The organism is Orbaceae bacterium lpD04, from assembly GCA_036251935.1.
Lineage (GTDB): Bacteria > Pseudomonadota > Gammaproteobacteria > Enterobacterales > Orbaceae > Orbus > Orbus wheelerorum.
This window is the reverse complement of the sequence record CP133967.1, coordinates 1,209,855-1,325,197: the sequence shown is the minus strand read 5'-3', so window position 1 is coordinate 1,325,197 and position 115,343 is coordinate 1,209,855. Positions and strand designations below refer to the sequence as shown.

93 protein-coding genes, 2 tRNA genes and 1 pseudogene (1 of these 96 only partly in view) are annotated in these 115,343 nt (G+C 35.7%); 36 read left to right on the top strand and 60 right to left on the bottom strand.

All coding sequences use genetic code 11. From position 1 onward, the window contains the following. Positions 1–710 carry the 5' portion of a 2,3-diphosphoglycerate-dependent phosphoglycerate mutase gene (gene gpmA / locus RHO14_06085; GenBank protein WVD72369.1) on the bottom strand. Its footprint begins 43 nt before the window's first position, so only the first 710 of its 753 coding nucleotides appear in the window; the start codon lies at positions 708–710; its stop codon lies beyond the left edge, outside the window. A gap of 79 nt (positions 711–789) precedes the next feature. Then, positions 790–1,839 (bottom strand): peptidoglycan DD-metalloendopeptidase family protein, encoded by a 1,050-nt coding sequence (locus RHO14_06080; protein ID WVD72368.1) that lies wholly within the window; start codon positions 1,837–1,839, stop codon positions 790–792. Between the two features lie 261 nt (positions 1,840–2,100). Here RHO14_06080 and rsmI point away from each other — a divergent pair, with 261 nt between their 5' ends. Next, positions 2,101–2,961, top strand: coding sequence for a 16S rRNA (cytidine(1402)-2'-O)-methyltransferase (rsmI, locus tag RHO14_06075; GenBank protein ID WVD72367.1), 861 nt, complete (start codon positions 2,101–2,103; stop codon positions 2,959–2,961). Between the two features lie 78 nt (positions 2,962–3,039). Here rsmI and RHO14_06070 read toward each other — a convergent pair whose 3' ends face one another. Next, entirely contained in the window at positions 3,040–3,444 is a 405-nt protein-coding gene (locus tag RHO14_06070) for a protein YgfX (protein WVD72366.1), read from the bottom strand. 350 nt (positions 3,445–3,794) lie between these two features. Between RHO14_06070 and ygfZ the strand changes: the two genes are divergently transcribed. Next, positions 3,795–4,724: a tRNA-modifying protein YgfZ gene (gene ygfZ / locus RHO14_06065; protein WVD72365.1), complete on the top strand. Its 930-nt coding sequence runs from the start codon at positions 3,795–3,797 to the stop codon at positions 4,722–4,724. Between the two features lie 168 nt (positions 4,725–4,892). After that, on the top strand, positions 4,893–5,600 hold the full coding sequence (locus tag RHO14_06060; protein WVD72364.1) for a DUF1796 family putative cysteine peptidase: 708 nt from the start codon (positions 4,893–4,895) through the stop codon (positions 5,598–5,600). A 55-nt stretch (positions 5,601–5,655) separates the two neighbouring features. Here the strand turns inward: RHO14_06060 and RHO14_06055 are convergent, their stop codons facing one another. The 15 genes from RHO14_06055 to fdhD all read right to left on the bottom strand — a co-directional run bounded on the left by RHO14_06055 (position 5,656) and on the right by fdhD (position 24,570). Then, positions 5,656–6,525, bottom strand: a complete 870-nt coding sequence (locus RHO14_06055; GenBank protein WVD72363.1) for a YjjW family glycine radical enzyme activase — start codon at positions 6,523–6,525, stop codon at positions 5,656–5,658. Then, complete coding sequence (locus tag RHO14_06050; protein ID WVD72362.1) at positions 6,500–8,044, bottom strand: YjjI family glycine radical enzyme; 1,545 nt, start codon at positions 8,042–8,044, stop codon at positions 6,500–6,502. The genes RHO14_06055 and RHO14_06050 overlap by 26 nt, the downstream gene beginning before the upstream one ends. Before the next feature lie 57 nt (positions 8,045–8,101). Further along, a complete protein-coding gene (gene ushA / locus RHO14_06045) occupies positions 8,102–9,796 on the bottom strand; it encodes a bifunctional UDP-sugar hydrolase/5'-nucleotidase UshA (GenBank protein ID WVD72361.1) in 1,695 nt (564 codons plus the stop codon). A 175-nt stretch (positions 9,797–9,971) separates the two neighbouring features. Continuing rightward, positions 9,972–11,273 carry a pyrimidine-nucleoside phosphorylase gene (locus RHO14_06040; GenBank protein WVD72360.1) on the bottom strand — a complete coding sequence of 434 codons (1,302 nt, stop codon included), beginning with the start codon at positions 11,271–11,273 and terminating at the stop codon, positions 9,972–9,974. A 21-nt stretch (positions 11,274–11,294) separates the two neighbouring features. Next, positions 11,295–11,690, bottom strand: a complete 396-nt coding sequence (locus RHO14_06035; protein WVD72359.1) for a cytidine deaminase — start codon at positions 11,688–11,690, stop codon at positions 11,295–11,297. A 16-nt stretch (positions 11,691–11,706) separates the two neighbouring features. Then, entirely contained in the window at positions 11,707–13,662 is a 1,956-nt protein-coding gene (locus RHO14_06030) for a bifunctional 2',3'-cyclic-nucleotide 2'-phosphodiesterase/3'-nucleotidase (protein ID WVD72358.1), read from the bottom strand. A gap of 70 nt (positions 13,663–13,732) precedes the next feature. Next, positions 13,733–14,974 (bottom strand): nucleoside permease, encoded by a 1,242-nt coding sequence (locus tag RHO14_06025; GenBank protein ID WVD72357.1) that lies wholly within the window; start codon positions 14,972–14,974, stop codon positions 13,733–13,735. A gap of 128 nt (positions 14,975–15,102) precedes the next feature. Next, positions 15,103–15,831: a purine-nucleoside phosphorylase gene (gene deoD / locus RHO14_06020; GenBank protein WVD72356.1), complete on the bottom strand. Its 729-nt coding sequence runs from the start codon at positions 15,829–15,831 to the stop codon at positions 15,103–15,105. A gap of 598 nt (positions 15,832–16,429) precedes the next feature. Further along, positions 16,430–16,684: a hypothetical protein gene (locus RHO14_06015; GenBank protein WVD72355.1), complete on the bottom strand. Its 255-nt coding sequence runs from the start codon at positions 16,682–16,684 to the stop codon at positions 16,430–16,432. A gap of 4 nt (positions 16,685–16,688) precedes the next feature. Then, positions 16,689–17,924 (bottom strand): hypothetical protein, encoded by a 1,236-nt coding sequence (locus tag RHO14_06010; protein ID WVD72354.1) that lies wholly within the window; start codon positions 17,922–17,924, stop codon positions 16,689–16,691. Continuing rightward, positions 17,924–18,190 carry a PAAR domain-containing protein gene (locus RHO14_06005; GenBank protein ID WVD72353.1) on the bottom strand — a complete coding sequence of 89 codons (267 nt, stop codon included), beginning with the start codon at positions 18,188–18,190 and terminating at the stop codon, positions 17,924–17,926. Before RHO14_06005 ends, RHO14_06010 begins: the two co-directional genes overlap by 1 nt. A gap of 53 nt (positions 18,191–18,243) precedes the next feature. After that, entirely contained in the window at positions 18,244–19,995 is a 1,752-nt protein-coding gene (locus RHO14_06000) for a hypothetical protein (protein WVD72352.1), read from the bottom strand. 112 nt (positions 19,996–20,107) lie between these two features. Next, the gene (locus RHO14_05995; protein WVD72351.1) at positions 20,108–20,983 is read right to left on the bottom strand and encodes a hypothetical protein; all 876 of its coding nucleotides are present in this window, start codon (positions 20,981–20,983) and stop codon (positions 20,108–20,110) included. An 11-nt stretch (positions 20,984–20,994) separates the two neighbouring features. Then, positions 20,995–23,532, bottom strand: coding sequence for a type VI secretion system tip protein VgrG (gene vgrG / locus RHO14_05990; protein WVD72350.1), 2,538 nt, complete (start codon positions 23,530–23,532; stop codon positions 20,995–20,997). A 243-nt stretch (positions 23,533–23,775) separates the two neighbouring features. Next, positions 23,776–24,570: a formate dehydrogenase accessory sulfurtransferase FdhD gene (fdhD, locus tag RHO14_05985; GenBank protein ID WVD72349.1), complete on the bottom strand. Its 795-nt coding sequence runs from the start codon at positions 24,568–24,570 to the stop codon at positions 23,776–23,778. Between the two features lie 113 nt (positions 24,571–24,683). Here fdhD and RHO14_05980 point away from each other — a divergent pair, with 113 nt between their 5' ends. Further along, positions 24,684–25,214, top strand: a complete 531-nt coding sequence (locus tag RHO14_05980) for a DedA family protein (GenBank protein WVD72348.1) — start codon at positions 24,684–24,686, stop codon at positions 25,212–25,214. 93 nt (positions 25,215–25,307) lie between these two features. Here the strand turns inward: RHO14_05980 and gndA are convergent, their stop codons facing one another. Next, a complete protein-coding gene (gndA, locus tag RHO14_05975) occupies positions 25,308–26,726 on the bottom strand; it encodes an NADP-dependent phosphogluconate dehydrogenase (GenBank protein WVD72347.1) in 1,419 nt (472 codons plus the stop codon). 165 nt (positions 26,727–26,891) lie between these two features. After that, positions 26,892–28,154, bottom strand: coding sequence for a transcription termination factor Rho (gene rho / locus RHO14_05970; GenBank protein WVD72346.1), 1,263 nt, complete (start codon positions 28,152–28,154; stop codon positions 26,892–26,894). Positions 28,155–28,585: 431 nt separating this feature from the next. Between rho and RHO14_05965 the strand changes: the two genes are divergently transcribed. Further along, positions 28,586–29,695 (top strand): YcbX family protein, encoded by a 1,110-nt coding sequence (locus RHO14_05965; GenBank protein WVD72345.1) that lies wholly within the window; start codon positions 28,586–28,588, stop codon positions 29,693–29,695. A 222-nt stretch (positions 29,696–29,917) separates the two neighbouring features. On the opposite strand, the gene RHO14_05960 is transcribed toward RHO14_05965, so the two are convergent. The 3 genes from RHO14_05960 to ilvC form a co-directional block, all read right to left on the bottom strand. Continuing rightward, positions 29,918–30,898: an FUSC family protein gene (locus tag RHO14_05960; GenBank protein ID WVD72344.1), complete on the bottom strand. Its 981-nt coding sequence runs from the start codon at positions 30,896–30,898 to the stop codon at positions 29,918–29,920. 332 nt (positions 30,899–31,230) lie between these two features. Then, positions 31,231–31,830 (bottom strand): cell division protein ZapC, encoded by a 600-nt coding sequence (locus RHO14_05955; protein WVD72343.1) that lies wholly within the window; start codon positions 31,828–31,830, stop codon positions 31,231–31,233. A gap of 558 nt (positions 31,831–32,388) precedes the next feature. Beyond that, a complete protein-coding gene (gene ilvC / locus RHO14_05950; GenBank protein WVD72342.1) occupies positions 32,389–33,867 on the bottom strand; it encodes a ketol-acid reductoisomerase in 1,479 nt (492 codons plus the stop codon). Between the two features lie 151 nt (positions 33,868–34,018). Here ilvC and ilvY point away from each other — a divergent pair, with 151 nt between their 5' ends. The 3 genes from ilvY (at position 34,019) to RHO14_05935 (ending at position 35,905) form a co-directional block, all read left to right on the top strand. Then, complete coding sequence (gene ilvY / locus RHO14_05945) at positions 34,019–34,900, top strand: HTH-type transcriptional activator IlvY (GenBank protein WVD72341.1); 882 nt, start codon at positions 34,019–34,021, stop codon at positions 34,898–34,900. A gap of 123 nt (positions 34,901–35,023) precedes the next feature. Continuing rightward, complete coding sequence (locus RHO14_05940; GenBank protein WVD72340.1) at positions 35,024–35,428, top strand: effector binding domain-containing protein; 405 nt, start codon at positions 35,024–35,026, stop codon at positions 35,426–35,428. Positions 35,429–35,611: 183 nt separating this feature from the next. After that, positions 35,612–35,905: a hypothetical protein gene (locus RHO14_05935; protein ID WVD72339.1), complete on the top strand. Its 294-nt coding sequence runs from the start codon at positions 35,612–35,614 to the stop codon at positions 35,903–35,905. A gap of 106 nt (positions 35,906–36,011) precedes the next feature. Here RHO14_05935 and RHO14_05930 read toward each other — a convergent pair whose 3' ends face one another. Then, positions 36,012–36,557, bottom strand: coding sequence for a DUF2165 domain-containing protein (locus tag RHO14_05930; protein WVD72338.1), 546 nt, complete (start codon positions 36,555–36,557; stop codon positions 36,012–36,014). Positions 36,558–36,916: 359 nt separating this feature from the next. On the opposite strand from RHO14_05930, the gene RHO14_05925 reads away from it, so the two are divergent. Further along, the gene (locus tag RHO14_05925; GenBank protein WVD72337.1) at positions 36,917–37,546 is read left to right on the top strand and encodes a hypothetical protein; all 630 of its coding nucleotides are present in this window, start codon (positions 36,917–36,919) and stop codon (positions 37,544–37,546) included. Between the two features lie 224 nt (positions 37,547–37,770). Here the strand turns inward: RHO14_05925 and RHO14_05920 are convergent, their stop codons facing one another. Further along, positions 37,771–38,205, bottom strand: a complete 435-nt coding sequence (locus RHO14_05920) for a DUF4234 domain-containing protein (protein ID WVD72336.1) — start codon at positions 38,203–38,205, stop codon at positions 37,771–37,773. Positions 38,206–38,539: 334 nt separating this feature from the next. Here RHO14_05920 and RHO14_05915 point away from each other — a divergent pair, with 334 nt between their 5' ends. Then, positions 38,540–38,788 carry a hypothetical protein gene (locus RHO14_05915; protein WVD72335.1) on the top strand — a complete coding sequence of 83 codons (249 nt, stop codon included), beginning with the start codon at positions 38,540–38,542 and terminating at the stop codon, positions 38,786–38,788. 1,723 nt (positions 38,789–40,511) lie between these two features. On the opposite strand, the gene RHO14_05910 is transcribed toward RHO14_05915, so the two are convergent. The 5 genes and pseudogenes from RHO14_05910 to RHO14_05890 form a co-directional block, all read right to left on the bottom strand. Continuing rightward, positions 40,512–51,167, bottom strand: a complete 10,656-nt coding sequence (locus RHO14_05910) for an Ig-like domain-containing protein (protein ID WVD72334.1) — start codon at positions 51,165–51,167, stop codon at positions 40,512–40,514. Positions 51,168–51,505: 338 nt separating this feature from the next. Beyond that, a pseudogene (locus tag RHO14_05905) lies at positions 51,506–52,378 on the bottom strand (IS3 family transposase). Between the two features lie 102 nt (positions 52,379–52,480). Next, complete coding sequence (locus RHO14_05900; GenBank protein ID WVD72333.1) at positions 52,481–52,654, bottom strand: transposase; 174 nt, start codon at positions 52,652–52,654, stop codon at positions 52,481–52,483. Positions 52,655–52,704: 50 nt separating this feature from the next. Next, positions 52,705–52,905, bottom strand: a complete 201-nt coding sequence (locus tag RHO14_05895; protein ID WVD72332.1) for an AAA family ATPase — start codon at positions 52,903–52,905, stop codon at positions 52,705–52,707. 52 nt (positions 52,906–52,957) lie between these two features. After that, positions 52,958–53,034, bottom strand: a tRNA-Ile gene (locus tag RHO14_05890). A gap of 230 nt (positions 53,035–53,264) precedes the next feature. On the opposite strand from RHO14_05890, the gene RHO14_05885 reads away from it, so the two are divergent. From RHO14_05885 to RHO14_05870, 4 genes are all read left to right on the top strand, one after another. Continuing rightward, the gene (locus tag RHO14_05885) at positions 53,265–53,630 is read left to right on the top strand and encodes a DUF4156 domain-containing protein (GenBank protein WVD72331.1); all 366 of its coding nucleotides are present in this window, start codon (positions 53,265–53,267) and stop codon (positions 53,628–53,630) included. A 168-nt stretch (positions 53,631–53,798) separates the two neighbouring features. Next, positions 53,799–54,182: a VOC family protein gene (locus tag RHO14_05880; protein WVD72330.1), complete on the top strand. Its 384-nt coding sequence runs from the start codon at positions 53,799–53,801 to the stop codon at positions 54,180–54,182. Positions 54,183–54,194: 12 nt separating this feature from the next. After that, complete coding sequence (locus RHO14_05875; GenBank protein WVD72329.1) at positions 54,195–54,725, top strand: isochorismatase family protein; 531 nt, start codon at positions 54,195–54,197, stop codon at positions 54,723–54,725. Between the two features lie 11 nt (positions 54,726–54,736). Beyond that, positions 54,737–55,414: a YafY family protein gene (locus RHO14_05870; GenBank protein WVD72328.1), complete on the top strand. Its 678-nt coding sequence runs from the start codon at positions 54,737–54,739 to the stop codon at positions 55,412–55,414. 22 nt (positions 55,415–55,436) lie between these two features. On the opposite strand, the gene RHO14_05865 is transcribed toward RHO14_05870, so the two are convergent. Continuing rightward, entirely contained in the window at positions 55,437–56,399 is a 963-nt protein-coding gene (locus tag RHO14_05865) for a sugar-binding transcriptional regulator (protein WVD72327.1), read from the bottom strand. Positions 56,400–56,708: 309 nt separating this feature from the next. Here RHO14_05865 and RHO14_05860 point away from each other — a divergent pair, with 309 nt between their 5' ends. From RHO14_05860 to argE, 4 genes are all read left to right on the top strand, one after another. Continuing rightward, entirely contained in the window at positions 56,709–58,088 is a 1,380-nt protein-coding gene (locus RHO14_05860; protein ID WVD72326.1) for a mannitol dehydrogenase family protein, read from the top strand. A gap of 104 nt (positions 58,089–58,192) precedes the next feature. Continuing rightward, positions 58,193–59,662, top strand: a complete 1,470-nt coding sequence (gene xylB / locus RHO14_05855) for a xylulokinase (protein ID WVD72325.1) — start codon at positions 58,193–58,195, stop codon at positions 59,660–59,662. 120 nt (positions 59,663–59,782) lie between these two features. Further along, positions 59,783–61,069 (top strand): MFS transporter, encoded by a 1,287-nt coding sequence (locus tag RHO14_05850; protein ID WVD72324.1) that lies wholly within the window; start codon positions 59,783–59,785, stop codon positions 61,067–61,069. 193 nt (positions 61,070–61,262) lie between these two features. Beyond that, positions 61,263–62,420 (top strand): acetylornithine deacetylase, encoded by a 1,158-nt coding sequence (gene argE / locus RHO14_05845; protein WVD72497.1) that lies wholly within the window; start codon positions 61,263–61,265, stop codon positions 62,418–62,420. Positions 62,421–62,481: 61 nt separating this feature from the next. Here argE and aroA read toward each other — a convergent pair whose 3' ends face one another. The 5 genes from aroA to dnaQ form a co-directional block, all read right to left on the bottom strand. Continuing rightward, on the bottom strand, positions 62,482–63,771 hold the full coding sequence (aroA, locus tag RHO14_05840; GenBank protein ID WVD72323.1) for a 3-phosphoshikimate 1-carboxyvinyltransferase: 1,290 nt from the start codon (positions 63,769–63,771) through the stop codon (positions 62,482–62,484). Between the two features lie 82 nt (positions 63,772–63,853). Then, the gene (locus RHO14_05835) at positions 63,854–64,726 is read right to left on the bottom strand and encodes a helix-turn-helix domain-containing protein (GenBank protein ID WVD72322.1); all 873 of its coding nucleotides are present in this window, start codon (positions 64,724–64,726) and stop codon (positions 63,854–63,856) included. Between the two features lie 153 nt (positions 64,727–64,879). Further along, on the bottom strand, positions 64,880–66,337 hold the full coding sequence (locus RHO14_05830) for a catalase (protein WVD72321.1): 1,458 nt from the start codon (positions 66,335–66,337) through the stop codon (positions 64,880–64,882). A gap of 893 nt (positions 66,338–67,230) precedes the next feature. Continuing rightward, positions 67,231–67,307 (bottom strand) — tRNA-Asp (locus RHO14_05825). Between the two features lie 140 nt (positions 67,308–67,447). Next, positions 67,448–68,197, bottom strand: coding sequence for a DNA polymerase III subunit epsilon (gene dnaQ / locus RHO14_05820; protein WVD72320.1), 750 nt, complete (start codon positions 68,195–68,197; stop codon positions 67,448–67,450). 83 nt (positions 68,198–68,280) lie between these two features. Between dnaQ and rnhA the strand changes: the two genes are divergently transcribed. From rnhA to RHO14_05805, 3 genes are read left to right on the top strand one after another with little or no spacing between them, the layout of a single operon-like run. Further along, a complete protein-coding gene (rnhA, locus tag RHO14_05815; protein ID WVD72319.1) occupies positions 68,281–68,748 on the top strand; it encodes a ribonuclease HI in 468 nt (155 codons plus the stop codon). A gap of 8 nt (positions 68,749–68,756) precedes the next feature. Beyond that, complete coding sequence (gene gloB / locus RHO14_05810) at positions 68,757–69,533, top strand: hydroxyacylglutathione hydrolase (GenBank protein ID WVD72318.1); 777 nt, start codon at positions 68,757–68,759, stop codon at positions 69,531–69,533. A 39-nt stretch (positions 69,534–69,572) separates the two neighbouring features. Continuing rightward, complete coding sequence (locus RHO14_05805) at positions 69,573–70,823, top strand: transglycosylase SLT domain-containing protein (protein ID WVD72317.1); 1,251 nt, start codon at positions 69,573–69,575, stop codon at positions 70,821–70,823. A 68-nt stretch (positions 70,824–70,891) separates the two neighbouring features. On the opposite strand, the gene RHO14_05800 is transcribed toward RHO14_05805, so the two are convergent. The 6 genes from RHO14_05800 to RHO14_05775 form a co-directional block, all read right to left on the bottom strand. Beyond that, a complete protein-coding gene (locus RHO14_05800) occupies positions 70,892–71,683 on the bottom strand; it encodes an endonuclease/exonuclease/phosphatase family protein (GenBank protein WVD72316.1) in 792 nt (263 codons plus the stop codon). 25 nt (positions 71,684–71,708) lie between these two features. After that, entirely contained in the window at positions 71,709–73,280 is a 1,572-nt protein-coding gene (gshA, locus tag RHO14_05795) for a glutamate--cysteine ligase (GenBank protein WVD72315.1), read from the bottom strand. A 64-nt stretch (positions 73,281–73,344) separates the two neighbouring features. Next, on the bottom strand, positions 73,345–74,055 hold the full coding sequence (locus RHO14_05790) for an aspartate/glutamate racemase family protein (protein WVD72314.1): 711 nt from the start codon (positions 74,053–74,055) through the stop codon (positions 73,345–73,347). 14 nt (positions 74,056–74,069) lie between these two features. Beyond that, on the bottom strand, positions 74,070–75,194 hold the full coding sequence (rlmC, locus tag RHO14_05785) for a 23S rRNA (uracil(747)-C(5))-methyltransferase RlmC (protein ID WVD72313.1): 1,125 nt from the start codon (positions 75,192–75,194) through the stop codon (positions 74,070–74,072). 164 nt (positions 75,195–75,358) lie between these two features. Then, positions 75,359–76,210 (bottom strand): carboxylate/amino acid/amine transporter, encoded by an 852-nt coding sequence (locus RHO14_05780; protein WVD72312.1) that lies wholly within the window; start codon positions 76,208–76,210, stop codon positions 75,359–75,361. A gap of 106 nt (positions 76,211–76,316) precedes the next feature. After that, positions 76,317–76,526, bottom strand: coding sequence for a cold shock domain-containing protein (locus RHO14_05775; protein WVD72311.1), 210 nt, complete (start codon positions 76,524–76,526; stop codon positions 76,317–76,319). An 848-nt stretch (positions 76,527–77,374) separates the two neighbouring features. On the opposite strand from RHO14_05775, the gene RHO14_05770 reads away from it, so the two are divergent. Next, positions 77,375–78,070: a S24 family peptidase gene (locus tag RHO14_05770; protein ID WVD72310.1), complete on the top strand. Its 696-nt coding sequence runs from the start codon at positions 77,375–77,377 to the stop codon at positions 78,068–78,070. Positions 78,071–78,433: 363 nt separating this feature from the next. Here RHO14_05770 and mgtA read toward each other — a convergent pair whose 3' ends face one another. The 4 genes from mgtA to RHO14_05750 all read right to left on the bottom strand — a co-directional run bounded on the left by mgtA (position 78,434) and on the right by RHO14_05750 (position 84,804). Further along, complete coding sequence (gene mgtA, locus RHO14_05765; GenBank protein WVD72309.1) at positions 78,434–81,133, bottom strand: magnesium-translocating P-type ATPase; 2,700 nt, start codon at positions 81,131–81,133, stop codon at positions 78,434–78,436. 684 nt (positions 81,134–81,817) lie between these two features. Continuing rightward, the gene (locus RHO14_05760) at positions 81,818–82,117 is read right to left on the bottom strand and encodes a hypothetical protein (GenBank protein WVD72308.1); all 300 of its coding nucleotides are present in this window, start codon (positions 82,115–82,117) and stop codon (positions 81,818–81,820) included. Between the two features lie 2 nt (positions 82,118–82,119). Then, positions 82,120–83,457 carry an acyclic terpene utilization AtuA family protein gene (locus RHO14_05755; protein WVD72307.1) on the bottom strand — a complete coding sequence of 446 codons (1,338 nt, stop codon included), beginning with the start codon at positions 83,455–83,457 and terminating at the stop codon, positions 82,120–82,122. Between the two features lie 27 nt (positions 83,458–83,484). Next, the gene (locus RHO14_05750) at positions 83,485–84,804 is read right to left on the bottom strand and encodes a citrate:proton symporter (protein WVD72306.1); all 1,320 of its coding nucleotides are present in this window, start codon (positions 84,802–84,804) and stop codon (positions 83,485–83,487) included. Positions 84,805–85,144: 340 nt separating this feature from the next. Here RHO14_05750 and RHO14_05745 point away from each other — a divergent pair, with 340 nt between their 5' ends. Further along, on the top strand, positions 85,145–86,035 hold the full coding sequence (locus RHO14_05745; protein ID WVD72305.1) for a LysR family transcriptional regulator: 891 nt from the start codon (positions 85,145–85,147) through the stop codon (positions 86,033–86,035). A 47-nt stretch (positions 86,036–86,082) separates the two neighbouring features. Here the strand turns inward: RHO14_05745 and rsmC are convergent, their stop codons facing one another. Continuing rightward, positions 86,083–87,114 (bottom strand): 16S rRNA (guanine(1207)-N(2))-methyltransferase RsmC, encoded by a 1,032-nt coding sequence (rsmC, locus tag RHO14_05740; GenBank protein WVD72304.1) that lies wholly within the window; start codon positions 87,112–87,114, stop codon positions 86,083–86,085. Between the two features lie 81 nt (positions 87,115–87,195). On the opposite strand from rsmC, the gene RHO14_05735 reads away from it, so the two are divergent. The 5 genes from RHO14_05735 to RHO14_05715 all read left to right on the top strand — a co-directional run bounded on the left by RHO14_05735 (position 87,196) and on the right by RHO14_05715 (position 90,081). Next, entirely contained in the window at positions 87,196–87,615 is a 420-nt protein-coding gene (locus RHO14_05735) for a DNA polymerase III subunit psi (protein ID WVD72303.1), read from the top strand. Beyond that, complete coding sequence (gene rimI, locus RHO14_05730) at positions 87,590–88,036, top strand: ribosomal protein S18-alanine N-acetyltransferase (protein ID WVD72302.1); 447 nt, start codon at positions 87,590–87,592, stop codon at positions 88,034–88,036. Before RHO14_05735 ends, rimI begins: the two co-directional genes overlap by 26 nt. A gap of 21 nt (positions 88,037–88,057) precedes the next feature. Beyond that, entirely contained in the window at positions 88,058–88,672 is a 615-nt protein-coding gene (locus RHO14_05725) for a thiamine diphosphokinase (GenBank protein WVD72301.1), read from the top strand. Positions 88,673–88,811: 139 nt separating this feature from the next. Beyond that, a complete protein-coding gene (locus RHO14_05720) occupies positions 88,812–89,579 on the top strand; it encodes a hypothetical protein (protein ID WVD72300.1) in 768 nt (255 codons plus the stop codon). Position 89,580: 1 nt separating this feature from the next. Continuing rightward, entirely contained in the window at positions 89,581–90,081 is a 501-nt protein-coding gene (locus RHO14_05715; GenBank protein ID WVD72299.1) for a surface-adhesin E family protein, read from the top strand. Between the two features lie 68 nt (positions 90,082–90,149). Here the strand turns inward: RHO14_05715 and RHO14_05710 are convergent, their stop codons facing one another. Beyond that, entirely contained in the window at positions 90,150–90,899 is a 750-nt protein-coding gene (locus RHO14_05710; GenBank protein WVD72298.1) for a Nif3-like dinuclear metal center hexameric protein, read from the bottom strand. Positions 90,900–91,225: 326 nt separating this feature from the next. Here RHO14_05710 and pntA point away from each other — a divergent pair, with 326 nt between their 5' ends. Then, positions 91,226–92,791, top strand: a complete 1,566-nt coding sequence (gene pntA / locus RHO14_05705) for a Re/Si-specific NAD(P)(+) transhydrogenase subunit alpha (protein ID WVD72297.1) — start codon at positions 91,226–91,228, stop codon at positions 92,789–92,791. A 2-nt stretch (positions 92,792–92,793) separates the two neighbouring features. Further along, positions 92,794–94,188 carry a Re/Si-specific NAD(P)(+) transhydrogenase subunit beta gene (gene pntB / locus RHO14_05700; GenBank protein WVD72296.1) on the top strand — a complete coding sequence of 465 codons (1,395 nt, stop codon included), beginning with the start codon at positions 92,794–92,796 and terminating at the stop codon, positions 94,186–94,188. Positions 94,189–94,264: 76 nt separating this feature from the next. On the opposite strand, the gene cysZ is transcribed toward pntB, so the two are convergent. The 9 genes from cysZ to RHO14_05655 form a co-directional block, all read right to left on the bottom strand. Further along, complete coding sequence (gene cysZ, locus RHO14_05695) at positions 94,265–95,029, bottom strand: sulfate transporter CysZ (GenBank protein WVD72295.1); 765 nt, start codon at positions 95,027–95,029, stop codon at positions 94,265–94,267. Then, the gene (locus RHO14_05690) at positions 95,022–97,043 is read right to left on the bottom strand and encodes a GNAT family N-acetyltransferase (protein ID WVD72294.1); all 2,022 of its coding nucleotides are present in this window, start codon (positions 97,041–97,043) and stop codon (positions 95,022–95,024) included. Before RHO14_05690 ends, cysZ begins: the two co-directional genes overlap by 8 nt. 12 nt (positions 97,044–97,055) lie before the next feature. Beyond that, positions 97,056–97,511 carry a DUF441 domain-containing protein gene (locus RHO14_05685; GenBank protein ID WVD72293.1) on the bottom strand — a complete coding sequence of 152 codons (456 nt, stop codon included), beginning with the start codon at positions 97,509–97,511 and terminating at the stop codon, positions 97,056–97,058. 111 nt (positions 97,512–97,622) lie between these two features. Next, positions 97,623–98,333, bottom strand: a complete 711-nt coding sequence (locus RHO14_05680; protein WVD72292.1) for a phosphoribosylaminoimidazolesuccinocarboxamide synthase — start codon at positions 98,331–98,333, stop codon at positions 97,623–97,625. Between the two features lie 69 nt (positions 98,334–98,402). Then, on the bottom strand, positions 98,403–99,044 hold the full coding sequence (bamC, locus tag RHO14_05675) for an outer membrane protein assembly factor BamC (protein WVD72291.1): 642 nt from the start codon (positions 99,042–99,044) through the stop codon (positions 98,403–98,405). Between the two features lie 33 nt (positions 99,045–99,077). Next, entirely contained in the window at positions 99,078–99,956 is an 879-nt protein-coding gene (dapA, locus tag RHO14_05670; protein WVD72290.1) for a 4-hydroxy-tetrahydrodipicolinate synthase, read from the bottom strand. A 174-nt stretch (positions 99,957–100,130) separates the two neighbouring features. Next, positions 100,131–100,802: a Pr6Pr family membrane protein gene (locus RHO14_05665; protein WVD72289.1), complete on the bottom strand. Its 672-nt coding sequence runs from the start codon at positions 100,800–100,802 to the stop codon at positions 100,131–100,133. Positions 100,803–100,814: 12 nt separating this feature from the next. Continuing rightward, the gene (locus RHO14_05660; GenBank protein WVD72288.1) at positions 100,815–101,867 is read right to left on the bottom strand and encodes an AbrB family transcriptional regulator; all 1,053 of its coding nucleotides are present in this window, start codon (positions 101,865–101,867) and stop codon (positions 100,815–100,817) included. 290 nt (positions 101,868–102,157) lie between these two features. Next, positions 102,158–103,399, bottom strand: coding sequence for an MFS transporter (locus RHO14_05655; protein ID WVD72287.1), 1,242 nt, complete (start codon positions 103,397–103,399; stop codon positions 102,158–102,160). A 323-nt stretch (positions 103,400–103,722) separates the two neighbouring features. Here RHO14_05655 and pyk point away from each other — a divergent pair, with 323 nt between their 5' ends. Further along, positions 103,723–105,147, top strand: coding sequence for a pyruvate kinase (gene pyk / locus RHO14_05650; GenBank protein WVD72286.1), 1,425 nt, complete (start codon positions 103,723–103,725; stop codon positions 105,145–105,147). 41 nt (positions 105,148–105,188) lie between these two features. On the opposite strand, the gene RHO14_05645 is transcribed toward pyk, so the two are convergent. Next, a complete protein-coding gene (locus tag RHO14_05645) occupies positions 105,189–106,295 on the bottom strand; it encodes a cupin domain-containing protein (GenBank protein WVD72285.1) in 1,107 nt (368 codons plus the stop codon). Positions 106,296–106,502: 207 nt separating this feature from the next. Between RHO14_05645 and RHO14_05640 the strand changes: the two genes are divergently transcribed. From RHO14_05640 to fucO, 5 genes are all read left to right on the top strand, one after another. Further along, the gene (locus RHO14_05640; protein WVD72284.1) at positions 106,503–107,255 is read left to right on the top strand and encodes an IclR family transcriptional regulator; all 753 of its coding nucleotides are present in this window, start codon (positions 106,503–106,505) and stop codon (positions 107,253–107,255) included. A 268-nt stretch (positions 107,256–107,523) separates the two neighbouring features. Then, positions 107,524–108,813: an MFS transporter gene (locus tag RHO14_05635; protein WVD72283.1), complete on the top strand. Its 1,290-nt coding sequence runs from the start codon at positions 107,524–107,526 to the stop codon at positions 108,811–108,813. A 61-nt stretch (positions 108,814–108,874) separates the two neighbouring features. After that, positions 108,875–110,476: an altronate dehydratase family protein gene (locus tag RHO14_05630; GenBank protein WVD72282.1), complete on the top strand. Its 1,602-nt coding sequence runs from the start codon at positions 108,875–108,877 to the stop codon at positions 110,474–110,476. A 51-nt stretch (positions 110,477–110,527) separates the two neighbouring features. Continuing rightward, positions 110,528–111,430, top strand: coding sequence for a dihydrodipicolinate synthase family protein (locus RHO14_05625; protein WVD72281.1), 903 nt, complete (start codon positions 110,528–110,530; stop codon positions 111,428–111,430). 35 nt (positions 111,431–111,465) lie between these two features. Further along, complete coding sequence (fucO, locus tag RHO14_05620) at positions 111,466–112,617, top strand: lactaldehyde reductase (protein ID WVD72280.1); 1,152 nt, start codon at positions 111,466–111,468, stop codon at positions 112,615–112,617. Between the two features lie 153 nt (positions 112,618–112,770). Here fucO and clpA read toward each other — a convergent pair whose 3' ends face one another. Both clpA and clpS read right to left on the bottom strand, forming a co-directional pair. Next, positions 112,771–114,999: an ATP-dependent Clp protease ATP-binding subunit ClpA gene (clpA, locus tag RHO14_05615; GenBank protein WVD72279.1), complete on the bottom strand. Its 2,229-nt coding sequence runs from the start codon at positions 114,997–114,999 to the stop codon at positions 112,771–112,773. A 2-nt stretch (positions 115,000–115,001) separates the two neighbouring features. Then, a complete protein-coding gene (gene clpS, locus RHO14_05610; protein WVD72278.1) occupies positions 115,002–115,301 on the bottom strand; it encodes an ATP-dependent Clp protease adapter ClpS in 300 nt (99 codons plus the stop codon). Positions 115,302–115,343 lie beyond the last annotated feature (42 nt).

Below are 115,343 nucleotides of genomic sequence, written 5' to 3'. Positions count from 1 at the left end.
GCAATTGCAGCTGCGTCACCTAAGTAATAGTGTTTAATCACTTTCATATTATCATCAAATTCATAAACCAATGGCACGCCGGTTGGAATATTTAAATCGATGATCTCATCATCACTCATATCATCTAAATACTTAACTAGCGCACGTAATGAGTTACCATGCGCGGCGATAATAACGCGTTCACCACTGGCAATTCGAGGGGCGATAGTTGTTTGCCAGTACGGTAATACGCGCTCAATAGTTAACGCTAAGCTTTCAGTTAATGGTAACTCTTTATCATTCAATCCTTTATAACGGCTATCATGACCTGGGTAGCGTTCATCTGATTTTTCAAGCGCTGGTGGCGTAATTGCAAAGCCGCGACGCCATAATTTAACTTGCTCATCACCATATTTTGCTGCTGTTTCAGCTTTATTTAAACCTTGCAGCGCACCGTAATGACGTTCATTCAAACGCCAGCTTTTTTCATCAGGTACCCAAGGCTGATCAACGCCATCTAAAACATGCCATAAGGTATGAATTGCGCGGGTTAGTACCGACGTGTAAGCGTAATCAAATTGAAAACCTTCTGCTTTTAGTAATTTTCCAGCTTCTTTCGCTTCTTGATGTCCTTTTTCTGAAAGATCAACATCAGTCCAACCACAAAAACGGTTTTCTTTATTCCACTCACTTTCACCGTGTCTGATTAAAACTAATTTTTTTACTGCCATGGATAGCTCCTTTATTAATTAATTTTTAAAATACTGCAAACACGCTCACGCTTCATTTAGCTTATTTTTATCGTTTTATTTACTGTTTAGGCAAATACTTTAATGGATCAACTGATTTGGCTTGGTAACGGATTTCAAAATGTAAGCGCACTGAATTTGTTCCAGTATTGCCCATTGTTGCAATTTGTTGACCGGCTTTAACATCTTGCTGCTCTTTAACTAAAATGCTCTGGTTATGGGCATAAGCAGTTAAGTAATCATCATTATGTTTAATAATAATTAAATTACCATAACCCGGTAAAGCATTACCCGCATAAACAACTTTACCATCGGCTGAGGCTGTAATTTTATCACCTAATGAACCTGAAATATCAATCCCTTTGGTGGCATTAGAAAATGTCTCGATTAATTTACCTTTAACTGGCCATTGCCATGTAATATTGGCAACTTTTGCTGATGGCCCGTTTGAAATTGCAGCCGCTGCGCCTGTTGCAGTTGTTGTCGTAACCGTGGTTGTCGGCCGCGCCTGATTTGACGTTGTCGTTGTTGTCGTGGTTGTTTTCGTTTCGGCAGGTTTTGTTGTGCCAGCCTTAGTTGTGGTTTGCTTTGTTACCACAACCGTTGTGCCACCACTGACATCAATTACTTGATTAACATTTAACTCATACGGCGCTTTAATATTATTTTTAGCCGCTAATGAACGAAAATCATTACCTGTTATCCAAGCAATATAAAATAGCGTATCACCGCGTTTAACGGTATAAGTATCACCTTTATAGCCACCTTTGGGGATATCCTCATAATTACGATTGTAAGTCATTAGCTCCTGAGTTGTGGTAACCACATTGCCATCTGACTGCACCGTTGAAGAATAACTTTTATTTGCAGGAGCGCTGCTAATTTGGCGAGCGGTCGTAATATTGGCTGGCGGCGCACTATAAGTAGAAGGCGAAGATCGATCAATAACAGCTGCCGATGATGCATTAGTCGATGAATACGATGGTTCAGATAAATTTTCAATTTTTGCTGGATTTGTTTGCGAACATGCTGAAATGGCAATAGCAAGTGAACTTATTGAAAAAACTTTAACCAGTTTACTATTTATTTTTAAATTATCTAATGTTATCAAAGCGACACTCCCAAACATATTTTTTCATGAATCAATAAGATAATGAAATTACCTCATTAATAAATCAATTGTCTTAAACTAGCATTATTATACACCAGTTACATGAACTATCATGATAATACTTACTCTTAATTAAGCATAGTGAATATTTAATTAATTTTATTGAAATATTGTATATAATAATCGCCCCAAATAACTTATTTTTTGTGCTATTTACTCTCAATTGTGACAGTAAATAAATTGGCCAAATGACGACATATTATGACATCATCTATTATTATTGAACCTTCAACACTTTATATCGTTGCCACGCCCATTGGCAATTTAGGTGATATCACATTACGTGCCATCGATACATTAAAGCAAGTTGACCTTATCGCAGCAGAAGATACGCGCCATAGCGGATTATTATTACAACACCTTGGCATACACGCAAAACTGTATCCCCTGCATGATCATAATGAGCAGCAAAAAGCACAACAGTTAGTTGAAAAACTAAAATCAGGTGCATCAATTGCCTTAGTGTCTGATGCGGGTACGCCTTTGATTAACGACCCTGGTTACCATTTGGTTAAAGCCTGCCGAAAAGAACGCATTAAAGTTGTGCCAATACCAGGTGCCTGCGCGGCAATTACCGCCTTGTGCGCAAGCGGTTTACCCACTGACCGATTTTGTTATGAAGGTTTTTTACCGGCCAAAAGTAAAGCGAGAATCGATTATTTAACCAAGTTATTGCAAGAGCCGCGCACGGTGGTTTTTTATGAATCAACGCACCGTATTATCGATAGCCTAAACGATATGCTTGACGTTTTTGGTGAAGATAAATCAATCGTCTTAGCTAAAGAGCTAACTAAATCGTGGGAAACGATTATTGAGCTGCCCATAAGCCAACTAATTATTTGGTTAAAAGAAGATCCAAACCGCCAAAAAGGTGAATTTGTTTTGATTCTTGAAGGCTATCATAAAACGAATGATGAAGAACTCGATCCCGCTGCGATAAAATTACTCAATCGATTACAGCAAGAATTACCGTTAAAAAAAGCGGCAGCAATTGTTGCAGAAGTTTATGGACTTAAAAAGAATCAACTTTACCAACTTGGCCTAGATACCAAAAGTACATGAGGTTAAACAAGCTATATTTTTCGTTATTTTTTTGTTGTAACACCTAATTATAGTGTAAATTATGACAATAACGTCAATTTAAAGGGTAATAAATTGACGTAAATAATAGTTTAAACTTCGCCAATCTTGACGTGAAAAGCTATCATTCATTAGCCATAATATGCGCCATTCGCCATTTCGTTTTGAGATAATATTGATAACAACTGCACAACGAAAAAACAGTGGCCTTTTAACTATCAACCAACGCTGACGAGCAAAATATAACTCATTAATATCATAAAATATCGCCAACTCCCGGCGAATGGTTTTGCAAAAGCAACATCCCCGCCACCATTCAAATGTTAACAGTAGCGCACAAGTAGTGCTTAAAAAATCTAAATAGGTATCGGCTAATGCAATCATTAACGCCACAACAAATAAACCATAAAAAATCGTAATGATAAGGTATTGTTTGGTTGAATTAATTAACTCGGTTCGCCACATGTTGTTACCAATATAATGTAAGTTATTAACTAAAGCTTATCAGTCAGTTTAGCTGATTTTTTTGTTTAAAAAACCATTAAATTAAGATCAAGCTTTGTTTTTCTGCATCGGCGTAGCCTGCTAATTTTGCAAAATAAGTCATCATTAAAGCCCGTTTATTAATTATTGAATGGCGCATAAATCATAGAATAAATAACCAAATCAATGAAATAAAGTCTAACCTCATTATTCGTAATCATTTCGCGTGCCCTATCACAAAATGCACCTCATTATTACAATCGAAATCACGATCGTCTTAATTCCTGATGACTTGTATGTTATATTACACAAAAATATTAAAGGGTCATTTTATGTTACATACATCACAATCATTACCGTTAAGTAAAATATTATTAAATGACTGGCAACTTGTTAAAGTATCGGGCTTAGATAATAGTAAGTTTTTACAAGGTCAACTAACTGCAGATATGACTAAGTTAACAAATAACCAATCTTTATTTGCCGCGCAGTGCGATCCTAAGGGTAAAGTTTGGAGCAATATGCTGCTATTTAAACGCGGTGATGATATTTACTATATTTTGCGTAAAAGCGTTGTTGAGGCTCAGCTAAAAGAACTTAAAAAGTATGCAATATTTTCAAAAGTGACCCTCAATATCGAGACCAATTTACAGATGGTGGCAATTGCCGGTAGCGCGGATCAATTAGCGAAAATTAGCACTTTGTTTGATGATCAGCAAAACTGTGTTGAAGTAAATAATATCAGCTATTTAAAAATTGATTTTCCATCGGTTCGTTATATTGTTATTGCTAGTGAAAACGAAATTACTAATTTATCATTAATCACCGAATGCAAAATACTACCTAGTGAACAGTGGGCATTATTAGATTTAGAAGCCAATTACCCAATAATTGATAGCCCTGTTAGTAATGAGTTTTTACCTCAAGCTTTCAATCTACAAAATTTTGCCGCAATTAGTTTTGACAAAGGCTGTTATTGTGGTCAAGAAATGGTTGCAAGAGCGCAGTATCGCGGCATTAATAAACGCGCATTATATCTATTAGTTGGTCAAAGTGAGCAGCTTCCTAATGCTGGCGATACATTAGAGCAGCAAATCGATAGCAACTGGCGCGAAACAGGCTGTATCACGGCAGCATTACGACTTGATGATAATACGATTTGGATACAAGCGGTTTTAAATAACGACCTTACTTGCGACGCAGTATTTAGAGTTAAAAATAATCCCGCTAGTCAGTTATCTTTAACCAACGCCTCAAATTAACCTATTAATCACAAATACCCGATTACTGACATAATGCTGTCAGTGATCGGACATAGACATTCGGATTAAAATAGTCGTATTTAAAATGGGATTGATTTTGTTGTTTATGTGAATTATTTATGTGACACTAACTTGGTATTAAGCATTATAAAAAATTAGGTTATAAAGATGAATTTTAGTAACTGGATAAAAAATAAATTTAGAAAAAAACATTCTGCATTTGATTCAACAATACCTTTTAATAGATTTGAAAGCCTTGGTTATAATTGTGAATTTGGTTTTGTATTGAGAAAAAATAATAATGAGATATCTTCTTTTTTCAGATGGACTTTTATTCATGACTATAAAGACCTTTGTAATATAATTTCGAATGAATTTAAAGATGTTTTTTTATATGAAAATTTGTCGCCTAGCATACAATCACGCACATCCGTCACTGATAATTTGTATAATATTAGATTTCATTCAGTTATACATAATCACTTAGTTAATGAAAAAGCAGAATACTTGGATGAAAATGAATTAGTAAAAGAAAAATACGATCAAGAATTCCAAAAATTTATGTATTTAAAAAATAATTTCCTGCACAATCTTCATAATAAAAAAATGGTTTATGTAATAAAAAGTATTTATTCAAATGAAATGCCGGAGATAATAAAATTATCTGAAATTATTAGGAAAAAATCTAAAAATAAATGCCAGGTTTTGTGCGTTACAATTATCGACAATAAAAAAGATCTGTTTAAAATAAAAAAAGTAGCGAAATCTCTATATATCGGATATATAGATAAATTCTCTCCTCAAAGTCAAGCCGATGATTGTAATTACGATGGCTGGAAAAAATTACTTAAAAATGCAGAGATAATCATTAAATAAATCCAATATAAGTCATCAAATGTAAATCGTAAACTACCTCTAAAATATAGCCAACTTATACTAAATAAACTGATGGCAACGTTATCTGATTGAGTCCTTGTTTTTGTAATTCACTGGCAAAGCGCTCAACATCTTGTTGCGTTGCGCTTTGCCAATGTTTTGCTAGCCCAACGACGCCGTGTGCGTGAAAAGCATTAATGCGAATATTTGGCTTATCTGGCAATGAATTTAGAAATTCAGCAATTTCAGCGACTTTATTGTGTAAATCACTTTGCTGTGGAATTAATAGCAAACGCACTTCATGTAGCTGGTTGATACTTGCTAAATAACGAATTGAATCTTTAACTCGCTGATTATCTCGGCCTGTTAAATATTTATGTAGCGCAGTATCCCACGCTTTAAGATCAATCATTGCACCGTCCATCACCGACGCCACTTTTTGCCAGCCCTGCACTGCCAAATAACCATTACTGTCAATTAAGCACGTTAACTGATTCAAATCTGGCGCATTTTTTATTTGTGTGAATAATTGTTGAATAAATGGCAGTTGTAGCGTGGACTCACCACCACTTAATGTGATGCCAGTTAAAAAAGGCAGGTATTTCCTAATTACGCTTAAGATATCATCAACACTATAACGATAGGTCATCGGCGTTGATTGATTTTCGCAGGTTTTAATACAGATATCACACTGTTGACACAAATTTGCTTGCCAAACTGTTTTACCATTCTCGAAAGATAAGGCTGAATGTGGGCAATTGTGTACACATTCACCACAGTTTTGACATAAGCTTATGGTATAAGGGTTATGGCAATTTAAGCAGTTAAAATTGCACCCTTGCAAAAAAATAACTAACCGATTACCCGGCCCATCAACACATGAAAAAGGTAAAATTTTATTAATAATTGCCCATGTTTTGCTCATGGCTAATCACTCTAGGTTGCCGATGTAAAAAGCCGCTGCGATCTTCAGCGGCTTCATGACCAAGTACAGTGGTATTAGTTCGAGAGCCCTGCGCTTTAAAGTTAGCAATATCAGACAACCTAACCATGTAACCGGTGACTCGAAGTAGATCGCTGCCAGTTACATTTGCGGTAAACTCACGCATACCTAATTTAAATGCCGCTAAACAAATTTTTAATAGTGCGGTTTGATTATTTTTGATGGTTTCATCAATAGTCAAGATATCGCTGATCCCCGAACGGTAATATTTATGGTGCGCAAATACCGACATAATATGGTTAACCGGATCTGGCTCCTCACCATAAGGAATTCTTACACCAGGTGTTAAGCCATGATCAGAACTAATGCCCGATTGAGCATGCAGCATGGCTTTATTATGCCAGCCATAAGTTACGTTATGTTGCGCAACAAAATCAGCAAGTTGCTCAGTGATTTTTAAGGCAAGTATTTGCGCTTGTTCATCTTGGCCATAACGGCCAGCTAAATTTGCTTTTTCTTGCAAAATATTGACCGCTTCAGCCATAGCAAAAATACCAAACATTGGTGCAAATCGATCTGGCTTAATTAAATTTTCATGAACGAGAAAACTATTAGTAAAGAAATGAGACTTTTCATATAAAAATTTTGAACGAGCCTCAATAAGTTTTAACTGCAATTGACAATAATGCGGCAATGTATTGGTTAAAAAATCATGACTGTCTTTACTACGCAGCGCAACTTCTTTTAAATTGATGCGCGATAGCGTACTGCCACCACCTGCAATCGGTAATGAGTTATAACAGCTTACTACGCCAAATCCAGTTTCATCAAAATCGTTAGCAATAAGGTTATAGTTGGCAATATGCGGTTTACCTGTTTGACAAATACTGCCTATTGCTAAAGCAAGCAGTGATTCTGGCGTTAAGTTATCATCATAAAAAAAGGTAAGATTTGGGGCAACTTGTTTAAGCTCTTGATCAATACGTAACAGTAATCGACAAATAATGTTATCCGCAGGGCCAATGTTGGCATGCATAAAAGCATCGGGTAAATTGCGATCGAGCATAATCCAAAATCGCTTTAATCGTTGATATAAATCGTTTTCTGAAAGATTGCCGATATAAGGCAATAACAGTGTATCAAGGCAGCCCAAGTAGACAGGCATGCCAGTAACGGAAGGAACATGATGATAAATAATCGTTAACATATTTAATGCATCATCAAAATCTTGTGCTGGTTCTAATTCTAGCCACGTTGAACCTTGTTGTAAAAAGAGGCTATAATCAGGTAATACATAGCGCGGTTTATAAGGTGCATGCCCTTCATACATATCACAAATCACCCTTTCACTTAAAGCCTGCTCGGTTTGATTATCGAGTTCAACATAAGGTAAATGATTTTCGGCAAGTAGTGCTAAGTTATTGGTTTTTTGTTTAGCTGATAAATTGCTATCAGTAACAATGCGATAGCACTGCTGCTGGAAAGTTGTCATATTTACCATATTATTTCCTCATGAAATAGGATAAGCCCGTAAATAATTTGTTATTTTTAAAACTAATTACTTACTAATAAATTGCTCTGGTTTATAGTCATTTGCATTAATTGGTGAATGATTTTTAACATACTCCCTAACCACATCAGCGTCACGATAACCGGTATCAACAAACGATGATAATTTATTAATAATTGGGTAACCATCTCCGCCTGCGGCTAAAAAATCAAGCGTCGCTATGCGGTACTTTTTATTTAATTCCAGTGGTTTACCCTTTACTTTTACCGCAACAATTTTATCGCCATTTAGCGTTAAGGTAAGATTACGAAAATGCGCATAAGATCCAGCGCCGGGTTTTTTGTTCACCGCAGCGGTTAAATAAGCAAGCAAATCAACGCCTCTTAATTCAACATACACCACATTATTAGCAAAGGGCTCTACTTTTAAGATATCTCGATAGGAAATGTTTCCTTCTAACAAGGAATCTCTGATCATACCGCCAGACATAATGCCCGCATCAGCATCCGTTTTTTCAATAAAAGCACTTAACAACAATTGGCCTAAATTTGTTTGTTGGTATCTAACTTTATCTCGCTCGCCATCAAGTCGCCCTTGTAATTGACCAACTGTAGTTAATAGCTGTTGTTGGCCTTTTTCTTGATAAGGGGTTAAAAATGCTTGCATTTCTAGATTTGGCTTAATTTCTTGAGTGTAAAATTCAAGTCGCTTGGTATCATTACCATTATCAACTTCTTTTTTTAAATTGATCGGAATAAGCTGATAATTTTCTAGGGTTAATTTACCATTTAGAAAAACAAAATCAGCCCGGCCAAGGTATTTTCCCCATTCATGAGCTTGTACAATCCATGTGCCATTTTGCTGATCAGGCGCACATGGCGTGCCGGGTATATAGTCATTTATTCGCTCATTAGTGCCAGCCATACAAACAGGATTTTGCGAATGTCCGCCAACAATCATATCTAAATCACCACTAGCAAGCCCCCTTGCTAAGCTGACATCACCCGGTGCCATTGAACCATGCTCGCCATTTACATAATGCCCCATATGAGTAACTGCAATAATGATATCGGGATTTTCGGCTAACTTTATTTCAGCAATAATTTTCTTTGCTTCGGGCAATGTTTCACGAAATTCGATACCGTTGGTATTTTTCGGCGAGGCTAAAAAGATCGTATCATTGGTGGTTAAACCTAAAACCGCAATTTTGATCCCTTGCTTATCAAATATTTTATAAGGGCTAAAAACCCGTTCATTTTTATCAGTAAAATAGATATTGGCGGATAAAAAAGGGAAATCAACCCATGATTGCTGCTTACGAATCGTTGGCAGTTGATGATCAAACTCATGATTACCCACCGCCATCGCATCATAACCGATTATATTCATGCCTTTAAAATCAGGCTCGGCGTTTAATGTGTCGGATTCGGGTACACCAGTATTAATATCGCCGCCCGATAATAAAAGTAGCTCGCCCCCCTTTGCTGCAACCTCTTGCCGAATTTCATCAACCAATGTTTTTTGGGCTGATAATCCATATTCGCCAATCGCATTAGGCCAAAAGCGTCCATGGTGGTCATTGGTATGTAATATGGTGATATGATAAGGGGTATCTTTTTGCCAATGTAATTGCTCAACGCTGGCCGCTGCTTGGCCGCTAGTTAACAACGTTAATATCGTTAAATGAATAATTGCCGCACGGCCGCTAAATAATACTCGGCTTTTACAAATTAAATGGCGCATAACTAACCCCTTATTATAATAACTACAACAATTTAGATGCTAATTGTGTAGATGTTATTCAACATCAATTTAACTAAGGTAGCAATCAAGATCTTGGTTAATACCTCGACCTACCTTAGGTTATAGCGTAAGTAAGCTTAAAATACCCCTCATTAGATAACAAGGATCTAATTTATTAATGGGTTATCACTTTATGAATTAACTTAGGCGCTTTAGCCGTTGCTGCGATCTCAATTGATTGATACAGTCTTTGCTTTATTGCATCAAGCTGGTTGGTATTAGCATGAATGGTTAAAAGTGCTTCACCTTGCATAACTTTATCACCGACTTTTTTATGCAACACAATGCCAACAGCGGGATCAACAATATCATCTTTCGTGCCGCGCCCCGCACCAAGTTGCATAGCAATAATCCCCACTTTATCGGCAATAATTTTCGCTACGTAGCCTGATTGTTTAGCAAGTAACTCAATTTGATAAGGCGCATTAGCCAGCTTTTCAGGTTCATCAACCACTGAGCTGTCGCCGCCCTGCGCTTTAATTAATACTTTTAGTTTTTCGAGCGCTTTACCATTAGCAATCACTTCTTGTAACTTAGTTCTCGCTTCATCTAATGTGGCGGCTTTACCGCCTAATACTACCATTTGGCTACCGAGCGTTAAAACAAGCTCCGTTAAATCTGCCGGCCCTTGCCCTTTAAGGGTATCAATCGCCTCTTTAACTTCAAGCGCGTTGCCAATTGCATAGCCTAATGGTTGTGACATGTCAGAAATAATTGCCATGGTATGGCGGCCAATATTATTGCCGATATTCACCATTTCTTGCGCTAGTTTTTCGGCATCTTCGTCACTTTTCATAAAGGCGCCATCGCCAGTTTTAACATCTAAAACAATGGCATCAGCGCCAGCCGCCAATTTTTTACTCATTATTGAACTGGCAATTAAGGGGATCGAATTTACTGTGCCCGTTACATCACGCAGTGCATATAATTTTTTATCAGCTGGCGTTAAATTGCCTGATTGCCCAATTACCGCAACCCCTTGAGTGTTAACTTGATTGATAAAGTCGTCTTTACTTAACTCAATTTTAAATCCGGGGATTGATTCAAATTTATCATTCGTTCCCCCGGTATGGCCAAGGCCTCTGCCTGACATTTTAGCCACAGGTACATCAAGGGCTGCGACGAGTGGCGCAAGTACAATGGTTGTGGTATCGCCAACCCCGCCAGTTGAGTGTTTATCAACTTTAATGCCTTTAATTGCCGATAGGTCAACCGTATCACCCGAATAGATCATTGCTGTAGTTAAATCAGCGCACTCTTTTGATGTCATGCCTTGAAAGTAAATTGCCATTAATAATGCACTAACTTGATAGTCAGGAATGGTTCCATTGGTATAGTTGGTGATAAAAAACGCGATTTCATCAGTTGAAAGTTCACCGCCATCACGTTTTTTTTCAATAATATCCACAATTCTCATTTTTTTTCCTTATAAAATCGCTTAATCCAAATCGCTAGGTGAAAATGCCCAAGGCAGTAATTCGCCAACGGTTGTTGTTAAAATATCGCCCTTTAGATTGGTTAAAATAACGGGCATATCTTTAGCACAAAATTCACAAATCACTTGCCGACATGCACCGCAAGGGGCTATTGGCCCATCGGTATCACCAATTACGACTAACTTTTTAAAGCGTTTTTTGCCTTCTGAAACAGCCTTAAATATTGCCGTTCTTTCAGCACAATTAGATAGCCCATAAGAGGCATTTTCAATATTACAACCTAAAATAATTTCATCATCCTCAGTAACTAATACCGCACCAACAGCAAATTTAGAATAAGGAATATACGCCATGGAACGTGCCGTTTTAGCTAATTCTATCAATTTTTCTATTTTCATCGATTAAACTCCTGCATTATTTGGGTTGTGATTGTAAATCAATTTTGTAGACATCAAATCCTTGCTCGTCAGTGGTAATATAAGTCATAGGATAATGTGCACTTTGTTGGATAAAAATCTTTGCTTTATCCGTTGGTGACGTTTCAAAGCGGATATCTAACTTGGTTGCGCTATTAATTGGCGCAATTGCCCAATTGTTATCGCTTACCACGTTTACCATGCCATCTTGTTTGGTTTTACGGGTAATATAAGCCGATAAAATGACCCTTAAATCATCGGGTGATGAAAACAAAATATTTTGCTCGCCAGTCCCTGGAAAACTGCCGGTATAAGCACGATAATTATTGGTTGCAATAATAAATGGTTTTTTGGGATCAATTGCCTTACCTTGATAGGTTAAGTTTTTTATCCTTTGTGAGTTAGGGTTTATTAACTGACATGAACCATCATAGCGAGGTGGCTGGGTAACATCGATTTGGTACTCAACGCCATCAATCGTATCAAAATTATAAGTTCTAAAACCATCCCAATTGATTAAATATTGAGGCAACGCACTGTTGGTATCAATCTGGTTATAAAAACCGGCTGAGCATTCTAACCACTCTTTAATATTGCTACCATTAACCTTTAAGGCGGTTAATAAATTGGGATATAAGTAGATATCTGCCGCATTACGAAATGTTAAGTCACCTTTGCTAACATCAACGTAAGCCGTTGGATCGTTTTTTCGCCCGCCAGCTTTAAAGGGTGCAATAGCCGATAAAACCGGTAAGCCATCTAGATCTGGATCACCTTGAATATAGCGCTTTACATAATCAATTTGTGCGCCACTAATAATTTGCGATGCGCTATTATCTTGCACGAGCGCTAAGTAACTATTTATATCGTTTGATACTTTACCAATGGGTTTAGCAACAAATTCCCGAGTTTTTTGGTGATCATCAGCTAATATTAAGGCGAGTTTTAGATCCGAATCCACCAGCGCTTGACGGGATTTTTTATCATAGATAGGGCGTGTAAACGCTTTACTCGACGTAACGTGCCACGCTGATTTTTCGCCTTCAACAACAAGATCAACAAGGCCTAAATGGCTACCCCACTGCCCTGGCATTACAGCAGGAATGCCGTTGATGGTGCCTTGCTCAATATCGACATTAGGCAATGCTTTAAAATTATCACTTGGGAAAACATCATGCGCATGACCAAACATAATCGCATCAATACCCTTAACTTGGCTTAAGTAGTAAACCGAATTTTCAGCTAAGGCTTTATAAGGCTCAGATGAAACGCCAGAATGCGCAATTGCAATAATAATATCAGCGCCTGCTTTTTTCATTTGCGGTACCAGTTTCTGCGCAGTTTTTGTGATATCGTTTACACTCACTTTGCCATCAAGATTGAGTTTATCCCACAACATAATTTGTGGCGGGACAAAGCCAATATAGCCAATTTTTATCATTTGCTCAAAGCCATCACGATCAGTAACGGGCGTATCAACAATCAGATATTGCTTAAAATAGGGATCACCGGTTTTGGCATCAAAAATATTGGCATTAATATAAGGAAATGCAGCGCCAGACAAGCTCTTTTTTAAATAATCCAAACCAAAATTAAACTCATGATTACCAAGATTACCCACCGTGTAACCCAGTTTATTCATCACTTTGTAAACTGGGTGGATCTCATCTTTTAAGCCTTTGCTAACAACATAGTCAGCCATCGGGCTACCTTGGATCAGATCGCCATTATCAACTAACACACTATTTTTAACTTCGTTTTTGGCTTGATAAATCAAGTTAGCCGTTTTTACTAAGCCAAAGGTATCAACATATTGATCTTGGTAGTAATCAAAATTGATTATGTTGCCATGCAAATCGCTTGTTTCAATAATACGAAGATCAACGGTTGCAGCATTAATCGAGCCAGACACTAGCAACATAATTAGGCTTAGTTTTAGGTTATATTTTTTCATCTAACTATCCTGTATTAAATAATCCGATTTTAAAATAACAGCCAGTAACATATAAATTTAATTCGCTATATTAGCTATGATTAAATTCATTTTTATCATTTTTAAATACCAACATAAATACAGTTGCAAGGACTAATGAATAAAGCGCAAATACTAACCAAATATTTGGCCAATCTTTAACGTTATTATAGGTAAAATAGTCGACAACTAATCCGCTGCCCATTGAACCTAAATAAGCGCCAAGGCCATTCGTCATGGTCATAAATAATCCTTGAGCACTATTACGAATTTTAGGCTCAACAGATTTTTCAACATAAATAGAACCCGAAATATTAAAAAAGTCGAATGCACAGCCATAGACAATCATCGATAAGAAAAGCCATACAACACCAATGGGTGATGGGTCACCGTAGGCAAATAAGCCAAAGCGAATAGTCCATGCAATCATACTAATTAACATGACATATTTGATCCCTAATCGTTTTAGGAAAAACGGTACAAATAAAATAAACACCACTTCAGAAATTTGTGAAATTGATAGTAAAATCGATGGGTACTCAACAACAAAGCTATCTTTAAATTGTGGATTTAAGGCAAAATCATGTAAAAAGGGGTTACCAAATGTATTGGTGACTTGTAACACCGCGCCAAGTAAAATCGAAAATAAGAAAAATATCGCCATTCTTGGCTCTTTAAATAAAACAAAAGCATCTAAACCAAGTAAGCTAATAACGCTTTGTTTGCCTTGGGTATGGCGTGTAATAGACATTTTGGGTAATGATAAGGTACAAATACAAAGAATAAGTGACGCGATAGCGCCGATATATAATTGTATATTACTAAGCTCTAATTTTAATAAGCTCACTAACCACATAGCAATAATAAAGCCGATAGTACCAAATATGCGTATGCCTGGGAAATCATTAATAATATCGTATTTGTTAGACTCAAGACTAAAATAAGATATCGCATTAGACATTGCAATTGTTGGCATATAAGCAAAAGAATTAATCAAAATAACAAATACCATCACTATTGGGCTGGTAATTGAGGCGGCTAAAAATAGCGTGATAGCACTAACTAAGTGGCATAAGATATATAAATAATTAGCTGGCAGCCATTTATCGGCAACAATACCGAGTAAACTTGGCATGAAAAGCGAGGCAATGCCCATCGTGCCATATACCGCAGCAACTTCCATACCCGTATAGTGCAGCCCGTTTATCATATAAGAACCAAATGTAATTAGCCAGCTGCCCCAAATAAAAAATTGTAAAAATAATACGATCTTAAGTTTAGACTTGATATTCATCTACTGTAATTCCTATTTTATTTTAATATGCTAAATGCGTATTTTTATATTACGATATCCCTAAAAGACGCTATCTATCTTTATAAACTTGCTAATAACATCAAGCAAAAAAATAGCGAATAAATTCGCTATTTTTTATCATCATGATGGTTTAGTAGTACTGATTCTAATGCCACTGTTATCATATCTTTAAAGCCTAATTGCCGCTCATCTGATGTCATGGCGGCGCCGGTTCGAATATGATCAGATACCGTGCAAATGGCAAGTGCTTTAGCGCCAAATTCAGCGGCAACGCCATAAATACCGGCTGCTTCCATTTCCACACCAAGAATATTATATTTTTCCATCACATCAAACATCGTTGGATCGGGATTATAAAATAGGTCAGCTGAAAAAAGATTACCAACCTTGACTGGCACGCCTAATTTTTCTGCCGCATCAACCGCATTACGCGTTAAGTTAAAATCAGCAATCGCAGCAAAATCATGATCTTTAAAACGGATTCGATTCACTTTTGAATCTGTGCAAGCACCCATCCCGACAACCACATCACCTACGTTAACATCGGCACTTATTGCCCCACATGAACCAACGCGAATAATATTTTTAACGCCATAAAATTTAATAAGCTCGGTGGTGTAAATCGAGCAAGACGGGATCCCCATGCCATGACCCATTACCGAAATCTTTTTATTTTTGTAACTACCGGTAAAGCCCAGCATACCTCTAACATTAGTCACTTCTTGTGCATTATCTAAAAAATTTTCTGCAATAAATTTTGCTCTTAATGGATCACCTGGCATCAAAACAGTTTGCGCAAAAGCATCATCTTTGGCATTAATATGAGGGGTGGTCATAATCATCTCCTAAATATAATTTTATTATAAATAAATCAATTTGTTACATTTTAGTCGTTCTATTTAACGGCATTAAAATACTCTTTTTAGATGTACGTGTTTAACGTACATCAAATTATTTTGATTACTTAGTGGAAAAATTGAAATAGCTTTTGGTACTACGGCGTTTAAATGATAATTTTTTTTGTGTATAAATATGAAAAGATTGCCATATAAGGGATTGGCAATAATAAATAAGATGTGTGTTAACTTTTTGCAATGCAAGTACAGCGCTTCAATCATATAACGTATATACCTATATAAAGCTGTATAATGGCATTATTCTAGCATGGTTAAAGAGTTTGTTAATATTTTGCTGTTATTTTTTTACGTTCTTTAAAATTGATTAATAATACATCCGTTTTTTCACTATAATGATACCTTACAACAAAAAAATAACGAACAAAGAATCATTTAATTAGCAATTTGTTATTGCTGGGCTTTTAGGTCAAAATGTGATTTTGCATAGTTTGATGTTATTTTTGATACCTCACCTTAAATTGAATCTATATGCTTAATCTAACTATTAATCTTTTATAACATTCATTCGGTGACTATGTTAATTTTTTTCATCATATTTTTTGACAAAATAGTTTCTTTTTATAAATGCTTTATTAATAGATAGATTAACGACAATTATTGATACTATAATCAAGAAGGAGATTAAAATATGTATAAATAATATCGTTAATGTATGTTGTATTTTGGTGGGGGTAGCTACTAAAATAGACTCATCCGAGAACCAAATTGGCACTATCCAGCTGAAAGCAACGATATAACATACCAACATCCAACCAACTACCATTTTCATCATAATCTCATCCTTCAATTAATAATGACGTTTTATTAACTATAGTCGCATTAAAATCTTTCTCTTTTTCACCTATTATTAACTGTTTACCCTCACTATGTGCCGAGTATTCAATTGCAAGAACTAGAGCTACCCAGTAATCACAATATCCCGAAATACCAAATATAGAGTCAACATGATGGCTATTCTCAAGAGGAAGCATTTTTTCTGCATATCTTGATAATATTTTTACTTTTGCATCTGGTGATAATATGTTTAACCATAATCTAACAACTTGATTTTCATCACAGTTTAACAAGCCCCACAGTTCTGCATGTTCCAAAACATAATCAAGATCCTTGCCTGTTTCAGTGCGCTGCAAGGCTGTTATTAATAGCTTATTTTCCTGTATATATTGGATTATTGCTTTCTCTTTAATAAAATTATTGCCCAAGCAGACCATACTTGTCATCGATTCTGAACTATAAGAACTGGGATAATCAAATAAATGTAGACTGACACAGCACAATATATGATCATCATGGGACTCATCATCTAACCAACTATCTAAAAAAACTGTACTTTTTTTCGCGTTAATGACTTGCCAAGAATCAAAAAGGGTTATTTTTCCTAATCTATTTTCCCAAATTTGTTTAATATCTTCGACAGAAATAGGAACATCAATAAATAAACGAACATGTTTTGGACTTGAACTAAAAATTTCATTCTTTAAAACAGTTAATGTTGGTACTAAACCGTCGAATAAAAACTCCATTTTTTTATAAAAATCATTGGATTTTAAGTCATTAAATTGATATTTTGAATGAATTATAGGGCTTTGAGTACCATAATAAGAATTAACAACTTTTGCATCAAGAGAAAAGAGTCCTTCTACCAGTGCCCGTGCATGATTATAATGACCAAATTCGGAGCTTAATTGGTAAAAAATAACGTATAATGGCCTTTGACCAAACTCGATTAGTTGTTGCTTTTTATTTTCATACTGTCGATTCCAAGCCTCGGCATAGAACTCCTTATATCCACGGATATATAACCACAAAAAAAACATTATAAGCCAACTTATTATTGAAACAACAATAGCAATAATAATATGCCCTAATGCCAAATAGCCATTAAATTGCATTATCACAATAGCAATAAAGCCAAGAACAATAGATAGAATTAAAGTAATGCACCAAAATAGCCAGGACAATCCTTTTTTTAAAATAATAGGATCTGGCAATAAACGTAAATCAATCGCCATTAACTATTTTTACTGAAATTAGAGAGTGATGATAGCAATGTGCAACCACAAGCTGTTTTATGACCGTGAAAAGCAACGGCTTTACCTTTATCGGTAAATAATACATCTCCCTCTACAATGGGATTAACACCATGGCCTTGAACTGGGCATATCACCATATCGCCCACTCGAGCTACGCCTTTATTAAATACAATTATTGTGGTTGAGGCAGAAATCACTTTTCCACCATGGCTTGTTGCATCGCCTAATCGAATAACACCTTTCATTTTATGTTATGCCCCATCTTTACAAAAATGTCATTTAAACTCTTCATGTATCGTTAAAAATCATGTAATCGGGTCATATTAAAATCATCTGAATAGAATAGCAAATCATCATAAGGTTGCGGGTTATCCTTATCTTCAATTTCATCGGTGCTGTATATTATTATGCCTTTATCATCAAGATATTTATTCTTTACATCACCATTTTCTGATATCTCAATATCGTTAGTTTTAATACCTTGATCGTTAAATTTTTCTATAGTGCCTAAATAATCGTTTTTTTCACTACGCATGAATGTTCTAATTGTAATATTTTGGGCATTTTTTATTATTTGAGATAACGGTAAATAATTGCCTTTTTCATATTCTGTCTCTATTGTCAAATTAGGCATATTGTCAGTTTCGAATACTTCTAATTTGCTACCAACTAAGTCATTATTGTGGTATTTAAATTCACTTATCAGCCGTTGTATACGTGTTTTATTTAAAATCGATACAATTTTACCCATCTCTTTTTCAACTCGGATATAGTTCGGTAATTCAACGGCCAGCTCAACACTATCTAATACGTTTAGTTTTTCCTGTTCATCCATTTCAAAAAAATAAATATCATTTTCTAACGATTTAAATTGTTCTACTGGCAATGAAATAGTTGATTGTTGCCATTTTTCTTTAATAATTTTTTTATACTGATAGTTATCACCAATTTCAACTTTGATTAAATCGCTATATTCCTCTCGTGGGGTTTGATTTTCGGCTTCAATTAAAGTTAAAGGCGCTTGATGAGGGAAATTTTTATAGCGTTCATCTAAAAGTTCAGGAAAAGGTAATTTGTGATAATAAACTTGGTTAGGGCTAATGCCTAAAAATTTAGCTCTGTTGGTTGCTTCATTATCCCACGGGGTCGTATCTTTCTCAAAAACTCGTCTAAATAGCTCGCGAGTCAGTGTACTATTGCTTTTTTCAAGATCCATTATTAGCGTATTGTAGGGAATAACTTCATCTAGGCCTTTTTGAAAATCGAATATGTCATCAGGTTTATATCTTGTTATTTCAATTACTTCCCCTTTTTCATTTAATAGCTGATTTTCTTTACGGCCTGATTCTTGATAATAAATAACATGATTTGTCTTAATATTTTTATTATCAAAAAAATCTTCAATTTTTTCAATACCATCTTGCCTAATATAAGAATAAAGCCGAGTCTTACCTGTCAAGGTGTTTTTTGATGTGCCGTGTGTTATTTCACCACTTTCATCAAAAAACGTTTCATCGAAATAAATAATATGATGATCATTATCATACAATTCAGCTATAGAATACTTTAGGTTGTTATTTGCCCAATAATCGTAACTATAATGGGTAATTGAAGCTAAAGGCCTTTTTTGAATACTCACTACAACACCATTTTTCTTTTCAACACGTAAATAACAAGGCAGTTCAAATACCTCCTCAAAGGTATCTTTTTTTTGTAATTGATTATGCTCATCAAAAATATAAAAATAAACCCCATCCTGAAGAAATTGAAAATCATCCGTCGGATACAATATATCGATAATATTTCTGTCTCGCTCTAATACATCATTATATTGATAATTTCCATTCAATTTAACCTGTGAAATATTTTGAACGGCTAGAGAGTACATACTTGGCTCTGTTTCTAAGCCCGTTAATGATAAAAATAGCGTTTTTTTAGGCAAGCTATTTTCGCTCTTAATAAAATCACTATAATTATATTGAAAATAGGTTTTATTTGGCTCAATTGCTTGTGCTTTCAATTTTTTAATAATTTCTACTTGGTCATTCATTATTATCTCCGCAAAAATAGGCAGGGAACTAAACGTATAAATAAAAAAAACTACTAACCACATTTTTATAAAACTTTTCATCTATTAATAGTTTCCTTAATAAGTTTGTTCATTAATATTGGCTCTGCTTATACTTAGATAAATTTAACAATTTTTCCATTAATTCTTTTCTTTCAACAAATTTCTCATCGTCAATTTTCTTGCGATTTTTTAAAGACTTATAATAATCATTAAAATGTGGATCTGCATCAACCCCAATACAAAGTGGATCAGCTAAATTGCATTTTGCTAATAACAGAAATAAAAAAGTATGACAATTGGTTTCATCAAAACCATCACCATTCCAACTCCATTCACCATTAAAATTTTGTGCAAATTTTCTGATCTCAGTGAGCACTTGTGCTACTGTTCTAACATCATTTGGCAATAAGTGAGGATTCGTACTAAATATAATTTTATTAGGATTAAGTCGACCATTTTGGTGAGGATCAAATGGTCTGCTTGAAAGTTCATTATTTTTTTTCTTTCTTCCCGCTTCGCGATCGCGTTGATAAGTTAAATCAAGTTTTTTGTCTTCCTTTTTTCTTGCTTCACAATCACCATTTAAATAACCATCCGCTGATATTATTCTTGCGTCACTATATAAAAGATTCATTAAGTTTACTGCACTAAGCCCACCTTTCTCTGGATACCAGCCATAACTTTCACGAAAACCATTCGGCTTAGTGCATGGTTTTATTGGACTAGTCGTAATATCTTGTTCCTTTAATTTCTTAATTCTTGCTTGTTCGATAAAATCATCCGTTTGGTTTTCATCTTCATGAACAACTTCAATCCAATAATGACCGGGATTCTTGCCTTTTTTAGGAATTCTTCGCAATAAAATACCCGCTACTTTCTTAACGCCCGCCTTTACTTTTGTTTGTATATCTTGGTCACTATTACTTGACCACTGGCATACAATTGATTTCAATGATTCTGAAGGCATAAAATTATCCTTTAATTATTTTTATATTTGAATATGACCTCAGCTTCTTCGTAACCTGTCGAAACTATTTCAGTCTTACCTTGAGCATCGGTCTTCCCTTCAGTTATTACCTGATTATTTTTATTTAAAATTTGATATTCTCGGTTAATAATTGGCTTATCAGTTCCATCTTCAACTAAAATAAACTGCTTAAGATAAGGCGCTAATGGTTGTTGTTTTGGGAATGAATAAAGTGTAGGTACCATATTTTTAGGGCCTGAAAAAGGAAACCCTTGTGCGCCGTGTTTTATTAAACCGGGAGCATAAAGTTCAATATTGCCATTAGCAATACGAATATAAGCACCACCGCAAGCAATTGTTATCTCCTTTTTAGCATTAATATCAATGCTATCATCATTACTAATGACTTTAAGTGATTTATCTGCTATTAACTCGATATCACCATTGTGTGCCTGTAGTTGTATTTTTGCTTCTCCACTAAATAGTTTTATGTCTTGTTTTGCAAATACGCTATATTCACTACCAGCACTAACATTAACTGATTTATCAGCCGCAATATTGGTATCTTGTTTACTTGTCAGTAAAATATTTTGTTCAGCATATTGATAGATATTATCTGGAGTAACCGTTGCAATACCTTTAGGGCTCGATAGCACCATACTCGGCTCTGTAAAAGATATGTTGTTAGCAGTTTCAGAAGCAGTATATTTAACAAATAAGTTAAAACTATCACTTCCTTCTAACTTTCCGGAGAGATGGCTTGCCGAACGTTTGGATAATCGTTGTGATACACTTAATCCAGTCTTTAATAATGAAACTGTTTCATCTGCGTCCAAACTTGCTTTTTTTACTCCGTCAGTACCCTCTCGTTTATAAGAAGTAACATACACGCCTTTACCTGCACGAATAACTCCCCATTCATCCGTGCGTAGTTCAAAACCTTCGCCACGTTTTATTTTTTCATTATCAACTAAATGCCCTAAATTAAGTTGGCTTTTGCCGTACTGCGTCGCAAGCTTTATATGTTCTTGCCCACGTTTATCATCCATCCGCAGTTTATTATTGGCGGGAGTACGAATCACATTACGGTGTTTATTTTCGGTAGTTACATGGTCAAGGTGAGTGCTATCATGTAGCGCGTGAGCAATATAAGGGCGGTCAGGATTGCCCCCAGTAAATCCTATTGCAACGCCAGTGCCATCAATCAACGGAAAGTGAAAACCATAGGTATCCCCTGCATATGGTTTGGCAAGACGAACCCATAAGCTCTCTTCGCCTTTTTTCCATGTTTTTAAGTCATAATCGAGTTTCACTCGGTAGCGGCCTTGGGTGTCAATATAGCCATAAGTATCGTTGTCAGGGCTAGTTACCTTTGCTGGGATTGTACCGTTAACTTGTGGCCAAGATATCGGAGTAGGTCGATAAGGTTTTAGCACATCAAAAACAATTGCAGTAAATGTTAAGGCATAACTTTGTGTTCGATCTGCATTACCTTCAATACTAATAATAATAATCCCTTGCGGTAACTGCATAGCTAAAGGATGTCCTATTATATTAATTCTTTGTCCTGGCGATAATTGATAATCATTGCTATGGCCGATAATCTGTACTTGTTCACTTATTTGCTGCTGATGGCGAATACAGGCATACCACTTACCACTTTCTGGTGTGTGTTCATCACCCAACACTTTGTAATGCTCTCCGTAATGGTAATTAATACCTTGAGTTGTCATATTTTTAGGCTGACTATTTAACTCAGTTTGCATATCACTTTGTGCTTGGCGATAATTATAATCTTGCACTAAAACCGATTGTGTCACCGTTTGACTGTGCATAGTTAGATTCCAGACACTATCTACTCCGCCATCGAGCGTTCCTGTCGGTTCTTTATAGATGATATTGCCTTTATCTACAAGCCCTTGCTCATAATCACTAATAACAACTACATCACAGGCATGTTGTGAATGGTTTTCAAAGCGAAACCATATTCCTACATCAAATAAGATTCGCTGAATAAATTCGAGATCATTCTCTTGCCATTGGCTAATAAATTCACGTGTAGGGTAAGTTTCTTTTAGTTCAAGACGATAATCAACCCCAGTAAAGCCATGACGACGCAGTACTTCTTCCACAACTGTCACTATACTTTGCTGTTGATAAATCGCACTGTAATGATGATATTTTAATGTAGCTAATCGTGGCTCTAGAATAATACAGTACTGCGCTTGCTCTTTATTTATTGCAATTTGACTAAATTTAGTCACAACGCCATAGAGTGTTCGTGGTTGTAAAGGTCTATCAAGAGAACTAATTTTTGATATGTTTTGAAGTAAAGATTTAGGCTGAAAAATAAGAGAGGCTTTTTGCGATAAAACCGATTCAATCGTAATTAACTTATTCTCCGATGTAAATATCACCTCATAACACCAAAGTTGATTTAATGCTTCATGACTATTGATTGCGAGAACTGAGGTTGCTGCATCTAGTTGGTCAATAGTGAGTGTATAGTGATTATTGCCCAGCAAAGTAGCAAAGTTGATTTCATCCATGCAAATTCCTTTATTATAATTTTTAAAGAATAAAGCACTATTAATTTTGAGCTTAAAGAATAACAGATAATCGATTTATTTTGAAATAATTAATGTGTTAAGTATGAACAACCTTGTCTGTTTACCTTTTTTCAAGTTGTAGATATTACTTAAAATTGCTAATTATTTTAAAATAGTGATGATAAGAATAGCACTTTTTTATCTCGCCAGTAAAATAGCCTGCATTTAATTAATAAAAATAAATCAAATATCTAACCTATTTTCACCACTATAAATCACGCCCTTTTCACCTCGAAAAAAGCCAACTAAGGTTAAATTACATTGCTGTGCCATTTCAACCGCCATTGAGGTTGCGGCTGACACTGCAAGTAAAATTTCAACGCCGCTATTCGCTGCTTTTTGTACCATTTCATAACTGGCACGGCTTGAAACCAAAATAATGCCTTGTTGATTGGTTTGTTTGGCACGATAACCTAAGAGTTTATCAAGCGCAACATGGCGGCCAATATCTTCAAAGCCAGCAATAAATTCACCATTTAAATCAAGCCAAACGGCGGCGTGGGTGCAACCGGTTTGTTCACCAACGATTTGCACTTGTTTAAGGTATTTTAAGCTACCGGTAAAATTAGCTAGCGAAATTTGTGACAGTAACGGGAGTTGAGGTAATAATTTGCATACTTCATCAATTTGCTCGGTGCCGCAAATACCGCAGCCCGTTCGGCCAGTTAGATTACGACGCTTTTCTTTTAAGCCCATAAAGCGGCGCGATGAAAGCTCAATATGCACTTCAACGCCTTTTACTGAAGTTTGAATCTCAATACCATAGATTTCATTAGGTGATTGAATGATGCCTTCGGTTAATGAAAAGCCAATGGCAAAGTGCACTAAGTCTTTAGGGGTTGCCATCATAACAACGTGGGAAATACCGTTATAAACAAGTGCTACTGGCATTTCTATTGCGATCATATCGGTTTTAGATGCTGCGATGGTTGCATCATTAAATTTATTAACTGTAACCGTTTTAACAACTTCAACCATGACATTAACCTTTGTTTGATAAATTATTTAAACTTTTTTTTATGCGTTCAAGCCAGCTTATTGTAAAATAGATGACTTGAATTACGAAACAAAATCTATCAGTGAGCACAATTATGTCAATACAAGAAATTACCCAAATGATTATGGACTTTATTAAAGATCATCAAGTATGGGCTATTCCAATTATTTTTCTATTAGCTTTTGGCGAATCCTTAGCTATTGTGTCACTGCTTATTCCTGCAACCGCTATTTTACTTGCTTGTGGTGCGTTAATTGGCGCAGATTTAATCCCATTTGTGCCCACTTTATTAGCCGCATCTGTCGGGGCTATTGTCGGCGACTACGTTTCATTTTGGCTGGGCAAGCACTACCATCAAAAAATTATCTCATCATGGCCATTAAACAAACATCCTAAAATGGTCTATCGTGCTGAGCAGTTTTTTCATCGTTACGGCTTAACTGGGGTATTTATTGGCCGCTTTTTTGGTCCATTGCGAGCCATTGTACCGCTAATTGCCGGCGCCATGCATATGCCAAGCTTAAAATTTAATATTGCCAATATCACTTCTGCGCCCGTTTGGGCATTTGTTATGCTTGCGCCCGGCGCCTTTGGCGTAAAATGGCTTGAAACATTATTTGGTTAAACCTGACTAAGTTTCGTTATTTTTTTGTTGTAAGGTTATATTCTGATGTAAAAAAGGCGGTATTCACCGCCTATTAAATGCCAAGTTTACTGACTACTTTTTACCTTCAATGCCCATCCAATCAGTATGGAATACGCCTTCTTTATCGGTACGCTTATAAGTATGTGCACCAAAATAATCACGCTGAGCTTGAATTAAATTAGCCGGTAATACCGCACTTCGATAACTATCATAATAAGCAATAGCTGCCGATAATGTTGGCACCGGAATACCATTTTGCACCGCAAGTGAAACCACATCACGTAATGATTGTTGATAAGCTTCAACGGTTTGTTTAAAGTATGGCGTTAATAATAAGTTATCAACCTGTTGGTTTTCGATATATGCATCAGTAATTTTTTGTAGGAACTGGGCACGAATAATGCAACCTGCTCTAAAGATCTTAGCAATTTCAGCATAGTTAAGGTCCCAATTATACTGCTCAGAAGCTGCTTTTAACTGCGCAAAGCCTTGTGCATAAGAGATAATTTTACCCATGTAAAGGGCCTTACGGACTTTTTCAATTAGCTCTGCTTTATCGCCTTCAACCTTAACTTTAGGGCCACTTAAGACTTTTGAAGCAGCAACGCGCTGATCTTTAATTGCAGATAAATAACGCGCAAATACGGATTCAGTGATTAATGATAATGGTTCACCTAAATCTAATGCACTTTGGCTCGTCCATTTACCCGTACCTTTATTGCCCGCCGCATCAACAATAACATCGACTAAATATTCACCTGATGGCTCTTTATATTTAAAGATATCGGCGGTAATTTCGATTAAGTAGCTATTAAGTTCGCCCTCATTCCACTGAGTGAAAACATTTGCAAGTTCATCATTAGAAAGCCCTACACCGTGTTTAAGTAGTGAATAGCTTTCAGCAATAAGCTGCATATCGCCATATTCAATGCCGTTATGTGCCATTTTGACATAATGACCTGCGCCATTAGCACCAATATAGGCAACGCAAGGTTCACCATTTACTTTAGCCGCGATTTTTTCTAAAATTGGCGCAACTAATTGATAGGCTTCTTTTTGACCACCAGGCATAATTGAAGGCCCTTTTAATGCGCCTTCTTCACCGCCCGACACACCAGTACCAATAAAGTTAAATCCAGCATCTGATAACGCTTTATTGCGACGGATTGTATCTTCAAAATAAGCATTACCACCATCAATAATGATATCGCCTTTATCTAATAAAGGACGAAGTTCATCAATAACCGCATCAGTGCCTTTACCTGCTTGTACCATGATTAATACGCGACGAGGTTTTTCAAGCGAATCAACAAAATCTTTTAACGAATAATAAGGTACCAATTTTTTACCTGGATGCTCGGCGACGACTTCATCAGTTTTGTCTTTAGAACGATTATAAATCGAAACGCTGTAGCCTCTACTTTCGATGTTTAACGCTAAATTACGTCCCATAACTGCCATACCAATGACACCAATTTCTTGTTTAGACATTTTAATCCTCTTCCTTTTAGCTCAATATAGCGAATAGTTGATAAACTAACTTGGTTATTAAACCATATTTAAATAAATAAAAAAAGCCGCTTAAATTAAGCAGCTTTTTTTTATCAATAATAATCAGTTAGTTAAGTAATTAACTCTTTTTTTAATCGATAACACTTATGAACGTTTCATCATGTCAAAAAACTCTTCATTCGTTTTTGTCATTGATAATTTGTCAATTAAGAATTCCATCGCATCAATTTCGCCCATTGGGTTAAGAATTTTACGTAAAATCCACATTTTTTGTAGTTCATCAGGCGAGGTCATTAACTCTTCTTTACGTGTACCTGAACGATTAAAGTCAATAGCTGGGAATACACGGCGCTCAGCAATTTTACGTGAAAGCTGTAGTTCCATATTACCAGTACCTTTAAACTCTTCGTAAATAACTTCATCCATTTTTGAGCCAGTATCAACTAATGCCGTTGCAATAATGGTTAAGCTACCGCCTTCTTCAACATTACGCGCGGCACCAAAGAAGCGTTTTGGTCGATGTAACGCGTTAGCATCAACGCCACCGGTTAAGATTTTACCTGACGCTGGCACAACGGTATTGTATGCACGAGCTAAACGTGTGATTGAATCAAGTAATATGATCACATCTTTTTTATGTTCAACAAGACGCTTAGCACGCTCAATCACCATTTCAGCAACTTGTACGTGACGAGCAGCGGGTTCATCAAATGTTGAAGCGATAACCTCACCTTTTACTAAACGCTGCATTTCGGTAACTTCTTCAGGACGCTCGTCAATAAGTAGTACCATTAATACACATTCCGGATATTTCATAGCTAGGCTTTGTGCGATATTTTGTAGCAACATCGTTTTACCCGCTTTAGGTGGCGCAACAATCAAACCACGTTGACCTTTACCAATTGGTGAAGCTAGATCTAATACTCGCGTGGTTAAATCTTCAGTAGAACCGTTACCACGTTCCATACGAAGTCTTGAATTAGCATGTAAAGGCGTTAAGTTTTCAAATAGAATTTTGTTGCGGGCATCTTCAGGTTTATCGTGGTTAACTTCATTAACTTTTAATAAAGCAAAATAACGTTCACCTTCTTTAGGTGGTCTTATCTTGCCAGATATCGTATCACCCGTTCTTAAATTAAATCGTCTAATTTGGCTTGGCGAGACATAAATATCATCAGGACCCGCTAAATAAGAACTATCTGCTGAGCGCAAAAAGCCAAAGCCGTCTTGCAAAATTTCAAGAACGCCATCACCAAAAATGTCTTCACCACTTTTAGCATGCTGTTTTAAAATAGCAAAAATAATATCTTGTTTACGTAGACGGGCTAAATTTTCAAGCCCCATTGTTTTTTCGCCAAGCGCGACAAGCTCAGAGACAGGTTTCGTTTTTAGTTCAGTTAGATTCATAATTTAATAGGTTCTTGAGGATGATGTTGATATGCATAATTCATTTTTTGTTTATATTTGTGCAAATCTATAAATATTAATAAGCACACTGAGTAATTTTAAATGTCATCTCTTTAATGTAATACAAATTATAACAAACGCCGATACTATTTATTAGTAATATTATATTTTCCACTAATGCTGAGCACTAAAATTATTCAACCATGGTGGATAAATAGAGAGGAATCCCATGTGAGATTCAAGCAATTTACACTAAAATAAGTGCTATGTCTATGACTTAATCAAAAAAGATGTAAAACCATATCTATTTTATTAATCAAAAATACCTTAGATAAGGTTATAACAAGGGGCTGTAATTAAAATATTGGCCGTATATCTTACGCATAATTCAAGTTATAATAGCGCTTTGATTTTGTCTTTTTGTGAGCATTATGGTTTTTGTAAATCAACTCTATATTCACCCAGTAAAATCGATGCAAGGTATTGCGTTAAAAGCAAGTGAAGTGCTTCCATGTGGCCTTAACTATGATCGTATTTTTATGGTTTGTGAACCTGATGGCTCATTTATCACTGCGCGCGAAACACCGCAATTGTTGCAATTAAGTACGACCATAAACGATCAAGGTATTTTAATTACGCTTGATCAACAAAAAAGCGTGCAAGTCAATTATCATGATTTTTCAATAACAAGTGAGCCGACGCAGGTTTGGGGCAATCAGTTTAGCGCCTATATTGCCTCAATTAATGTGAACCGTTTTTTAAGCGAATTTTTACAAAAAGATGTTCAGCTACGTTGGATAGGTAAACAAACCGATCGAAGGGTAAGGCGTTTTCCTAATACACCACTTGGCTTTGCTGATGGTTATCCGTATTTATTGATTAATCAAGCCTCATTTAATTATTTACAGCAGCAATGCCCACAAAAGCTAACTGTCGAACAATTTCGTGGCAATATTATTATTGATGGGGCGTTACCTTTTGCAGAAGATGGCTGGAAAACAATCAAAATTGGGGATATTGTTTTTGATTTGGTCAAACCATGTAGCCGCTGCATGATGACGCGTGTTAATTTGACCACTCATAACTATTTTGCAGATAATGAGCCGCTTAAAACATTACGTTATTTTAGGCAAGATGAACAAGGTGAAATAGATTTTGGTATTAATATGATCGCCAGAAATACCGGAACGATCGCGATCAATGATCGTCTTGAGGTGCTTGAACGTAAAACAGCTAAAAATTATATTAAATCTTTCCCCAAACAAGATCTTAATCAAGCTCAACCTTGCAATATTACGATCGAATCGACATCCTTTGTTGGCAATAATCAACAACCTATTTTAGAACAGCTAGAACAACATGGTATTGCGCTTCCCTACTCTTGCCGCACAGGAGTTTGTGGCCGTTGTCAGATGATCTTAATAGAAGGTGACGTAATGCCAATGACCCAATCAGCATTGAGGCGTAATGATCGCATTCTAGCCTGTAGCTGTATACCTAAAAGCGCCCATATTAAATTACAATTTGTTCGTAAATCATAATTATTACCGCAAATACCCGTCTATATTCGGGTATTAGGCCCAAGCGAAATCAAGATTCTGGATTTTTTAGTTTTTACTTTAGCATTAGTATCAGCAGGGTAATGAGAGGCTTAGCCTCTCGCTTGCGTTTAAAAGGAGTTCTGAGATCCCAAAACTTCTAATTTTTAGCGCTATTTTCAAGCATCTTTATAGGTCACAAATATATATTAAGTTTTAATATTGTTAGCGTATTTTTACTTTTCGAGCTAATTTTAAAACCAAACTAGCACAAATCGCAATGCTGCCACCAATCAATGTTTCATATACCCTAGAATAAGGTAATAAATAAGTCGGATCGTGCCAAAATTCGGTTTCTTCAAGTAGTAATAAGACAAAAACAGTAATGGCGAATGTTTTAAGTACATAATTTAATTTTAGAAAGGTTGGCATTAAGAAAATAACAAATACTAGGATCACAATATCAAAATAGGTGTTTTTGAATAATACAAAATGGAACATTAAAAATAAAAATACTGCGCCTAAAATGCTACCCAAAAAGCGCGATAAAGTGGTTTTTATAATACCAACTTCGAGTGGACGAAGCAGTACAATAAACGTTAATGGCGCCCAATATACTCGGTATAATCCTAAATAATCAGGTATAGCAAGGCTTAAAAATAAGAAAACACTATAGATAAAAGCGCGTAATCCTAGGCGGTCTGGGCTCGTGTATAGCCCTTTGGCAAACAGGCCATTTTTAAATGCCGCGTTGTCATATTTTTTGCGTTTAAGTAAGGTTAGCATTAATAAGCTAACAATAACGCCCGTTAAATAAGCCAATGGTAATTCAATACTTACCGAGGGTAAAGTCGTGCCCATACACGAAAAGATAACAAAAAAAGGAATAATTCGGTCAACATAGACATCTTTATTAAATGTAACGTAATAAAAATATGAAAGTAGAAATAGAAAGAGATAAAAAGGGATTGATAGTTTTAAAATAAAGCCAATTGCCCCACCAACAATGATTAGTGACAATAAAAAAAGCATATAAAATATATTGCCGCTGTCGTCTTTAGCTTGGTAAACAATATTTGCAAATAAAACGGTAAGAATGCCAAATGTGACGCCAACTACCCCAAATAGGCAGTAACCAATCATAGAATTGATTAGGGCGGTAATTAAGAAAACACCGTTATCATTAAAACTAATATAGTTTTTCATTTCGTTAACTTAAATTTTCCCGTTGTATTTAATGAAATATACTCATGACCAAGGAAGATGCTCGAAAATAGCGCTGAAAATTAGAAGCTTTAGGATCTCAGGACTTCATCCTGAACCCGTGCGAGAGGCTAAGCCCTAATCATCCTGCTGATACTGACGCTAAAGTTGAAACTAAAAAAACAAACATCTTGATTTCACTTGGGTATAAATACAATTAAATTATCTAAATATCTAAAAATTTGAGTATAACATAGGCAATACAATAATCGATACCGATTATTATAATTAGTAACTGAAGATATTAAGCTAGGATTTATTTGATGAAAAGAAGATTATGAACATTCTTGATGAAAGAGTTTCATTAATAACTCACTTTCATCATCATTATCGTTTTTATTATCTATTAAGGTACTGTTTTTTGAGACTAAGCGATCGTTCATCACTTTAACCACATCAGTAATATTAAACGTTTTGCCAACCATACTGACATCATTTTGTGCAATTAAGCATACTGAGGCCGAACTCCCTGCTTCTACAACTAAAAGATTAATACGCTCAGCATTATCTTGCGTTTGTGCTTCCACGACTTCAGCAAAAGCAGGTGTAAATAACATCGGTTGCTGAATAAAGTACCAACTTTTAGGCATCTGCGGTTTTAAAAAATTATTGGCAACAATGGCATTTAAGACTAACTCGACTTTTTGTGGTTCACTCAAATTTAGTGCCGAGCAGCTTTCATAAAATTGGTAATACGCACTCGCATCATCAACAGAGAATTGACTAGATTGGAAGGCATCAGGGATCAGCATTTTTGCTGGATAACGAGAACGAAAAATCATATCGCTTGTTATTTCTAACATTAAGCAATCATATTTACTATCGAAATACCAGTGCCAATTATCGCCTGGTCTAATCGTTATCTTATTTTTCATTTCATTATCCTTTAACACATTTGTGTCTATTAATTAATATAACATTTTTGTAAAAAAAATAAACAATTTTATCAAATTATTTTTTTATAATTATATAATTTTTAAAAAGATTAATATTAGATCATAAAATTCAAATAAAAATAAAAATAGATCTATTTAATGAAAAGTTAGATCTATTTTTATTAATAAAAGATCATGGCTTGCTTGTTAAAATAATAGCCTGGTCAGCGCTTTAATAGCGCTGATTTTATTAAGCGAACGAAGTGATTAAGGTAAAAGGCGATCTGATTAATAGTCGTTCAATGATCGATATATATGATGGCGCAGTTAAAATACGATGCCAATGAAGTGCATTGGATCTTGATTTGCCTTGATGATAGAACCGAAAGAATCTAGAAGCTTTGCAAATCTGATATTGGTTGTCTATCTGCCGGTATTTTTTAAACCAACAAAACCTGTTAGATTAGATCTTCAGCCATAAAAAAGAGCGCAAATGCGCTCTTCTATTTTTCACTATAATTAGCTATTACAACAAAATTATAACGAGAATAATTGATATTATCCAGCTACGTTAATTTTTTTCATATCTTTCATGTAGCTACGAAGTTTATGACCGATTTTTTCAATTGGATGATTGCGAATAGATTCGTTAACTTCACGTAATTGTGAATTATCAACGCTTCCCTCTGCAATTGCTTTACCTAAATCGCCCGTTTGTAGTAAAGGCATAAACTTCTCTTTTAATAACGGCACCGCAACGTTCGAGAATAGATAGTTACCATATTCAGCAGTATCTGAAATGACTACGTTCATTTCATATAAACGTTTACGTGCGATGGTGTTAGCAATTAGCGGTAATTCGTGCAATGATTCATAATACGCTGACTCTTCAAGAATACCTGCTTCAACCATTGCTTCAAATGCAAGTTCAACGCCTGCTTTAACCATTGCAATCATAACAACGCCTTGGTCAAAGTAAGTTTGTTCGTCGATCTTACCTTGGTACTCAGCTGCTTTTTCAAAGCCAGTTTCACCCGTCTCTTTTCGCCATTTTAATAGATTTACATCATCATTATTCCAATCTGCCATCATTGTTGCCGAGAAGTGACCTGAGATAATATCATCCATGTGCTTACGATAAAGATCAGACATTAACACTTTTAACTCTTGCGCTAAAGCATTAGCACGTAATTTAGCGGGATTTGATAAACGATCCATCATTAATGTAATACCACCTTGTTTTAAGGCTTCGGTGATAGTTTCCCAACCAAATTGTAGTAATTTACAGGCATAAGCAGGATCAACACCTTCTGCAACAAGTTTATCAAAACATAATAGTGAGCCCGTTTGTAACATACCACATAAGATTGTTTGCTCACCCATTAAGTCAGATTTAACTTCAGCAACAAATGAAGATTCTAATACTCCCGCACGATGACCACCCGTTGCAGCAGCCCATGCTTTTGCAATTGCAAGGCCCTCACCTTTAGGATCGTTTGCCGGATGAACGGCAATAAGTGTTGGCACACCAAAACCGCGTTTATATTCTTCACGCACTTCTGTACCTGGGCATTTTGGTGCAACCATTACAACGGTGATATCAGGGCGGATTTGCTCACCCACTTCAACAATATTAAATCCGTGTGAATAACCAAATGCAGCATCTTGTTTCATGAGTGGTTGAACTGCTTTTACAACTGCAGAATGCTGCTTATCTGGTGTTAAGTTAATAACGAGATCAGCCGTTGGAATTAGATCTTCATACGATCCCACTTTAAAACCATTTTCGGTTGCTTTCTTCCATGATGCACGTTTTTCAGCAATCGCTTCTTTACGCAATGCATAAGAAATATCAAGTCCTGAATCACGCATATTAAGGCCTTGATTTAGCCCTTGAGCACCACAGCCGACAATAACAATTTTTTTACCTTTTAAGAAATTAGCTTCTTGCGCAAACTCGCTACGATCCATAAAACGGCATTTACCTAACTGTGCTAATTTTTCACGCCAGCTTAATGTATTAAAATAATTTGACATTTTTTTTCCTCTGAAGATAAAAATTGAATATCGATGTATTAATCGATTTATTAGTATGGCGCTACTATACTTTATTTTTTTTATTGCTAAAATTGATATATTCAGAACATTACATTGCAAATATTGCAACAATAATCGTTAAGTTGATAATATGGATATTCGTGATCTTAAAATTTTTTTAAACTTGTGTGAAAGTCGTCATTTTGGTTTAACCGCTAAAGCCATGCATATCACTCCATCCACCTTATCAAGGCTAATCCAACGATTAGAAGAGAGCACTAGCCAACAACTCTTTATTCGCGATAATCGTTCGGTACAAATTACTGATGCAGGGCTACAGTTAAAATTATTTGCCAAGCAGGTATTAGCCGATTACCAGCAGTTACAGCAAAATTTAGATAAATCTAGCCAACAATTAACGGGGGAACTCAGCCTTTTTTGTTCGGTTACTGCCGCATACAGTCATTTACCTGATATTTTAGATAAGTTTCGTGTTTTACATCCCCTCGTTGAAATAAAGCTTACAACTGGAGATGCAGCTGATGCGGTAAGTAAAATACAATCTAATGAGGCTGATTTAGCCATTGCAGGTCACCCCAAACAATTACCATCAAGTATAGAGTTTGCTAAAATAGGTGAAATTGAAATGGTGCTACTGATTCCCCGCTTACGTAGTACATTTAGTGATAAACTCCACCAAAAACAGCCCGATTGGCATAATATTCCGTTTATTTTGCCTGATCACGGCCCTAGTCGACACCGAATTGATCAGTGGTTTAAACAAAATAAAATACAATCACCTAAAATATATGCAACCGTTGCCGGTCACGAAGCTATTGTATCAATGGTTGCGCTAGGTTGTGGCGTTGCACTATTACCAAAGGTTGTAATGGAAAACAGTCCAGAAAGAATCCGTGAGCGTATTATTGAGTGGTCTTCAAGTTTAATCGAGCCCTTTGATATTGGGATTTGCGCTCAAAAACGGCGTCTTGCTGAAAAACTTATTGCTGCTTTTTGGCAGCTAGCAAATTGATGGTATTTAATTTTAAAAATTAGCGTGTATACGTGATGAGGGTTAATCACACGATTTGCTAATAGGTGATCAGCTAGAGAGATATAATAGCTAATTCGTTATTTATTTTATTAGGATCGCATTATGTTTTTTGCTGTAAATTCGGTGGTAACCAATAATTTTACTGATGAAAATATGATCAATAAAATCAAAACACTTTGGCAAGATGCACAAGCAAAACTGGCTGATAATACCGGTTGTATTTATGCTATCTATCACCATTATCAAAATGATTACCGTGGTGATTACACGTTATCTATTGCCGTTGATCACCCAGTAAAACATTTTTCAACCACAATTGAGCCCAACCCTATCGATAGCTACGCGGTATTTCAAGTTAATGATGACCATGAGGATAAAATTTATCAAACATGGCAACATATTTGGGCGCTAGAACAAGATAATAAAATTATACGTGCTTATGATATTGATTTTGAAAAATACTATCCAGATGGCAGAGTTGAAATTTACATAAGTTTACTAACCTAACGAAATAAATCAATTTATATTCTTGATAAAACATCTTTTGTTAGAAAAGTGCCACTTTTCACGCTTTCTAATTGGTACCAGTTACCAATAACATTTTAATAAAACTGGTAAAACAATTGCAAAATAGGTCATTTTGATGTAAAACCATTCCCTCTTAATCAAAATATTACTATGGGGTAAAAAATGTTTAGAAAATTACTAGCTGTATTAGTGGTTAGCTTTGTTTTAGTTGGTTGTGGCGATTCAGGTAAGACTATTGATTTTTCGTCAAAATCATCCATGCAAAAATCTGTAAAAGAGATGTCTGATACTTTAGATAGCAAAGATAAAAATGCATTCCAACAAGCAATAGTAAAAGTTGCTTTTGTTGCAAGTTTAGATTCAAATGATGACGAAGCTAAATTGCTTAGTTTATTAAAATCTAAATTAGGTGGTAAAACTGCTGAAGAAATTATTAAAGAGTATGGCAGTAAATAAATTTAGCTCATAAATACCATAAAAAAGCTCGCTTTCAGCGAGCTTTTTTTATTCTAAAATTGATTAAATTACTTTATTACATTTAGTATATGCTTGATTTATTATTCTAATTCGTTGGTGAATCAGTGGTTGGCATTTTTTTTAGTTCTGGCATATACACATAAATAGCCGTTATTAAAATAAACGTTGCAAACGTATAGGCTTTCATTTGCCCATTCATTTGATTAGCCCACATTGAGAAATACTCACCACCAATGACACCAAAACCAAAATACCATAATAGAACCGCAAATGTTGCACCAACTAAATAGATAACTTGCCCATTAACAAATCTTTTCTTATTAATCGAAGCAAACATATAAATTGAGCCAAACATACAAACTAAACCAGTAATAATCTCACCGACAATAATAAGCCAATATCCAACTAAATAAACATTAGAATTATCTATAGATCTAGCTTCAAGCGTAGGATTGCCAGAGAAAAAAGACTCCATTTTATCCATTGATAAAACGCTATGAACAAACTGGTAATTAGTATTGAAATCAATAATATTATCGTAACCAACTAATAAACAGAAAAACCCCACAGAAAAAGCAATAGCGGCCTTAGATAAATGCTGGATAGAAACCAAGCAAATTTTACATTTCATACTATCTCCTAATTAAAAATTCATATATATCATAACATTGTTAAATGTGAATGTGGCCTTTTTAATTATAATTGAGTAATAAATTATGAACTTCACTTGTGTTTAATCCCCAAAAACACTTAACAAACTTGTTGATAACCCTGTTAATTTACTAATTTTAAACAAGTAATTACGCTGATCAATCAATAGGCAACAAATATTGTCAATAAAATAGCGAGCAATTCAAACTAACAATATAACCACTATCTGTTCCTATATAGATAAATAAATCATAGTTTTTTATTATCCATGTAGATATCCTCGAATTTTTTTTTTTTTTTACGATATAATTAAAAAAATAATTAATTAAAAGGCTAAATATGAAAAAGACAGTTGTAATCGCATCAATACTTTTGATGTTAGCTGGCTGCAAAGTTGAGATAACTACGCCAGTCAATATTAGTGAATTAAATAATAATGTAAAAAAAATTGTAGAATCACAGCTTGATGTTGAGGTCGCAAGTTGTAACGACTTTAATGATTCAAGAAAAGAATCAGAATCATTAATTGAAGCAAAATCGTCAATAGGTAAAATTTTTCCTAAAGCAGAGTTTATTGAGTGCTATCGCGAACAATTTGATAATAAAGCCGCATTTAAAATTCCCGTAACCGTGGGATCAAAAGATGGGGATATAAGTATATATCAAATAGGTGATAGTAAGTTTAATTATGTTGCGATATCTGAGAACTTACAAAATAAGATCAAAGCATTTAAGAAAAAATCATTTGATAAAATTGAACCATCAATCACTATTTTGTTAAAAAATGATACTGATGAAGAACAATCGATAGCCGTATATTCAGCTTATGTAAATGGTAATGGTATCTCTTTAGGTACGTTAACCTTAAAAGAAGGAAATGTTATATCAATAAAGCTATCTGATGCTAGCATTGATTCAATAATGAAGCGTAATACAAGCCTGTTTATCGTTAATCTAATCGATGAATAATCTTTACTAGTAAGATATTTTCCAGTCATCACGAGCAAAGTAACCGTGTATCGTTTTGACTGGATTTCATCTTATTATCAATACTTTTTAATCCCCAAAAACACTGAATAAACATGTTAATAACCCTGTTAATTAGCTAATTTAAAATAAATTATTAGGCTGATTATTCCATGTACATGGTATGTATGAAAAGAAATATTAAAAAATAGGTTGTCTGGAAGGTATTAGCCTTTTTTTATATCGCTTAGCGAATTGATAATATAATTAATATAAAATATATTAAAAATAACGATATAAAAGTTATTAGTTTTTACATTCATATTATACTGACCTAGGCAATGATAAATAAGTGTATTTTTAGCCTTATTTGCCCAAACAACACTCATGATGAACGAAATAATAATAAATATCGTTCCTATAAAATAAAAAATTGAGTTAATTGCAAAGCTGTTATTAAGAAGACTTCCCCATGCGGCAGCAGACAATAAAATAATAATAAAATAGTTAGATACAACTTTCATTCCTATTATTTGATTTATAGACTTATTCATTTTATACATCCAGACATAGTCATATAAACCTAGTGTTAGTAATGATAGTAATAAAAAATGAAACGTCGTCAAATTATTATCCTGTTTCAAAAAATCAATATCTCTCATACACATTTCTCAATGTTATTATTCATGTTAAGAAAATATATTATAAATATTATTCAACAATAACACTATAATCTCTAATAGGTAATTTTATATCCCCAAAATCACTGGATAAATATGTTAATAACCTTGTTAATTCACTAATTTAAAATAAGTTATTAGGCTGATCATTCACTATACACTGCATAAAGAATAAATATATATAGCGTGACACAAGCCCTTTTAAGCGTATAAAGGTCATAATAAAATTTAGGATGATATGACAAAAGTATTTTACTTAACAAATAAATCGATTTATTATTTTACCCTATACCGATAATCAATACAGGAGTAATTAATGAAAAAACTCATCTTAACTTTCAGTGTTATTTTAAGTTTGGCTGGCATAGTATCCCCAACTTATGCCGATAATAAAGGTATAACAGAAGTGATATTAAATACCGGAATTAGGCTAGTATATAGTAGTTCAAATTCATTTTATCATTATTGTCACTATGAGATGTATAGAAAAGATAATGGCGCAATTATCTCTAGTTATGTTGTGCCATATAATAAATGGTTTTTTTCTGGTTGCCCTTCGCGTTAATCTAGATAAATTAGCACCAAATAGACGTTAGCTAAAAAAGATAATATGAAAGGCTCTTTTCTGTATGAAAGGAGCTTAGTTTATAGAAATATTTAGCGTTTGCATAAACGCTTATATTACACAATGTGAATCTAATTAGTTTAAATCGTGCTAAAAATTACATAATTGAGCAAATAACATATTTATTGATAGAATAAATAATAAAAGCAAATTTTACAATAAAAGAGACCGGAATAAAAAGCGTTAAAAATTTATAAGTTCTTTTTTGCGTAATTTAATCCACAAAAACTGTTGATAACTACGTTAATAACTCACTCAACCTGTTTGTTTTAAACGCCATATACAAATTGTTTAATTAGTGTACGACACCATGCCAAAAGTAGAAATTGGTACATTTATAGTACAAATAAACATTATTCTAAAGTTTAGTTTTTTCATTAATTGACTTATGACAAGTATTATAATTGTTTGAAAATTCAATTTAATTTATAGTACATCAAAGATTTTCAGTCGTAACAATAATGACTTTTGTTAGTTTGTTGAAAATCTGCGTTTAATGGCTACATTTTTTATTGTTAGAGTATTTATATCAGTTTATTAATTCTAATCATAACGTTAAATCGAATATAAATCACAATCAAGAATTCATATACGGGATTATTAATGATATATAAAATAACAAAAGTAGTCGCGATACTCTCCGCTGTTATGTTTTTATTATCTCTAATTACAGGTATATATTTAATTGTTCTAGATCATATTAAAATACGCTATGAACATTTTTTTTATACAGAGCTTTATGATTTGGCTTATTATTCTTTGTCCATAGAATTATTTTTTATTCTGGTATTTATTGTTACATTAATGATATGGTTCATTCTTTTTTTAACTACAGTTGCAATTGATTTACTTAATAAAAATAGGTAATTTAATTAATTACCTGTAATTGGAAATAGATAAAATCACTATTTTGCAACATACAAAAATACACTAATCACCAGCTACCAAACAACAAATGCAAAGTTAGGACAACTAAAAAACCAGATACGGCGCTTTTTGCCCTAATTAGGATAATGCTATAAACCAAATAAGTTATTAATAAACAATGAAATTGCACAAATAAGTATAATAAAAATTTTTATTTGTATAATTGAAAGGCCTTCATTCATTAAAAATAAAAGAAATTATCAAAATAGAATCATGGTTATCGAAACAACATTGTGTAATATTTTTTTAATCCACAAAATCTGTTGATAACTACTTTAGTAACTCTCCTATCTTGCTAATTAAATAAATATTATTACACAGTTCAATCGCTGAGCATTAAGGTATAACTAAACGTCTAACTTACCAAAATAGTGGTTGAGGATTGCCTTAAAATGATTAGCTTTTGCATCGTTTAATTATCCCTCCTTTTTTACCCATTAAAATAAAATTGAAATGCCGCAGCTGAAAGATTTCCCATACACTAAAAACAAAATGCATATATCAATACAAACTAGAAAATATCACTCAAGCCAAATCGATGATCCCAACGTATATTGAAGCTTACTTTAATCGAGTAAGAAAAGATAATTTAATCATTTGAAAATAGCTGCCTACTAAAGAGAGTGGCAGATAAGGTTTGGGGATCTCATTATCGAAGAATACCTATTGTTGGTTAACATTCTTCTATTAGATTAAAAAATAAAAGGGCGCTAATGCGCCCTTAATCAACAGTAACTTACAATGCAGTCGTAATAAATTGAATTCCGCCTACATATGAATAACCTATACTCCCTACCGCACTAGTAAATACTATAACGCCAACAAATTGCTCATTAGCCGGTATTGGGTACACAGAATTAACGATTTGTCCGGCATCACATAGTCCCTTAGCTATTTGCGTTTGAGCTCCCCCCTGATAATTAAAGACTAATTTACCAATAACTCTTACATTTTTATAAGTACACGCTGTAATATCAATTGAAGTTACTTTATCTGTATTGTTGACCGTGACCAAATTACCACCACCACCACCACCATTACCTATGGAGTCAACAATACTACCTGTACGTCCTGTAAACGAATAATTAGGTGGTTGGATTAATGACTGTACCCCTGTTGGGCTTGTTGCATAATCTCCGTATTTATCGCTATATTTAAGTATAGAAACAGTTAACTTAGCTGCCGTTGACCCTTTAACGCCATTAAGCACAATATCATCGGCTGAAATGGTCGTTTCACCTACTTTAACACCTGTTACCAATGATGTGGAATCAGATCCAACAATGGTTGCAGCACTTGTATTAGACGATGTCCATGTGGCCGTTATTCCACTGGTTGAAACCGTCACATAAGTATCCGATTCGACGGCAGAAAGTGAATACTGGTATATCATCTGCTCACCTATTTTTTTGTCTTGAACATTTAGCGCAAAATCATAAGTGTAGACCTGTAATGGAAGCGTTGTGGTATAAACAATACCATTATTAAACGAAAGCACAATATTATAGTTATTCGCCGTTAAGCTGGTCACTGTCGCCGTATACGTTCCTTTCGTTGCCGTTTCCGTCAACTTACTAATATTTAATCCTGCTTGATCTGGCGTTAAGACAATATTATTTGCCATCCCGGTGACATTTTTACCTTTGTCATCAACCAGTTTAAGCGTTAATGTTGAAAGCCCACCCGTCGTGCCTGATGCATTGTCGTTATTGAGAATGCGACTGGCACTTAATACGGCTGTCGTGTCACTACTCATAACGGGAACGAATGTGATATCCGTTGCTAACTCAACGGAATTTAACTGACCGGTTACCTTAGCGCTGCCAACGGTATTTGAGGTCATTTTAATCACAATTTGCCCCTCACTGTCTGTCACAAATCCAGCTGCAGAGCTATAAGCCGCGCCATTAACCTGCGTTACGGTCACTCCCGATGGAATGGTGATAGCGACCTTTTGATTTGCAATAGCATTGTTATTTGCATCAAATACATTGACCTCAACAGTATTACTATCCAGGCCATTTGCACCGGCATTATTTTGGGTGGTTGCCAGTGTAAACGTTATCGAGTTAATATTTGGAATAAATTTCACCGTTTTAACTTGATTACTGGTAATATTTTGGTCATTGGTTATTGACGCCGTCACATCAGACAGTCCCGCTGTGGTACTGGTTAATGTCACAATCACTTCACCATTCGCATCTGTGTTAGCAATGTTGCCAACGTTCACGGTGCCATTGTATATTTCAGCCGTTAAATTGATTAACTCATTCGGTAACGGATTATCATTTTCATCGGTAACTTTAACTTTAACACTGTTAGTTGCTTGTCCATCGGCAATGGCATTGTCAGTTTCAACCGTTAAGTTACCAACTATAATGCGCCTTGTCGCGGAATCACCGACAAAATCGACGGTCGCCGTTGGGCTCGAATCAAATAGCGTTGCGGTGACCGTTGTCGGGCCCGCTTTGGTGTTTTTAAGCGTCACTGTTGCTGCGCCATTTTCATCGGTTGTCACCGTGATGGTGGTGCCATCATTTGAGAACGTCGGATTGTTATCCTCTGTATTTTCAACCGTAAAGGTCACCTGTTGGTTTGCAACCCCTTTCCCTTTTGAATCCGTCACTTTCGCGTAAACACTATTTAGTGCTTTATTGTTCGCAGCGGCGCTATTGCTTCCTGGCATAAAATCTTTATCCAGAATTTGAGCAATAAACATCACCGTCACATCTTCGCTAGACTCTTGTGCCGCGCTATTTGTCAATGAGGCCGTCACCTTACTTGCCCCCGTTGTGTTACTCGTTAACGTAATGAGTACTTCACCATCAGCGTTTGTTTCAGCAATCTTACCCACGCTTGCGCCATTATTGGCAGTTGATACCACCGTTAAACCAGGGACATTATTATTGTTGGCATCAATAACTTTAACTCTGACACTATTTGTTTTTTCACCGCCAATGAGTGCCCGGTCATCTTCAACCGTCACATTGCCCGCCACAATTTTAGCCGTTTTAACATCCGCAATAAATTGCACGCCAATCTCTTTAGGCTCCGCGTTACCAACGGTTGCCGTAACCGTCACCAACACCGCTTTTTTGCTGTTTAGCGGCAGAACAATCATTCCCTCTGCATTGGTTGTCGCTGTCGATGAGATCGCGGCGTCATTGTTGGCCGTAAACGTGACGACTTGATTTGGTAAAATATTACCGTATTTATCCGTCACTTTAACTTGCACCGTTGTCTCACCTTCACCACCTGCGACCTTGGTACCATTTGCCGTAAACCCGGTTATTTTCGCCGTATTAGTATCAGCAATAAACGTCACATTGCCATTTTTATGGCTCATCTCACCTTTCGCATTGGCAATTGAGGCAACAATATCAACCTCTTCAGCAACGGTATCGGTTAAATAAATCGTTATTTGACCATAATCATCCGTTTCACCAAAGGCAAGGACTTTGACATTATCACCACTTGCGGTGAAGTTGATTTTTTTACCGGCTAATGGGTTACCCATCGCATCGGTCACTGTTACATTAATACTATTGCTATTTCCGCCATCGGCAGCAACGCCCGTTGGCGTCATCACCTCAAGGCTATTTATTATCGGGTTATCACTATCTGCCACAAACCTAACGCTGCCATTTTTACGGCTTACTTCACCTTTTGCATTGGTGATTGAGGCTTCAACGTCGCTCTCTTCCGCGACGGTATCGGTTAAGTAAATTGTCACGTTACCGTTGATATCCGTTTTGCCAAAATCAACCACGTTAGCACTGCCACTCGCCGTGAACGTCACTTGTTGACCCGACAATGCATTGCCGTTTGCATCGGTTACATTAACTAGCACGCTATTCATTTGTTGGCCATTGGCAAGCACGCCGTCTACCGTTATCACCTCAAGACGGTTTAATGTCGCCGTGTTACTATCGGCAATAAAGGTGATAGTTGTCGACGCGTCAGCTGAGCTTAGGCGACTCGTTATCGCATACGTATTGGCGGTGTGAGATATCAAGGTGAGCACAACTTTCCCCTCACTGTCAGACACAAACCCAGTTGCAGCGCTATAAGCCGCGCCATTAACCGTGCTAATGGTCACACCTGCGGGAACCGTAATCTCGACGTTTTCATTGGCAAATGGATTGTTGTTGGCATCAACAACATTCACTTCAACAACATTCGTCTCCGTGCCATTTGCACTCGCATTATTCCCCGTTGCTGAAATCGTCAAATGTTTGGTGCTAGTGTTTGCAACAAATTTAACCGTTTTAACTTGGTTACTGGTGATGTTCTGATCATCTGTTATCGACGCCGTCACATCAGACAGTCCCGCCGTAGTACTGGTTAATATCACAACCACTTCACCATTTGCATCTGTTTTAGCAATGTTGCCAACGTTCACGGTGCCATTGTATATTTCAGCCGTTAAATTGATTAACTCACCGGGTAACGGATTATCGTTTTCATCGGTAACTTTAACTTTAACACTGTTAGTTGCTTGTCCATCGGCAATGGCATTGTTAGTTTCAACCGTTAAGTTACCCACAACAATGCGCCTTGTGGCGGTATCACCGACAAAATCAACCACGGTTGTTGGGCTCGAATCAAATAGCGCTGCGGTGACCGTTGTCGGGCCCGCTTTGGTATTTTTAAGGGTGGTGGTCGCCGCACCATTTTCATCGGTAGTCACCGTTATCGTCGTGTCATTATTTGAGAATGTCGGATGATTACTCTCTGTATTTTCAACCGTAAAGGTCACTTTTTGGTTTGCAACGCCTTTCCCTTTCGAATCCGTCACTTTCGCATAAACACTGTTTAGTGCAACATTGTTAGCGGCGGCGCTATTGCTTCCTGGCATAAAATCTTTATCCAGAATTTGAGCAATAAACATCACCTTAACGGCTGGATACGCCTCTTGCTGAGCACCCTCTTTTATTGAGGCAATCACGTTACTTTCACCGGTGGTATTACTCGTTAACGTCACAAGCACTTCACCATCAGCGTTTGTTTCCGCAATCTTACCAACAATTGCCCCATTATCGGCAGTCAATACCACCGTTAAGCCTGGGACATTATTACTGTTAGCATCAATAACTTTTACTTTAACGCTATTTGTTTTTTCACCGCCAATTAGCGCCCGGTCATCTTCAACCGTCACATTACCTGCCACAATTTTAGCGGTTTTAACATCCGCAATAAATTGCACGCCAATCTCTTTAGGCTCGGCTTTACCAGTGGTTGCCGTAACCGTCACCAACACCGCTTTTTTGCTGTTTAGTGGGAGGTCAATCAGCCCCTCAGCATTGGTTGTCGCTGTCGATAAAATCGTTGCCTCATTGTTCGCGGTAAACGTGACATTTTGATTCGGTAAAATATTACCGTATGAATCCGTCACTTTGACTTGCACTGTTGTCTCGCCATCACGGCCTGCGACTTTGCTTCCGTTATCTTTAAAGATAACAATTTGCGCCATGTCACTGTTCCCAATAATATTAATATTGGTGCTTCCTTGACTATTACCAAGGTTTGCCGTTACCTCTTTGCTCCCCGTCGTGTTATCAGTAATTACCACGTCAACCAGACCATTTTCATCCGTTTTACCGGTTTGAGTGGTCGTATTACCTAAGTCATCGGTGGTCGTAAATGTCACATCTTTACCAATGACAGGATTACCATTTTTATCGGTCACTTTGACTTTAATGGTTTTATCAACGCCCGCTATCGCATCACCGACAACGCCGTTATCACCAAACTCAAAATTAACATTGCTATCATCGGCAATAAAGTTCACTTTTGTCGTCGCTTTATTGGCATTTACCGCGGCGGTAATGGTTGTTAGGCTCGCTTTCGGATTAACCAAAATAACGTTCACTTTACCGTCTTTATCGGTGATCCCCGTCAACGTCCCTGAAGCTGCGCTCGATGACGTTGCTTTAAACGTTGCGCTCGCTTTATCCGTTGTAAAGGTCACTTCTTGGTTCGCAATAATGTTACCATTTGCATCAGTCACAAGGGCCGTTACAATCACCTCACGGCCAGCAATGTGCTCAGCGCCACCTTCAACGGTTAAGTTACCATCAAGTATGGTCACGCCAAGATTATCAGCAATAAAGTTAACTTTATCTTCTTTAGCACTTTGCTGACCTTTAGCATTGGTTAATGACGCTTTAATATCACTCACGCCCGCTTTAATGCTCGTTAAGGTGATAGTCACTTGACCGTTATCATCGGTTTCACCAAACTCAGCCACATTGGCATTGTTACTTGCCGTGAATGTGACTTTTTGACCGTTTAACACGTTATTATTGGCATCTTTTACCGTGACAATCACACTAATGGTGTCTTTACCGTTGGCAACCGCCTCTTTTATCGCCGTTTCCATTGTGGTAATTTGCGCGGTGGTTTTATCGGCAACCACTTTAACATCCGTGCTGCCTTTGCTCTCACCGAGTTCAGCGGTAATAGTTGAACTGCCCGCGGTGTTATCTTTGATGATAACCTCAACTTCACCCTTATCATTGGTTTTACCCGTTGAGGTAACCGTCTCGCCCGCCTCGTTTTTCGTCGTAATAGTGACATCTTTGCCAATGACAGGATTACCATTAGCATCTTTAACAATCACTTTAACCGGGGTATCGGTGCCTGCTACCGCATCATCGACAACGCCGTTGTTACCAAATTCAAATTTTACGTTACTATCATCGGCTACAAAGCTAACTTGGTCTTCTTTAGCGCTTTGCTGACCTTTAGCATTGGTTAATGAGGCTTTAATATCACTCACGCCCGCTTTAATGCTGCTTAAGGTGATAGTCACTTGACCGTTATCATCGGTTTCACCAAACTCAGCCACATTGGCATTGTTACTTGCCGTGAATGTAATTTTTTGGCCATTTAACACGTTATTATTAGCATCTTTTACCGTGACAATCACACTAATGGTGTCTTTACCATTTGCAACCGCCTCTTTTATCGCCGTTTCCATTGTGGTAATTTGCGCAGTGGTTTTATCGGCAACCACTTTAACATCGGTGCTGCCTTTACTATCACCGAGTTCAGCTGTAATCGTTGAGTTACCTGCAGTGTTATCACTGATCACAACGTCAACTTCACCCTTATCATTGGTTTTACCCGTTGAGGTAACCGTTTCGCCGGCCTCATTTTTCGTTGTAATAGTGACGTCTTTGCCAATGACTAGATTGCCATTAGCATCTTTAACAATCACTTTAACCGGGGTATCGGTGCCTGCTACCACATCATCAACAACGCCGTTGTTACCAAATTCAAATTTTACGTTGTTATCATCGGCAACAAAGCTAACTTGATCTTCTTTAGCGCTTTGCTGACCTTTAGCATTGGTTAATGACGCTTTAATATCACTCACGCCCGCTTTAATGCTGGTTAAGGTAATTGTCACTTGACCGTTATCATCGGTTTCACCAAATTCAGCGACGTTCACATTGTTACTTGCCGTGAATGTAATTTTTTGACTGTTTAACACGTTATTATTGGCATCAGTTACCGTGATAATAACACTAATGGTGTCTTTACCGTTTGCAATAGCTTCTTTTATCGCCGTTTCCATCGTGGTTATTTGCGCGGTCGACTCATCAGGTGCAAAATCAACCACGACATTGCCTTCTATATCATCCACTTTAGCGGTAACGTTTGTGTTACCAGCAGTATTATTACTGATGATAACTTCAACCATACCATTTTCATCAGTTTTACCCGTTGGTGTAATCGTTGCGCCATTATCAGCGGTAAATGACACATCTTTACCGATAATTGGATTACCATTTGCATCAGTCACTTTAACTTTAACAGTGGTGTCAGCGCCCGCAATGGGATCGCCAATCACATCAAATTCAACTTTTACGTTACTATCATCGGCAACAAAGCTAACTTGGTCCTCTTTAGCACTTTGCTGACCTTTAGCATTGGTTAATGAGGCTTTAATATCACTCACGCCCGATTTAATACTGCTTAAGGTGATGGCCACTTGGCCTTTATCGTCAGTATCGCCAAAGCCTGCAACACTTGCATTATTACTTGCCGTGAACGCAATTTTTTGACCTTTTAATACGTTGTTATTAGCATCAGTTACCGTGACAATCACACTAATGGTGTCTTTACCATTTGCAACCGCTTCTTTTATCGCCGTTTCCATCGTGGCTATTTGCGCGGTGGTTTTATCGGCAACCACTTTAATATCAGCGCTGCCTTTGCTATTGCCTAGTTCTGCCGTAATAGTTGAACTGCCTGCGGTGTTATCTTTGATGATAACGTCAACTTCACCCTTATCATTGGTTTTACCCGTTGAGGTTACCGTTTCACCCGCTTCATTTTTCGTTGTAAATGTAATATCTTTATCAATGACCGGATTACCATTAGCATCTTTGACAATCACTTTAACTGGGGTATCGGTGCCTGCTACCGCATCATCGACAACGCCGTTGTTACCAAATTCAAATTTTACGTTACTATCATCGGCAACAAAGTTAACTTGATCCTCTTTAACGCTTTGCTGACCTTTAGCATTGGTTAATGACGCTTTAATATCAATCACACCCGCTTTAATACTGCTTAAAAGAATGGTCACTTGACCGTTATCATCGGTTTCACCAAACTCAGCGACGTTCACATCGTTACTTGCCGTGAACGCAATTTTTTGGCCGTTTAACACGTTATTATTGGCATCAGTTACCGTGACAATCACACTAATAGTGTCTTTACCATTAGCAACCGCCTCTTTTATCGCCGTTTCCATCGTGGTAATTTGCGCAGTGGTTTTATCGGCAACCACTTTAACATCAGTGCTGCCTTTGCTATTCCCCAGTTCAGCTGTGATAGTTGAACTGCCCGCGGTGTTATCTTTGATGATAACTTCAACTTCACCCTTATCATTGGTTTTACCCGTTGAGGTAACCGTCTCGCCGGCCTCATTTTTCGTTGTAAACGTGATATCTTTATCAATGACCGGATTGCCATTAGCATCTTTAACAATCACTTTAACCGGGGTATCAGTGCCCGCTACCGCATCATCAACAACGCCATTATCACCAAATTCAAATTGGACATTACTATCATCAGCAACAAAGCTTACTGCCGTATCTGAAGAGATATTAACGGCCGTTACCGTGGCAGTTACGGTAATTTCCGTCGCTTTTTTACTATTTAATGCAATTTCAATCACACCGTCATCATTCGTTTTTCCAACAAATGTCGTCGATTCATTTTCGCCAAAGGTTGCCTCATTATTTGCCGTAAAAGCAATCTCTCGATTCGATATAATATTATCGTTTTTATCGGTGACGATAGCTTTAACAAACGTCTCGCTATTACGACCCGCTAGATAACTCCCCCTGCTTTCAAAGCTAATTTGGGCACTGGTAATATCGGCAATAAAATCAACGCCGGTTAATATTTCTTGTAAACCAACTTTAACCGAGATGTTTGTTCTGCCCGCCGTTTTATTACTGACAATAACTTCAACCATACCATTTTCATCAGTTCGACCTGTTGGCGTGATTGTGGCGCCATTATCCGCCGTAAATGTCACATCTTGATTGGGTACGGGGTTACCATTTTGATCGGTCACTTTTACTTTGATTTTCGTTACACTATCACTACCAACTAACGCCCCACCACCAATGACGGTTACATCACCCGTATTAATTTGGGCCGTGCTTTCATCGGCGATAAATGAAATTTTCTCATTACTTGACTCCCGATCATTAATTATGGCATTTAATGTAAATTCACCCGATTTGATACTGGTTATAGGGAAAGTGATTGCCCCATTACTATCAGTCATACGACTTAGGCTTGATACGCTATTGCCATCAAGCTTAATGCCGTCTACAACGGCGCCTTGGCTGTCAACAAGGGTAAAATTAACCGCAACATCGGCGAGTAAGTCGCCAGTATTGCTGTCTTTCACCACCACCGTAACCAGTCCTTGCGCCTCGCCATCACCAACAACATTGGTATTAGGTGAAATGGTAAACGTTGAAAACACTTCATTTATCGGTTTTGGTGAGACCAAAATATTGGTGGTTGCAATATTTGAGCGATTACCATTTACATCCACTGCGACCGCCGTAATATCATAACTATTGCCCGCTAATGTCGAGACATAGTCATAAAACGGCATCAGGATTGTGGCCGAATAAGGATAAGATGAGCTCGGAATTATCGTGCCGCCTTTCGCCGTTAATGCAGGCGATGACCATTCAATTCGATCGATTTTATATTTATTCTTAGTGATCGTCGGTATTAATATTTCCGGTTTAGTGGCAATGATTGATAATGTTTTCGGTAATGCAATCCTTAATAGAACTTGCTTCTTATATTGCATGACGATGGCATTGTTTCTATCAACAAAATCATAACGAGAGCCTTGTAGTGTTCTCATTTCAGCCACAAATTTTTCATTTAATTGTTGAGCTAAAGGAACACCCATGCGGTAATTGAGTTCAAATATCCCTTTGGTTTCCGTCACATCGCCCATTGTTTGATTTAATTTAAACGAAAACAAGGGAACCGGCGTATAAGATAAGCCAACGGTATAAGCCTCCGGATCATCTTTTAGATTACTCAGTGAACTTGCGCCTTTAAGGTTAACATTTTCACCAAAATATTTTTCATACAAAAGATTGCCGCCAAGGTTAGGGTAACTGGGTAAATAGCCTTCTGCTCGGATGTCAAAACCATTTGCTGGCCGCTCATCATAATCGTTAAATTCATCGAGTTTTGACTGGCGCCAGTCAGTTAAACGAAAGTAACCATTGGTGGATAATTTGAGATAGTTGGCGCCAAGTTCAAAACCGGCACCGAGTCTTGCATTATTATTTTTTAAATCTCGGTCATAAAAGCTGTTGACGCCCCACATCCAATTATCAAGATAATTACGATAACCTAATCCTAGGTTTAGGGTGCTTTTATTCTCATCTTCACGGCTAATTCTCGATTGCGAGAAGAATAAATTATTTTTGTTTTCAAACCATGGGATCAGGAGTTCAGCGCTATAATTGCCATTAGAATTAATTTGAATACGGCTATTACCATACTGATTTAACCAAGTTTGCATTTCATTGCTTAAGTAGCCATAAGCTGAATTCTCAAGCCAGTCTTTAGTCGCATCACTGGTATTATCACTTGAGATAAGTGTACCGGTTTGTGATAGCCCTGCGGCGATGGAGCTCTCGGCTGAATCAGTCGATCCATCTGATGAACTACTTAGTTCCGGTAAGTTATTTTTAATATTTGATAAACGTTGCTTATTTTTAATATCTTCAGAATTTAAATTAATCGCTGAAGCTACCGAATTACCACTAACAAATAATGGCAACAAAATTTGCATTACTAATACAAGTTTTACTATTAGACCCATTTTACCCATTGCTCACATGTGTTAAAAATGGTGCACTATATGATTATTTTATGTACTACAGCAAGCAGGAAAGCCTTTTTTTTCACAAATTTAACACTTTAAAGCGATTTAAAGTTCTTAAAAAAATAAATAGACAACTTATTTTAAGTGATACTCATTTTTTTAACTTAAATAAAATAAAAATTTAATAAAGTGCGGATTATTCATGGTTGTTATGAGAAAACACGAAAGTAAGCGAACAAAGCCCTTTTGAATATATTAAAATTTATTGTTATCGAGTTCGTTGCCATTCAGCTAAAGATCTGCTCACGTTTTAGTGGAGAGTTATTTACAAATTATTAAACCATCTTTTCTTCAAACTGAATCGGTGATAAATAATTTAAATGTGAATGTTTTCTTACTCGGTTATAGTAACCTTCGATGTACCACAAGATCATTGATTTGGCTTGTGCGATATTTTCTAGTTTGTGTTGGTAGATCCATTCTGTTTTTAGCGTATGGAAAAAGCTTTCAGCCACAGCATTATCCCAACAGTTAGCTTTACGGCTCATACTACATGTTAAGCCATAAGCCGTTAAGATAGTTTGGTAAGCATCAGAACAATATTGGCTACCACGATCACTGTGAACAATCACTTTACTACGATATCCCCGGTGAAGCATTGCCATAGTTAAAGCTTGGTATACCAATGAACTCTGCATATGAATATCCATGGCCCACCCAATTATTTTTCGAGAGTACAGATCGAGTACTATGGCAAGGTATAACCATTTCTGATTGACCTTAATATAAGTGATATCACACACCCATGCTTGATTACTTTTATTCATTTTAAACTTCCTATCTAATAGAGTATCAGCTACCGGTTTATTGTGGTTACTATCGGTTGTGTGCTTATATTTCCTACGTTGTTTAGCTTTAAGATTAAGCTTATGCATTCGTCTACGCACGCGCTCACGAGATAAACAACACCCCTCACCTAAAAGCTCTGCATGCAAACGCCTATAACCATATAATCCGTGATGTAATTCAAATAATGAATTGATTCTATTATCTAGCTGTTGGTTAAACAACGCTCTCTGAGAAGCTGATCGCTTTAAATAAGCATAATAACCACTACTAGAAACATTAAATAAATGAAATAAACGCTGTTTAGATAAACCGTTTTGCTCTTTAATAAACTCGTACCTTGCTATATCTGGCTTGCAAAGTACTGTGCAGCCTTTTTTAGGATTTCGATCTCCTTTTTACGTAGCTCAAGCTCTTTTTTCATCGCTTTATTTTGACGCTCTAGTTCTTGATAGTCTGGTTTTTTATATGATTTTATCGCTTGATGGGGGGGGTTTATTCATCGTTTGACACATCCAATTATAAAATGTTTTGTAATTTATACCTAAATCATTGGCTGTTTGTCGATAAGTTTGTTCGCTATTTAGGGCTAAATTGATCGCTTCTTGTTTAAATTGGGGATCGTATTTTTTACTCATGTGAGACTCCTTTTTTATTACTAAAAAGTCTCCACTAAACTAGGAGCAGATCAAAACTCATACACACTAAAAGGCACTTCATTTTGCAATGGAAAATAGGAACAGGATGTTGGCTGCTCTAAGTCAAAATCGAGTAATAAGGTTTTTAATCCAGATGATGCGGTGAATGCAACGACATTAACTGCTGTGGTAGACTTGGTTGATCCGCTATTAGTGTCGGCGATGGTGATAACTTTTGCTTTTTTAGTCATGATATTAACCCTCATTAAAAAATAATTTCTATTTTTCAATGCAGTTAATAAATGGTGGCCCCTACTGGACTTGAACCAGTGACCAATCGATTATGAGTCGACTGCTCTGACCAACTGAGCTAAGGGGCCGATATCGGATATGTCTTTCGATAAGGCTTGCGATTATAATCAACTTAATCGCTTTTTGCTAGGTTTTATTAATAAATAATTATTAGATTGGTTAAAAGTTCAACTATTTTATTAAATTATCAATAAAATAAATGCTCAATTAACGAATTTAATCTTTTTTAGTCGCTTAAATTGTTGCAATAATCTATATTAATAATAGTCATGTAAGTTTACTAAAAAAGGATCATTGTATGTCTATAAAAAAAGTTTGTTTAGTTGTTGCAATAGCCTCAACGGCGGTTTTACTACTTAATGGTTGCACCGGAACATCTAAATACCAACTGACGCCAGCGGGTCAACAAGTACAATTTGTAGATACTAAGCCTGCCGATAGTTGCCAATTTATTGGTAAAGCTGAAGGCCGTAGGGGTTCATTTTTTTCAGGGACTAAAACACATAGCGAATTAATCCGTGATGCAGCAGCTGACTTATTAAATAATGCCGCAGCAATGGGGGGGAATACAATTTATGATGCTCAAGATGCAACAATGAAATATGTTTCTGACCTTGCACCAACAGATGCGATAATGCAAGGTGAAGTTTATAAATGTCCTTAAAATAAGCTTACCAATTTAAAATAACGCTTATTTAAGCGTTATTTTTTTATCAACATCGCCTACTATTATTTTAATCGCCCTCTTATCGCTACTGACATAATGCTGTCAGTAGCGCTCATTTATACTCTTTTTACTTTAACGCATCATTAATAAAAAGAGAGAAATAAGATGAAATCAATAAATAGCCCACTTGCTTGGTTCGAAATTGTTACGCAAGATTTTGACCGCGCAATTCAATTTTATCAAGCAGCATTTAATATTCGTTTTGAGTGCCATGAAGATGAGCATATCAAACATGCTATATTTCCCTATATTGAAGGATATACGGGCGGTAGCCTTGTCCATAGCAAGTATTATAATGATCATCAAGCTGGCGCAGGAACCGTGATTATTTATTTACAAACATCATCAGTATCTAAACAGCTAAAAATAATAGAACAACTTGGTGGTGAAATAGTTTTTCCATTGACGGATATTGGTGAAAACGGCTATATTGCAGGTTTTAAAGACAGTGAAGGCAATTATGTTGGTCTTTGGTCTGAAAATCCTTAATATAGGTGTGCTATGAATAAAGCATTACTCATTATTGATGTACAAGAAGGGCTATTTAGCCCTTATCCACAGCCTTACCAAACTGATTTAGTGATCAGTAATATTAACCAGTTGATAGCTAAAGCTATAGAAAACAATGTACCCATCATATTTATTCAACATGAAAATAATCATGATCTATCTTACAACTCTGCTAACTGGCAACATTATCATAAATTAAATACAGCAATAGATAATATTTATATCCGCAAAACGACGCCAAACGCCTTTTTAAAAACGGATCTATTAACCTGTTTAGAACAATTCAATATCGAGCAGTGCATTGTGTGTGGCTATGCTAGCGAATTTTGTATTGATACAACTGTCAGGCAAGCCGCCGCATTTGGTTTTAATGTTATGTTAGTTTGCGATGCGCACACCACGCACGATAAGCACCATGCCAAAGCCGATAATATTATTCAGCATCATAATAATACCTTAACGGATTTAACTAGCTTTGGTGTAAATATAGCCGCATTAGCCACTAATGATATTCAATTTTAAGTAGGAATAAAATGCGCCGAGCTGATCGTTTATTTCAAATTATTCAATTTTTACGAACGCGCCGCTTAACCACCGCAAAGTGGTTAGCGGAAAGGTTAGAAGTCTCTGAGCGAACAATTTACCGTGATATTCAAGATTTGCTCTGCGCTGGTGTACCAATAAATGCCGAAGCGGGCATGGGTTATATTTTACATAAAGACTATAATCTCCCCCCGTTAATGTTTGATCTTGATGAACTTACAAGCCTTGTTATTGGCGCTAAAATGGCTTCATCATTAGGGGGGAAAGTAAAGCAAGGTGCAGATAAAGCACTATCAAAGCTCTACAGCGCGTTACCTAAAAAACAGCAAAAAGAGATAGATAGCATTAAAATTTACGCACCTAATTTAAAACAAGTAAATTATGGCGCAATGATTGATATCTTAAATCAAGCAATTTACCAAAAACGAATGGTCACAATTGATTATCAAAAGCCTCAAGATGATAAATCACTAACTCGCAATGTTTATCCATTAGGCATTTTCTTTTGGCATGATAAATGGACGATGGTTGGTTGGTGTAGTAAACGAAATGATTTTCGCCATTTTCGCTTAGATCGCATTTTAACCTATCAAATTACCGAACAATTATTTACACTCGAAAATCATCAAACACTAAAGCATTTTTTTACTTTAGTTATTCCTAAATAATCATTATTAATTAAGCCATTAACTAGTCTTGTAATAGTTGCATCGCGGTTTGCTCATCTGTCACTAAACCATCAAGTAAACCGCCTCTTAATACCGAATGAATTGCTTGATATTTATGAGTACCAGAGGCAAAACCAATTATTGAAGCTGGCATTTTTTTGGTTAAACGAATACTGGTTGTCATCTCATCAAATGGGTTGGCAAAATATTCACCTTGGTCATTAATAAAGCAGCCCAATAATTCTGCAACTGTATTTAATTGGCATAATTTATTGATATCGTTATCGGTTAAGAATTTTTCGGTATTAAGTGGGCATCCAATGCCAATTTCCCCAATGCCAGTAAAAATGACTTGTGCTTGTTCGGCCTTATTCTTCACAATTTGATAAGCTTTATGTTGTGACCAAATTTGTTTATCTTGAGCTGAATCAGCGTATAATGGTGCCGGCAAAATATAATATTTACACTGTATTTTTTCTGCTAATTTAAGTGGAACATCATAGCGAGTCGCTGATCCATCACTAGCAATTGCACCAATTAATGAAACACATACATGCTGAGGGTGGTCAGTATATGGCAAAACATCAATAATATTACTCAACGTTTTTCCCGAGCCAACGCCAATCGTTAATGGTTCATCTTGCTGAATATAACTTTCCATTACATTCGCACCTTCAATAGCTATCATCTCATCAATAGCCTCTTTTTCTAGACCTAAAGAGGGGATCACTCGACATAATGATAAATTAAATTTATCTTGCAGCTTTTCAGCAAGTTCCATACATTCACTAATCGGGTGCATGATCTGAACGTTAACAATTCCGTACTCTTTAGCACTAGAAAGTAAACGTTGTACAATTTGGCGAGATAACCCCAAAATATGACCAATTTCTAATTGTGTTTTGCCCGCGACATAATATAACCAAGCTACCCGTGCAATTTGATTTTGCTTGTTGATGTCACATTTCATTTCTAGTCGCTTCATGCTGTTTTTATCCTATCAAATACGATTATCAACCAAACGCCATTTTGATTTCAATCTCGTTAAAACCGGCTAATTCTATGGCGAATTTAACAGGTTTTCAATACATCAGTCATACTGCCGACGAACTAATCTAGCTTTATTGCCTAACGCTATAATAACTGAATATTTTTTTATGAGCAAAAGTTTATTGAGTGAGCAAATGTTGATTATGCGATCTTTATCACGGAATTTGCTCACAATATTCGATAGACTCTTTATCGAAACATTTGCTCAAAGCATAAACAAATACTCATTCGATAGGGGAAAATAATGAAACAAGAAAAATCTGTTTGGATGCACATCGGTTCTGGCTCATTTCATCGTGCTCACCAAGCATGGTATCTACATCGTTTAATCAAACAAGGTGATGATAGTTGGTATATTGCTTTAGGTAATATTCGTAATGATGCGAACGCACTATTAAATCAATTAGCCAAACAACACGGTGAATACGTATTAGAAACAGTTTCTCCTGAAGGTGATCGTGAATATGAAACGATCACATCAATCAAAAAAATCCTCCCGTGGGATGAAAAACTATCATCTCTCGTTTTGCAAGGTAGTGATGTTAATACTAAAGTTATTGCATTTACAGTAACAGAAGCCGGTTACTATTTAACACCTGAGCATCAATTAGATCTTAGCCAAGCAGATATTCAAGCCGATTTAAAAGGTAGCGCATCAACAATTTATGGTGCTTTAGAAAAAATACTAACAGCCAGAGTTGAAGCGCACGGTAAGCCCGTAACATTATTAAACTGCGATAACTTACGCCATAACGGTGAGCGATTTAGAGCGGGCTTTTTAGCATTTTTAAAACAAAAAGGTAATAATAGCCTAGAACAATGGGTTGAAAAAAATACCACATCACCAAATACAATGGTTGATAGAATTACTCCGCGCCCTACTGCTGATATTGCAGAACGTGTTAAAGCAGCAACAGGCATTGATGATAACGTACCTGTGATGGGTGAATCATTTATTCAATGGGTTATAGAAGACGACTTTATTAATGGCCGCCCTGCCCTTGAAAAAGTTGACGTTGAAATGGTCAAATCAGTCTTACCATGGGAAGAGGCAAAAATCCGAATATTGAATGCTAGCCATAGCTGCATTGCTTGGGCTGGCACGCTTATTGGGCTAAATTATATCGATGAAGGTACGCATAACAAAGCGATCAACAAAATGGCTTTTGATTATGTTACCGAAAATGTCATTCCTTGTTTAACACCAAGCCCATTAGATCTTGCTAAATATCGTGATGTCGTTTTACAACGTTTTGGTAATCCTTATATCAAAGATACCAATCAACGAGTAGCTGCAGACGGTTTATCAAAAATCCCTGGCATGATAACGCCAACATTAATCGAAAGTTACCAGAAAAAAATAACACCTGAGGCAACCGCCCTATTACCCGCATTATTCTTCGTATACTTTCAAAAATGGGCACAAGGTAAATTACCTTATACCTATCAAGATGGAGTATTAGACGCAGTTAATCATAAAAAAATGATGTTAGCTAGCGATGCTTTAACCCAGTTTGTCAGTAGTGAAACATTATTCGCTACGTTAGCAAATTCAGCTGATTTTCACCAACTAATGAAAAAAGCAGTAGATAAAGTAAATACATGGGTTAACGCTAATTCATAGTCAATCCACATTAATTTTGATATTAGCATGCTTAGGTAGATAGATAATTAACGGTTATTTATCTACCAATAAGAATAAAAAATAATAGCTTAAAAGAGGTTTTTATGTATCTAGGTATAGACATTGGCACATCGGAATTAAAAACTGTACTTATTGATGAATCAGGCGAAATTATTGCATCAAGTCATGTGCCATTAACGGTTAAGCGTCCACATCCAAATTGGGCAGAGCAATCCCCTCAATCATGGTGGGATGCAACAAATCAAACCATAGCAACAATTCGTCAAAAAGTTCCTGAACAATGGCGACAAGTCAAAGCGATTGGTTTATCGGGTCAAATGCATGGTGCGGTTTTACTTGATAACAAACATCAAGTATTACGCGATTGTATTTTATGGAATGACACTCGAAGCGCTGAAGAATGTCAGTGGTTAATGCAGCAACACCCAGAGTTTTTAACTATCAGTGCCAATTTGGTCATGCCTGGTTTTACCGCTCCCAAACTGGTTTGGGTTGAAAAAAATGAACCTGAAATTTTTGCAAAAATTGATAAAGTCTTATTACCTAAAGATTATCTACGCTGGCAATTAACTGGTGAATTTGTTGGTGATATGTCTGATTCGGCTGGTACATTATGGCTTGATGTTGCTAAGCGTGATTGGTCTGATGATTTACTAAAAGCAACACACCTTACTCGAGAACAGATGCCCAAACTGGTAGAAGGATCTGCAAGTAGTGGATTTATTCGCGATGATTTAGCCACGTTGTGGGGACTAAATGACAATGTCATCGTTGCTGGTGGTGGCGGTGATAATGCGGCATCAGCCGTTGGCGTTGGCGCTGTAAATAATGGTGATGCGTTTATCTCTTTAGGCACATCAGGTGTTATTTTTGTTGTTAATGATAAATTACAAGCTAATGCGCAAAGTGGTGTACATGCCTTTGCCCATGCGTTGCCAAATCGCTGGCATCAAATGAGTGTTATGCTGAGTGCTGCAAGTTGTTTGAAATGGTTGTGTAATGTTTTATCCACGACTGAAAATATTTTGATGGATGAAATTGCTCAGTTAAGCCCAGAGCAAATGAAACGAGCACCAATCTTTTTACCTTATTTATCAGGAGAAAGGACACCACACAACGATGCTGATGCAACTGGCTCATTTTTTGGCTTAACCCACGAAACATCTCGTGCCATCCTAGGATATTCTGTTTTAGAAGGCGTTGCCTTTGGCCTTGCTGATGGGATGGAAGTTTTAAGTGAATCCAAAGCACATATCAAACAATGCAGTTTAACTGGCGGCGGCGCAAGAAGCCCTATCTGGGCACAGCTTATTGCCGATATTTTGCAAGTACCAATTGTAACGCACCCTGCTAGCTCATCAGGAGCACTAGGCGCTGCAAGGCTAGCATGGCTCGCCGCGGGTGGAAATGAACAGGAAATCTGTAAAAAACCACCAATACAGTCACGTTACCAACCCAATAACGAAAAATATGCAACGCTTAAATCACGATTTGAAGCATTTAAAGTCTTATATCAACAGCAAAAAATTGTGAGAGAGCTATTACCTAAATAACAATTACCGAAAATAAAAGTACCTTAATAATTGCAATTGATGAGTAACCCAAACTACCAATTACTTACTCTACTCATCAATAATTTACGCTAATTTAATATTATCGAAGAGGAAACAATCATGGATAATAAGCAACAATATTGGCTTGGATTGCCCAAACACCTATTTTGGGGATTTATCGCTATAGCAATATTTATGAGTGGCGATGGCTTTGAAATGGCATTTTTATCAAAATATATTACTGATCTTGGTTTTACATCTGCGCAATCTGCAACAGTATTTACAATATATGGATTTGCCGCAGCTTTAGCCGCTTGGGGCTCAGGCGTGATTGCGGAGGTTATTACGCCTCAAAAAGCGATGACAATTGGTTTTATACTATGGATTGCTATGCATATTTTGTTCCTGTCGCTTGGTTTAGATATGAAAAACTATATTTGTATGCTACTTTTTTATGGTATTCGTGGCCTTGCTTATCCATTATTTATCTACTCTTTTATGTTAATGTTGGTACAAGTATTACCGAGATCTCGCTTAGCTGCGGCAACAGGATGGTTTTGGGCTATGTACTCAGTTGGTATTGGCGTGATTGGCAGCTATTTACCAAGTTTCTCAATCCCATTTATTGGCGAGTTAGGCACATTATGGCTAGCGGTTATTTGGGTCGCTTGTGGCGGATTAATTGCCTTTTTTAGTTTACGCTCCGTGCCCGTTGATAGATCAAAAGTTGATTTACCTTTAAAAGATAAAATGTCTGAACTTAGCCGAGCTGCAACCATTTTATTTACCAATCGAAATATTTTTCTAGCCTGCTTAATTCGTATTATAAACACGCTCTCTTTATTCGGTTTTGCCATTATTATGCCTTTACTGTTTGTAGATCGTTTAGGCTTTACAATTTCAGAGTGGTTACAAATCTGGGCGGTATTCTTTTTTACTACGATTTTCACTAACATTATTTGGGGCATAACCGGCGAATATATCGGTTGGATCCGCCAAGTAAGATGGTTTGGTTGCATTGGAATGGCGGCATCTAGTTTAATGTTCTATTATTTACCCGTTTATTTTGGCCATAATATGTATATTGCAATGATCCCCGCTATTTGCTTAGGTATTTTTGTCGCAGCATTCGTGCCAATGACAGCCGTTTTTCCAGCTTTAGAGCCTCATCATCAAGGTGCTGCGGTATCAATTTATAACTTATCTGCTGGCCTAAGTAATTTTGTCGCACCCGCTATTGCAGCGGTAATTTTAAGCTTTGGTGATATTATCCATGTTGTATGGGCATACACTGGATTATATGTTTTCGCCTTTATTCTTACATTCATCATTCGCGTACCCCAAACTTTACGTAATAAAAAACACGCTAGCGAAAAAATAAAAGAGTCAGCGATTGCTTATAGTTAACATTTAATTCCCCTTATTAAAAATGAAGAGCTAAGCTCTTCATTTATTTTTTTATTTTTAACCAACAATAAGCAAATACAAATTAACCAAATAACGCGCTAGATCATAAAGTATAAAATCCATTTCATAAATTAACAAAATATGTTGTATGATGATGGAAATTTACTAAATGAAAATTTGGATATCTTATTATATGAAGCTCCCCTCTTTTATACAGATTTATAATGAACTGATTGCCATTCCAACTATCAGTAGTGTTACTAACGATAAAATCGACTGCCCAAATAAAGAACTTATCGATAAATTAGCAAACTGGTTTGCCGAATTAGGCTTTAAAATTAGTCTAGTTTCAGTCCCAAATACTCGTAATAAATATAATTTACTGGCGACTTACAGCAATGATAGTAATCATACAAAAGGTGGTTTATTACTTAGTGGTCATACTGATACAGTGCCATTTGATGAAGGATTATGGTCAAAAAATCCATTTAAAGTAACTGAAGTCGATAATAAATGGTACGGACTTGGCACTGCTGATATGAAAGGCTTTTTTGCTTTTATTTTAGATGCACTACGTGATATTGATTTAAAAACCTTGAATAAACCATTGCATATTTTAGCGACTGCCGATGAGGAAATCACCATGGCGGGAGCGGCATACTTTGCGCAAAACACGCAGTTACAGCCTGATTGTACAATCATTGGTGAACCGACATCTTTAATACCCATTCGTGCACACAAAGGCTTTACTGCAAATGTTATTCGTGTGATTGGTAAATCAGGGCATTCAAGCGATCCTGAAAAAGGAATTAATGCGATAGAGGTAATGCATTTAGTAATTGGTAAATTATTAGAGTTAAAACAAACACTAAAAGAGCAATATCATAATAATAGTTTTGCCGTACCTTACCCAACAATGAACTTAGGTATGATAAAAGGTGGCGACGCTGCTAACCGGATCTGTGGTTGCTGTGAATTATTATTAGATATTCGCGTGTTACCCGAAATAGATGCAAATAGCTTATATGATCTTGTATGTAATACCTTAAAACCAATTATGGATCGTTATCCTAATCGTATTCAAGTTGAAAATGAAGTGGATCCTATCGGCGGCTACGAGTGCCAAAAAGAAGAGCCGGCACTAAAAGAAGTTGAAAAATTGCTTAATCAAACAGCCGAAACCGTAAATTATAGCACTGAGGCACCTTTCTTAAATCAAATAGCGCCAACTATTGTGTTAGGTCCAGGATCAATTGAGCAAGCTCATCAACCAGATGAATTTGTCTCGATGGATTATTTAAAGCCTACCAAAATAGCTATTGAAAGTTTAATTAAACGTTTTTGTTTATAATTTGTATTGAAGGTCATTATGACATAAAAAGGGCGACTATTTGGGTCGCCCTTTTTTGATGTTATTTGCTCATTTTAGCAAACTGAGCAAAATAAGTTGGGAATGTTTTTGCAGTACATTTAGGATCTAAAATTGTCACCGGCATATTCGACAGTGCAACTAATGAAAAACACATTGCAATGCGATGATCATTATAAGTTTCAATTTCCGCATGCTTTAATTCTTTTGGTGGAATAATAGTAATATAATCATTCCCCTCTTCAACCTCAGCGCCGACTTTACGTAGCTCTGTTGCCATAGCCGCTAAGCGATCGGTTTCTTTCACTCGCCAATTATAGATGTTACGAATCGTGGTTTGGCCTTTCGCAAATAAAGCCGTCGTTGCAATCGTCATTGCCGCATCAGGTATATGATTCATGTCCATATCAATACCATTAAGATCTCTCTTTGTGCACTCGATATAATCATCAGCCATCGTAATCTTTGCACCCATTTTTTCAAGCACGTTGGCAAATTGTGTATCACCTTGTAAACTATTTTTACCAATCCCCGTCACGCGCACTGTGCCCCCTTTTATTGCGGCGGCAGCTAAAAAATAAGAGGCGGATGATGCATCACCTTCAACCAAATATTGCTTTGGTGAAGTATAAGATTGGCCAGCTTTAATGGTAAATTTTTGGTAATTATGATTATCAACATGAGCGCCAAAGGTTGCCATCATTTTAATCGTAATATCAATATATGGCTTTGAAACTAAATCACCGATAATAGTAATTTCAGTATCTTGCGGCGCTAGTGGCGATGTCATTAGCAATGCCGTTAAAAATTGACTTGAAACAGAGCCATCAACCGTTATTTCACCGCCAATAAAACCACCATGCAAATGTAATGGTGGATAACCGTCATTTTCGAGATAATCAATTTTAGCACCGCCCTGACGAAGCGAATCAACCAGATGTTTGATCGGCCGTTCTTTCATTCTCGGCTCACCTGTCAAAATAATATTATTATTACCAAGGCAAAGTGCTGCAGCTAACGGCCGCATTGCGGTACCAGCATTTCCTAAATAGAGCTCTAATGGTTTATTTGCAGTAAGCGCACCATTAACACCTTCGATATCACAAATTGTTCGATCATCTGATAACTGATATTTAATGCCTAATGATGATAAAGCATCAAGCATGTAACGAACATCATCGCTATCTAATAAATTAGTTAATCGGGTGGTACCTTTTGATAATGCGGCCAATAATAATGCTCGATTCGATACACTTTTTGAACCAGGTAGATTAATCGTTCCTGAGAACAAATTGACTGGTTGTAAAGTTAGCTTATTTTCAAGATCAGACATTAACATTCTCTTTATAATTAAGGTAATTTGATAGGCATTTTAGAGGGAATGCCTTGATAACTCAATAAATTAAGTTGATTATTTAGTAGCGCTCTAACGTTTTTTTCAATAAATCAATTGCTTGTTTATTTTTTGAACTATTCTTCCATAAATTATCAAATAAGTTTCGATAACGTTTAATTGCATCGCTTGATGCGGTAATTGATGCAATGCCTGAGCATACATTAGGTAATTCACCCAAACGAAAAGGGCTAATTGCTAATGCTAAAGGTTTTTCTTGTTGATAAAAAATTTGGAATGTTAATGAGGGAATGCTTTCTTGTGTGATTGCAATCTCTAAACTATCACCTTTTTCTTCAAGCAACTCAATTAGATGAGCAACTTCTTTACGTGCTAATAGGCATCGCTCCATTTTTTTACTTGGTGATATATTCAAATTGCCAACTAAGCCTAGATGTAAAAATCGCTCAATATTTTGTAAACCAATTAAATTCATAAACTGAGGAAAAGAGGACTTAAAAGTATCTTTACGCTCTTTAAGAATTGCGAGTGTGGTTGCGATTTTTTTTTCATCTTGTGGCATGTTTGCTTCAGCAAGCATTGTTGCTAAATGTTGCAAGTAATTATCAGAAGTCAGTAGAAAAGAAAATGGGTCAAAATGGGAATAAATTTGCGTTGATTGTTCTTCTAATTGTCGCATTCGCTCAAAAAAGCCATCGCCACTCGAATAGTATTCAGTATCGACACCAAGTAAACTGGTAACAGAAGTATTTAGTAATGAAGCGAGGCGATCAAGGGTTTCAATTTTAACAATTTCACCTTTTTCAAGGCGATAAACCGCAGCTCTAGATATCTTTAAATTTTTTGCTACATCTTCAGCCTTAAGTGAAGCCGCAATTCGATAAGCCCGTAAGCGCTGGCCAATTGAAAAATAGTCAATAGTAGAATTATCCATAACATACTCAAATTATTTAGCTCTCAAAATTCTACCATATCAATATATTGATGCCAATCAATGTTATCCATTTAATAGGCTAAATACTAAAGATGAAAAAACCACACTAATAATTGCAGTGTGGTTGATCGCAAAGTTAATAATAACTAAAATTTATGACTTAATTAAGTTACTATCAATGCCTAAGCCTTTGGCAATGCCCTCACCATAAGTAGCATCCACTTTATAAAAATGCTTCAATTGCCTTATTTGTATATCGCGATTAGATGATTGCATTGATCCCGTAATATTGTCTATCAAGAGCTGCTTTTGCTCGGCATTCATCAAATTAAATAATGCTCTTGGCTGAGAATAGTAATCATCATCTAAACGGTGATTATATCGATCAACTGACACATCACCTAAGCTCAAAGCTGGTTCGCTATATTGTGGCTGCTGTTTTGGCGCGCTATCATTACTATTTGGTTCATAGTTTGGAGCGCCTTCACTCGTTAAGCGCATAGCGCCATCGCGCTGATAATTATGATAAGGGCATTTTGCGGCATTAACGGGTAATTGTTGATAATTTGTGCCAATACGATATCGCTGAGCATCAGCATAAGCAAATAATCGACCCTGCAACATTTTGTCTGGTGATAATCCGACGCCAGGAACGACATTACTTGGCGCCATAGCAACTTGCTCAACTTCCGAAAAATAATTATCAGGATTACGATTTAATTCAACTAATCCAACTTCAATTAACGGAAATTCTTTTTGTGACCAAACTTTAGTGACATCAAATGGATTCTCTTTATGACCATTCGCCTGTTCTTCGGTCATCACTTGCATATATAAGCGCCATTTAGGAAAGTTACCGTTTTCAATCGCTTTAAAAAGATCTTCTTGCGCTGAATCTGGATTTTGACCATCTAATTCCGCGGCTTGTTTTGGATGAATATTTTTAATGCCCTGCTCTGTTCTAAAATGCCACTTAACCCAGAAGCGCTGATTATCTGCATTAATAACGCTATAAGTATGGCTACCATAACCATGCATATGACGAAAACCATCGGGTATACCACGATCCGAAAATAAAATAGTCACTTGATGTAACGATTCGGGTGATAGTGACCAAAAATCCCACATCATCTGCGGATCTTTTAAATTAGTTTTAGGATCTCTTTTTTGGGTATGAATAAAATCTGGAAACTTTAGCGCATCACGAATAAAGAAAACAGGCGTATTATTACCTACAATATCCCAATTACCCTGATCGGTATAAAATTTCACAGCAAAACCACGTGGATCTCTTGCAGTATCTGATGAGCCGCGCTCACCACCAACAGTTGAAAACCGTATAAACATCGGTGTTTTTTTACCAACTTTCGCAAAAATACTCGCATAAGAATATTCGGTGATATCTTTTGTTACTGTAAACGTACCATATGCACCAGAGCCTTTAGCATGTACTCGCCTCTCGGGTATATTTTCACGATTAAAATGGGCGAGTTTTTCAATCAGTTGGTAATCATCAATTAATACTGGCCCTCTTGCTCCAGCGGTCCTTGAATTTTGATTATCGGCTATTGGTGCGCCATTAGCGGTAGTTAAACTTTTTTTCTCTGACATGCACATCTCCTTTCTAGTAAAATAATAGGGATATATTGATTAAAATCATTATGTAATGACATATAACTTGCATGATACTTTAAAAGTATAACCATATATTTTCAAGGGTTATTTGAAATTGTAATAAGAAACAATACCAAGCAATAACACAACAAATAACACCGAATTAACCTAATGAAAAATTAAAAACAGTGAAAAACACTTAAAAAACATTTTTTTTCAGAATTGGTCATCGTATTAATTTTTAATATGTTAACGTTAGTCAATTATTCAACACCTACCATTTTTGGTATTAATTTAAGCGTAAACCTAATAATGATAAGGAATTTTAAGATTAACTTAAAAAACGCCAATAATGCTTGCTATAATTTTTTTTAAGTTGCGTTGCATTTTTTTACAAATATAAATCGCTTTTTTAAAAGTATTTGATTGACAAATAAACAAAAATAAATGATAATAAAAAAAGAATCAAGTGAGTGCTATTCTTTTTCATCAAAATTTTTGCGAGCTATTAAACTAGCTCGTTTTTTTTACTCAATTTTCTTAGTTCAAAACCGCAATCTCAGCTAAATCAGGTTATGGCCTGTTCTAACAATAACACATCAATAAATAAAAAAGTGAAGAATAAAGTTGGCTATTTTATGTTAAGAATAGAGGTAGCTATCACATTGATAACTAATTAAATAGTGAATATCTTAACCATCTAATTAGTTTAGTGACTATCAAAAAACTGAATTATTATTTTAGCTTTCAAAATATTAGCACGGTATTTGTTATCAAGCATTTAAGAAGATTTTATTGAAGAGTTAATAGTGCAGCTAAAATTTAGTAGGCAAGACAAATAAAAAAAGCGCTATCAGAAGCACCTTTAATTTATTGAAATTTACTAAAATTGGCGGAACGGACGGGGCTCGAACCCGCGACCCCCTGCGTGACAGGCAGGTATTCTAACCAACTGAACTACCGCTCCGCGTTTTAGTTTCACTTTATAACGATAAGCATCGAGACAAAGTAGGCGAAATATTAAAGATTTATTGTAAGGCCGTCAATAAAATTTTTTCACATCCATATCAACTGCACATAAATTCATCATTAAGATTAAAATAATGACTATTTACGCCATATAGCACCATCACTTTTTTTATCGATTTTATCAAGCGACTTATTATGCTCAGCAAGTTCATTATCTGTAGCCTTAATAACCTTTAAGTTAAATTGCTCTCTCATTATTTTATGCTGCATTGATAGCGTAGATGATGAGTTCATTTGCCCATTATCTTCTTGATTAAACGTTAATGAAGTTTGCCCACCAGTCATAGCTAAATAAACTTCAGCTAAAATCTCGGCATCAAGTAACGCACCATGCAATGTTCGATGTGAATTATCAATTTGGTAGCGTTCACAAAGTACATCTAAGTTGTTACGTTTACCAGGAAATATTCTGCGAGCCATCGCTAATGTATCAGTTATCATGCAATGTGAAGCTGTGATAAAATCAACATTAGCTAATCTAAATTCATAATCCATAAATCCAACATCAAAAGATGCATTATGAATAATTAATTCTGCACCATCAATAAACTGAATAAATTCCTTAGCAACATCTTTGAAAACAGGTTTATCTTGTAAAAATGCATCGCTAATACCATGAACATTAAATGCCTCTACATCAACTAAGCGCAGAGGATTAATATAGACATGAAAATGATTGCCGGTTAATCGACGATTAATGATTTCAACGGCACCAATTTCGATAATCTTATGACCTTCATAGTGGTTTTTACCATCTTGATTCATACCGGTTGTTTCAGTATCAAGCACGATTTGTCTGTTTGGGGTAATAATATTTTTACTGTTCATTGTCGATTTAATTGTTTTTAATTAAGGATTAATTCTGTAGTATAGTTTACCGTTTATTCTCAAATTTCAAAAACTGTTTTGCTATGTTAAAAAAAATTGATATCTATACCGATGGATCTTGCCTTGGTAATCCTGGCCCTGGCGGCTATGCAGCAATACTAAAATATAAGCAAACAGAGCGTATTCTCGTTCAAGGTTATTTTTTAACGACTAATAATCGCATGGAACTCCTCGCCGCAATAGTTGCACTTGAGGCATTAAAACAAAAATGTGATATTACACTTTATTCTGACAGCCAATATTTACGTAATGGTATTTTATCATGGATCCATAACTGGAAAAAAAATGGTTGGAAAACAGCGAATAAAAAGCCAGTTAAAAATGCTGATTTGTGGACAAGATTAGATAATGTGGTTATTAAACATGATATTGATTGGGTTTGGGTCAAAGGTCACGCAGGGCATATTGAAAATGAACGATGTGATATCCTAGCCAAAGAATCTGCAAATAATCCAACACTTGATGACAAAGGATTTACGCCTGAATCTTAACGAGTAAGATGATTAATCAAAATATTCTATCAAGTAATGAGGTTTATATGACAACTAACAAGCAATTACATATTATCCCAGCATTAAAAGATAACTATATTTGGTTACTTGAGAACTCGCATAAACAATGCGTAATAGTTGATCCCGGTGATAGTTTACCGGTAATAAATTATATGGCAGAGCATCAATTATCCCCGATCGCCATCTTACTTACTCATCATCATAGTGATCACGTTGCTGGGGCTTTAAATTTACAAAATTACTATGGAAACTTACCCATATTTGGCCCCGATGAAATAGACTTACCCATAACGAATATTTCAACTCAGCTGGCAATAACTATTGCTGATTTTACTTTTGATATTATTTTGGTTCCTGGTCATACACTCGGCCACGTTGCTTATTATAATAAACCTTATCTATTTTGTGGTGATACGCTATTTTCAGCCGGATGTGGACGTATTTTTGAAGGTACTTACCAACAAATGTTTAATTCACTAAATAAACTCAAGGCACTGCCTGATAACACTATTGTATGCCCTGCTCATGAATATACATTAAGTAATTTAAAATTTGCCACACATGTAGTACCTTGTGATCGCAATATTAGTCATTATTATCAACAAATCGCTAATAAAACAATAACATTACCGACTACAATTGCTATTGAAAAGCAGATCAATTTATTCTTACGTTGTGATGAATTAGAATTACAAAAAGAATTTGCTATAAATAATGATTTGAAATTATTTGAATTTTTTAGAACACAGAAGGATAGTTTTTAGGTATAATGCACGGTAATGATTAAATCAAGTTGTTGTATAATGAAATTACGTATTATTACCAGTCTACTTTTAGCCTTATTAATTAATGGTTGTCAAAACACACAGTCACCGAAGGCGATAACAAAACCGACACAAAGTAGCGCCTCTTTGCCCCAAACTGATTATAGCTCAATCACTCAAGATCCTTGGTCGTTTATTCAAAGTGAATTAAAAATTGATATTCCTGATAATAAACGGATTATGAGTGAAAAAGAAAAAATCATAAAAAGTAAAACGTCATTTGATGCCAATATACAACGATCAGAGCCTTATATTTATTATATCGTCAATCAACTAAATGAACGAAATATGCCTGTTGAGCTGGCACTTATTCCACTAATTGAAAGCGCATATAATCCACTAGCAACCTCTTATGCAAAAGCCGCGGGTTTATGGCAAATTGTTCCTATTACAGCAAAAGCATATGGATTAACCCAAAATAGTTGGTATGACCCAAGGCGCGATTTTATCGAATCAACCGATGCTGCAATAAATTTATTACAATACTTAAATCAGCGCTTTGAAGGTGATTGGCTACTTACACTAGCCGCTTATAATGCAGGTGAAGGTCGAGTGCGTAAGGCTATTGAATGGAATAAATCAAAGGGATTACCGACTAATTTTTGGGCATTAAATCTATCGAAAGAAACCATGCAATATGTACCTAAGTTTTTAGCGATAACCGATATTATTAGAAATAATGAACAGTATAATGTTTCATTGCCAGCATGTACTTATGCAAACTCTTTAGTAAGGCTTGATTTATCTAAGCAAATCAGCCTAGATAAAATTGCTGATTATTCAGGAATTTCATTAGATGAATTACTTGAATTTAACGCGGGCTACTTAAAGAAAGTTGTAAAAGGCCCTTATCATTTATTTATTCCAGCCTCCTATGCTAAAAAACTTTATAGCAAGCTGCAAGAATCAAATCTAGTCACATCAGAAGTGGTTGATTTACTACTTTCAGATCCCATTACCATTGATCCCAAATATACATATTTAGACCCTAAATTTACTAATAAAAAATACGTTGAAATAACTGATAATGATATCAGTTATTATGAACAAGAACATAAACGTTATAGCCAAATTATTTATCGGGTAAAATCAGGAGATAACCTTTATAACATTGCGAAAAATCATAAAGTAAAAGTAACTGAATTAGCTAAATGGAACAAAATTAATAACTTAAATAAATTAAAACCTGGTGACAAACTGACCATTAACATTAAAAATGGAAGTTTATAATTTCCCACTGGTTTTCGTTATTTTTTTGTTGTAACAGCATATTATAGTGTAAAAATAAGATATTTTATTTAATTAAGAATAAAGCGAACAAGCAATGGATTATGATCTGACGCGGTGGTGTGAATGATTTCAGCTTGTTCAACTTTTAAACCTCGATAAAATACAAAATCAAGCGGTTTCCCCATAAATGTTTTACGAATATCCGCTGAAAAATTAACTGGTTTTAGATTGATATTACGAATTAAACTATATAATAGGTGCAACCGTTTACGACTCCAAGCATTAAAATCACCGGCTAAAATAACCGGTCCTTGATGTGTATTTAAACGATTTAATAACATTTTTATTTGCTGACGATAAATTTTAACGCCAAAACTAAAATTTACCGCATGAATATTTGCAACCAATAATGTATCTTGCGTATTGGGTAACCTATATTGCGTCACTAATGCAGATTTAGGTATTCGAATTAGTGGCTCTTTTTCTTTAAATGATACGCTGTTAATCGAAATAGTATCAGCTATCGTCATTACACCTGCATAAATATCATTAATGGAATAAGCGGGAACGTGCTCTGCTACTTTTTTATATTGACGAATTAAACTCAGTAACTTAGGTGTTGTTTGTGCTTCTTGTAATAAAAGTAATGCTGTTTGGTCAATATACTTGCTAAGAACGTTTAAGCAATCTAGCCGTTTTTGTTTAAAAATGTTCCAAACTAAAATATTAAATGTATTATCAGAAATTAATGGCTGACTATTTAAAATATGTTGGTCAGAATGAACAAGCTCGACACGTTCATCTTCATGATAGCGCATAACGTAATCATGATCAGATAAAAAACCGACGAGCTTATTCATATTGTCCCTTATCAGTTGTAAGTTTTTACTGTTCCATCTGCTTTATATATTCATCAAATGTGACCGTTTGATTTTGCTCTTTAAGTTGCTGTTTGGCTATCGATTGATTTTTTTGATAAGCAAAATCACTTTCCGTTAGTACTTGTAAAGGCTCAGCATTAAGCTGCTGCTTGTATTGTTTGGCAAGTGCAAGGCCAAATGTTGATGTTCCCATATCGCTAATGGCTTGTAAAGTTCTAGCTGAAAGTGTTAACTCTGGATTATCAAACATTGTATCTAATCGTTCACACACTTTACGATAACGTTTCTGAGGATCATTGTGATCAAGCACATCAGCGACTCTAAGTAAGTCGCTAAATAAATCATGACCAACTTTGGCTAAAGGCTGCTGGTAACTTTCACAGCCCATACTAATTATTTGGCCTGGTTTTCGCCCTTCCATAATAACACGATTCCAATTAACCTTACTGCATTGTAGCTCTTCACTACTCATTTCAGGGGCTGGAGCAAGCGCACACCAAATCAAAAATAGATCGACGAAGCGAATTTGTTCTTCCGTAATACCAATTGGCGAGAATGGATTAATATCAAGTGATCTCACTTCAATATATTCGATCCCCCCACGCAACAATGCTGCTGATGGCGTTTCATCTTTTTTGGGCACCCGTTTTGGTCTAATTGGCGCATAAAATTCATTTTCAATTTGTAAGATATTATCATTTATTTGACGATATTTACCATCAACTTTGATACCAAGTTGACTAAATTCAGTAGATTTGGTGTGAGTCGCCTTTCTTATTCCCTCAACATAAGTATCTAACTTGTTAAAGGTAATTCCTAACTGTTTTTGCGCATTATTGGTATAACCAATATCACTTAAACGTAATGACGTTGCATAGGGTAAGTAGCAACTCCCATTAGTTTGTTTATTAAATTCTTTAAGCTTTTCTGGATCTTTAATAAATGAACCACAAACAGATGGTGATGCACCAAATAGATATGGAATAACCCAACCAAAACGATAGTAATTACGGGTAATTCTAAGATAGCCTTCAGAAATAATATCTGCACCTTCTTCGGCGTTTTTAATACCATCTCTTGCTTGCCAAAATGCCATTGGCAACGAAAAATTATAATGCACACCTGAAATCGTTTGCATCATAGCACCGTAACGATTTTTAAGCCCTTCACGGTAAAGAGTTTTAAATAACCCTTCATTTGATGAACCATATTGAGCCAAAATAATATCCGCTTCCTTAGCAACAAAACAAGGCATACTTAATGGCCACATTAGCTCATTGTTGATATTGACATTAGCATAACGATGTAAGTCACGAAGAAATGTTAACATATAATCAATATTGGTATTAACAGGTGTAATAAACTCAAGCATTGATTCAGCAAAGTCGGTTGTGATCCATGGATGTGTTAATGCGCGGCCAATCTCAGTTGGAAATGGCGTTTTAGATAGTGTACCATCAGGCAATATTCGTAGTGTTTCCCGTTCAAGCCCTCGCTGTATACCTTCTAAAATTGTGTAATGTTTTTCAAGCCAAAGTAATGCTTTTGATACATCAGGAATCAAAATAACCTCCATAATACTATGCAACTAACTTTGGCCATCATACCATAAACTTATATGCTTGTTACCACACCTTATACTATAATTTTTTATATGATTCGATCCCAAGCGCATAATAAGCTGCGTAACTTGCATGAATAAGCGTAGTATCAAATAATGGAAATTGCGTATCACTTTGATCAATAAGTAAACCGATTTCTGTACAACCTAAAATAATACCTTGTGCCCCTGCAAAAGCCAGTTTATCAATCATATTTAATAAAATATTCTTTGATTTAAGGTTAATTGACCCCAAACATAATTCATCAAAGATGATATTATTGATAATCTCTCTCTCGTCTTTTTCAGGAATAATGACATCGATACCATTATCGATAATGATTTTTTTATAGAAATCTTGCTCCATGGTATACTTAGTACCTAACAGCGCAATCTTATTAAGCTGTTTATTTTTCAACGCTAACGTTGTCGCTTTGGCAATATGTATAATTGGGATCGTAATATTGGCTTGAATATTAGTTGCAACTTTATGCATTGTATTTGTGCAAATAACAATAAAATCAGCTCCAGCATTTTGTAGCTTTAATGCCGCATCAGATAAAATTTCTGCACTTTTGTCCCAATCACCACTTGCTTGGCATTGTTCTATTTGGTGAAAATCGACACTATATAAGATGCATTTTGCCGAATGTAATCCGCCTAGTTCTTGCTTAATAATCTGATTAATAACCTGATAATAGGTAACCGAACTTTCCCAGCTCATACCGCCAATTAATCCAATTGTTTGCATATTATTTATCTCTTTTAATCAATGCGCTTTAACATCACCAACACTTCCATATGATCAGTATGGGGAAACATATCAAACAACTGTACCATTTCAATTTGATAGTTATTTAAATAAGTTAAATCAATCACTAAGCTATCTAAATTACAACTAGAATATAAAATATATTTTGGTAACACGCTTTGTAGATAATTAGCCAGCATGTTACCTAACCCTCGACGCGGTGGATTAACTAAAATAACATCAGGCTTTGATTCCGGCTTAGAAAGTGCAAACTTATTAGCATCTAATGACTGGAAACGAATTTTATCATAGCCCATTAACTTAGCCGATAGTTCAGCGCATTTAATCGCCCCAGGATTAATTTCAATCCCAACTAGTTCTCTATTTTTATCAACACAATGGAGCCCAAAGCCACCCACGCCACAAAAGAGATCCCAAATAATATTAATGGAAAATGGTTCCAACCATTTTTGAGCGGTTGCATATAGTTGACTTGCAACGTGAGTATTAGTCTGAAAAAAACTACCTTTTAACATAAATAGCGGCACATTATTTAACGTAATTGGTAACTGGTTTTGTTTTGTTAAGATAAATTCTTGGGAGCCTTCAATGATAGCCGCGTGATCCGGTTGAATATTAATTGATACAACCGTAATTTGTGGAATCGTTTGTTGTATATATTCAATCGCATTCGCTATTTTATTATGATCTTTATCTGAACGTAACACCAATCTTAGCATAAACTTATCATCTGCTTGGGTTAAAATAACAAATTTAATTTCGCCTTTTTTCTTTCTTATATTATATGGAACTAATGCTAACTTTTTAATTAGCTCTCGAACATTATAAAGCGTATCACACATCAATGTTGAGTATAAAGGGCAATCACATAAATCAATCGGCTCGCCGTTAGTCATAATACCTAAGATTGGCTTTTCTACCGTACCAAGCACGGCCATTTTCGCTTTATTGCGAAAAGCCGATTCTGAGCTTGTTACTGGCTCAAAAATAATTTTAGGATGATGGGGAAATAATTGATGAGATAACTGAGTTTGCTTATCATTTATTTGCTCGCCATAAGGCTTTGTTATCCATTGGCAGGATAAACATTTTTTGCTGTCATAATAGTTACATATCATTATTATAGTTTACTTAAATAAAATCATATAATTAAAATTATTTTTAAAAAAAATCATTTTTTTAGGAACTTCTTGATCATTCGCCTGTCTTAATATGTGCCACTGCATTATATTTTTTTCATTTTAGTATCCGCCATCTAATTTTAGATGGCTTTTTTTTACACTTAAAACCGCATTAACCATTTTTGATGGATCACAAGCGACAAAATAATAATAGCAGAGCCAATAATAAAGCGCCCCCACTCAATTTGTTGATGCCATATTACTACATTAAGTAAAATTCCAACAGGGATCACCATATTATTCATTATTGCTAAGGTGCCTGAATCGACCTTAGTTGCACCATAGTTCCATAAAAAATAACATAATCCTGAGGCAACAACACCGAGCCAAATAATAATAAGCCATTGAATGGGTGTTGTCGGCAGCATATGTACATTACCAAATATAAGCCAACATATCATCGAAATAATTGCAGCGCCCATATATACCCAAGCAAATGAATAATGTTGGGGTAAGTGGTATAATTCTATTATACGCTTATAGCCAACTTGACCAATAGCAAAAGCAATATTCGCTCCCTGAATTAATAAAAATCCAATTGTGAAATTAGTTGAGATATGATCATATCGAATTATAGCAGTACCTATTACCGCTAATATCGCAATCAATAAATAGCGCCATCGGATGGGATGCCTTTGTAAAATATCATATAAAAGAGTGATATAGATCGGCGTAAAAATGGTAAAAAGCAACAATTCAGGTACTGAAATATAATTAAATGCATGATAATAAAAAATATACATTATTCCCAGTTGTGAAGCGCCAACTGACATTAATAGCATTTTTTGCTTTGATGTGAAGATTCGAAAACGGAGAAAAGGAATAAAAACTAAAAAAGCGAGCAATATACGAGCGACAACCGCAAACCAACTATCAACGGTCCCACTCAAGTAAACACCAATTAAACTAAATGAAAATGACCAAATAATAGTGACAAAAAAGAGATAAACCATCAGTACAACACCTTATGATGTACACAATAAATAATACAAATAGTTTACATTTATTTGAGGCAAAAAAAAACCCGCATTGTTGCGGATTTTTATCAAAATAAATTCGTTATAGTAAAACGACTTCAGCTGCTGCTGGTCCACGAGGACTATCTTGAATAGAGAACTCAACTTTTTGCCCTTCAGCTAAAGTCTTAAATCCATCTCCACTGATTGCAGAAAAGTGAACAAATACATCTTTGCTACCATCTGTTGGAGTGATAAAACCGAACCCTTTACTTTCATTGAACCATTTAACTTGGCCTGTTTTCTTAGTCATTATGAATTTCCTGCTAAAATTAATTTCCTGCCTATTGGCTTGCTTTAAAGACTACAACATCAGCCAACTAAGTAAAAAACATTAGAAACGTAATAAATAAAAAAACAAACAGCTAAAAATTACATTTTAAATCTTAATGCTACAACAAAGTTTATTCTGTGTTATAAATCCACTGTTATTACCTCATAGATTGCAAATGAAAGCAAGCAAATAATATAGATTTTGACGAACTAGCTCACAGTTTTTTATAAATATTTTAACGATTAACTGTGATTTGATTTACATCAAATTACACTTAGCAAAAAGATTATCCGGTAAATAAATTGATTATATTCAATAATATACGCGTGAAATCATTGAAATAATCCTCTTAATTAAAATTTTCTCAACCGACTTACTACAAATAAAGTGCAAACAAAGGATAGTGACTATTTTTATATTAAATAGATAAGAACTTTATATAGGATTAACTGAGTTAAAAACTAAGCAGTGATTTGTATAAAAATTATCTATATATCGATAGAATGCCAGAAATGTTAATGCTGTTTGGGTTATTAAGTGACTCTATGTTTCTTATAAAGATTTTATAACATATCTGTTTACAATGCCGTAATGATAAAATATAGTGTTGTATAATTAAGCATCAATTCTCATTATCTTAAGAAAAGAAAATTAATTTCTATAATAGTAAAAATTTCTATTGAAAGCTTAGCCTAAGCCTTATTTATCTTTACTTTTAAAAAGGCTTATGGCATGATTGCGGGCATAGAGAATAGATAACCTCTACTGTTAACGATAACGACAAAAACTTTTTTGTTTTTAAATAATTTTTAAGGCAAAGAAAGCTTATGAAACAGAATTATTCTACCTTTGCCAAACGGCTAAAATATATTATCGGAGATGATTCTCTATTAAGTTTTTCTAAAAAATGTCGCTTATCAGAGAGCGCTATTAGAAAATATATTAGAGAAGAATCAGAACCGACCCTACAAAATTTGCTAACGATGGCTGATGTAGGAAAAGTTTCTGTTGCTTGGTTAGCAACGGGAAGCGATCCTTTTTTGTCTAATGCAAATTTGTTACCTAAAGATACCAAAAACATTGTTATAACGCTTCCCGAGATAGAGTTTAATCGTTTGTTAGAATTTTATAATGAAAATGTATTATTATCTCCACCGAAGGAAAAAATTATTACCGAGTGGGTGATCAGTCGAGACTGGTTATCTCGTTCAGGTTTAGTAAATGATAATCTAGCGATTGTACAAATTCCGTATAATAATATGGCAAATACAATAAAATCCGGTGATGTCGCGATTATTAGCTTAGGTAAAAATGAGCTAACTAGAGTTTTAACTGGAATATATATTATTCTTTTGAATGATAAATTATTGATTAAGCGTATACAATACGATCCTATTGAAGATGGTTACCACCTGATTAATGATAATGCAACCTTTGCAAATCACTTAATTAAAAAGAATAGCTCAACACAGTTTCAAGTTGTTGCAAAGATTGAACACGTATTAACTAACGTATCAGACTAATCATATTTCTCATATAAAAATACCACATTTTGTGGTATTTTTATATGAGTTAAAAGTTAGAAACGTTGATATTGTTATTTTGACGGATTAAATAACGGCGAATAATACTTTCTCTCTTTCTTATCTTTTATTAATTTAATTAAATTTTTGTGTGGAGTCTTCATTTTTTTCTCCTTACCAATTAAATAAAAATTCATTTTAAGCAACATGTTACAAAAATGCATAACGATTATTTTTAGCATCGATTACTTCCATATAAATTTCATGTCCCTTTATCAATTACTATTTATAAATCTAGTCGAATAATACAACTTGCTAACAATAAAAAATATTTAACAAGCTGTATTCGTTTATCTTTAGGAATTAAAACCACTGTCCAAAGCGTTTGATATAAATAGTTTTCATCAATTGGGCAACAATACAGTAACAAATTAATGTTCCCGCCAGCCAAGGGAAATAAGACCAAGGTAAAGGAACTAAACCAATCATATTACCTAATGGTGAAAAAGGAATATAAATACCAATAGCCATGATTAAGATTGTCATTGCAATTACAGGAAATGCAGCCGTACTTTGGATAAACGGTATTTTCTGCGTTCTGAGCATATGGACAACCAATGTTTGTGATAATAAACCTTCAACAAACCAGCCAGAATGAAATAATGATTCCATGGCAATATTATTGGCACTAAATACAAACCACATTAATATATAGGTCGTAATATCAAAGATTGATGATGTTGGTCCAATCCAAATCATAAATCTGCCAATGTTTGGCGCATCCCATTTTCTTGGTTTTTGCAAAAATTCATCATCCATTTTATCCCACGGTAAAGAAAGCTGCGAAATATCATACAGTAAGTTTTGGATCAATAAATGAATAGCAAGCATAGGCAAAAATGGAATAAATGCACTTGCAACAAGTACGGAAAATACATTACCGAAATTAGAACTTGCCGTCATATTAAGGTATTTCATAATATTACCAAAGGTTTCTCGGCCACCAATAACGCCTTCCTCAAGTACCATTAAGCTTTTTTCAAGTAAAATGATATCCGCTGATTCCTTAGCAATATCAGTCGCCGTATCAACAGAAATACCCACATCAGAATCTCTTAATGCTGGTGCATCATTAATACCATCGCCTAAAAAACCAACGGTATGGCCATTTTCTTGTAATAACCGAATAATTCTCGATTTTTGTAACGGCGTTAGTTTAGCAAAAATAGTTTGTTGCTCAATACGCGCTTTTAGTTCGTCATCTTCCATCGTCTCGATTTGATTACCAAGCAACGGTTGTCCGGGTTCTAGCCCTACTTCGCGGCAGATTTTAGTGGTAATAATTTCATTATCACCCGTTAAAACTTTAACAAGTACGCCATGTTCACGTAAAGCGGCAATTGCATCTTTAGCACTGTCTTTAGGTGGATCTAAAAAGGTTAAAAATCCCCGAATAGCTAATGAGTTTTCATCAGCAACACTATATTGATTTTTAGTTTCATTAGCTGGAATATTTTTTAATCCAACGGCTAACACCCTAAAACCATCAGCATTATATTGATAAGCTAAATCAATCAAATCTTGCTTTCTATCTTGAGTTAAAGGGAGATATTCACCATTCTCATACACGTGACTTGCAATAGATAACATCTCTTCTACTGCACCTTTGCAAATCATTAAGTGATTATCGTTGCCATTTTGTACGAAAACCGATAAACGCCGACGCACAAAATCAAAAGGAAGCTCATCAATTTTAGTATATTGACCTAATCCTAATTTTTTAACATTCGCTTTCTCTTCCGCAAAATGAATGATTGCCTTATCCATTAAATTTTTCATTCCGCTTTGATAATAGCTATTTACCCAAGCCAGTTTTAATACAGACGGATCTATCTGCCCGAAAATATCTAAATGCTGCTCTAAAATAATTTTATCTTGCGTTAATGTTCCGGTTTTATCTGTACAAAGTACATCCATTGCGCCAAAATTTTGAATAGCGTTTAACCGTTTAACCACAACTTTACGCTTTGCCATATTTACGGCGCCTTTAGCTAAATTGGCGCTAACAATCATCGGCAGCATTTCAGGTGTAAGCCCTACTGCAACAGCTAATGAAAATAGTGCAGCTTCACCCCAGTCGCCTTTAGTTAATCCATTAATCATAAATACAATCGGCACCATAATTAGCATAAAGCGAATAAGCAGCCAACTCACGCTATTTACACCTTTATCAAATGCAGTTTGTGCACGAGTACCAATAATTGACTTAGCTAACGAGCCAAAATAAGTGTCAGTTCCTGTTGCAACAACAATCGCTTTTGCTGTGCCGCTGACAATATTCGTTCCCATAAAACAGATATTATCCATATCTAATACATTAGTCGGCTGTGAATCATTAGTTTGCAAATTTTCACTTTTTTGTAATACCGATCCTAATGTGTCATATTTTTCAATAGGAATTGACTCTCCGGTTAACACCGCCTGACTAACAAATAAATCTCTTGATTCAATTAAACGAACGTCAGCTGGGATCATATCGCCAGCAGATAAAAAGATAATATCACCGGGAACAACATCTTCTAACAATACTTCCATGGTTTCTGGCATAGTATCTTTATGTTGCCGACGTAATACAGTCGCGGTGGTTTTTATCATCGATTTTAGTGCTTCTGCAGCTTTATTAGACCGGTATTCTTGCCAAAAACGGAGTAATCCACTTAGTGATACCATAACTAAAATAATGACAATTGCCGTAATGTCTGTTGGTTCACCGTCTTGTAATGGCATCCAATAATCAGTAAAAAAACTAACGCCAGCTAATACCAATAATACAAAAATAAATGGATTTTTAAATGCCAATAAAAGCTGTACAAATGCCGAAGGAACTCTTTCTCTTGCAACCACATTTTTACCATAAGTTTCTAGTCTAGCCTTACTATCACTTACTGTTAAGCCGGATAAATTAGACTGAAAATTTGAAATGGTTGCCTCAAGAGAATATTTAGCCTCTTGAATCGCTTTTAGCTGAATATTTGTTTTTTTTGCTGTAACTGTTTGTTTCATAACTTATACCTAAAATTTATATAATTTTGCTATTTAACTATCTAAATAACAAATTACTTAGCTAATTTAAGACGACAGTTAACCGTCCAAATGGCAAGCATAAAATTAATTTCATAGACCAAATAAATTTAGCTAATAATTTGATAATACAAAATATAACGTGAATTAAGTAAAATCACTTTACTCAATCAAAACACGCATACGAGTGAATTAACGATATAGGTTAGAAATAACTGGGTGGTTCTAAATATTTATCAGAAAGGAATAATGTATTTGATATTAAACAAGGTTTAATACACTGAGGAATGAAGCAAGTGTGATAGCTGTTAGTAATAAAAAATTGCATATCGTTCACCATGAACCGATTTTATTCATTATCGGTTGTGAACCGTAAAATTAATTAGACAGATTCGTTAACCGACAATCAATAGTATAAAAGTATATCCCCGTTAAACTGGGGGGACCGGATTGAGTATTCATATAGCTCCTATAAATTAAACTCAAATACCTATTTCTATTTACTTCTTTCAAACACCTTTATCGGATATACGTTTTAGATAAAGTGAAAAAAGTTTATTAGGCGCGGTTTTTATACCTTTTCAAGAATAATTTGTCAACTTTTTTCTCATAAAAAAAGCCCGCATAAACGGGCTGGCATTATATATGGATCATAAAGCATTAATTTTAAATATCCATATTCATCAAAGCAGCGCTCAGTCCTTTACCATGCATATCATGGCTCAATGTCCGTGTAACCCCGCCACCTAAAGCACTGTGCATCACAAAATTTAATGCACCTAAGTTAGGTAGTTCATAACGGATCACTTCACCTTTTACAATATCGGCAAAATACATTTTAACTTTTTCAGCTGTTATTGACTTCTTTATTGTTTCATAATCATCGATATCATAGGCAATAACAGAAATATTAGAGATATTACCTTTATCGCCAGTACGAGAATGTGCAATTTCACGAAGTTTCATTTTTATACCTCCAAATAACTAATATTAGTTTTGACTAAATTACGATCAAGTAAAGTTGAATCCATCGCAACAACTTCTTTAACTGACTTAAAGGCACCACCGCCACCAGCAGGGCCATTCGTGTAAAGCGTTTCAACTTCATTACCAATAAAAGTAGCCTCATTTTTACTTGCGAATCTTGCCGCAACGCGGGCTCTAACCTCATAAGGAGCACTATCTTTGGAAAGTCGTTCGCCATGTAATGAATTGATACCAATTAAGTCAAAACGAATTTCTTGCGGCAAGATATGACAAATATTTAGCCTTTCTTTAACAATATCTAATGCAAGCTTTGCTCGCTCTACTGCGCCAGGACCTGCATAACTCATTTCACCCTCACCAATAAAACCATCACTATATCCAACCGAGACTTTTAATGTGCTGGTTCTAGGTTTACCACTCGCACCACTTACTTCAACACAATCTTTCCCAATTTGCTTAAATGTTATACCGCTGAAATCAGCAACAACATCAGGCGTAATATAGCTATCTGGCTTGTGTATTTCATAAAGTAATTGTTGCTTACACGTATCAACAGTCACATATCCACCAGCATCTAAAACTTTTGTAATAACCGCATCACCCTCTTGCGTTACTTCAGCAATGGGAAAACCGAGCTTTGCTAAGTTAGGCACATCACGGTATTTAGGATCGGCAAAATACCCCCCCGTTATTTGGCCAGCGCATTCAAGCAAATGCCCAATTGCCGTCCCTTTACCAAGTTTATCCCAGTCATCATTTTGCCAACCAAATTCAAACATCATGGTTGATAAAAATAATGAGGGATCAGCCGCTCGCCCTGCGATAACGATATCTGCGCCATTTTCAAGTGCTTTAGCTAATGCCTCGGCCCCTAAGTAAGCATTGGCAGAAATGATATTTTTTCCTGATAATGAAATAGTAGTGCCCATCTCATCTAATTTTAAGTCATTATTAACAACAATATCATAAACGTCATCACCTTCAACAATCGCAATTTTTAGGTGAGATAATCCTAATTCTTTAGCTATATCACGAGTTAGTTCTGCCGCGGCCTTAGGATTTGCCGATCCCATATTTGTTACAATTTTAATTTTCTTTTCTGCACAAATCGGTAATACCGCTTTCATTCGAGCAGCTAAAAATTCATTAAAACCTGATTGTGGATTTTGTTTTTTTTGCTTTTGACCGATCGCAATCGTTCTTTCAGCTAAGCACTCAAAAATTAAATAATCAATATCGCCTTTTTGCGCTAATTCGACCGCCGGCTCTATTCTGTCTCCACCGTAACCAGCACCACAACCAATTCTTATTTTTTTCATAATAAAATGCCTCTAAAATAATGATTTTTATATTGGAAAAACACCCGTTGCAACACATGCAAAAGTCATAATAATGCTAGCAAGCCACAAAATAGGAATGCTAAATTTTTGATGATCAGCTAAATCAACCCCAGCTAAACTCACCAGTAAAAATGTGGCCGGAGTTAAAGGGCTAACAGGAAAGCCTGTCGTCATTTGTCCCATAATAGAGGCTTGAGCAACTTGAATAGACGGCACACCTAACATATCAACGGTATGAGCAACAACAGGCATAATGCCAAAGTAATAAGAGTCAGGGTCAAAAACCAGGCTTAATGGCATTGAAATTAATCCGATAATAAAAGGAACGTGACTTGCGAAATGTTCAGGGACAAATTGCACTGCGGCTTCTGACATAGCTTTTAACATGCCTGAGCCACCCATTATTCCAGTAAAGGCACCTGCAGCAAATAATATACTTGCCATCATAAGCGCTGCTTTAGCATGAGCATTAATTCGCTCTGATTGCATTTTAACATTAGGATAATTAATCATTAATGCCAAAGTAAGTGCAATCATAAACGCAACAGTTGGGGAAATTCGGGTAAATACCATCGTACTAAGCACTGCGATAACTAATAAAATATTTACCCAAAATAGATGTGGCCGACGAAGTTTTTTTTCTTCATCTGTTAATGCTTTTTCATGTACCAATGACTCACCTTTAGCAAACATTAAGGCGGTTATATTGGTATTTAAGCCTAAACGCTTTTGTTCTTTTTTACCCCAGTAATATCCCATAAAAATCATAAATGCTAAGCCTACAATTTGTGCGGGGATAAGAGGAATAAAAAGATCATGAGTTGTAATATTTAGCGCACTAGCCGCCCTAATCATAGGGCCAGTCCAAGGTAAAAAATTAACGCCCGCACTTAATGCCGTAATACCAATAAGCATACGCTTATCCATTCCCAGCTTATCAAATAGCGGTAACATCGTTGGAATAGTAATTAAAAATGTTACCGCGCCATTACCATCAAGATGGGCAATCAACGCTAATATACCGGTTCCAATAATAATTCGGATAGGATTAATACCAACAAATCGCAAAATGCGTTTGATGATGGGATCAAACATTCCCGCATCAGTAACTACACCAAAAAATGTAATTGCAAATACAAACATTGCTGCCATTGGTGCAAGCTTTGTGATCCCAGATACGATATATTTTGGTGTTTCCAGTCCGTATCCAGCAACTAAAGCGCCGATAGTTGGAATAATAATGAGCGCCACAATCGGCGACATACGCTTTGACATAATGCAATAAAGTAATACTGCAATCGTCAAAACCCCAATAAGAGCTAACATAGCATTCTCCTTTTTATAATTTATCTATTAGCCTCCATATTAAGTAAAAACACGCTGATAATTACTTGAAAAACAAATAATCTAATTGAGATTTCAAATGAAATACAATTAATTGGTTATTCAAATCAAACTATTCAAATTTGAAATAACCATTAAATTAATAATATGTTAATTATCAGACAATTAACTTCATTAAAAATATCTAAAACAATTTTCCTCAACCCTGATCACAAAAATTAAAAATCAAATTTGTTATTGAATTCAAAATATTCGAAGTATGGTAAAGTTGCTCTATTCCTATGACTTACCCTAGATCTAAAAACTTTATATTGAGGAGTAAATGATGAATATTTCCATCCGCCAAATGCGAGCATTTTTGGCATTGGCTGAAGCTGGAAACTTTACGAGAGCATCTGAAATAGTTTGTTTATCACAACCGGCATTTAGTGCATTAATCGCATCATTAGAACAAGAAGTCGGTTACCGCTTATTTGACCGTGATACTAGAAAAGTTCAATTAAACGCAAATGGTTTACATTTTGTTGAGCTTGCCAACCGATTTACTCATCATTACCAAAATATTACTGAAGAAATTAAACTTTATTCGCAAGGAGAAGAAGGCAGCGTAACGTTAGCTGTACTGCCCTCTCTTGCTGTACAATGGCTACCACGATTGATTACAAAATTTAGTGCAGAAAATCCACATATTCGAATTAATATCATCGACACTCAATGGGATAGATGTTTACAAGCAATCGTTAATAACACTGCAGATATTGCAGTTACCGCCGGAACGCCATCATTAAAAGAGATTCAAGCAGAATTGCTTTTTTCTGATGATTTTTATCTAATTTGCCCTAAAAACCATCCACTTACCCAAAAAAAACAAGTTGAACTAAAAGATTTGGAAGAGGAAAAATTTATTGCTTTCTCTAATGGAACAAGTATTCGCTTATTCACCGACCAACTTACGCAACTTTATAATATCCGCTATGTGCTTGAAGTAAGGCAACTTACAACGATGATGGGATTAGTTGCAGCAGGTCAAGGGATAAGTATTACAACAGGCTTAACGCTATTTCAATTTGAACATGACAGTATCACAATTATACCGTTCAAAGATCTGTCGCTAAAAAGAGCGGTTTATTTAATAAAGAAAAAAGAGCACCAATTATCAAGTCAAGCAATCAAACTGCATCAATTTATAAAACAACATGCCAACTGTGATTAGCTTATATTATAACAAGACTTTAGTGCTTTTTATTTATGAGCATAAATTTACGAAGCCAAATAGACTTTAAATTTAGTCGTATGAGCAATAACATCAACATGTTTAAACTGCTCAGCAAGTAATTTAGGATATGGTAAAAACGAATTTGCAACAATACAAAGTTTGCCATTTATTTTAAGATGATTTTTGCTCTCTCTAATCAACGTTTCCGCAGCATTATAATTCGTTTCTTTACCATCATGAAATGGCGGATTTGATATAATTAAATCAAATCGACCTTCAACATTAGAAAACACATCACTAGCAATAACATCAGCATTAATAAGGTTGTCTTTTAGGTTTTTTGATGTTGCAAATAGCGCTGGCGCACTTACATCAGTTGAGATCAATTCAATGGCCGGGTTAATTTTTGCAGCAAAAAGAGATAACACACCACAGCCACAACCAATATCAAGTACTCTGCCTTTAATTAAATCCGTTTGCTGAGCGAGTGCATTTAATAGCAAATCACTCCCTGCATCTAATGTTTTATAGCTAAATACGCTGGGTAACGTTGAAACGAGTAACGTCATATCATCAAGTTGTAGATCATATTGAGACCACCACTCATCAAGTTCAAATGCCAAGCGACTCTCTGCATGAAAATGATAAAGGCTACAACGCCTTGCAGTATCAATTTTTTGAATTGAACCAAATTCACTTAATAATTTTTCAGCGCTTCTTACCCCAGTGGTATTTTCGCCAATAATGAAAATATCACAACCTTTAGCCAAATTATTTAATAAACAGGCTAATTGGAACTGGGCTTCTAACTTATTTTTAGGCCAATAATAAATCAATGTATCACGATTTTCATAGCAAGATTCGGTTGGTAATAATCCAAATTCAATATGAGATTTTTTACAACGAGCCTGTAAATTTGAGTAAATATGAAATTGGCTACAGTGCACTTTGGTATCGGCGGTATTGAGCTGTAATACATAATCATCATGTAAATCACCAGCAACTAATAGGTGTTTTCCTGAAAATAGAGCTTCATGACGCTGTAGAACTTGACTTGATGGTGTTAATACCGACATTTGTTTGACCTCAAATAAAAACCTTTTAAAAAAATTGGAGAGATTATACAATTAACTTTCAATAATCACTAATAAAACCCTATGAACAATCAAGATTGGTATCTTAATCAGCTCGGTATTACCCAGTATATATTACGTAAGCCCACCGTAATGAAAGGGGAAGCATCGATAAATATTGCAAATAATATTCGGCTTATTATTGTTAGCCAATCGGCGCCTGACGATAAAATTTTTTATGATATTTTAAAAGCAATCAATGTTAAAAAAGAAGACTGTTTGATTTTATCGCCGGCCCAATTATTTATGCCACTTAATCAATTGAATCATGTAATTTGGTTTATTAATGAAAACATTCCTGATAGCTGGAAAAGTGCACACACGCTTAATGATAAAGCGATAATTGAAACAACCACGCTATCTGAGTTAGCCCAATCACCCAATTTAAAACGCCAATTGTGGCGCACTCTTTGTCAATATGAAAACTATTTCAACGCTCACTAATAACGACTTAAATGAAGCTTATCAAGTGGAATTGCTTTGCCACCCTATTCCTTGGAGTAAGGCGACGTTTACCTCTAATCAAGGCGATCGTTATCTAAATAAAAAAATCAGCCAAAATAATCAGCTAGTCGGCTTTTTGATTTGCCAAGTCGTTATTGATGAAGCAACGCTATTTAATATCGCCATTCATCCTGATTTTCAAAAACAAGGTTTAGGCTCTACGTTGTTAACACAATTAATTAACGAACTTGAGCAGCAAAATATTCATACATTATGGTTAGAAGTAAGAGCTTCAAATCAAGCGGCAATTGCGCTTTATCAGCAAATGGGATTTAACGAAATAACGATTAGAAAAAATTATTACCCTACCGCACAAGGCAATGAAGATGCCATTATTATGGCCTATACTATTTCACTATAAAATAACGGATAAACAGCAAGAATGGAAAAAGTACTACTTTTTGTAAATGGCGAGCCTCCTCAACGTTATCCAACCGACCTGACGCAATATCGTTATATTGCCTGTACTGATGGTGCTTATCATAACTATTTACAGCAAACTGACATAATTCCTCATTTTATAATTGGCGATCTTGATAGTTTAGGCCATCAACCAATCAATAAAACCATTGAAATTATTCATACACCAGATCAGAATAAAACTGATTTTGAAAAATCAATCTTATTTCTAGCCAGTAAGGGGATCAAAGCATTTGATATCTATGGGGCATCCGGTCATGCTAGTGACCATTTTTTAGGTAACTTATCTGTCGCTATGCAATATTATATGCATTACGACCTGACATTTTATGATAACTATTGCTATTTTTTCTTTGCTAAAAGCAAAACCGTTTTACATCAAATGAAAGGCAAAACAATATCGCTAATTCCTTTATCAAAAGTGAGTAATTTAACCATCACTGGCTTTAAATATCCATTAAATAATACTGATTTGCAATTAGGCGGCCTAACTAGTCTGCGTAATTATGCGATTAATGAAGACATAACAATTCAATTTGAAAATGGTGACTTAGTTATTTTCATTTCACGTAAATGACCGCCCCCCTTTATTGCCTGAACATTGACATTTACATTACCTTACAGTATTGTTTTACTAAATAATATACATTCTCGTTAGCTTAAGCCGTAGCTAAACTATGTTTAAATATAATGGAAATTTAATGAAGGTTTTTGTCATGATTAAAAGAGTTTCCCTGCTAATGTTTTCTGCATTGATATCACACTCTACTTTCGCCAATAATGGCAATATACAAAGTGTTATTGATGCATTTACTAATTGCGATAACAGTTTCTTTTATCAATTAAAGACCAATGCCAATGATTTCAACGAAATTACCGATCTTGTTACTCAAGATGATATCGCTTATATTCCTGTTAATAGCGTTATTGAAAATGAAGGTAATACCAATTACTTTACAAAGCCAATTCTATATCGGGGATTAACCATCACCGCCTACCAAAATATCGCTATCAAAACACCATTTTTAGGTCAATATTATTATTGGGGTTTTATTATCGATGGATCTGTCGACAGTGTCAGGCAATCACTCAAACAATTACCATGGCAGCAGTATAACGTTGCAAGTTATGTCGCTAACCCTAAATTATACGACAATTTAGCAAAAAATAGCGGTTGGCAACCCAATCCCTATATTATTGACGGTATAGTACCTCGTTTATACACTATAGAAAAATCGCTTTATTTAGAGCCTATTAATGAAAATCAAGTTCATTTGGTTTGCTCTATTCAAGGTGATATGAATAGAGACTTGCTTTACTCTATTCACCCTGACATGAAATACATTGATCAAGAACTTGATATCGAACGTAAAGCAAAAGCAATCAAAGAACAAAAATCATTTGAAATTGAACAAAAAGATAATGGTGCAACGTTAGATGAAAATCAAATAGATAACAATAATCAGTCTAGTGGAAATAGCTAAAATGAAAAAAACAAATTATCTTTCAATATCTCTTATTGGGCTTGTTATCTCAATTTTTGCATCGGCAACGCTGGCCAACGATACAACCAAAGTCAGCAAAGAAACTACGCTTAATAACACTATTCCATCGCAATATTTACCTATAGCAAAAATCAATTTAGGTACTGCCACAAGTTATGTCTTTATTGATAAAAAATCAGTTAAATTTCATCCTTATAATCAGTTAATTCGCACTTATACTCGTGTAACTAATTATGTACCGGCTCTATCACAAACTATCGATGGTACAACGGTCACTTACCAATCCAAAGTGACTCAAGAGTTTGTAAACTGCGATAAAAAAGAGTATGCCGAGCACTTAGTTGAAATTTATCAAAATCCTTTTGGTACAGGGCAATTATATGACAGCAATGATCTACCTAAACGCTGGGAGGCAACCACGAATAATGAAAAAGAAAAGCAAAATATGATTATTATTTGCGCGCTGCCTATTAATAACTAATCGGGTTAATGCTTATTAATCAGTGTTTCGTTATTTTTTTGTTGTAACATATCATTTTAGTGAAAAAATTAAGCTGGGTTTGCAATATCAACAAATCTAACGTCAAGTTCATAATTTTCAGCTAACCATTGGCCCAATGCTTTAATACCATAACGCTCTGTCGCGTGGTGACCTGCGGCATAAAAATTTATACCGTATTCACGTGCAATGTGGATCGTGCGCTCTGAAACTTCGCCGGTAAAAAAGGCATCAAATCCTTGCAAAGCCGCTTCTTCGATATAATCTTGCCCACCTCCACTACACCAAGCAACCCTCTTAATGATATTTGGCGCATTATCACCGCAAAATAGTACTCTATGACCCAGTGTTTGTTCTATATTTACTTTAAATTGAGTTGCCGCAATAGGCTCAAGCAATGAACCTTTAAATAATAAATCAGTCACATCTTTTCGCGCGTCACTAACAATGCCCAAATTTTTAGCTAATAACGCATTATTACCTAATATATCATTGCCATCTAAAGGTAAATGATAGGAAAATAGATTTATATTGTGAGTTAATAACGTTCGAATTCGCTTAGCTTTAATACCCGTTATCGTCATAGGTTCATTTTTCCAAAAATAACCATGATGAACTAAAATAGCATCCGCATTCTCTTTAACCGCTTCATCAAGTAATAATTGGCAAGCTGTCACGCCTGTTATAATTTTTTTTATTTCTTTTTTACCTTCAACTTGCAGGCCATTTGGTGAAAAATCTTTATACAAAGATATTTGCAAAAATTTATTAATAATTTGTTCTAATTCAAGATTTCTCATACTCTTCTCAATAGACTTTGATTAAAAAATAACTTAACAATAAATCAATTATAGTCGATTTAGGTTGTTAAATCATCTTAGCCGTCACCATTTTTTGTGACACCTAAAAATAGTCAATGATAAAAAAAAATTTATGCTAAATTGAGCAAAATAATTGTTTTTTATAACTGACCTTAATTAATAAATTTGTATCATAATAGTCACATTATATAACATTGATAAATAGATTTTAGTCGGGTTACATGATAAATTTAGACGTCAGTATTTTACACAACGAAAACAATAGTAACGATAATTTGATTACTAACACATAAGGACTTATAACAATGCATATAGGTATCCCAAAAGAACGATTACCAAACGAAGGCCGATTAGCTGCGACCCCGCAAACCGTGGGTCAGTTACTAAAGCTAGGTTTTAGCGTTTCGGTCGAAGAAGGCGCAGGTCAAACTGCTAACTTTTCAGATCAGGCTTTTATTGATGCAGGAGCATCAATTCAAAATACCCATGATATTTGGCAAAATGATTTAATCTTAAAACTACATGCCCCAATGGATGAAGAAGTTGAATTAATTAAATCTGGCGCTAATTTAATCAGTTATATTTATCCAGCACAGCATCAAGAACTTCTTGGTAAACTTGCAGCTAAAAATGTAACTGTAATGGCAATGGACTGCGTGCCTCGGATCTCAAGAGCACAATCACTTGATGCACTAAGTTCAATGTCAAATATTTCAGGTTATCGCTCAGTTATTGAAGCGGCTAATCAATTCGGTCGATTCTTTACCGGCCAAGTTACCGCTGCAGGTAAAGTTCCGCCTGCAAAAATTATGGTTATTGGCGCAGGTGTTGCAGGACTTGCCGCAATTGGCGCCGCGGTAAGCCTTGGCGCTATTGTGCGAGCTTTTGATACTCGCCCTGAAGTTGCTGAACAAATTCATAGTATGGGCGCTGAATTTTTAGAGCTAGACTTTGAAGAAGAAGCTGGCTCAGGTGATGGTTATGCAAAACAAATGTCAGCGGCATTTATCGAAGCTGAAATGGCATTATTTGCAGCTCAAGCTAAAGACGTTGATATCATTATTACAACGGCATTAATTCCGGGTAAACCTGCGCCAAAATTAATCTCTAAAGAGATGGTTGAATCAATGAAACCCGGTAGCGTTATTGTCGACTTAGCCTCACTTACTGGTGGTAACTGTGAACTAACGCGCCCTGGTGAAGTATACGAAACCGACAACAAAGTTAAAATTATTGGTTATACCGATTTAGCTAACCGCATGCCAGCACAAGCTTCACAGCTTTATGGTACCAATATTGTTAATTTGCTTAAACTTCTTGCTAAAGAAAAAGATGGCCAAATCGATGTTAATTTCGAAGATGTCGTTATTCGTGGCGTTACAGTTGTTAAAGATCAAGAAATTACTTGGCCCGCGCCCCCGATTAAAGTATCGGCGCAGCAACAAAAGCCAGCAGCAAAAATGATTGCAAAACCAGAGCCGAAACCAATGCCGGCAAGCAAAAAATACAGCATTTTAGCAGTAATTTTAATTGCATTCTTCTGGCTTGCATCCGTTGTTCCTGATAGCTTCTTATCCCATTTCACGGTATTTGCATTATCATGCGTTGTTGGTTACTACGTCGTTTGGAATGTAAGTCACTCACTGCATACTCCACTGATGTCAGTAACGAATGCTATATCAGGGATTATTTTAGTCGGGGCAATATTACAAGTTGGCAGTGGTAGCGGTTTAATTACAACTATTGCCTTTATTGCAATATTGATTGCGAGTATCAATATTTTTGGTGGATTCTTTGTCACTCATCGCATGCTTAAAATGTTCCAGCGTGGCGGTAATGATAGCAAAGGCAAGAAAGGAAAAGGAGAATAAACATGCTGAGTCAGGGAATTATTCAAGCCGCTTACGTTATCGCAGCGTTATTATTTATTTTTAGTTTACAAGGTTTATCTAAACAAGAGTCAGCTAAATCAGGTAATATTTACGGTATTATTGGGATGGCAATCGCGCTTGTTGCAACCGTATCAAGTATTACAAGTGGGTTCCATTGGATCATTATTGCAATGATACTTGGTGCACTAATTGGCCTTTATCTAGCCAAAAAAGTAGAAATGACCCAAATGCCAGAGCTCGTCGCATTACTACATAGTTTTGTTGGTATGGCGGCAGTATTAGTTGGCTTTAACAGCTTTTTAGATCCACACATTGAGTTATTCACCGGTAGCGATCTAACTGTTCATTTAGTCGAAATCTTTATTGGCGTCTTTATCGGTGCGGTAACTTTTGCAGGATCAATCGTCGCTTTTGGTAAATTAAATGGCCGTATTAGTTCTAAAGCATTAACGTTACCTAATAAACACTACCTAAACCTAGCTGCAATTGTTGTCTCTATTGTTTTAATGATTGGCTTTGTTCACCTTGAAGCTGGCTTTATAGCCTTTATGTGCTTAGCAATTATGACACTGATTGCCTTTGCATTTGGTATACACTTAGTTGCCTCAATTGGTGGCGCTGATATGCCAGTTGTTATTTCAATGCTAAACTCATACTCAGGCTGGGCTGCTGCGGCTGCAGGCTTTATGTTAAGTAACGATTTACTTATTGTAACGGGTGCTTTAGTTGGGTCATCAGGGGCGATTTTATCTTACATCATGTGTAAAGCAATGAATCGTTCATTTATTAGTGTTATTGCGGGTGGTTTTGGTAATGAAGGTGCCGCGGCAAGTAGCAGTGATGAAGATATGGGTGAATACCGCGAGATGCAGCCACCTGAAGTTGCTCAAGTTTTAAAAGAAGCGCGCTCAGTTATTATCGTACCTGGTTATGGAATGGCTGTTGCCCAGGCGCAAGGCGCAGTTAGTAATATTACTGAAAAATTACGTGATATGGATATTGAAGTACGTTTTGGTATCCACCCAGTTGCAGGGCGTTTACCTGGTCATATGAACGTATTACTTGCTGAAGCAAAAGTGCCTTATGATATCGTACTTGAGATGGATGAAATCAATGAAGATTTCCCAGAAACCGATGTTGTTTGGGTTATTGGCGCGAATGATACCGTAAACCCAGCTGCAGAAGAAGATCCTAACAGTCCAATTGCAGGCATGCCAGTTCTTGAAGTTTGGAAAGCAAAAACGGTTATTATCTCTAAGCGCTCAATGAATACGGGTTATGCTGGAGTACAAAATCCACTCTTCTTCAAAGAAAACAGCTATATGCTCTTTGGTGATGCTAAAGCGAGTGTTGAAAAAGTATTACAAGATATTTAATCGGATATTCTTATCAATAAAAAACTCGCCAATTGGCGAGTTTTTTTATTATTAACCGTCAATAAGTAATATAAAATTATCGAAAGAAATCCACTTCATTGCTAGTCGAATAAATTTGGTGACGATAACGATCAACCCACATTGCAGTTGAGCCACAAACCGCAACTGGCATAATAATTAAATTAAGGATTGGGATCATCGTAAAAAAACTAACTAATATACCAAAACAAGTATTATCGATCTTATCTTGTTGCAATAACTGACGCATTTGGTAAAAACTGACTTTATGGTTATCAAAAGCATAATCAGCATATTGAATATTAATCATCCATGCGGTAAATATGAACCACAAAATGGGGGTAACAAACTGCCCAAATAAAGGAATAAATGAGGTTAATAATAATGGGATACACCATACAATATAATAGATTAATTTTTTCATCTCACGCGCCATAATACGCGGTATATCTTTAATAAAACTCATAATTGAGTCATCTTCTGCGGGTATTCCCGTTAAATAAGCCTCAATTTGTTCAGCAAGCAAACCATTAAATGGCGCGGCAATAATATTGGTGATGGTACTGAAAAAATAACAAAAGAAAATACCAAATATCACAAATATAATAAACGTCGCAATATAACTAAGCCACTGCATCCAGTTTGGAATATAATCTAAACCAAAATCAATTACGGAAGAAATAACCGAGAAGAACCAATAAAACAATAGCGACATAATAACGATATTAGCTAACATCGGCATAATGACATAACGTCTAATGCCGGGTAACTGAATTAAACTCCATCCCAACATAAAATACTCTAAACTATTTTTTTTATTCATTAATATTCTCTTGTATTGTTATAAACTCAAATATTTCCCTACGTAACCTTACCAATAATTCATTTTTACCTGATAACTGATAATGCTTAATAACCGACTTATCACAAAAATTTTGGTCAACTAAATTAAGCAATAAAGGTAAGAGTGACATTGATTCTGGCTGTTTTTTCTTCACCCAATTAGCGAGCCGATAAAGTACGGCAAAACTCGCTGAATAAGCATATAATGTTTCTGCAAACAGAGACAACTCATATTTATCTTTATCACTTAATGATTGATTATCATCAACTATAATTGGTAAATCAACATCAATAATATTTCTTAGCCAATACCAATTTCGAGCTAATTTAGTTTGCATAGTATCACATAATTGAGCCCCGTCTAAACTGATAGGATAAATAGCCATCACAGCATAGCTACCACTACTCGCTTCTTTATGAGTCCCTATATGAACAATTGTAAAGCCCAAGCTAGCCCAAATGTGATACATTTCAGTCGAATAGGCAAAGCTCACCGAAATAAAATCACATCCACTCAATTTTGCCGATTCGATTAAACTATTTAATAGTTCGCTTGCAATCCCTTGCCTACGTAATTCTTGATTTACAGCTATGCGATTAATGCGTATAGAGTGCAGCTTAGCTGCGAGCGGCTCAGATCCATGAGCGACTAATGACTGAGCAACTAAATTACCTTTTGGCCGACGGTAACCTTTTAAGACTTGATCAATTAAAGGCTCCGCTAAGCCGCCCTCTTTAATTGCAATTAGTACACCTATAATATGATGATTTGCTAACCAAGCACCATATAACAAAATATTACGAGCATCAAGTAAGCGGCGTAAATCAATCAATGTAGTACGATAATGGGCCGACTTTAATAAGCCAAAAAACTCAGTTAATAATTGCCCTGATTGTAGCAACTCAAGTTGATTAATCATTCGCACACTGATGTTATTGTCTAAATCATCAGTGAGTGTAAAAGTTGGTGTATTTGCTAAAATTAACTGCTCAGTAAAATACTCTAAGGGATCATTTTCAAGCCAACGAATTGGCTTAACTAATGACAAGAATTGAACTTCATTAGGGTGCTGATATTGAGTAAATAGCTTTAATAATAATCCTTGCCCTGTGCCTTCATAACCATCAACAGTACTCGTTAATAACACATGCTTAAAACCTTCAATTAATTTAGCAATAATTGGAAGTGGTATCATCGCCGCTTCATCAATAATCAACCAATCGGGTTTATCAAATAACGCAGGTAACTGTATGATTAACTCATCAGGTGCAAAAAATTGCACATTTTTAGGTGCAAAGTGCATCAATGTCATTACTGCATTTTTATTTGGTGCGGTTATCCAGCATTGATTACATTTTGCAAACATTCCCGCTAAAGCAGATTTTCCTCTACCTCGCTTAGCGCTAATAAATATAATTTTGCTATTTAACTTTTTAAGCTGAGCAAGTATAGATTGTTGCTCAGCTATATCATCAAACTTTAATTGCGAATGATGATGCCAATTATTTCTAGCAATAAACTTTAAAAGATAATCATCAGTGTGAGTAGAATCAATAACTAACTGGCAAATATCGTCAGGATATTGATTTTTTTGCTTTAGAATAACCAAGTTAAGGTGAGCGATGAAATTAGGAACAGGAATTGCGGTTGGTCGTTCGCTCCAGCGTAAACTATCTTGATCTTGCCAATTTGAAAATTCTTCAGGTAAGATTAAAATAAATACGCTTTCAGCAATTAATGTTCCTGTCACTATGGCAAACGCATCTAAATTAAAGCCAAGTCTAGCATCAAATATTGCGTGTTTAAACTCTTGACCTAATAAAGATTTAGCGTGGTTAGGTAAAAAATGATTCTGATATCTAGAAGCGAACAGCGGATCATAACTAACCGTTAGCCAATCACCTGATATATTAGTAACAACATAATCAAGTTGCTTCGTGATAACCGCATTATCAGCTTGTAAAATAATTAGATGACGAAAAAATTTATTCATTACAATGTTCGATTAGCCTTTACCAATAACTAATGACAATATGCCAGCTGCAATCAAAGGCCCAACAGCAATACCTTTGAAAAAAGCGACACCAATTAATGTACCAATAATTAAGCCATTAATAACAGTCGGATTAGCGCCCATCAAAGAAACACCTCGCGTTCCAAGCCATGAAACTAAAATACCCACAACAACTGCTAATATCGATTGCCAAGTCGTAAAGGAACGTAAAATATCTTTATAGCTGATAGAGCCATTAGCTAATGGCACCATCATTGCAGCAGTAATAACAACAATGCCGATAGTCATACCATAACGATTTAAAAAGGGAAAATAGGTTGCTAGCGGAGTAAGTTTAAATAATAGTAACAACAATATCGCAAATGTTACGGTATTGTTATGCGTTAAATAACATAACGCGGCAATACCTAATAAAACGAAAAAAGTAACATCAAACTGTGTCATCATCTATCTTGTCCTCAATTTATCCTATCATGATGAATTGCCAAAATAATATACGTTATAGCCAACCAACGCTAGCTATAACGTAAAAATAGACAGGCTAATTGATAATAGAATTTATAAAGGAACACCAATACGATGAGCCACTTCTTCATAAGCTTCAATCACACCACCTAAGCCTTGGCGGAATCTATCTTTATCCATCTTTTTCAAGGTCTCTTTTTCCCACAAACGACAACCATCAGGAGAAAATTCATCGCCTAACACCACTTCGCCATTAAACACACCAAATTCAAGTTTATAATCAACAAGGATCAAACCAGCGTCATCAAAAATATTGGTTAAAATGGTATTAATTTTAAAGCTAAGCTCTTTCATTTGTTGTAGCTGGTCTTTCGTTGCCCAGCCAAATGACTCACAGTGATACTCATTAACCATTGGATCATGTAGTGCATCATTTTTTAAAAACAATTCAAATGTTGGTGGGTTAAGAATAAAGCCCTCTTCAATGCCAAGCCTTCTAACTAAAGAACCTGCTGCTCGATTACGCACTACACATTCTACTGGGATCATATCAAGTTTTTTGACTAAAACTTCATTATTAGAGAGTAGCTGTTCAACTTGGGTAGGAATGCCAGCTTCATTCAATTTTGTCATAATAAAATAATTAAACTTATTATTTATCATACCCTTGCGGTCAAGTTGCTCAATACGCTGACCATCAAAGGCTGAGGTATCATTTCTAAATTCAAGAATCAATAAATTAGGATTTGAAGTGGTATAAACAGTTTTTGCCTTTCCACGGTATAGCTCAGCAATTTTTTTCATTTTTAGGCCTATTAATTAATAAAATTTAATATAGATACAAATGATTAAGGAGCATTACTGCTCCTTATTTTAATTACTTACTTGACTTTCTGAAGGTGCTTCAGTTAACGGCGTAGCTGACTTCATCAATAGGTTGAAAAATTCAACCGTGTAATACTGACCATCAATTGGGTTAGAAATATCTTGTCCCATATTCTTTAAAGATATTAACTCAACAGTCACATATTCTCTGTTACCAATTAGTTTATGTTGTAATAAATAACTGGCTTCCACTGGTTGTAATTCATCGCCACGGCGAACTAATCTTACACCTGTTTTGATCGTATCTTTATCATTTGATTCAATTGCGATATTATTTTTGGCTAAAAGTGATGGCACTTGAGCCCAAAAACCAATATATTCAGGTGAATCGAACTTAACGATACCATTATCATAAGTAGCATAACTATCAACAGTTGTTGGTAGTGCAAGTTGTGGTGGACGAATATCAAGATCCATTCCCGCAACACCTTCTTTAGCTGCTTTATAAACATAGTACTCATTTGAAGTGGCAGGTACTTTTATTGAATCAGGTACCACCAGCGGTTTTAATGGGGATGCATGTAAATAATTGTCATTCCCCTCAACTTCACGTTTGTAACGCTGATCGTTACTACAACCAGTAACGAACAATGACAATAATGAAGCGATAATCAAAGTCTTTTTAAACATAATTCTCTTTCTGCTTAAGTTAAAAAATCTATTTTATAGTAATCTAGCTAATTTTAGCGCTTTTTCCACTTCAGGGATAGCAGAATTACTTAAAGGTGTCATTGGTAAACGCATAGTCGCATTTTGGATTAAGCCAATTTTCTCACAAGCCCATTTAACGGGGATTGGATTTGACTCAATAAACAACTTGCTGTGCAATAAATCTAAACTATCATTAATCTCTCTCGCTTCTTTGACACGTTTACTTGCAATCAATTGACAAACACGAGCCACCTCTCTTGCAGCTACATTTGCCGTAACGGAAATAACCCCATCACCGCCAAGTAACATAAATTCAAAAAAGGTACCATCATCACCACTTAATAGTTTAAATTGTTCCCCAACCATTTTACGTGTTTTATAAACCCGAGTTAAATCGCCTGTAGCATCTTTTAGTGCAACGATATTAGTAAATTTTGCGAGCCTTGCGACAGTTTCTGGTTTTAAATCACACCCTGTTCGCCCAGGTACATTATACAAAATTTGCGGCAATGCAGTATTTTCAGCAATTGCTTTAAAGTGTTGATATAAACCATCTTGAGTTGGTTTATTATAATAAGGAGTAACAGTTAAGCAGCCAACTACACCAATTTTTTCAACTTGTTTAGTGAGTGAGATTGCTTCTGCTGTTGCATTGGCACCAGTACCTGCAATCACATTAATGCGACCACTTGCATAATCGATAGTTTGTTTGATTACATCAATATGTTCTTGCTGATCTAATGTTGCAGATTCGCCAGTCGTACCAACAGAAACAATTGCCGATGTTCCACTAGCAATATGATATTCGACCAGTTTTTTTAAGCTTACTCGGTCTATATTCCCTTTAACGTCCATTGGAGTTACTAACGCAACAAGACTACCTGTAAACATAAAATAACCTCTACTTAAATAAAAATTTTTTAATAAATTGCTCATAAGTATGCGGTATTTCCAGCTTAAATTCAACTTAACCTATCGCCTTTATTAGGGAAATAATTAAATATAAAAATACCATTAAAATTATTACTTTTATTTATTAATAGGGATAACTTAAAGGATCGTTGGCTAATACTTATTACTAATTTTAATACGAATTCGTTCAACGACAAGCAAGAATATCACCAGCGCAAAAAACAATATGGCAATACCAATTGCTGCATAAAATGCTTTTTCATAACCAACTCGATTAACATTGATAAAGGGATAAGGATATTGTCCCGTGTAATAACCCCGGATAAAAATATAGAGACCATAAGTTAACAACGATAAAAAAGAATAAAAAATAATATTAGCTTTAATTCGCCCAAAGGGACCATAGATTAACCAAGTGATGATACCAAGTAATGGTAATATTAAATGTAAACATTCATTAGCAAGCCGTAATAATGGTGTTGGAGGATGGTGAATTCCTCTTAGCATCGTATTATAAACTATCATTGTGATTAATACTCCGACCAAGCCGTTAAGTCTAATGACATTAAAAACCTTGCTCGAACATGAGGGTTTAAATAATAAAACCAAACAGCTTATCACTAACATAATGTTTGATAATACAGTAAAAAAACTATAATAAAAAATGACACGCCCTATTGGCGATATTGGTTGCCAAGGCCTAATTTTTTGAATCCAATAAGTATAAGTCTCGAAACCAATAACAAGTAATGCAAGCCCAACAATAAATAGATTCAAGCCACGATTAATCATAGCACTTTTATGTAACATTAACTTAAGCTTCATTTATACTGTTCTCTATGGTTGTAGTTTTCTTGATATATAATTAGCGATGATTGGACCAAATATCAGCACGCTAAATAAACGTAAAATTTGTAATGGCAAAATTATCGCTAAATTAGAGTGAGTATCTAAAGCAATGATGACGGAAGTTTCAAGTCCGCCTGGACTTGTGGCTAAAAAGCAGGTTAAATAATCGATACCTAAATAGGCACTGAGCAAACTTGCTTGCAAATAGCAAAAAATTAACATAATAAAAATAGTTAATAAAATTGCAGGTAAAGTACGAATTGCAAGCTTAATCACCGCTAAATTAAAACGCAATCCAACTGATAAGCCAATTGAACAAAAACAGATCATTAATAACCATTCTGGCGTTTCAAGCTCCATCACACCATTAATTTGCAAACTCGCGCCAATAATCATTGGAATAAATACTCGACCAGAAGGCAGCTTTATTAATCGAGTAAGCGACACACCCAAAATAGCAATAGCTAATGTATATAATAAATTTAGGCTAGGTGCAGTTATATATTTCGTTTGTGGCTCTATATTTGTATTAAATTCTGTAACAAAAAAATGTGAAAATACCGCTAACATAATGACAACAAATATTACTCGGCAATACTGAATTAAAGCAACTAATCTGGGATCTGCGCCATAATCACCACAAATACCAACCATCACCGATGCCCCTCCGGGCATAATCCCCCAAATAGCGGTGGTGCCAGATAAGGAAGAAAAACGCACCAGAAAAATACCAAGTATCATGCTAATTACAATCGTTGAAACCGTAATAATTAATGCTAATGGCCAATATGATATCAAATCGGTTAAAACGTTACTCGTTATCGCTTCAGCCGTTAAGCAGCCTAAAATTCCTTGTGATAGATTAAAAATAGGTTTAGGCACTGATAAATTATCATTCTTTAATGAAAAAATGATCCCAGCCAATATTGAACCGAGTAAAAAAGCGGCAGGTACATTATTTAAATATAACGGTATGATGATAACAATGCAAAGTATAACAATTAAGATCCATTGTCTTATTTTAGAATAATTAATTTTCATTTATGCCTATATCAAATATTTATAATATTTAGAATTTAGATGGTAATTGTATTATTAAAATTTAACTTAAAAATAACTTAATAAAGTGCCTTAATGCATTACTAAACAAGTGAATAGGAGTATAACTAATCTAACTGATACTGTTAATAAAATGACTAATAGCCATCAAAACTAACCGACTTTAACTAAGGCAATAATACGATATGTTTTGATAAATAAAAGAAGAAATATACAATTGTCGCCTTCATTTACAGATAAATGAAGGCGATATTATTTGATTAATCAAATAATTATTCTAAATCTTTACCTTTGGTTTCTGGGATCAGAAAGAAGAAAGCAAATGCAGATAATAAATACGCCCCAGAAAGTAGTGCTAAAGCATAGCTAATTGAGTATTTCGTTGCTAAATAGCCAATTAACACTTGCGCAATACCTGCAATCCCCCGCCCAACATTAAAGATAATATTTTCGGCACTAGAGCGAGCATCAGTCGGATAATGCTCAGCTAGCAAAGCGCCATACCCGCCCATCATACCATTAACAAAAAAGCCGATAGCAGAACCAAAAACAATGAGTACAACCATATCTGTTTGCTGAAAATAAAACCAAATAGAAACAGATGAAATTAATAAAAAGATAATATAAGAAGGACGGCGACCTAATTTATCGCATAACCAACCAAAAATAATAATACCAACAACCATACCGATGGTTGTTGAAATAGTCCAAAATGTGGTATTTTTAAACGGTAATTTTAGTTCGTTGGCAATCATTGTTGGCATCCAAACCATTAGACCATAGAAGCCAAAATTTTGAACAGTACAAGCAACAGTTAAGCCAATTGTTGTAAATGTTGTGCGCGGATTTTTAAATAATTTACCCACTGAGATAGTATTTTTATTGTTATCTTTTAGTTTTTGCCAAATTTCCGGCTCTTTTAACCCTTTACGAGTCCAAGCAACAAATAATGCGGGAAGCACACCGACAGCAAATGCCCATCTCCAACCAAAATAATCACCGATAAAGGTAACGGTTAGCGTTGCTAGAATAATACCTAATTGAAAACCTAATGCAACAATAGACGTTGCTCTTGAACGTTTACTTTTCGGCCAGCTTTCTGATACTAATGTCATACCAATACCAAATTCACCACCTAATCCCAGTCCACTTAAGAATCGAAATAGTGCAAACGTTTCATAATTTGGTGCAATAGCGCATAAGCCAGTGAAAAACGAGAAAATCAAAATAGTCCATGAAAAAACTCTTACTCGTCCATATTTATCGGCCATAACCCCAAAAATAATACCACCAAACACTGCACCTAATAGCGTTATTGTATTTAATACGCCAGCCTCGGTTGGATCTAAGCTAAAATATGCCATAATCATTGGCATACAAAAACCAAGCAACATAATATCCATACCATCTAAAGCATAGCCTACGGTTGATGCAAATAGGGTTTTCTTTTGATATGACGTTACTGGCGCTGTTTCACTTGCCGACTGCTTCGCTGAGTCTATTTCACTTATCATTATTACCTCAAATATTTTAATTAACTATTTTTTGTTACTGTCCATTTTTCGACAAAAAATATGTGTGCCATTTTGCTTGATATTGCACAATAAAGCAAAAAATATGCCATTGAATCAACTAATACTAAGCGTTATGACATAAAAAAGAATAATATTTGATAAATTTCAATAACTAAACAAAGCTAAAATAAATGACCTTGATCACATTTTTTCTACGATAATTGAATAATGATTATTTAATCATCAATATTTTGTTATATTAATTTTTAACAATTGCGTGAATTTTGGCTAATAAAGTTATATTTATTATCATTGAGGAAATTATGAAAAAGACTAAAATTGTTTGTACAATGGGTCCATCTACAATCCAGCCAGAGATAATCGAATCATTAATTTTAAACGGAATGGATGTCGCTCGGTTTAATTTTTCCCACGGCACTCAAGCAAGCCATCAAACACATATACGATTAGTCAAAAGTATTGCACAAAAATTAGATATTAATATTGCCATAATGCTTGATACTAAAGGCCCTGAAATGCGTTTAGGCAAGTTTAAAGAAGGTAAAGTTATTCTCAAACAAGGTAATCAATTTACGTTAACGGGTCGGGATATTGAAGGTGATGACAAAATAGTTTCAATTAACCATAAACCACTTGCTCAAGAAGTGGTTATTGGTAATCAAATATTGCTATCTGACGGATTAATTAGACTAACAGTCACCGAAATCAAAGAACTTGATATTATTACCACCATCGAAAATACTGGTGAAATAAGTAACAATAAACGTGTAGCCGTACCGGGCGCGAACCTTAGTTTACCCTTCCTATCTGACAAAGATATCGACGATATTTTATTCGGTTTAAAAGAAGATATTGATTTTATCGCAGCCTCATTTGTGCAGCGAGCAAAAGATATTGAGTCAATTAAACAATTATTAACTAAGCAAGATGCTAGGGTACAAATTATTGCAAAAATTGAAAATGCTGAAGGCGTTAAAAATATGCAAGAAATTTTAAATTTAGCAGATGGATTCATGATTGCGCGGGGAGATTTAGGTGTCGAAATTCCGGCAGAAAGAGTACCATTATTACAAAAGCAGATGATAAAACTCTGTAATCAAGCAGGTAAACCCGTTATTACAGCAACCCAAATGTTAGAAAGTATGACCATCAACCCAAGGCCTACTAGAGCCGAAGCTAGCGATGTAGCTAATGCCATCTTAGATGGGAGTGATGCGATAATGTTAAGTGGAGAAACGGCGTCAGGCAGCTACCCACTTGAAGCGGTTCAAACAATGGTAGCGATTGCAAAATGTATTGAGCCAACATTGGATACCGAAGTGAGCCTTTCACGTTACGGCTATCACAAAACAGTCACAACCAATGCGATTTGCCATGCTTGTGTGCAAGTCAGCCACGAGCTAAATGCAAAAGGCATTATAACCGTAACAGAGAGCGGCACAACTGCACAAATGGTTTCTAAATATCGCCCATCTACACCAATTTATGCGGTTTCTCCCTATGAAAAAACATTACGCCAACTGCAACTCGTTTGGGGAGTTATTCCAATAAAAGGCAATGAGAAAGAAAAGAATACTGAATTAATGATTCGTGATGCTATCAAGCAATGCATGAATAAAGGGGATCTTACAACGGGTGATCAAGTAATTATTACAGCGGGTGTTCCGCTAGGTAAAGTCGGCACAACTAACATGATTTTTGTCAATACAATTGGCCACGATAGCTAATTAGTGCTAAAAAAATGGGGGCAATAATCCCCCATCGATATTTATTCAAAATACCAAAAACCTTTATTAACAAACTCAAGAAGACCTTCTAATAATATTTTATCATCTAAATCTTCGCTTGAAAGTTCATCTTTTTGGCATAAGAGATCGATATATTGTTCAGGTAATGGGATATTTTCTCCATGTATATAGCCTTTATTACTCAATTTAAAAATACGAATACTTGGTACTCGATACAAATGAGCGCCATTATCAACTTCTTCGATCAATTCATCTAATGAATATGGCGGTTCTAAAGGAATAATATTAAGTTCATGCATAGGCTGACTCGTTTGCTTACCAAACCAATCAACAAACAAATTATTATCATGAACTAATGAACATATTTGTGATTTAAGTATTTCAATCTCGTAAGAATTAATCTGATAAGGTTTATCAGATAACTCTAAGCTCGGATCTTGATAGAAAATACCTTTTGGCAAATTATCCAACACATAGTCCGCAAAACCTGTTAATAATTCTTGTGATGTTGGCGTTCTAAATCCGATGGAATAGCTTAAAGACTCTGTCAAACTTACGCCATCATGCGGATAGCCAATTGGAATATAAAGAATATCACCAGGATTAAGATCTTCATCAATAATTGGCTCATAAGCTTCTACATGCAATAACGCTGCATGGGCACTAAATTGATGATAATTCGGATTACGATCCCCCACTCTCCAACGACGCTTGCCCATTCCCTGAGTAATAAATACATCATAATTATCAATATGAGGGCCAACACCACCTTGCGGCGTGGCATAAGAGATCATCAAATCTTCAAATTGCCAATGAGGTAATACTTTAAAAGGTTCAACTAAAGTAGCCGCCTCTTGGTGCCAATGATCGACAGCTTGTACCAGCAAGCTCCAATTACTTTCACCTAAATGATCATATTCTTCAAATGGGCCATATTTAGCATCCCATTTGCCGCCTTTATTACTGACAATGCGGCTTTCAATTTCAGTTTCAGCAGCAAGCCCAGCTAGCTCATCAGGCGTAATTGGATCGACAAAATCTAAAAAAGCCTGGCGTAATATTACTGGTTTTTTTTGCCAATAATCTTTAAGAAACGTTTCCCAATCTATATTTAAGCGGTTATTCATAATTAGGCCCTTTATTAAAAATAATTTAGTGCATTTTGAACAATAATAAAATTGTGTCAATATGATTAAGTATGTATTTACTAAAGAATTATTTCATCAAACTAATATGAATGTAATTAACTTAACAACTAGTGGGTATACCGAAACGTTATAAAATCATATATACTGATAATTAATTTGAATATTTCATTAAGCTATGATCAATCAATGAAATCGATATCAACCCAAGCACCAGCAATAGATAAAGCAACTCGAATATTTCACTTTATTGCCCAAAATGGTGGAGTAACCTATACACAAATATATCAAGGTTTGTCATTACCACAAAGTTCAACTTCAACGTTATTAGCAAGCTTAGTTGCAAATAATTTGCTAAGGCAAAATGACGGTAAATATTTTTTGGGTCTCGTGTTTTATGAATTTGGCAATAAATCTGTTGAACAATTTAATATTCGAGAGCTGGCGATAGAGCCGCTTACACAGCTGCGGGATAAAACTCACCTAGCTTGCCATTTAGGTGTGCTCGATAATGATTCAGCCATTTACCTTGCCAAAGTCGATAGTCCAAATGCGATTATGGTAAAAAGTTGGCTTGGTAAACGCTTATCACTACACTGCTCAGGTTTAGGTAAAGTATTATTAGCATGGTTACCCGAAAAGCAAGTTGACCTATTACTTCCAGATGAAAACTTACCTGCTCACACAAAAACAACCATAACAACACGGACTAAATTTAAGCTAGAACTAGATAAGGTTCGTAAAAATGGTTGGGCGTTTGATAATGGTGAAGATTTTGAAGGTGTCACCTGCATTGCTGTACCTGTTTTTGACCGTCAAGGTAACGTCGTTGCCGCAATTAGTACTTCAGGTGTTGTGTTTCAAATGCCGACAGATAAAATTACGCTTTTTGCTCAATATGCTATAGAGTCAGCTGCAATTCTTACCCAAAAAATTAGCTAATTTTTAGTGTTAATAACATTAAATATCAACGGTAAGGCTGCTTAAAAAACAGCCTTACATCCTAAATAATAATCAGTTTCTATTCCTCTTTCGCTTTAATTGTAACACTCGAATATAAAATATGATCCATCTCACAGATTTGAAATTCAAATCACGACTGATATTGTTAAATTAAATTAACCCTCTTAGAATCAATACCAATATATGGATATATATTTCAGTATATTGGTGTAAGCCGTAAAATTATAATTTAAAAAGAGGTGAAGCAATGTCTATTCATACGTTTGATAATCCCGTACTCAATTCTGCCATAAAAAAAACTTGGCGACGATTAATGCCATTTATGTTCATCATGTATTTTGTAGCATTTATCGATCGTGTAAATATTGGTTTTGCTAAAGATGCATTCGCGGCTGATATCAACCTTAGCAACGAAGCTTATGCATTAGGTGCTGGTATTTTTTTTGCATCTTATGCATTATGTGGTGTCCCTGCTAATTTAATGATGGCTAAATTAGGTGCTAAGCGTTGGCTTGGTGCAACCACTATGTTGTGGGGATTACTATCAGCATTAACCGGCTTTGTAACTAACGAAGTCGAATTTATTATTTTACGCTTTGTATTAGGCATGGCTGAAGCCTGCTTTTACCCTGGAATTCTGCTGCTTGCATCGATTTTCTTCCCTAATAAAATTAGGGGAACGGCTATTGGAATATTTGTTTTGGGCGTACCTTTAGCATTAACCTTAGGCTCACCCATTTCGGGCGCATTACTAGAATTACATGGCTTACTTGGTAAGCCAGGCTGGTTTTGGATGTTTGTACTTGAAGGGCTTCCTGCCGCTGTTTTAGGATTTATCTGTTTCTTCTTTTTAGATAATAAACCCTCAGAGGCTCGCTACTTAACCCAAGCAGAAAAAGATGCACTTACTGCGCAATTAGCATTAGAACAAAAATCAACCACCGCCAGTAAAGTTAGCGATGCGCTCAAAAATTTCAACGTATGGCACTTAGCATTGATTTATGGAACAATTCAAATTGGTGTATATGGTCTATTATTCTTCCTTCCATCACAAGTTGCCGATTTAATGGGGACCAATCTTGGTTTCAAAGCCTCTTTAGTGGCTGCGATCCCGTGGGCGATATCCGCATTAGGTGTCTATTATATTCCACGTTACGCTGATAAATTTTCAAATAAACGCGTTAGTATTTCAGTTCTTTGCATGCTTGCAGCCGCAACTGGGCTTGCTATATCAGCATTGGCGGGTCCAATTATTGCAATCATTGCATTGTGCTTTTGTGCAACGGGTTTTCTTGCCGTACAACCCGTATTTTGGACTTTTCCACCACAAATATTAACAGGCCCTGCTTTAGCTGCTGGCATCGGTTTTATTACAACCTTAGGCGCATTTTGCAGCTTTTTAGCACCGATGATCCGCGTGTATGCTGACAAAATCATGGATAACCATATAGCAGGATCAATGACGTTATCTTTATTTACCATTTTATGCGCAATACTCATCGCGCTTTTAGGCAAAAAATATAACAGTGAAAAATAGCTAAGTTAAACCAATGGAATCATTTTATAAAATGATACAAATAAATAGCATGGGGCAATGTATGCAAAAAATATTAAAAATAAATGATAATGATAATTTAATCGTTGCATTAAAAGATCTTAAAAAAGGCGAGTCAGTCACGTGGCAAAACGATACTTATGTTTTATCAACCGATATTCCAGCTAAACATAAATTTACAACGCAAGGTGTAAATATTGATGATATTTTATACTTATACGGATTACCTGTTGCCAAAGCAACGGTAAAAATAGACAAAGGTGCAATGATCACCACTCAAAATGTCAAACATTATGCTGCAGAGGTTAATTTAGATAACCGCACTTATAATTGGGCACCGCCAGATATTAGTAAATGGCAAAATAAGACATTTAATGGCATCATCAGAGACGATGGGCGAGTTGGAACCGCTAATTATTGGCTCATTATTCCACTAGTATTTTGTCAAAACAGAAATGTGCTAAAACTACAAGAGGCACTCGCAACCCCGTTAGGTTATAAACAAACTAGTTATGATCAAATTACTAAAAATTTATTAGGCTGCCATTCAAGTGATCCAAAAGAAACCAATTCTAATCGACCATTTTCACACATTGATGGTATAAGAGCATTAACCGTTAATAGTGGATGCGGTGGAACGGCTAATGACTCAATATCACTATGTAAAATTTTAGCAGCCTATGCCGATCATCCCAATGTTGCAGGGATCACGGTTTTTGCTTTAGGCTGTGAAAAAGCACAAGTTAGCCTCTTTGATGAACAATTAAAATTACGCAACCCTAACTTTAATAAACCTTACCTTTTCTTTCGCCAGCAAGAATGGCAAAACGAGGAAGAGATGATGGCGCTTGCAATAAAACAAACATTTGAAAAATTAACTGCGGCAAATCAAATCGTTCGTCAACCTGTTTCATTATCTAAATTAAAACTTGGGGTTAAGTGTGGCGGCTCTGATGGCTTTTCGGGGATCTCGGCAAATCCAACAATGGGTATTGTATCTGATATTGTTGTTGCTTTAGGCGGCGCATCTGGACTTGCTGAGTTTCCTGAGCTTTGTGGCGCTGAAGGTGATATGGTTACTCGCTGCATAAAAAAAGAAGATAAAATACACTTCTTGGATCTAATGGATCGTTATGAAACACAAGCGAAATTATGCAATGCGTCAATTGCTGATAACCCAAGCCCCGGGAATATAAAAGATGGCTTAATTACCGATGCAATAAAATCAATAGGCGCCGCAAAAAAAGGCGGCCACGCACCTATTTCTGCAGTATGTGATTACGGTGACCCCATGGCTGAAACAGGACTATCATTAGTCTGCACCCCCGGAAATGATGTAGAAGCAGTAACAGGTCAAGTGGCCGCAGGTGCCAATATTGTTATTTTTTCAACAGGCCTTGGAACGCCGACCGGCAACCCAATTGTCCCGGTAATAAAAATTGCAACCAACTCAACGACCGCAACTAAACTTAGTAGCATGATTGACTTCGACTGTGGCCCGGTGATTGACGGAGCCTCATTACAAAGCATGGCTGATGAACTATTAGAGCTCGTAATAAAGGTAGCAAGTCATGAGTATATTGTTAAATCAGATCGCCTTGAACAATATGATTTTATTTTCTGGAAACGAGAAGTCTCGTTATAGCCAATTTAATCAAAATAATTTTAATTTCAAATAGCACTAAGGTAATTAAAAATGACAAATAAACTTGATAATAAAACGAAATTAACGGGCGCAATATGCCCATCGGTTACGCCCTTTACCCTATCTGGGAAAATTGATTTCAACGCACTTGAGTTACATTATAAAAGGCTAACTGATGCAAAGCTAAACGGCATTCTTGTAATGGGAACCATTGGTGAATTTGCCAATATGAATATGGAAGAAAGAGGATCACTAATCGAACACGCAAGAAAAATGACATCATTACCACTAATCGCCCATATTTCAAGCACTGTGATCAATGATATGCTAATTCTTGCAGATAAAGCTTATAGTAACGGCTATGATGCAGTCATGATCTTACCGCCCTACTATTATGGTCAAACGGCAAGTCAGTTAATCAGTTATTTTCAATATTTAGATAGCCAATTATCGGGTAACTGGTATATCTACAACTTCCCAGCGAGAACAGGTTGCGACGTTGATGTTTCAATCGTCAAACACTTAGCTAAAAGCTGCCCTCGTTTTATGGGAATTAAAGACACTGTCGATTGTGCGTCACATACCAGATTAATTACCTTAGAATCTCAAAAAATTCGTGATGATTTTAGCGTGTTTGCAGGTTTTGATGAATATTTTATTCCCAATCTAATGAATGATGGTGCTGGCGTTTTATCGGGATTAACCAATATCGTGCCAGAACTCTTTGTATCAATACTTGATGCCTACAAAGCTAACGACTTATCTACTGTCGCTAATCTACATAAAAAAATAGCTAAACTTTCCGAAATTTATTTAATTGGTGAAGACTTTGTAACAACAATAAAAAGTGTCGTCGCACAAAAATTTGGTTATATGCAGCCAATTTCGCGTAATTTCAATGGCAAAATTGATGCTGCACAGCTAAAAAAAATTGACGACATTTTAAATAATTAAAATGCTTAAATAAAATAATGTATAAGGAGTGCTAAATGGCCTATCGTATGATATTAAATGAAACATCTTACTTTGGCGCAGGATCCATTTGCAACATTGTTGATGAAGTAATAAAAAGAGGGTTTAAAAAAGCCTTAATTGTCACAGATAAGGAGCTCATTAAGTATAACGTTGCAACCAAAGTAACAAATTTACTCGACAAAGCTGGCTTACGCTATCAAATATTTGATGAAGTTATGCCTAATCCAACAATTACAATGGTACAAAAAGGTGTACAAACATTCAAAAACTCGGGCGCTGATTACTTAATTGCAATTGGCGGGGGTTCACCGCAAGATACCGCAAAAGCAATCGGTATTATCATCAACAATCCGCAATTTGCTGATGTGCGCAGTCTTGAAGGCGTAGCGCCAACAACTAAAGCTGCTGTGCCAACGATTGCGATCCCAACGACTTCAGGTACTGCGGCCGAAGTTACAATCAACTACGTTATCACCGATGAAGAAAAAAGACGGAAATTTGTTTGTGTCGATCCACATGATATTCCAACCGTTGCAATTATTGATAGCGATATGATGGCAAGTATGCCGGCAAGTTTAAAAGCAGCAACTGGCGTTGATGCCTTAACACATGCAATTGAAGGATATATCACAAAAGGCGCATGGGAACTCTCGGACATGTTCCATATTAAAGCTATTGAAATTATTGCCCGCTCACTACGTGACTCAGTCAATGGGATCGGCAAAGGTGTTGAAGATATGGCATTAGGCCAATATATTGCGGGTATGGGATTTTCTAATGTTGGACTTGGGCTTGTGCATGGAATGGCTCATCCTCTTGGCGCATTTTATGGCACAGCGCATGGCGTTGCAAATGCGGTATTGCTACCACATATAATGGCCTACAACGCAGATTTTACTGGCGATAAATATCGTGACATTGCAAAAGCGATGGGCATAAAAGGCACTGATGCTATGACGATAGACGTTGCCCGGCAAGCTGCGATCCTTGCTGTTAAACAGTTAAATATCGATGTTGGTATTCCTGCAACATTAAAAGAAATTGGCGTGCAGCAAGAAGACATTACTATGCTTGCTAAGGCGGCTTTTGATGATGTCTGCACGGGTGGCAATCCACGTAATACAAATATACCAGACATCGAAGCACTTTATCGGGCTATTTATTGATTGCATCATTATTTGATGTAGTACTTAGACAATAATAAATAAGGCATGGATGCGATTAGTGTGCAACTTAATAGCACATTTTTTGAGAGATAGGCGGGTTTAACGCCCCCTACTCTCTTATTTAATCTAAAGGTATCTGAATATTTAAACTTTTTATTTAGCATTGTACGCAAACTTAAGTTTATCATCTTTTAGGCTTATCTTAACCTTACCACCTTGTTGTAATTGGCCAAATAATAATTCATTCGCGATAGGTTTTTTGATCTGCTCTTGAATTATTCTCGCCATTGGCCTTGCACCCATTGATTTATCATACCCTTTTAATGAAAGCCAAGTTTTAGCTTCATTAGTTATCACCATATCAACTTGCTTATTATTCAGCTGGCGTTTTAGTTCTGCCATAAATTTATCAACAATCAGTAACATAATTGACTTAGAAAGATGTTCAAACCAGATAATATTATCTAAACGATTACGAAATTCTGGACTAAAAACGCGATTAATCTCAAACATTGCATCATTACTTTTATCTTGTGATGAAAATCCGATTGAAGATTTTACCGTTTCTTGAACGCCGGCATTAGTTGTCATCACTAAAATAATATTTCTAAAATCTACCTTACGACCGCTACTATCGGTTAATGTGCCATTATCCATAATTTGTAATAATAAGTTATAAATATCTTGATGTGCTTTTTCAATTTCATCCAACAATAAAACCGCATAAGGATGCTTAATGACTTGATCAGTTAATAATCCACCTTGCTCATATCCAACATAACCTGGCGGCGATCCAATTAACCGACTAACAGTATGCGACTCTTTATATTCCGACATATCAAAACGTAACAGATCCACGCCTAACATTTTAGCTAATTGTAACGTTACCTCAGTCTTGCCAACGCCCGTTGGGCCTGCAAAAAGGAAAGCGCCAATCGGTTTATGCTCTAAACCAAGCCCTGATCGATTAAGCATTATGGCATCACAAAGCACATTAATTGCCTTATCTTGTCCGAAAACGGCTGACTTTAATTCTGCCGGTAAGTTTTGTAATTTTGTTTTATCAGAAGTCGATACAGTACTTTCAGGGATCCGAGCTAATTTAGCGATAATTTTTTCAATATCGCTAACATTGATTGTTTTTTTACGTTGATTAAAAGGTAATAATCGATTTTTTGCCCCCGCTTCATCAATAAGATCTATCGCTTTATCAGGTAAAAATCGATCAGGTAAATACTTAACTGATAGCTCTACCGCATTTTTGATTGCTTTAGCGGTATAATGAACTTGATGAAACTGTTCATAATACGATTTAAGCCCTTGTAAGATTTTGATCGAATCGGTTATAGAAGGCTCTTTTACATCTATTTTTTGAAATCGCCTTGCTAAAGCGCGATCTTTTTCAAAAATTCGACTATATTCTTGATAAGTTGTTGACCCCAATACCCGTACTCGACCAGATGATAATAGTGGTTTAAGCAAATTGGCTGTATCGACTTTACTTTCACCGGCGGAGCCTGCACCAATAATCATATGGATCTCATCGATAAATAAAACACTATTAGGCTGCTTTTCTAATGCACTAACTAATTCATTAAACCGCTTTTCAAAATCACCACGATAAGTTGCGCCAGCAATTAATGCTGACATATCGAGTGAATAGATTGTCGCGTTTGCTAGTACATCAGGAACACGGTTGTTTTCAATTAGCCAAGCAAGTCCTTCAGCAATTGCCGTCTTACCAACCCCTGCTTCACCAACTAAAATCGGATTATTTTTACGGCGACGGCATAACACCTGCATCACTCGATCAACGTCATTTTCCCTGCCGATTAGTGGATCAAGCTTTCCTTCCTCTGCCTGCAAATTAAGGTTAGTGGTATAACGCTGCAATGGATTAGTTTCTACACGACTATCGTCATTGTTTTCAAAATAGTGCGCATCTTCACCAGTATTAATTTGGTGAGACAAATAACGCGTTAACGTCAACCAATCAACACCCAGACTATTTAACAAATAAGCTGCGTAGCACTCTTCTTCATTTAAAATAGCAACTAACACATCACTACTTGCGACTTCTTTTTTTTCGGCAGATTGAACTTGAACCACAGCACGTTCAATGACACGATGAAAAGCCACCGTTGGTTCTGTGATATATTCATCATGGTTACCCGCAGCGTAACTACTATTTTGTTCAATATAAATGGTTAATGCATTAATGAGCTCTTCGATATCAATACTTAGTGCAGATAAAATATCAACAATTGAATTATCATTAAGTAATGAAAGTAATAACTGTTCGACAGTTAAATACTCGTAACCTAAAGATTGTGCATGATTAAAGGCATCATTTATCGCAAGTTGTAGTTGCTTATTCATCATAATCAGACTTTCTCCATAGTACACTGCAAAGGAAACTGATGTTCATTAGCATAATGGGTGACTTGAAATACTTTAGTCTCGGCAATTTCAGCTAAATAAATACCACAAATTCCTTTTCCTTGTTTATGTACAGCAAGCATAATTTGTGCAGCATTATGTTCATCATGGTTAAAAAAACGCATCAATACATCAATTACAAAATCCATCGTTGTATAGTCATCATTATGCAAAATTACCCGATATTTAGCAGGAGGGATGAAACTTTTAACGTCTACTCTATCAACAACTTGTTGTTCACTCATATTTAATACTCTACTAAAAGCACTTTATCGGTTATCATACTC

What these genes read in the sequence shown, in the direction of transcription:
- rsmI (WVD72367.1), top strand. Translation starts at nt 2,101, where the DNA reads ATGACATCATCTATTATTATTGAACCTTCAACACTTTATATCGTTGCC.
- RHO14_06070 (WVD72366.1), bottom strand. Translation starts at nt 3,444, where the DNA reads ATGTGGCGAACCGAGTTAATTAATTCAACCAAACAATACCTTATCATT.
- ygfZ (WVD72365.1), top strand. Translation starts at nt 3,795, where the DNA reads ATGTTACATACATCACAATCATTACCGTTAAGTAAAATATTATTAAAT.
- RHO14_06060 (WVD72364.1), top strand. Translation starts at nt 4,893, where the DNA reads ATGAATTTTAGTAACTGGATAAAAAATAAATTTAGAAAAAAACATTCT.
- RHO14_06055 (WVD72363.1), bottom strand. Translation starts at nt 6,525, where the DNA reads ATGAGCAAAACATGGGCAATTATTAATAAAATTTTACCTTTTTCATGT.
- RHO14_06050 (WVD72362.1), bottom strand. Translation starts at nt 8,044, where the DNA reads ATGGTAAATATGACAACTTTCCAGCAGCAGTGCTATCGCATTGTTACT.
- ushA (WVD72361.1), bottom strand. Translation starts at nt 9,796, where the DNA reads ATGCGCCATTTAATTTGTAAAAGCCGAGTATTATTTAGCGGCCGTGCG.
- RHO14_06040 (WVD72360.1), bottom strand. Translation starts at nt 11,273, where the DNA reads ATGAGAATTGTGGATATTATTGAAAAAAAACGTGATGGCGGTGAACTT.
- RHO14_06035 (WVD72359.1), bottom strand. Translation starts at nt 11,690, where the DNA reads ATGAAAATAGAAAAATTGATAGAATTAGCTAAAACGGCACGTTCCATG.
- RHO14_06030 (WVD72358.1), bottom strand. Translation starts at nt 13,662, where the DNA reads ATGAAAAAATATAACCTAAAACTAAGCCTAATTATGTTGCTAGTGTCT.
- RHO14_06025 (WVD72357.1), bottom strand. Translation starts at nt 14,974, where the DNA reads ATGAATATCAAGTCTAAACTTAAGATCGTATTATTTTTACAATTTTTT.
- deoD (WVD72356.1), bottom strand. Translation starts at nt 15,831, where the DNA reads ATGACCACCCCTCATATTAATGCCAAAGATGATGCTTTTGCGCAAACT.
- RHO14_06015 (WVD72355.1), bottom strand. Translation starts at nt 16,684, where the DNA reads ATGATGAAAATGGTAGTTGGTTGGATGTTGGTATGTTATATCGTTGCT.
- RHO14_06010 (WVD72354.1), bottom strand. Translation starts at nt 17,924, where the DNA reads ATGGCGATTGATTTACGTTTATTGCCAGATCCTATTATTTTAAAAAAA.
- RHO14_06005 (WVD72353.1), bottom strand. Translation starts at nt 18,190, where the DNA reads ATGAAAGGTGTTATTCGATTAGGCGATGCAACAAGCCATGGTGGAAAA.
- RHO14_06000 (WVD72352.1), bottom strand. Translation starts at nt 19,995, where the DNA reads ATGAATGACCAAGTAGAAATTATTAAAAAATTGAAAGCACAAGCAATT.
- RHO14_05995 (WVD72351.1), bottom strand. Translation starts at nt 20,983, where the DNA reads ATGCCTTCAGAATCATTGAAATCAATTGTATGCCAGTGGTCAAGTAAT.
- vgrG (WVD72350.1), bottom strand. Translation starts at nt 23,532, where the DNA reads ATGGATGAAATCAACTTTGCTACTTTGCTGGGCAATAATCACTATACA.
- fdhD (WVD72349.1), bottom strand. Translation starts at nt 24,570, where the DNA reads ATGGTTGAAGTTGTTAAAACGGTTACAGTTAATAAATTTAATGATGCA.
- RHO14_05980 (WVD72348.1), top strand. Translation starts at nt 24,684, where the DNA reads ATGTCAATACAAGAAATTACCCAAATGATTATGGACTTTATTAAAGAT.
- gndA (WVD72347.1), bottom strand. Translation starts at nt 26,726, where the DNA reads ATGTCTAAACAAGAAATTGGTGTCATTGGTATGGCAGTTATGGGACGT.
- rho (WVD72346.1), bottom strand. Translation starts at nt 28,154, where the DNA reads ATGAATCTAACTGAACTAAAAACGAAACCTGTCTCTGAGCTTGTCGCG.
- RHO14_05965 (WVD72345.1), top strand. Translation starts at nt 28,586, where the DNA reads ATGGTTTTTGTAAATCAACTCTATATTCACCCAGTAAAATCGATGCAA.
- RHO14_05960 (WVD72344.1), bottom strand. Translation starts at nt 30,898, where the DNA reads ATGAAAAACTATATTAGTTTTAATGATAACGGTGTTTTCTTAATTACC.
- RHO14_05955 (WVD72343.1), bottom strand. Translation starts at nt 31,830, where the DNA reads ATGAAAAATAAGATAACGATTAGACCAGGCGATAATTGGCACTGGTAT.
- ilvC (WVD72342.1), bottom strand. Translation starts at nt 33,867, where the DNA reads ATGTCAAATTATTTTAATACATTAAGCTGGCGTGAAAAATTAGCACAG.
- ilvY (WVD72341.1), top strand. Translation starts at nt 34,019, where the DNA reads ATGGATATTCGTGATCTTAAAATTTTTTTAAACTTGTGTGAAAGTCGT.
- RHO14_05940 (WVD72340.1), top strand. Translation starts at nt 35,024, where the DNA reads ATGTTTTTTGCTGTAAATTCGGTGGTAACCAATAATTTTACTGATGAA.
- RHO14_05935 (WVD72339.1), top strand. Translation starts at nt 35,612, where the DNA reads ATGTTTAGAAAATTACTAGCTGTATTAGTGGTTAGCTTTGTTTTAGTT.
- RHO14_05930 (WVD72338.1), bottom strand. Translation starts at nt 36,557, where the DNA reads ATGAAATGTAAAATTTGCTTGGTTTCTATCCAGCATTTATCTAAGGCC.
- RHO14_05925 (WVD72337.1), top strand. Translation starts at nt 36,917, where the DNA reads ATGAAAAAGACAGTTGTAATCGCATCAATACTTTTGATGTTAGCTGGC.
- RHO14_05920 (WVD72336.1), bottom strand. Translation starts at nt 38,205, where the DNA reads ATGAGAGATATTGATTTTTTGAAACAGGATAATAATTTGACGACGTTT.
- RHO14_05915 (WVD72335.1), top strand. Translation starts at nt 38,540, where the DNA reads ATGAAAAAACTCATCTTAACTTTCAGTGTTATTTTAAGTTTGGCTGGC.
- RHO14_05910 (WVD72334.1), bottom strand. Translation starts at nt 51,167, where the DNA reads ATGGGTCTAATAGTAAAACTTGTATTAGTAATGCAAATTTTGTTGCCA.
- RHO14_05900 (WVD72333.1), bottom strand. Translation starts at nt 52,654, where the DNA reads ATGAGTAAAAAATACGATCCCCAATTTAAACAAGAAGCGATCAATTTA.
- RHO14_05895 (WVD72332.1), bottom strand. Translation starts at nt 52,905, where the DNA reads ATGACTAAAAAAGCAAAAGTTATCACCATCGCCGACACTAATAGCGGA.
- RHO14_05885 (WVD72331.1), top strand. Translation starts at nt 53,265, where the DNA reads ATGTCTATAAAAAAAGTTTGTTTAGTTGTTGCAATAGCCTCAACGGCG.
- RHO14_05880 (WVD72330.1), top strand. Translation starts at nt 53,799, where the DNA reads ATGAAATCAATAAATAGCCCACTTGCTTGGTTCGAAATTGTTACGCAA.
- RHO14_05875 (WVD72329.1), top strand. Translation starts at nt 54,195, where the DNA reads ATGAATAAAGCATTACTCATTATTGATGTACAAGAAGGGCTATTTAGC.
- RHO14_05870 (WVD72328.1), top strand. Translation starts at nt 54,737, where the DNA reads ATGCGCCGAGCTGATCGTTTATTTCAAATTATTCAATTTTTACGAACG.
- RHO14_05865 (WVD72327.1), bottom strand. Translation starts at nt 56,399, where the DNA reads ATGAAGCGACTAGAAATGAAATGTGACATCAACAAGCAAAATCAAATT.
- RHO14_05860 (WVD72326.1), top strand. Translation starts at nt 56,709, where the DNA reads ATGAAACAAGAAAAATCTGTTTGGATGCACATCGGTTCTGGCTCATTT.
- xylB (WVD72325.1), top strand. Translation starts at nt 58,193, where the DNA reads ATGTATCTAGGTATAGACATTGGCACATCGGAATTAAAAACTGTACTT.
- RHO14_05850 (WVD72324.1), top strand. Translation starts at nt 59,783, where the DNA reads ATGGATAATAAGCAACAATATTGGCTTGGATTGCCCAAACACCTATTT.
- argE (WVD72497.1), top strand. Translation starts at nt 61,263, where the DNA reads ATGAAGCTCCCCTCTTTTATACAGATTTATAATGAACTGATTGCCATT.
- aroA (WVD72323.1), bottom strand. Translation starts at nt 63,771, where the DNA reads ATGTCTGATCTTGAAAATAAGCTAACTTTACAACCAGTCAATTTGTTC.
- RHO14_05835 (WVD72322.1), bottom strand. Translation starts at nt 64,726, where the DNA reads ATGGATAATTCTACTATTGACTATTTTTCAATTGGCCAGCGCTTACGG.
- RHO14_05830 (WVD72321.1), bottom strand. Translation starts at nt 66,337, where the DNA reads ATGTCAGAGAAAAAAAGTTTAACTACCGCTAATGGCGCACCAATAGCC.
- dnaQ (WVD72320.1), bottom strand. Translation starts at nt 68,197, where the DNA reads ATGAACAGTAAAAATATTATTACCCCAAACAGACAAATCGTGCTTGAT.
- rnhA (WVD72319.1), top strand. Translation starts at nt 68,281, where the DNA reads ATGTTAAAAAAAATTGATATCTATACCGATGGATCTTGCCTTGGTAAT.
- gloB (WVD72318.1), top strand. Translation starts at nt 68,757, where the DNA reads ATGATTAATCAAAATATTCTATCAAGTAATGAGGTTTATATGACAACT.
- RHO14_05805 (WVD72317.1), top strand. Translation starts at nt 69,573, where the DNA reads ATGAAATTACGTATTATTACCAGTCTACTTTTAGCCTTATTAATTAAT.
- RHO14_05800 (WVD72316.1), bottom strand. Translation starts at nt 71,683, where the DNA reads ATGAATAAGCTCGTCGGTTTTTTATCTGATCATGATTACGTTATGCGC.
- gshA (WVD72315.1), bottom strand. Translation starts at nt 73,280, where the DNA reads ATGGAGGTTATTTTGATTCCTGATGTATCAAAAGCATTACTTTGGCTT.
- RHO14_05790 (WVD72314.1), bottom strand. Translation starts at nt 74,055, where the DNA reads ATGCAAACAATTGGATTAATTGGCGGTATGAGCTGGGAAAGTTCGGTT.
- rlmC (WVD72313.1), bottom strand. Translation starts at nt 75,194, where the DNA reads ATGATATGTAACTATTATGACAGCAAAAAATGTTTATCCTGCCAATGG.
- RHO14_05780 (WVD72312.1), bottom strand. Translation starts at nt 76,210, where the DNA reads ATGGTTTATCTCTTTTTTGTCACTATTATTTGGTCATTTTCATTTAGT.
- RHO14_05775 (WVD72311.1), bottom strand. Translation starts at nt 76,526, where the DNA reads ATGACTAAGAAAACAGGCCAAGTTAAATGGTTCAATGAAAGTAAAGGG.
- RHO14_05770 (WVD72310.1), top strand. Translation starts at nt 77,375, where the DNA reads ATGAAACAGAATTATTCTACCTTTGCCAAACGGCTAAAATATATTATC.
- mgtA (WVD72309.1), bottom strand. Translation starts at nt 81,133, where the DNA reads ATGAAACAAACAGTTACAGCAAAAAAAACAAATATTCAGCTAAAAGCG.
- RHO14_05760 (WVD72308.1), bottom strand. Translation starts at nt 82,117, where the DNA reads ATGAAACTTCGTGAAATTGCACATTCTCGTACTGGCGATAAAGGTAAT.
- RHO14_05755 (WVD72307.1), bottom strand. Translation starts at nt 83,457, where the DNA reads ATGAAAAAAATAAGAATTGGTTGTGGTGCTGGTTACGGTGGAGACAGA.
- RHO14_05750 (WVD72306.1), bottom strand. Translation starts at nt 84,804, where the DNA reads ATGTTAGCTCTTATTGGGGTTTTGACGATTGCAGTATTACTTTATTGC.
- RHO14_05745 (WVD72305.1), top strand. Translation starts at nt 85,145, where the DNA reads ATGATGAATATTTCCATCCGCCAAATGCGAGCATTTTTGGCATTGGCT.
- rsmC (WVD72304.1), bottom strand. Translation starts at nt 87,114, where the DNA reads ATGTCGGTATTAACACCATCAAGTCAAGTTCTACAGCGTCATGAAGCT.
- RHO14_05735 (WVD72303.1), top strand. Translation starts at nt 87,196, where the DNA reads ATGAACAATCAAGATTGGTATCTTAATCAGCTCGGTATTACCCAGTAT.
- rimI (WVD72302.1), top strand. Translation starts at nt 87,590, where the DNA reads ATGAAAACTATTTCAACGCTCACTAATAACGACTTAAATGAAGCTTAT.
- RHO14_05725 (WVD72301.1), top strand. Translation starts at nt 88,058, where the DNA reads ATGGAAAAAGTACTACTTTTTGTAAATGGCGAGCCTCCTCAACGTTAT.
- RHO14_05720 (WVD72300.1), top strand. Translation starts at nt 88,812, where the DNA reads ATGATTAAAAGAGTTTCCCTGCTAATGTTTTCTGCATTGATATCACAC.
- RHO14_05715 (WVD72299.1), top strand. Translation starts at nt 89,581, where the DNA reads ATGAAAAAAACAAATTATCTTTCAATATCTCTTATTGGGCTTGTTATC.
- RHO14_05710 (WVD72298.1), bottom strand. Translation starts at nt 90,899, where the DNA reads ATGAGAAATCTTGAATTAGAACAAATTATTAATAAATTTTTGCAAATA.
- pntA (WVD72297.1), top strand. Translation starts at nt 91,226, where the DNA reads ATGCATATAGGTATCCCAAAAGAACGATTACCAAACGAAGGCCGATTA.
- pntB (WVD72296.1), top strand. Translation starts at nt 92,794, where the DNA reads ATGCTGAGTCAGGGAATTATTCAAGCCGCTTACGTTATCGCAGCGTTA.
- cysZ (WVD72295.1), bottom strand. Translation starts at nt 95,029, where the DNA reads ATGAATAAAAAAAATAGTTTAGAGTATTTTATGTTGGGATGGAGTTTA.
- RHO14_05690 (WVD72294.1), bottom strand. Translation starts at nt 97,043, where the DNA reads ATGAATAAATTTTTTCGTCATCTAATTATTTTACAAGCTGATAATGCG.
- RHO14_05685 (WVD72293.1), bottom strand. Translation starts at nt 97,511, where the DNA reads ATGATGACACAGTTTGATGTTACTTTTTTCGTTTTATTAGGTATTGCC.
- RHO14_05680 (WVD72292.1), bottom strand. Translation starts at nt 98,333, where the DNA reads ATGAAAAAAATTGCTGAGCTATACCGTGGAAAGGCAAAAACTGTTTAT.
- bamC (WVD72291.1), bottom strand. Translation starts at nt 99,044, where the DNA reads ATGTTTAAAAAGACTTTGATTATCGCTTCATTATTGTCATTGTTCGTT.
- dapA (WVD72290.1), bottom strand. Translation starts at nt 99,956, where the DNA reads ATGTTTACAGGTAGTCTTGTTGCGTTAGTAACTCCAATGGACGTTAAA.
- RHO14_05665 (WVD72289.1), bottom strand. Translation starts at nt 100,802, where the DNA reads ATGAAGCTTAAGTTAATGTTACATAAAAGTGCTATGATTAATCGTGGC.
- RHO14_05660 (WVD72288.1), bottom strand. Translation starts at nt 101,867, where the DNA reads ATGAAAATTAATTATTCTAAAATAAGACAATGGATCTTAATTGTTATA.
- RHO14_05655 (WVD72287.1), bottom strand. Translation starts at nt 103,399, where the DNA reads ATGATAAGTGAAATAGACTCAGCGAAGCAGTCGGCAAGTGAAACAGCG.
- pyk (WVD72286.1), top strand. Translation starts at nt 103,723, where the DNA reads ATGAAAAAGACTAAAATTGTTTGTACAATGGGTCCATCTACAATCCAG.
- RHO14_05645 (WVD72285.1), bottom strand. Translation starts at nt 106,295, where the DNA reads ATGAATAACCGCTTAAATATAGATTGGGAAACGTTTCTTAAAGATTAT.
- RHO14_05640 (WVD72284.1), top strand. Translation starts at nt 106,503, where the DNA reads ATGAAATCGATATCAACCCAAGCACCAGCAATAGATAAAGCAACTCGA.
- RHO14_05635 (WVD72283.1), top strand. Translation starts at nt 107,524, where the DNA reads ATGTCTATTCATACGTTTGATAATCCCGTACTCAATTCTGCCATAAAA.
- RHO14_05630 (WVD72282.1), top strand. Translation starts at nt 108,875, where the DNA reads ATGCAAAAAATATTAAAAATAAATGATAATGATAATTTAATCGTTGCA.
- RHO14_05625 (WVD72281.1), top strand. Translation starts at nt 110,528, where the DNA reads ATGACAAATAAACTTGATAATAAAACGAAATTAACGGGCGCAATATGC.
- fucO (WVD72280.1), top strand. Translation starts at nt 111,466, where the DNA reads ATGGCCTATCGTATGATATTAAATGAAACATCTTACTTTGGCGCAGGA.
- clpA (WVD72279.1), bottom strand. Translation starts at nt 114,999, where the DNA reads ATGATGAATAAGCAACTACAACTTGCGATAAATGATGCCTTTAATCAT.
- clpS (WVD72278.1), bottom strand. Translation starts at nt 115,301, where the DNA reads ATGAGTGAACAACAAGTTGTTGATAGAGTAGACGTTAAAAGTTTCATC.